Consider the following 88,378-nt stretch of genomic DNA (forward strand, 5'->3'; position numbering starts at 1 on the left):
CAGCTGGTCGGCGAGACCGATGGCGATTTCCCTGATTTCCCGGTGGCGGCGGAGCGCACGGCTTACCGGCTGGAGAAGTCGGCCACCCGTTCGGCCCCGTTCCGGCTGAGCACGTCGGTCAGCGGGGTGTGGACGTTCTCGTCGGCGTCGGGTGACACCGTGCTGCCGGTGTCGACGGTTCGGTTCAGCCCGAAGCACGCTTCGGCGGGCAGTTTCACCATCCCGGTGACGGTCGACCGCGCGCCCGGGTCGGCGGCGGGGTCGAACCGCACGTTGACCGCTGAGTTCTCCACCGATGACGGCCGCACCTGGCGTACGGCAACCGTCAGCAGTGACCGCCGGAGCATCCGGGTGACCAATCCGACGTCCGGCTTCGTGTCGCTGCGGGCCACCTCCACCGACACGGCGGGCAACACCGCCACCGTGACCGTGATCCGGGCGTACGTGATCAGTTGATCCTGCCCGCGGGGATGACGCCCGGTCCGAAACCGGGCCGTCATCCCCGCGGACCTTGACGGACCGGTGACCGTGCTCGTCGTCCACCCGGTTCAGGGGAGCCGCAGCTCCGCGAGCTGCCGGCGGGAGGTGATGCCGAGCTTGCGAAATATGCTGCGCAGGTGCGCTTCGACCGTGCGCGGGCTGAGGAACAGCTGCGAGGCGACCTCGCGGGATGTTGCCCCGGTAGCCACCAATCGCGCGATGTACGCCTCCTGGGCAGTGAGTGCGTCGGTCGGCTGGGCGCCTCGCCTGCGAGGGTGCTCACCGGTGGCGCGGAGCTCCCGTGCGGCACGTTCGGCGTACGCCTCCGCGCCCATGTCCGACAGCAGCCGGTGCGCCGTGCGGAGTTCTTCGCGCGCAGCTTGCCGACGGCCCTCGCGGCGCAGCCACTCGCCGTACACCAGGTGCGCACGGGCCAGGTGAGCGGCCATGCGGCAGCTGTCCAGCCGCTCGATCGCCTCACGGTAGTGAGCCTCGGCGGTCGGCCCCGTGCTGACCAGGGCGCGCGAGCGCGCCGCCATACCGAGCGCCCAGTGGGTGCCGCTGGCCCCGGCCCGCGACTCCAGTTTGTCGCAGGCGGCAGCAGCGCGCTCAGGCTGGTCGGCTCGGACGGCCGCCTCGACCAGCTCCGGAAGCGCGATGCTGCCGTGAGCCAGCTCGTCGAGCTCGGTCAGTCGATACGCCGCGTCGCATGATCTGTCGAAGTTGCCCAGCCCGTTGTGCAGATAGGCGAGGGCGAGGTCGGCGCTGCTGACGCCCAGACCCTCGCCGCGCGACGTCGCCCTCTCGACCGCGGCCGCGACGAGCTCGGGCGTACCCGGTTGCGTACCGCGCCAACCAGCCAGGGAGAGCCTTGAGTTGGGGAGCGGCGGGGCAGCGATCGCTCGCGTGATCTCATCTTCTTCCGCGAACAACTCGGCGGCCTGGCCGAGTTCGCCGGTGAGCACGAGCACAATGGCCAGGGCGTTCAGTGCGGAGGGAAGCCTCGCGAGCGCACCCGCCTCGCGGGCGAGCCGGACGGCGCGCGTGGCCAGTACGTACATCGCCTCGTCGTCCCACAGCATGGCCGCGACGTGGCAGGCCAGCCAGACCCAGCGGCCATCGACGTCGTCGTCGGATCGGGAGTCGTTGTTGACGAGCGACTCCAGGGCCTGCTGCAGGCTGGGAACGCTGGCCTCGTACCCGCGCGTGAACCTGATGGACAAACCGGCCAGAAGCAGATCGACCGGCCGCGACGACGTCGTCAGTGGCGCCGCCCGCTCAGCGGCCACGGCTACCTCGCGCAGGTAGTGGACGGGGGCGAAGCGGCCGGCGTGGAACGTCGCCTCGATCGCCTCGACGAAGGCCTCGCGGGCCAACTCCGCGTCAAGCGGAACGAGCGTACCCGCGGCCTGGAGCAGCATCCCCGGCACGTGGCTGCCGCGGGTCAGGCGGAACGCGATCCGGGCGCGTAGTAGCTCGCCGCGCGCCTCCTGCAGGGCGTCCAGCGGCCCGGCGGCCGCGACGGTCAGCAGGTCCAGGGCTGCTTCGGCCGCCCCGGCGTCATGCGTGGCGTAGGCGGCCTTCAAGGCCCGTGCTGCCCGGGCGGCCGGGTCCGGGGTGAGTTCGGCCGCGCGTTGCAGGAACGCGGCTGCGGCGGCCAGCCCGCCCCGGGCGCGAGCCCGGTCGGCCGAGCGCTCCAGTTCAGCGGCGGCGTCCTCGTCGGTGCCCGGCACAGCTTGTGCTCGGTGCCAGGCGCGGCGGTCCGGGTCGTGCGGGTCCGTGGCGGCGGCCAGCGCGCCGTGCGCGCGACGCTTGTCGGGCGATGTGGCCGCCTGGTAGACCGCCGAGCGCACCAGCGGGTGACGGAAGCGGACCCGCTTGTCGATGACAAACAACCCGGCTTGCTCGGCGGGTGCGGCCGCTTCGGGGGCTATACCCAGGTGGGTGGCAGCGCGCCACAGCAACGCCGTCTCGCCGGTCGGGTCGGCGGCGGCGACCAGGAGCAGGAGCTGAGTCTCGGCCGGCAACCCGGCCGAGCGGCGCCGGAAGCCGTCCTCGACCCGATGAGGGACCTTGGGCACCTCCGGTAGATCGAACCCGCCGGCCAGTACTGCCGACTGGGCGTTGTTCGGCAGCTCCAGCAGTGCCAGGGGGTTGCCACGGGCCTCGGCGATGATCTGGTCGCGGACCTCGTCATCGAGCGGTCCACGGACCGCGGCGGTCAGTAGCGTCAACGCATCGGCGTCGCCGAGGCCGCCCAGGCGCAGCTCGGGAAGCCCGGCGAACGGACCGGCCGCGCCCGCGCCCGGGTCGAGGTCACGCACGCCGAACAGCAGTGCCACCCGCTCGGCGGACACCCGCCGCGCCACGAACGCCAGGACCTGAGCAGAAGCCTCGTCCAACCATTGCGCGTCGTCGACCAGACACAGCAGCGGTTCCTCCTCGGCGACCTCGGCCACCAGGGTGAGCGTCGCCAACCCGACCAGGAAGCGGTCCGGGGCCGGCCCGGTTCGAAGCCCGAACGCCACGCCCAGCGCGGCCTGCTGGGGGTCGGGTAGCTCATGAAGACGGCCCAGCAGCGGGCTGCACAGCTGGTGCAGACCGGCGAACGCGAACTGCGCCTCGGCCCCTACCCCCGCACAGGACTCCACCCGGAAGCCCGCTGAGCCGGCGGCCTCGCGGGCATGCTCCAGCAGAGCCGTTTTCCCGATGCCCGCCTCCCCGTGCACCACCAGCGCCGCACTGCGCCCGGCCCGTGCCCGCACGAGCACCCGCTCGAGCGCCTCACGCTCCGCGCGCCGCCCCACGAGGGCGCTCATGGTCGCTCAACTCCCCGGTCACACGGCACCAGGTGATTCTCATCGACACGAACCACCAACTGCCATAGCTACGGGAGCGTGACAACGCTGTGACCGGCAGCGACACCGGACAAACCGGGACGCGACGACGCCCCGACCGGAGCGAACCTGATCACACGGCTTGATCAACTCAGTGTGCGCTGGTGGCGGTGGGACGCACCACGAAGATCACGCGTGCGGCGGCGTCGGGCGGCGGCGTGGCGCCGAACGGGGCGTCGTACCGCTTGGCCAACTCCACGAAGAAGACGCCCGCCGGATCAGCATCGATGCGCTCGACGACACCCCGCACCTCGAGGTATCGGTACGGATCGGCGGGGTCGACGATCGACAAGGACACCGCCGGATTGGTCGTGACGTTGCGGTACTTGCGACGGAAGTTTGTGTGAGTGAACCGGACGAATTCGCCGTCCCAGCTGAACCACATCGGATTGACCTGCGGGGCGCCGTCGTCGCGCACGGTCGCCAGATGTGCGATCAGCGGCCGTTCCAAAAGATCGATGAACTTGCCGGGAATGATCTCATGATCAGATGTCATAATTCAGACCTGCCAGCCCTGTAGGCGTGAAATAATTCAACGTAACCGGACCACCCGATCGGCACTGGCATCGATCCCCTCAGCGCGCCGCCTCGGGTGCTTCTCACGCTCCTGCGGTCCGTTTGCGCTTCGCTCGTTCCACGAACCAGACCATGGCGACCGCCGCGACATTCATCACCATCAGGATGATGAGATTGGCGCCGGGGCCCGCGCCGACGGACCGGTCGAGTGTCGTCGATTCGCCCCCGGTGAACAGGGCGTTCAGGATGCCCGCGATCACATTGTTCGAGACATGAAGGGCAATGGCGGCTTCCAGGCCACCGCTGATGAGACCCATGACGGTCGTGCATGCCGAGAGAACGATCAGATAGCTGACGAGCCACGGGTCCAGCGTCACGTGGACCACCGCGAAGAGCACGCCCGAGACGAGGATGGCGAAGGCGATGGCGAGGCGGGTGTTGCGGAACCAGGAGCCGGCGGCTGGGATGAGCGCTCCTCGGAACGCGATTTCTTCGCCCGCGGACTGCAGCGGGGTGGCGACGAGGGTGACGAGGATGATGGCGATGGTGGTCGCCCCGACGGCGAACGAGTCCCATCCCGTTGACTCCGGGGCGATCAGGAGAGTCACGAGGATGCTCAAGCCCACCAGAACGGCAGACCCCAACAGATAGACGCCGACACGGCGCCGATCGAAGGCTCGGGTGTGGCGGAACACCGCCCGCCACGACACCTTGGCCATGGACGCCACCAGCATCGTCATGAGCACGGCGGTGATGGCGGTACTGATGCCCGTCGCGGCGATCGAGAGCGGCGTGAGGGTGGGCCTGTTCGGGTCGGTCGGCCCCTCGATGGCCACGACCCCCTGGAACACGATGACCTGGACGAGCAGGAGCGTTACCGGGATCGCGATGAGAACGACGAGTGACTTCCATCGCGCCATGCGGAAGTGGACGCCGAAGGGACGATCGGGGTCGGTGCCCGGGAGCGCCGACACGGCGTCGCGGTCACCTTGACTGATGCTTGTGCGTTCGGTCATCGTTCAGCGCTCACAGGGATGGGTTCGAAACCGGCGGTCACGACGATCGACGGGGAGTACCGGCATTGCTGAGCCGGCCTGTAACGCCTACCTGCAGCGCAAAGCCAATGCTGAACGTCACTCGTCGTCATGTGACCACCCCACACCATGTGCTGGGAACACAGTCAAGGGCACGTCGAGATCCCGATGCTGGAGCCACCCCACGCCGGCTTGACGAAGGCGGGCAGGCAGGACCACCCCCAAGGGCGCGCCTTGACCTACACGCTGACCGCGGTGTCCCCGGACTCGGAGGGCAGCTGCGGCGTTCGGTCCACCGGGTCTCTCCAGATCAGGGCGACCACCACACCGGTGAGGATGACGGCGGTGACGGCGAACGGGATCGGGATGAGCGGGTCGACGAGGACGAGGACCGCTCCGACCGGCACGATGATGTTGATGTGGCGTCCGGCGTTGCGACGCATCACGAGCAGCCAGGTCCCGAGGATGAAGACGGCGATCGGAACGGTGTAGGCGAAGGAGGCGACCACCGGGTCGAGCTGACTGTGGCCGGTGATCACGTCGATTTCGGCTTCGATGCCGGCGGAGAGCGCGCCGGCCGCGGCGAAGACGAAGTAGTGACCGTAGCCGTAACCGAGCGAGAGGCCCAGACCGCCGATGGCGGTGTGGTGCGGCGCCCAGAAGTACACCCACCACAACGCGGCCGTGACGACCAGGGTGAGCACGGCCACCCCGATCAGCGGACCGAGGGCGTCTCCCTCGTGCAGCGCTTCGATGATCGCGTTGGCCGAGGCCAGCAGGCTCTCGCCCAGCAGGATGAGGGCGAACAGGCCGAACCGATCGGCGAGGTGGTGCGGATGCCGCGGGGTGCCGCCCCGTCGTTCCGCGACGATCGGCACCGAGAGCTCGGCCCCGAACAGGACGATCACGGCGACCCAGAACGCGCCGGTGGGCAGCAGCAGCGAGGCCAGCCAGAGGATCTGCAGGGCGGCGATGCCGATGGCGTAGGCGGTGGTGGACCGGCGGGCGTCTCCGGCCCGGCGTGACGCACGCATCCACTGCGCGACCAGCGCGATGCGCATCACGACATAGGCCAGCACCAGCACGACATAGTCCTGGTCCTCGAACGCCGCCTGGATGCCCGAGGCGAGCACGAGCACGCCGCCCATCTGCACGATGGTCAACAGGCGGTAGAGCCAGTCGTCGGTGTCGAACGAGGTGGCGAACCACGTGAAGTTCATCCACGCCCACCAGATCCCGAAGAACACGACGGCGTAGTTGACGACGCCTTCGACAAGATGCGCTTCGCTGAGCTGGTGGTGCAGCTGGACGGAAGCGATGCTGACCGCGACGACGAAGACCAGGTCGAAGAACAGCTCCAGCGACGACGCGGTCCGGCCGGTCTCGTGCGGGTCACGTGGCCCCATCGGCACGAGCCGGTAGCGAGGCGTGGGTGCATTCATAGGGGCTCACTTAGCTCGACGCGTCGGTATTCCAGTGGAGACCGTGTTCTCGGAACAGGGTCAAGCACAAGCACCGTCGCCGTTCTGACGGCTCGTGTTGACCGTGTTGCCGCGACATGGTTTCCACTGAGCTCGTCATGCATCCTCGAGTGAGGGAATCCCATGCGTAAAGCCTTGTCCGCGGCCCTGGCCGTGGCCGTCGCGGCAGTGACGATGGCTTCGGTCGGTGGAATGTCGGAGGCCACGACCTCCAGTGCGGTTCCGTTGAAGTGGGGACCGTGCCCGGCCGACGTCCTGTCGCCCGTCCTGCAGTGCACGACGATTCCGGTGCCGCTGGATTATCGCGAGCCGGAGGGCCGGAAGATCGATATCGCGGTCTCCCGGGTGATGAGTAAGAACCCGTCGGAACGCAGGGGTGTGCTGCTGACCAACCCGGGCGGTCCCGGCGGCAGTGGGCTGGGCTATCCGGGTCTGCTGGTCAACCCGGCGGTGCCGAAGCCACTGCCGCAGGTCGTGCAGGACCGGTACGACGTGATCGGATTCGACCCGCGCGGTGTCGGCCACAGCGCGCCCGTGACCTGCGACGTGACCCCGGAGCAGATCGCCCGGCGCAACCTCTGGTACCCCGAGACCGCGGCCGACGTGCGTAAGGACGCCCGGGTCGCCCAGGCGATGGCGCGGCAGTGCGCAACATCGGAGACGGCGGCGCTGCTGCCGCACATCACCACCGCGAACACGGCGCGGGACATGGACCGGATCCGCCAAGCGTTGGGGGAGCCGAAGATCTCCTACCTGGGTACGTCGTACGGCACCTATCTCGGCGCCGTGTACACGACGCTGTTCCTGCAGCGCAGTGACCGGTTCGTGCTTGACAGCAACCTCGGTCCGAAGGGGTTCGACCACACGGCCTTGCTGCGGACGGCGGTCGGCATGCAGGACCGTTTCCCGGATTTCGCGAAGTTCGCCGCGGCCAACCCGCAGTACGGACTGGGCCGCACACCGCAGCAGGTGCGCGCGAAGTACTTCGAGCTGGCGGGGCGGCTGGCCAACAAACCGGTCCAGGGAATCGACGGTTCGTTGTTCCGGGGAATCACCTACGACAGTCTCTACAGCGACGTGGGCCTGCCGACGCTGGCCGCGCTGTGGCAGGCGCTCGACAAGAATCAGCCGTTGCCTCCGGAGCCGCAGCCGGCGGACGTCGACAATCAGATTTCGAGCCGGCATCACGTGCTGTGTGGTGACTCGCGCTGGCCGAAGTCCGTGCGCAGGTATCAGCGTGACGTTGCCGCCTACCGGCTGGCGTATCCCTTGAACGGTGCGGGTGCGGCCAACATCACGCCGTGCGCCTACTGGTCCGCGCCGGTCGAACGGTCGGTGCGTATCGGTGATCGGGGACCGTCCAACATCCTCATGGTGCAGAACACGCGCGACCCCGGAACCCCGCTGGTCGGGGCCCGGGAACTGAGGAAGGCGTTCGGTCAGCGGGCACGCATGGTCACGGCCGATCAGGGCGGCCACGGCGCTTATGTGCTGCTTGCTCAGAACACGTGCGCGAATGACACGGTGACCACATTCCTGGCCACAGGACAACGCCCGCAGCACGACCGGGCCTGCCCCGCCGAGCCTCGCTGACCGTTGACTGCGGCGGGACCACTCCGGCTCGGGGCGGTCCCGCTGTCAGTTCATGATTCAGCTCCTGTGCTTCCTTGACACAGTGGTAAGGACACAGTTTCGACTGGCGGCCATGAACCAGCACAACGACTACACCACCCTGCGTCTGGCCCATGAGAACGGCGTCGCCCGCGTCACCATCGACAACGCTCCGGTCAACGTCCTCGACGTCGCTCTCATGACCGACCTGCTGCGGGTCCTCACCGCCTTGCGCGACGACCATTCGGTGCGGGTCATCGCCTTCGAGAGCGCCAACCCGGACTTCTTCATCGCGCACGTCGACATGTCGCTCGTGGATCAGCCGGACGCCTTCGACCTGCTCGCCGCCGACATCCCGGACGGCGTCAATGTCTTCCAGGGGCTGGGCGAGGTGTTGCGCCGCCAGCCCCAGGTGACGATCGTCAAGCTCGCGGGTCTGGCCCGGGGCGGGGGCGCCGAGTTCGTCACTGCGGCGGACATGGCTTTCGGCGCTGTCGGGCGGGCGGGGCTCGGTCAGGTCGAGGCGCTGATGGGCATCGTCCCCGGCGGCGGCGGCACGCAGTACCTGGCCGACCGGGTCGGCCGCAATCGTGCGCTGGAGGTGGTGCTGGGCGCCGGGCTTTTCGATGCGGCAACCGCCGAGCGGTACGGGTGGCTCAACCGGGCCCTGCCGGCCGAGCACCTCGACGCCTTCGTCGACGGGCTGGCCCGTGACATCGCCGCACTTCCCGACGGTGTCGTCGAGGCGGCAAAGCATGCCATCGCGCCGGCTGATCTGTCCGAGGGCTACCAGCGCGAGCACGATGCCTGGCGGGGACAGTTCGTGCGACCGGCGACCGGCGGCCGAGCGGCTGATCCGCGGCGGGCTGGCGCACGGTGCTCAGACCCGCGACGGCGAGCTCGACCTCGAGGCCCTGTTGCGCAATCTGCCCAGGTGACCGAAACCTCAGTGGGCTGGGCCTGGAGATCGTCCGCGCTGCTTGACTGTGTGGTCAGCACATGGTTTCTCATGGTCACCGACGTCGAGATCCCGTCGACGGAATCCGTTGACGAACCGGGAAAGCGGCGCCGTCGGCACCTCCCGGCCGCCTCCGCGCCGAGTTCCGCGCCGAGAGGAAACACCCCATGAGCAACGTCGAATACCACCGGGTCCTCGCGGGGGAGCGTCGCCGCGTCGGTCGCGGCATCCTCGCGATCGTGCTGCTGCTCGGCGGCCTGCTGGTTTTCAGCGTCGTGTTGTCGGTGGTCGCGGTTGTCCTGGACGATCGTGGCAGCGACGGCGACTACACACCGTTGACGCATGCGGCCGCGATGTTGTCGCTGGCGTTGCTTCTCCCGTGGAGCATGGTCATTCAGCGCTGGCTCTACGGCGTACCGGGCGCGTCGCTGCACTCGGTGTTCTCGCGTTTCCGGTTCGCTTTGTTCGGTCGTGCGCTGCTGTTCATCCTTCCGGTTTGTGTCGCGGCCCTGGTCGTGAGCGACCACCTGGCTCCTGAGCCGCGGAACGTGTGGTCGGAAACCGATGTGCTCTGGATGCTGGCCGCCACCCTCCTGCTCACTCCGTGGCAGGCCGCGGGCGAGGAGTACGGGTTCCGCGGGCTCTTGTTCCGAATTGTCGGAAGCTGGACCCGGGGCAGTCGAGCGGGTCTCGTTCTCGGCCTGATCGTCATGGCGGTGATCTTCGCGGCGAGCCACGCGGCGAGCGACGCCTGGCTGAATCTCTGGTACGTCGTACTGGCTGTCGGCACGGGCCTCATCACCTGGCGTACTGGCGGCCTCGAGGTCGCGATCGTCCTGCACGCGCTGTGGAACACGCTGGGCTTCGTCTTCTCCACCGCCATGCGGTCGGACTTGAACAGCGTCGTAACCGACCGCGATGCCGGAACCGCGACCGCCGCCACGCTCATCCCGAGCGCTCTGGTCCTCGCCACCGTGGTGGTCGTCTGGTTCACCACCCGGCGCACCGGACCGCTGACCGCTGAGACCGGCTCGAGGCCGGCGTGACGTTCGGAACCGTGTGCGTCATCGGTGCGAGCGTCGCCGGGCTGCTGGCGGCGCGAGCACTGGCCGATCACGCGCGGCGGGTGGTGCTCCTCGAGCGGGACGTGCTTGCCGCGGGACCGGTCGGGCACACCTCCGTTCCCCAGGGCCGGCACGGTCACTTCCTGCAGCCCAATGCGTTGGAGCAGTTGGAGGACTGGTTCCCCGGATTCACCGACGACGCTGTCGCGCGTGGCGCTGTGCCGGCTCCGCCCGGACACCACCGCCTGTACATGAACAGCGAGCCGATGGCGGACTGGGACGCTACCCTGCTCACGGCGAGCCGGCCCTTCCTCGAGCAACGGATTCGCAGCCGCGTCACCGGCATCGCCGGTGTCGAGGTCCGCCACGTCGTGGCGACGGGCCTTCGTTACCGCGACAAGGCGGTGGCCGGAGTGGCTCACCGGACACCCGGCGGGCCGGCCACGGAACGCGTGCTCGAGGCCGATCTGACGGTCGACGCGATGGGCCGGGGCACCAGCCTGGTGCGGTGGCTCGAGCAGGGCGGCTTTCCGGCTCTCCCCGTGCAGTGGGTTCCGGTCGGCATCGGCTACACGACCGCGCTGTTCAGGCGGTCCCCGGACGACCTCAGCCCGACGATCTCGTGCGCGCTCGACCAGTTCACGCCCGGCGTCGATGGCCGCGGACTCGCCGCGGTCGCCGTCTACGCGATCGAGGGAGACCTCTGGCAGGTCGTCGGGATGGCCTACGGCCGAGACCGCGAAGACGCGACGGTCAAGGATCTCCGGGGACTCTGCGCCGGGCTGCCGGACATCTTCCGGAAGGCCACCGCGGGCGAGCCGGTGGGCGGAGCCGAAACGTATTTCTACACCGACAACCGCCGTCGCCGGGTCGCGGACCTCGAACGGTTCCCGGCCGGCCTCGTCGACATCGGCGATGCCGTGGCCACCTCCAACCCGATTCACGGCATCGGCATGGCGTCAGCCGTGAAGCAGGCCTCGGTCCTGGCCGATTTCCTGGCCGGCAACAGTGATCCGGCCGGCCGGACCGCGGACTTCCTGCGCATGCGGGAAGCCGTCGTGGATGAGGCGTGGACCGACGGGTGAGCCGCCGAACGAGACTGGTGGAGACGACGGCTCAGCCGAACCGGCCCGTGACGTAGTCCTCGGTCCGTTTGTCGTCGGGGCGGCTGAAGATCTTCTTGGTCGTTCCGAACTCGACCAGCCGGCCGACGACGGGGCCGTTGTCGTCGTTGTCGTCGGAGTCGGAACTCAGGAAAGCGGTGTAGTCACCGACGCGGCCGGCTTGCTGGAGGTTGTGGGTGACGATCACGATCGTGACGGCCGGCGTGAGCTATTCGGCGTTGCACGCGTCCGAGAGCACATCGTCCCTCCGCGCGTTGTCGTCGTCTGGGTATGCGGGTTGGGTTTCGGTCATGCTCCGACCTTCGACGTTGCGACGCGCAGTCCACCGGGATGGGCCGGCTTTCGGGCTCTGCGCCTTGCGGTGTCGATGTGACACCGTGTGGCCGCAACACAGTCAAGGGTCGCCGGGCACGATCACGTCAAGGCGCTCGTGTTTGTTGCCGCGTTCGCGAGACTCGCGTCCTCTGGACGGGGGTCCAGGGGACGCGACGCACCCGTTCTTGCATGCGGTGCGGGGCTCTGATGTCCGCCTCGGGGGCGGACATCAGAGCGAGCACTCAGCTTTGTTTCGCTGTCCAGTACACGTAGACCGCGCCGTACTTCACAGCCTTGGTGGCGCCGTCCGTGCAGGCGCCGGCGGGCGCCAGGCCGCCGGAGGTCTGCAGGCGGCTGATGTGGGTGACGTTGGCCAGTACGCCCCGGCCCGAGTGACTGTCGACCGTGAGCAGCAGCTCAGGAATGCTGCCCGGCCGCGCACTCTCGGCCGTCTTCTTCGCGGTGATGAGGGAACCGTCACGGGTGGACTGCCAGCTCGGTCCCCTGAAGTGGTGGATCCGCCCGGTGGTTCCGACGAGTTGGGCCTCCGGCACCGAGGCGCCCGTGAAGACGCCGGCCGTACAGGTGTAGGTCTGCGTGCCCTTGACCACGACCGACGCGCCGACCAGCCGGGACCCGGCCGGCGGCTTGATCGCGGCCGGGATGCCGGGCACCCGGACCTGGCGGACATCCTTGGCCGAAGCCTCCGCCTCGACCGGCGCAGCGATCTCCGCGGGCGCGGCGACCTCGTCGGCGGATGCCTGATAGGTGACCGCCCCGAGCGTGCCGACCACCCCCGCCATGCCGACGGCGGCCAGCACTCGGGCCCGGGTACGCGAGATCTTTCGCATCAATTCCTCCACGCTCGTTGCGCGCGTCCGCGCGCACTCGCCCGGGACGACGGCGCCGCCCGGCTCCGTGTTCGCGATCGAGCGCGATTTAAGGGGGATTTCAACTGTCGTGATCGTCCGCCTTCGCGCAGATACTCATGGTGCCCGAGTCGGCGGCCCCATCCCGGTGATGCTGGGCGAGGTGCCCGGGCCCGCTGGTCGGTGCAAACGACAGCAGCGGCAGAGGCAACAACGGAACAGGAAGTGAGAAGAACGCGCCGCGTCACCGTTGAGGAACATGGCTTGAAGCGGCCCTCCCAGCGGAACCGGCGGCTCCGCCGTCCAGTCGGCGCGATACGGCGCTGGGCCCCCACATGGGCCCTTCTGGGTCCTTGGGCTCATTCGTCCCGGCCTTTCGGGACATTACCGTCCGCGGCAGCACCGGCCGGCACGCCGCCGGTGGTGTCGACAGCGGAGGGAAGACCGGCGATGAGCGTTGCCGTGTGCGGCAGGCCTGAGATCGACCCGGTGGCACGGGAACAGCGGATGCGCGGTCTGTTCGAGGCCACGGCGGTCCCCTTGCGGCGTTACCTCGTGCGGCTCACCCAGGGCCAGCCGGACGCGGCCGAGGACCTGCTCCAGGAAACCATGCTGCGGGCCTGGCGCAAGGTGGACGACCTGCCCGAGGACGCCGAGTCGCTACGCCGTTGGATCTTCACGGTCGCTCGCAACGTGGCGATCGACGCGGTCCGGACCCGGATGGCCCGGCCGACCGAGGTCTACAGCGACCGTGGGCCGTGGGCCGCGACGGCTGACGAGGACATCGATCGCTTGCTGGATCGGCAGATGCTGCGGGACGCCTTGTCCCGGCTGTCTGAGCGGCACCGCGGGGTGCTGCTGGCGCTGTACGGCCGGGACATCTCGGTCGCCGACGCCGCGGAGAGCCTGGGGATCCCGGAGGGCACGGTGCGCTCGCGTTCGTTCTATGCCCTGCGCAGCGTTCGCGACATTCTCGGCGGCTCCGATCCGCATCAGTTCCGGGCCGGCGACGGCGAACAGGCGGCCCGCGCGGCCGACTCGCGCAGCTCGGCCGCGACGGCGGAGGCCGCGATGGGGGACAGCCAGGCCAGACCGCGCTCCACCGCATCGACCGCCCGCAGCACATCGGCAGGCTCGAAATTGTTGTAGATCAAATAGCCGCGGGCGGGTACGTGCAGGAGGGTGGCCACGTCGTGCGACCCGGTCGATCCGGTCAGCAGGATGACCCGTGAGCGACGCGCGGGCGGCCGGCTCAGGGTGGGCGATCATCACGTCGATCGGGCTCGGATGGGCTGGGCCGGTGCGGTGAACGGGCACGAACACGCCTTCTCAGGTCGGACGGCTGCCGGCGACGGCAACGGCTATGGCGGGCAACCGCTCGCTGCTTCTACGACGGGCGCCGTGCCGGGCCAGTTCACCTTCATTCGGAAAGGTTTCTTCACCGGCTACCCATCCAGCGGATCGCCGCCTCGGTGCGGTTGGTGACACCGAGCTTGGTGAAGACGTGGTTGAGGTGGTTCTTCACAGTCTTCTCGGTGATGGTCAGGCGGCGGCCGATGGCGGCGTTGGAGTAGCCCTCGCCGATCAGCTCGAGCACCTCCACCTCCCGTGCGGTCAACCCGTAGGCCGCACGGTTGCGGCGCGTCTGGTCGGTACGGTCGGCGGCGGCGCGTTCCTCAACGGCGTGGTCGCGCAGCACTGAGATCGTGACGGATGCGACGGCGGGAGAGAGCCAGCCACTGCCGGCCGCTACGGACCGGACCGCGCGCAGCAGCTCCGGGGGATCGAACTCGCCGTGCACGAGATAGCCGCGGGCGCCGCCGCGGAGCATGCCGGCGATCACGTCGGCGCCGGAGTCGCTGGTGATGACGACGACGGCAGTCTGTTCGGCGAGCCGGCTGATGACACTGAGGCCGTCGGCGATCGGCATGCGGTGGTCCAGCAGCGTGACCGCCGGACGCAGGCGTTGTACCGCTGACAGCGCAGTGCGCCCGTCGGACGCCTCGCCGACCACCTGGATGTCGTCGTCGCCGTCCAGGTAGATGCGGATGGCCGCCCGGACGATCGGGTTGTCGTCGACGATCAGCACGTCGATCATGCAGCGAACGACCGCTCGACCGCGGCCGGCACGTCGACCATGATCAGGGTTCCGAACCCTGGCCGGGATCTCACGTGGAGGTTCCCGCCGGCGGTCTCGGCCCGCTCGGCCATGCCCACCACCCCGAACCGGTCCTGGGCCGACAGGTGGGACAGGTCGGCGGGCAGGGCGAAGCCGGCGCCGTCGTCGCGGACGGTCAGCCGGACCTGCCGGCCGGCTTGGTCGAGCGTGACCTCGACCGAGGTCGCCCCCGCGTGTCTCTCCACGTTGCGTAATGCCTCGTGCAGGATCTGGGTCAGCTCATAGCGGGCGGCCAGCGTCGGCTCCGCCGGAGCGGTTGTCAGCCGGACGGCGATGCCCGTCGAGTGGCTCCATCCGTTGCTGACAGCATGAACAGTCGTGCGGAACGGCTGGTCGGGTACATCACGGCGGAGTGCGGTGAGCAGTTCGCGAGCCTCGCGGACGGCGGCGTCGGCGCCCTGCGAGACGGTGGCGGCCAGCTGCTCGGCGAGTGCAGGTTGCCGGCGTAGTGAGGACGGCAGCGCCACGGCGGCGAAAGATACCCCGCGTAGCGTCTTGGCCACTGAATCGTGCAGCTCGCGGGCGAGACGGGCCCGCTCGGAGGCGGCCGCGGAGCGCTGCGCGTCGACCGCCATGGCGATGGAGGCCTGCATGTAGCGGTACAGCGCGGCCGTCAGCACCGCGGCGCCCGCCCCGCACACCAGCATGAGCATCGGCACGGCGACGAGAAACGGCGCGACCTGTTCGCGGGCCGCTGACGGAAGGCCTCGGAGCAGCTGAACCGCTACGGACAACCCCAGCACGGTGTGGGCGATCCACAGCATCGATCCGGCCGTGCCCAGCAACACGCCGGCCAGCGCGGCGGAGCCGGCGGCGAAGCAGAAGTATGCCACCCCGCCATGACCGATCACGAGGACGGCGACCGTGGCTGCGGCATCGGCGGTGACCACGGCGACGCGGTGGCGCAGCAGCGACGGATCGCGACTGATCCAGGCCAGCGTGACGATCGTAAGCACCGCGATCAGGGCCAACGTCAGAGCCGCGGCCGACACGTCCGCGCTCAACCGGATCGTCACCACCGTGGCGACGGTGGCGGCGACGAGTCGTCCGATCAGGACCGCGCGCAGGATGGCGGTCGCCGCGATGAACCGTTTCATCACCGAGGGCTGGCTCTCCTTGGGAGGGGCGGGCGAGTGCGCGAGCCACGGTACTCAGTCGATGTTTGCGCGAGCAAAACATCGGTTTCCGCGGGAGCGATATCGTTGAAGTGACTTGAGCCGGGCCGTCGCGGGGGTCACCGACGGCCCACGATCATCGGGTGCGGGCTGGCGGGCCGCGTTGCGGCTGCCGTTGAGGCGCCCGGCCGGGAGGCCGGCGCCGAAGAGGACCACGTCGATGAGTCCACCGGCGTCGGCGCCTCAGCCGGTCCGGTGATCAGCGGCGGCACAAGGACCGAGACGGCGCCGACGGTCAGCACCATGGAGACGATGCCGAACCAGTGCCGGAACCGCAGCCGGTGAACCGTGCTCGACGGCGGCTCGAGCAGTTGCCGGACCACGTCGTCGTCCGGCGTGGAAAGTGGTTTCGGCACCGCGCGTTTCTCCTCGCTGCGTTGTCGGACTGCTTCCCCGGCCGCTCCACGCGGCTCAGATCTTCGCCGTCCGCGTGGCGGAGCCCGTTCCACGGTCCAGCGGCCGCGGCGTCAACGCCACCGTCAGCCAGTCGCGGAAGCCGGTGAGGTCATACTCGACGCTGACCCGGTTGCCGGCCGGCGGTGCGCCCAGCAGGGAGATCAGCCGCCGGTAGGCGGCAACGTCGGATTCGGGACGCTCCGGTGGGACGTTCGTGTCCTCCTGGGCCAGACCGGCCGCCAGCCGGCGGGCGTGGGGTGAGTCGGCGGGCAGACCGCTGTGATGAGCGGCCAGCAGCTTCCCGATGACCTCGCGACGGGACTCGCGACCGGAGTTCGCCTCGACCGAGAGATTGCGTACGGCCGCTCGGAACTCTCGGCGCCGTGCCAACCGCGTCAGCTCGATCCATGCCTCCAACTGCGCGGCCGTCGGGTCGTCGGGCAGCCGCGGCCGCGGCACTCCGGTGTCGGCCGCTAGGTCGTCGGCGAGCCGCTCGCGCTCGGCGTCCGGCGTACCGACGAACCTGTGCATCAGATCGGCCGGGTCGTCCAGGCGGCTCAGCGCCCGCAGCGCAGCCCGCCGTCCGCGCAGCTCCAGCTCTCGGCGTTCCACCACCGTCAGATGCGCGATCAGCACGTCCCGCAGGTTCGTCACCCCGGCGATCAACCGGCGGATCTCCGTCATGGGCGTGCTGAGTTCGCGGAGGGTTCCGATGAACTCGAGCTGCGCTATTGCCAGCAGGTCATAGTTGCGTCGACGGCCCTGGCCCACGCTCGCGGTCTTGACGAGGCCCTCGTCGGAGTAGTAGCGGATGGCGCTGACCGCCAGACCGGTACGGCGCGCCACGTCTCCGATCGGATACGTTTCGATCTGCGGCATGCGGCTGATGTGCTTCCTCGAGGTGGGGCGGCCGGGTTGCTCACGCTCCGGCCGCATGGAGAAGGTGGACCACCCTTGTGTTCCGGCCCGCCCGACGGACGTCGCCCTCTCACGTGTGGCACACCACGGCTCCGCCCGTTGCCGCCCAGTCGACACCGTGTGCTCACGACAGAGTCAAGTCAGGCCGCATCACCGAGAACTTCCGGCTTTGAACGTCGCCGCGGTGCGCCGCATCGTTGCAGGAGGTCGGTCTGCTGGACGCCCGGCTGATCGGCAATCTGGTGTGGGCGGCCGGCGCCCGCAGCGTCGTGGACGTCCGGGTGGCGGGCGAGCTGGTCGTCGCCGGGGGCGAGGCCCTCCGGTCGGATCGTCACCGGGCCCGGGCCGAGGTCCGCGCAATCGCCGTCCGCCTGCGTCAGCCCGTGGACGCCTCCCGCGGCTGACGCGGTCCCGGCGGGCGTGCGGGGATGCACCCGGTCCTGCACGGCGGGGCAATTGTTCCCGGGCCGTCATCGGTGACCCTCGCACGCCTGGCTTGACCGTGTTCTATGAACGGGGTTTCCAATCGGGTATGGATCTCGACGGGTGTGGCCTGGTGGGACGGGCCGACGAAATCGCCGGCCTGGGTGACTTCCTGCAGGAGGCCGCCCGGACCGGTTCCGCGATGCTGCTCGCAGGCGAGCCGGGCATCGGCAAGACGGCGCTCCTGAACGCGGCCGCCGAGCGGGCCGCGGCGAGGGGGATGCGGGTGGTCCGTGGCAGCGGTGCCGAGCACGAGACGGCGCTCTGTTTCTCAGGCTTGCACCAGCTGGTCGGCCCGCTCTCGGCCGAGCTGGCACAGCTGCCCGGCCCCTCGCGGTGTGCGCTTGAGGTCGCGCTCGGGTTCGGCGCCGGGCCCACGCCGGCCGAGATAACCGTCCTGCACGGCGCTCTCTCGCTCTTCGCCGAAGCTGCCCGCAACCGGCCGTTGCTGCTCGTTGTCGATGACCTGCACGCGCTGGACCGGCCCAGCCGGTCGGTGATCAGCTTTGTCGCCCGGCGAGCGGTGGGACGGCGCCTCGGGGTGCTCGCGGCTGTCCGCAGCGAAACGATGGGCTCGCATGACCTGGGCCTGACCGAGGTGCGGGTGCCGCCGCTGCACGAGGACGACGCCCTCCATCTGCTGTCGAAGCGGTTCGCCGAGCTGCCTCGCCGCGCGGCCTCGGCTGTGGTGCGTCAGGCGCAGGGTAACCCGCTGGCTCTGCTGGAGTTCGGCGCGCTGGCTGGGGTGTCGGGCGCTCCGCGCGACGCCGTTCCCGGCGCCGGGCCGGCCAAGGAGGTACGTGCGCTCTACGCCGCCCGCGTCGCGCGGCTACCGGCAGGGACGCGTGAACTGCTCCTGCTGGCCGCCCTGGAAAGTTCCGGCGATCTCGGGGTGCTCCATGCCGCGGCCGGTGAGGGCGGGCTGGATGCGTTCGGCGCCGCGGAACGCGACCTACTGATCCAGGTGAGTGCGAACGGGCGCCACGTGGATTTCCGGCATCCCCTGGTCAGATCGGCTGTTGTCGAAGGAGCGACTCTGGCGCAGCGCAGATCAGCGCATCGGCGGCTGGCCGACGTGCTGATCGATTGGCCCGAGCGTCATGCTGATCACCTGTCGATGGCCGCCGCAGGCCCCGACGAGCCGGTCGCTCAGCTCGTCGAGCAGTGGGCTCGGCAAAGCCTGCGGCGCGGTGACGTGCTGGGGGCGATGGATCGGCTGCGTCGTGCGGCCGCGTTGAGCCCCGATCGAGCGGTCGGCGACCGTCGTCTCGCCCATGCCGCGTACATCGGGGTATCGGTCGCCGGTCACCTCGAGTTGTCCCATCGACTGATGCGAGAGCTGGACGGCGCCGCGGCCACGAGCCGATCTCTGCCCGTGGCCGCGGCCCGCGGCTATCTGCTCCTGATGACCGATGGGGACGCCGCGACCGCGCATCGCATGCTGGTCGAGGCGATCAGCCCCCTTGCGGTCACGGGCGCCACCGACCTGGACGAGCTGATGCCGGCTCTCTACACCTTGTTGCTCATCTGTCATTATTCGGGCCGGGCCGATCTCTGGGCGCCGCTGCGGGACCTGGTGGCTCCGTTCCCTCCCGTCTCGGCCAGCTCACCGGTTTCGATGGTGCGCATCCTGGAGGACGTGGGCGCGGTCCCGGACGAACTGCTGCGCGACCTCGACGGTCAGATCGCACGACTTCCAGAGGTCACGGACACCGACGTCATCATCCGGACGGCGCTGACCGCCTCGTACCTGGATCGCCTGTCCGGATGTCATCAGCCCCTGACCCAGGTGATCCGGGACGCGCGAGACGGCGGAACCGTCGCTGGAGCGCTTCCGTCGCTGGTCATGTGCGCGATGGACGACCTGTACTCCGGTCGGTGGGACGAGGCCCAGGACGTGGCGACCGAGATCCTCGCCCTGGGCCGCGAGACCGGATACGACTTGTTCAGCCAGTTCGGCCGCTATGTCATCGCGCTGCTCGCGGCCCACCGCGGAGACTTCGCCGCGTGCGCCGCCCACTCGCAGGAGCTGCACGAATGGGCGGCGAGCCGCCGGCTCGGCCGCTTCACCCGGTGGGCCGACATGGCTCAGACCCGGGCCGCGCTGGGCTCTTCGGACTTCGAGACTGCCTATCGTCACGCGACAGCCATCACCGCGCCGGGCCAGCTGCCGCCGTTCAACATCGAGGCGCTGTGGACCGCGCTCGATCTGGCCGAGGCGGCGCTCCGGTCCGGCCGGGCCGATGCGGCCCGCGAGCACGCGGCGGTGATGCGCACTTGCGGGGTCGCCCGCATCTCGCCGCGCTTCGCGCTGATGACCGCCACGATGACCGCCCTGACGGCGCCACCGGCGGAAATGGCGCGCCACTTCGACCGGGCCCTGGCGTTGCCCGGCATCGAGCAGTGGCCGTTCGAGCGGGCCCGGACGGAGCTGGCCTACGGCGAGCAGCTCCGGCGGCAGGCGCTCAAGGCGGAAGCCCGGGTGCAGCTCTCCGCGGCCCGCGACCGTTTCGAGCGGCTCGGAGCCACTCCGTGGGTGGCGCGGGCCGCCGCCGAGCTGCGAGCCACCGGGAAGGCGCGAGCGTCGGGGGCTCGCGTCGGAACCGCGCTGACCCCGCAGGAGTGGGAGGTCACCGAGTTGGCCGCGGCCGGCCTGGCCACCAAGGAGATCGCCGCGCGCCTGATGCTCTCGCCGCGCACCGTCTCGGCTCACCTGTACCGGGTTTTTCCGAAGCTCGGCATCAGCTCCCGGGCTGCTCTCCGTGACGCGCTCAACGGCCGCCGGAGCGGTTGTGAGCAATGAACTCCCGATCGGGGCGCAGCCGTCAGACAAGGACGGCGGCCGCAACGAACACGTTGCTGACGAGGGCCAGGGCGACCGATCGGCCGACCGCATCGGCGACGGCCCGGGCTTCCCAGGCGTCACGCTTGAGCTTCGCGGCGCGTGCCGCAACCGTAGGCGTCCAGGGGATCTGCGGGTCGAAGGTCCGCAGCAACCCTGTTCCGGACAACAACGCCGCCAGCCCGAGAGCCCGGTCCGGCGCCTCAGCGCCGTCGACAAGCGCCTTCCGTACGGTGGAAAGCACGCGATCCCTGCGGCCGGTTTCCCCCTCCTGGAGCTCATGGAGGCCGACCGAGCCGAACGTTTCGCGCGGCGGCCGGCGCAGGTCGCCGCGCCGGACGAGCCGATCGAGCAACGGCACGCGCAAGCTCGGCCCGACAGCGGCGAGCACCGCCTGCACCTCCCGGGGACGGCCGAGGAGGTCGTCCCAGGCGGACCGGAGAACGTCATCGGCCGGTGGGCGCCCGGCGATCGCGCCGACCCGGGTCGAGCCACCCCGGCCGGGGAGGGTCCGGACGTGACCGCCGAGGCTGAGATCGGTCAGCACGGCCCCGGCGAGGGCGGGAGGAAGCATGTGCTCGCCGCCGGCCGGTATCGCGGGATCAGGCCGGCACAGCAACAGAAAAAGGTCTTCCCCCAGGATCGGTGGCCCAGGCTGCGGTGTCATCGCACTGTCCTTTCGACGGGGATGCGTTCCGGTCCGCGGGGACGCAGTCGGCAGGTATGCGGATAAGTGAAGACCGTGTTGTCCTGACATTGTCAAGGGCCGAACTCCGGAAGGGGACGCCTGCGACCGCTTTCGCATCGGCGGGTGCGAGCTGACACAGCATTCTTGGCCATCTCAGTCCCTGTTCCCGGAACACGGTCAAGGACGAACGCTGGTGGATGTGATCACGCCGCCGGCGTGTTCACATCACCGTGACCGGCTCCGTCGAATCGGACGACGAGTTCTGGGGCGAGTTTCACTACCTGCGGCCGGGTGCTTCCGACATGCGCGGCGTGATCATCATCAAGGTCCGCGAGGACGAGATCGTCCAGTCGCGGTTCTACATGGAAGAGGTCGAGGCCGGGGCGGTCCCGCACCCCATGCCCGGCGTTTCCTCCGGACACAACTGAAGGTATTTTTTGGACAGGCGAACCTGCTGGCCGGAGCGGGAACGAGAGTCGTGTCCGCAGTGGGATCGGGCGCGACGGATCGCTTCCGGCCGGGCCGGGGCAAACGGGACCTGAGCCCCGGCCGCAGAAGTCGGCCCGCAGTCAAGCCGCGCTGGTCGCGTCGTCAATCTTGTGCGCGAGGCGCATCTGTTCCTGGGCCAGGATGCTGGCCCGGCCCAGCACGTCGATCTGGGCCGGGTTGTACAGGTCGACCACGGCGTCGACGAATGTCTGCCGCGTGACGTTCTCACTCTTCACCAGACGGGCCGCCGGGTCGCTCAGCCAGGGGTAGTCGAAGAGGTGCCGGACGAGGGTGGGCGTGAGGCTTTCGGCCAGGCGCTGGCGCGTGGCCTCGTCCGCTTCGGCCGGTAGGGCGTCGAACTCCGGGTCGACCGGGTCGGGGTCGCTCTCCAACATGCGCTTCAGGTCGGCCAGGGCGTCCTCGTCACACAGCTGGGCGATGACGTGGAGGAGCGAGCTGTCGGAAGACGACAGGCGGGGCGCGACTGCTCCGAAGGCCGACGGTGTGTCGGCGGGTCCGCCGTCGCGCAGGATGGCGGCGATGTCGGAGCGTACCTTTCGCAGGCGCTCGACCTCGGCCGCGAGGTAAGTGTCGACCTGTCGCAGCACTTGCGAACCGTTGTCGCCGTCGGACGAGATCGACTGGATCTGCGCGAGGGGCACTCCCAGGCCGACCAATCGCCGGATGCGCAGCAGGCGGACAAGATCTTCGATGCCGTACTGCTTGTAGCCGTTGTAGCGGCGCGTCGGCTCCTCGAGCAGACCGAGCCGGTGGTAGTGCCGGACGGTGTTCACCGTTGTCCCGGCCAGATCCGCGAGCTCACGGGTGCTCCAGGCCACGTCGGCCCCTTCCTGCGCCACGCCGGCCACCCGAGCATGGCGGCTGCGGTTGAAGGTCAGCTGTCCGCGAGAAGTTGACACCCCGTTCCTGCCACAGAGTCAAGAGACGGTGAAAGACCAGGCGAGCCCGGCGGTCGACCTGATGCCGATCTCATGACGGCGGTGAGAGCCCGGTACGTCGTTGCTCCAACTCAGCCGTGGTGATGAGCTGCACGGCCGCGCCCGGTCGAGGCGTGCGTGATTTCTACCGACGCGAAGAGGTCGCCTCAGGCACAAGACTGATCACACGGCGTTCGCCGACTCCGTTTCGACCGGACCGGCCGGGCTGCCGTCGGACCCTGAGCGAGCCACGTCAGAAAGGGAACTCACCGATGATCGAGCAGCCACCCGCGCCGCAGCCCAGCGCCCTCGACGGTGCGGCGACCCCGGAAGCGGCCCGGCGTACGTTGACCCCGGCCCGTACGACGGGCGGAGCGACCGAGAAGGGCATCTCGTTCGAGGGCCGGATCAGTCTGGCCGCGGCACTGGGCGCCACTCTGCTGAGCGTGGCCGAAAATGCCTCCGTTCGCTTCCCCGATTAGGAAACAGCGTCATGGGCACGACGGCGACGGATGCCGGCGGCGTTCATCGGGTCCCGGGAGATCTGCAACTTCTTGGAGCGGTGGCCTCGAGGCTGGACCACCCATCCCGGTCAAGCGGCAATCTTCCGACCCTTGCCGCCGATCGGTGGCGCGGGTGTCGAGTGTGAGGCTCCCGGACGAGGTGCTCGTCCGGGAGCTGCGGCGGGCTGACCGAGGTCAGGCGTGGCACGCGTTGTCGCAGAACGGACGCTTGGCCGACCGGGCGCAGGCGCACAGCGCCATCCGGTTCTCAAGGTGAGGTTGCCCGCCGGGTCCGGTCAGAGTGAGCCTGCCGTGCAGGAGGATCGGTCCGCCTTCCACCGTGGTGACGATGGTGGGATCGGGCGGCGTCTCCGCGACGTTGTCGTGGCGGGTGTACTGCAAGGCGCCGCTGGGACAGCGCTCCACGACGGCAGCCAGGGTGGCGGCGTCGGCGTTGTCCGGGGTGATCCAGGGCCGGGCCTCGACGTCGAACACCTCGGGAAGCCCGCGTACGCACTCGGCGAAGTGCAGGCAGCGACCGCCGTCGAACGTGACCGTGATGTCGGATCCCGGGTAGGCCTTCGCCTTCGGGCTACTCATCGTGCTCGCCCAGCACGGCGCGTCGGGCCTCGCGGGCACGGGTCAGATCCTGGTATTCCGGGTGGTTCCTGATGTACCTCGCGTAGAACGGGCACGCCGGCACCACTCGCAGACCCCGCTGGCGTACGTCGTCGAGGCTGTCGTGGGCGAGGCGGCTGCCGAGGCCTTGTCCTTCGTACGCGATCGCCACCTCGGTGTGAATGAAGACGATCCGTTCCTTCTCGAGGTAGTAGACGGCGAAGCCCGCGAGTTCGCCGTCCGCCGTGATCTCGTAGCGGTGCTGGGCGGGGTTGTCTTGCACGTTGACGTTGTCGCTCATCGCGGTGTCCCTTCGGTTCGTGCTGTGTGTCGGTCGTCGGCGCCCGTGCAGGATCACGGTGGGGCACGTCAATGGCCGCGGGGCCAGGTACGGATCGTTTCTCCTTCGAGCATGGTGTGCTGAGCCAGCACAAGCCCTGTTCTTGGCACCGGGTCAAGCTTTCAGTGATCAACGTGACGCCCGGCGACCTTGACTGTGTGGTGAGCACACGGTTTCTGATAGGGCCACCACCACCTCCGAGTGGCCCCCTCACGAGCCCAGAGGAATGTCATGTCCCGCACTCGCACCGGCATCGACGCGATTCTGCTGGCCGGAGTTGCTTTCACCACGTTCGCATGCGGCACTGATGAAACGCCGGACGCCTCGGGGGCAACGGCGGTGCCTTCGATCACCGCCCCGGCCGAGGCCGTGACGAGCTCCGCGACGAGTTCCACGCCGAAGCCCACCGGCGCCACCGGGTCGCCCGGCGCGCCCGACGGCGACCAGGGGAGCAGCGGCGGCTACGGTCCCATCCTCAGCGGTAAGCGACAGGTCGTCATCCGGCCGGCCCAGGAGGCCGAGGGCATTCTCGCCGTCGACGCTCAAGGCCGGCTCAACCTCACGGATGGGGAGGCCGAGCACACCCTGTTCGTCTTCGTGCCGGTCCGTGACGGTCTCCACCAGATCCGCACCGCCAAGGCCGGGGCCGGCGGTGAGCCGTCCTGCATGGGCATCCGCAGCAACGGCTCGAATCCGCTGACTGTCGTGGCCGCCGCCTGCGACACCCGGCGTGCGGGCCAGCTCTTCCGGGTCCGCAAGGCGCCCGAGGCCGAGGCGGACGGATACGGCATCAGCAACCAGGGCGCCTATCTGCAGATCTCCGCGGACCGGGGCCTGATCGCCGAAGAGCTGAGCGACGCGCCCTTGCGCACCGTTTACACGTTCGTCGACAACGGAGCCGCGCCGGCTCAGCCAGGGAGCTGACACATGGGCGCGACACCGAGTGGATCCATGAGGCGGTCCGGTTCCGAAGGAGACTCGTGATGCAGTTCGGCATCTTCACCGTGGGTGATGTCACCCCGGACCCCACTACGGGCCGGACACCGACCGAGCACGAGCGCATTCGGGCCATGGTGACCATCGCGTTGAAGGCGGAGGAGGTGGGCCTCGATGTGTTCGCCACCGGCGGGTGCTGCGCAGGGAGTTTGCTGCGCAAACCGGCCCACGTGCCGGACGCCCCGACGCACGAATCTCTGAAGAAGGCGGCGGCCACGGCGCCCGCCACCGCTGAGACATGAGGAGAAACACCGGTATGACTGATCAGATGAAGGCTGTCGTGCTCACCCGTTTCGGCGGGGCCGATGCTTTCGAGCTGCGCGACGTCGCCGTACCGCAAGTCGGACCGCGCCAGGTGCGGGTGCGCGTTCATGCGACCGCCGTCAACCCGCTCGACTATCAGATCCGTCGCGGGGACTACACCGATCATGTGCCGCTGCCGGCGATCACCGGGCACGACATCTCCGGCGTGGTCGAGGAGGTCGGATCCCACGTGACCGAGTTCCGCGCCGGCGATGCGGTGTACTACACGCCCCGGATTTTCGGCGGCCCCGGCTCCTACGCCGAGCAGCACGTCGCCGACGTCGAGCTCGTCGGCCGCAAACCGGAGAACCTCAGTCACCTGGAGGCGGCGAGCCTGACTCTCGTCGGCGGAACGGTCTGGGAGTGCTTGGTGACGCGAGCTCAGCTCATCGTGGGCGAGACGATCCTCGTCCAGGGGGCCACGGGCGGTGTCGGCACGATCGCGATCCAGGTCGCGAAGGCGATGGGCGCACGAGTGTTCGCCACCGCCAGAGCGGGCGACCATGAGTTCGTGCGCTCTCTCGGAGCGGACGCGGCGATTGACTACACGTCGACGGACTACGTCGATGCCGTAGCCGAGATGACGCGGGGCAAGGGAGTCGATGTCGTTCTCGACGCGATCGGTGGCGACACGCTCACGCGAAGCCCGCTGACGCTCGCCGACGGCGGGCGTGTCGTCAGCATCGTCGACATCGCGCAGCCGCAGAATCTCATCGAGGCGTGGGGCCGGAACGCCGCCTACCACTTCGTCTTCACCCGGCAGAACCGCGGGAAGCTCGACGCGCTCACCACGCTGGTCGAGCGCGGTCTCGTGAAGCCGGTCATCGGCGCGACTCTTCCGCTCGCTCGCATGGGGGAGGCTCATGAGATCTTGGAGAACCGGCGGTCGTACGGGCTCCGCGGCAAGGTCGCGATCGATGTGGCGGGCGAAACTGTTGCGGTTCCCCCTCGCCTCTCGTAGCGGAACGCCTCGCACTGCTGGTGGCCGAAATGGTCAAGCTTCGCGCCGCCGGGACCGCGGAGAACCTGCGCGTACGGACCGACGCCGCGCTCGGCGCCGAACGCACCCGGATGGCCCGGAACTGCATGATGTGGTCGCTCACCACCTGACAACCCTCATCATGGAGGCGACCGTCGTGGAACGGGCGCTCGACCGGGATCCGGGGGCGGCTCGCCGGAGCGCGGCCATCATCCGTACGGAAGGGAAAGCGCTTTGCAAAATCTGCTGTTGGCAGTCGGCGCCCTGCGCGGCCGCTGGTCGGTCGAGCTGACCATTCCCCGTACGGCCGGCCGGCCCTCATGATCACGGTGCTCCTGGTCGACGACCAGCCGCTGCTGCGCGCGGGGTTCCGTTCGCTGATCGAGCTGGCCGAGGACATCCAGATCGTCGGCGAGGCCGCCAACGGCCCGGACGCGGTGACGCTCGCGCGCCGGCTGCGCCCCGACGTCGTCTGCATGGACGTCCGCATGCCCGGCGGCAACGGCCTCGACGCGACCCGGGTCATCGTCAACGAGATCGACCCGCCGCCCGCCGTCCTGGTGCTGACCACCTTCGAGCTCGACGAGTACGTGTTCGGGGCGCTCGAAGCCGGCGCCAGCGGCTTCCTGCTCAAGGACGCCGACATGGACGACCTCATCGAAGCGATCCGCCGCCTGGCCGCCGGTGAGGGAATGGTCGACCAGACGGTCACCCGGCGGGTGATCGCCGAGTTCGCGCGCCGACGCCCGGCCCCGCCCGCCCCGGCGCCCGGTGGGGGCGCCGACCAGCTGACCTCCCGCGAGGCCGAGATCGTCCGGCTGCTCGCCGAGGGCCTGTCCAACGCCGAGATCGCGGCCGAGCTTGTCGTCGAGGTCAGCACGGTCAAGAGCCACCTCGGCCGGGCCATGGCCAAGATCGGGGCCCGCGACCGCGTCCAGACCGTCATCTGGGCCTATCGTCATGGTGTCGCGTCGCTCGGCTGAAGGACGGACGCCGCGACGACGGGGTTGCTGACGATGGCCGCTACGCCGGATCCCGGTCGCATCGTCCGGGCTCCGGCGCGGCACGGGATCGGCCACCCGCTGCCACAGCTGTGCCCGCACGAACCGCGACCCGGAACCGGATGACCTGGTCCGGGGTCAGCGGCGGCGCAGCGTCGCGTCGAGCAGAGCCGGCGGGGTGTCGTTCTTTTCGTGGGCGGCGAGGTCGACGCCGGGAGCGACGATGGTGTCAATGGCGTCGAGCACGTCGGCCGGCAGCACCGTATCCGCCGCGGCGAGCTGCGAATGCAGGTGGTCCATGGTGCGCGGGCCGATGAGCGCGGTCGTCACGGCGGGGTGGGCGGTGACGAAGCCCAGGGCGAGCTGGATCATCGTCAGGCCGGCCTGATCCGCCACCTTCGCCAGCTGTTCGACGGCGTCGAGCTTGGCCCGGTTGGCGGGGATGTTGGTGTCGAAGCGTTGCTTCATGAACCCCGAACGGTTCGTGGCGACCTCCTGGCCCGCGCGGATCGCGCCGGAGAGCCAGCCCGAAGCCAGGGGGCTCCAGACGAGCACCCCCATGCCGTACTCCTCGGTCACGGGCAGCACGTGTCCTTCGACACCGCGCTGCAGGATCGAGTAGCTGGGCTGCTCGGTGACGTAGCGGCCCAGGCCACGCTCGCGGGCGGCCCACTGGGCCTGGACGACCCGGTAGGCCGGGAAGGTCGAGGAGCCGAAGTAGCGGATCTTGCCGGCCCGTTGCAGGTCGGTAAGAGCCGACAGGGTCTCGTCGTCGCTGGTGGCCGGATCCCACCGGTGGATCTGGTAAAGATCTACATGGTCGACGCCCAGCCGGCGCAGACTGTCGTCCAGCGCGGTGAAGAGCCAGCGCCGGGATCCACCGCGGCGGTTGCGGTCCTCACCCATCGGCAGGCTCGCTTTGGTGGCGAGCACGATGTCGTCACGGCGTCCGGCGATGGCCTTGCCGACCATTTCCTCGGACTGGCCACCGCTGTAGACGTCGGCCGTGTCGATGAGGTTGACCCCGGCGTCAAGAGCGGCCTCGACGATGGCGGTCGCCTCGTCCTGCGTGGTGTTGCCGATCTTGCCGAAGTTCATGGCGCCCAGCGCGAGTGTGCTGACCTGCACGCCGGTACGACCCAAGCTGCGGTACTGCATTTTCGTCTCCCGTGACGATCGGTGCCGGTAAGCGGAACATTGTTCCCGTAGAGCATACGGAGCAACGTTCCGCTTGCCCACTATAGTGACCGAGCCGACACCCGCGCACGGCCTGCCTGGGCTCTGAATGGAGCTGTCGGGTGGGGTGCTGTCCCGGAGGGGTCCGCCGGGGACGCCAACTTTCCGGGTCTGCCGTGCCTTACTGGAACATGCGTTGCGGCAGGAGACAGGTGGGCTGTCCAACGTCGAATGTTGCGCTGTGGGCCTCGCCCGAACGGCAACTGCTCTTCGACGCCCGCGGTTTCAACGGAGGAACGGTTCGGCCGGTCATGAGCTGACGGTAGCGTCGGCGAAGCCGAGGCAGTCAGTGCCACGGAAGATCGCCAACTCGTAGGACAAGGTGTCCGCACCGTCGTCCCGGACCCGCGAGCCGACTTCGTAGTCACCGGGATAAGTCACCTCGCCGAGGTAATGAACGGCGTACGCATCCGGCGCGAGGTCGAGGATCGTCCGGTGCCCGGCCGGATCGACGGTGTCGAGAGCTGACGCCGCGATTGCCTCGTCGTACCACGTGAGCTGAGCGAGATAGTTCACGTGGTGATTGCCGTCGACGTCGCTTATCCGGGCGCGCAAGGGTGCGAAGCGTTCGTAGTGTTCCCGCCGTCGCCGTTCGGGCCCGGCCCGATCGGTCGCGGGACTTCGCGGGGTGTCGCTCGACTGCAGTTCGCTCAGATCGGCGATCAGCTCCTCGGGAAGCTCCAGTGGTCCGCGGGCTCCGCGCAGCACCACGGTTGCCTCGCCGGCTGTCACCGAGGCGCCGTCGATGGCCGCCGACTGCTCGTAGGTGAACGAGGAGCGACCGATCCGGTGAATTCCGGTCCGCACCCTGACCACGTCCCCGGTGCGCCCGGCGTGAGCGAGGCGTTCGACTCGCTGGCCGACGAACAGGATCTGGAAGCGGGAGAACCCGCCCCGGCCTACGAGCCGCTCGAAACGACGCAGTGACAGCCGCAGACGTGCGTCTTCGAGCCAGCGAGCCATGCCGACGACACTCGCCGATCCACTGCGGTCGAGATCGGCTTGCCGCACTCGGACATCATTCTCGATCAGTTCCATGAAATCAGTAGAATCTGTGTTCTTAGGACACCCGCAACCGGGCGACCGGCGCTGGCCCATCCGATGCCAGCTCTGCTCAAAGTCCCACCAGGCCGTGATGAACGGCTTGTTGGCGGCTGCGCCTGCACTCCAGCGGATCAGTGTGGAAGACGTTGCTGCGACACGTGTTGGCCGGGGGTCATGCCGTAGCGGCGCCTGAACTCCCGGCTGAAGTGGCTGGCGTCGGCGAACTGCCATCGCGCGGCAACCTCCGAGATGCCGGGCCGGTAACCGGACAGCGTTGGCACCGTCAGTGCTTTGCGGGCTTCGGCCAGCCGCCGCGCGCGGAGGTAAGCCGAAACCGAATCGCCTTCCGCGGCGAACGCGCGCTGCAGCGTACGCAGGGAGACGTTCAGCTCTCGCGCCAGCACGTCCGGTGAGAGACCGGGATGGGTGAGCCACTGATCCGCAAGGTCGCGCGCGGCCTTCGCGAGTGCCGGGCCGAACCGCGGCTCCTTGTCATCCCACCGGCCCGACGTCACCGAACGCACCAACTCGACCAACGTGTTCCGGACGGCACGTCGGCCGGGCAGCCCCAGATCGCTTGCCCACGTACGAATCGTGGCGGCGTGTGCGAGCAGCACCCGCACCTCGGGAAGAGTTGCCGAACCGACCTTGAAGAGGCGCCCGGTTCCGACGGCCGCAGCCGGCAAGATCAGCAACTGGGTGCTGGTGCCGGGAGCGGCCGTGAAGTGGGTCATCGGCCCGCGGCACACCATCATCCGGCCGGCGGCGACCCTGTGCTCGGTACCCCGCTCATCTCCCAGACGCCAAGAACCTCGGCGCACTATCCAGACGCGCACCAGGTCCTTGCGCGTGGCGAAGCCTGTCGTCCGGACCGCGGTCACCGTGTCGATGCTGTTGTAAACGACGTCATGGAGACGAACCGCTTCCGCCCTCGCCCGGAAGTCTTCCGTCGTCGCCGGGTGGAAAGACGGCATGGCGAAACGTTCGCCCATGTGCCCACGCCACGCTGCCCCAAAGTCGTGGAAACCGCCTGTCGTCCGGGTGTCCAGGGAGAGAACCCCGATGTTCGTGCCGGTCATAGAGCGTGCCCATTCGTGGTTGTCGTCGATCTTCCATTCAAGGTGGCGCGGTGGGCCAAGACCATGCAGTGGCACCCTCCCTACAGTCCCCGATCATGAATACTTCGGCAGTGACACCTACCTGGGCTCTGGTCACCGGCTCGTCCAGCGGGATCGGCCGAGCGACCGCCTTGAAGCTCGCTGAGGACGGCTACGCGATCGTGGTCTGCGGCCGCGACCCGGCCCGTACCGCCGAGACCCGTGAGCTGATCGAGTCGGCCGGCGGCCGAGCCACGGATCTGACCGCGGACCTCAGTTCGCCGGCGGCAGTAAGGGCTCTGATAGGGAAGGTTCGCCATGTCGTCGGCGACGCACCCTTGGACGTGCTGGTCAACAATGCGGGCGGCGGCGGTTTTGCCGCGACCGAGGACACCACCGTAGAGATGTTCGATGCGGCGTTCAATCTCAACGTCAAGGCACCCTACATCCTGACGGGCGCCTTCGCCCCGGCCATGGCCGGCCGTGGCCGGGGGGCGATCGTCAACGTCGGCAGCCTCAGTAGCACCATGGCGGCCCCCGGGACCAGCGCCTTCCAGGCGGCCAAGGCCGCGCTGATGATGCTGACCAAGTCCTGGACCGCCGAGTACGGGCCGCGCGGCGTGCGGGTCAACTCCGTCGAACCCGGGTTCATCTTGACCCGCGTGAACGAACACTTCAGGGATATGTTCACCGGCTACCTCGGCAGCGTCCCGGCAGGACGTGGAGGTGACGCCGAAGAGGTGGCCGAGGCGATCCGCTTTCTGGTGTCACCTCAAGCCTCCTATATCCAAGGCGCTGTCCTGACCGTCGACGGAGGTAAGACCTCAGTTGTCGCGATGTGACCGGAGCTTCTGATCGGCCGTTTCGTCTACCGCGGATTCGTCGGCCCGTTCCCCTTGACTGTGTTCCGGGGACACGGTTTTGAATGACCGGGTGTTCGACGAATGGCGGCGGCGCCGGGCCATCCAGCGCATCAAGCTCGGGGACGGGCGCCCGCTGAAGCGATTCCGTTGGTGGCAGCCTCTGTCCCGGTCCCTGTTCTATCTTCCCGCGGACGCCGGCGCGGGCCGGCCGGTCGAATACGCGGTCGACGTGAACCACATGAAGAGCAACGAGAACCTCGACACCGAAGCCCATCTGTACCGCGACGGCCGGCGCTTCGAACGAGCCAGGCTCCCTGCCGTCTTCCCGATCGAAGGCGGCGCGATCGAGGTGGAGACGTCGGCCTTCGGCCTCCGGCGCTGCCACTTCGTCGCCGACGACGGGACCGAGCAGCAGCTCGTTCCGGATCCACGCTCGGCCGAGGGGCGCCGGGCCCGGCTCGACCGCGAGCATCCGTTGCTCAGCCGCTGGATCGGCGTTATTTCCCTCGTCCTGATCGTCGTGCCGCTGATCCTCGGCCTCCCGCAGACCGTCGAGTCGCTCTCTCGGTTCCCGCCGCTGGCCGAGCGGTTCGGTGTCTTCGAGTCGCCGATCGACGCGTCGGCCTGGTTCAACATCGCGCTCGCGGTCAGCGCGACGGTGGGCAGCACCGAGCGTGCCCTGCGCCTGCGGTACAACCGATGGCTGGACACGCTGGCGGACTGACGGCCCGCAACTGCTGGCGGGCCAGCTCTTTGGCGCGGTGAATGACGTCGAGCTGGGCGTCGTTGTGGAGTCCCCGTCACGCGTCGACGAAGGTCTGCCGTGTGACTGACTTCCCGGCGCGGTCCTCCGGCAGCGCCGGGACGACGGCGGTCGATCCGCTGCGGCGAAAGGCCAGGAAGGTAAATTACCCGGGTGCAACTGGATCTGAATCTGCTGGTCGTGCTCAACGCTCTCCTCGAAGAGGGAAGCGTGATGGGCGCGGCCGAGCGGCTGCACCTGTCGTCGCCCGCGATCAGCCGCAGCCTCGCGCGGCTGCGGAAGCTGACCGGTGACGACATTCTGGTCCGCGCGGGAAACACGATGGTTCCGACTCCGTACGCACGGGCCGTCCGGGACGACGTCGGCCTGCTGCTTCGCCAGGCCCAAGCCGTGCTGGTGCCGAGCCGCACGCTCGATCTCGACCGGCTCGAGCGCACCTTCACGCTGCAATGCCACGACGGGCTCGCGACGGCGTTGGCGCCGGCGCTGCTGCGCCAGGTGCAGAGCGAGGCTCCCGGCGTACGGCTCCGGATCCTGTCCGAGAACTCCTTCGACACCGATGAACTCCGGCGCGGCGGCGTCGACCTCGAACTCCGTCAGGACCGGCCGGAGTTGTCGGAGTTCCGGTCCGAGACGCTCGGCACTGATCCCCTGGTGGTGGCGATGCGGTCCGGTCATCCCGGCGCCGAGAGCCTCGATCTGCGCTCGTACGCCTCGTATCCGCATGTGGTCGTGTCGAGGCGCGGCCGCCTCACCGGGCCGATCGACGAAGTGCTCGCCGCGGAAGGCCTGCGCCGTCAGGTGGCCGCCGCGGTGACCACCGGCGCCATGGCCCTGCACGTTGCGAGCCGGAGCGACATGCTGGTCACCACGACGGCACTGGTCAGCCGACCTCTGGTCGAGGCGTTCGACATGGTCAGCCGGCCGTTGCCGGCCCCGTTCCCGCCGGCTTCGATCAACTGCGTCTGGCATCAGCTGCACGACTCCGACCCGGCCCACGCCTGGCTGCGGGGCCGGGTACGGGCTGCGGTGACAGAGGTCGCCGGTCAGGCCGAGAGCGGCACGGCGACGGCGCCGTAGAAGCGGGACGTGTCGGCCTCGTCGAGCATCGCCGCGGCGACCGTCGCGCGAGAGATCTTCTCGGAGAAGTCGAGCGGGGGTGCGTCCGCCAGCCCGACCGTACGCCGGTTCTGACTTTCCGGCCCTTCGCCGAGCAGGCAAGCGTGAAAAACCGTGCCGCGAGCGGCCAGCACGGATTCGTCGGCCTGCACCTTGTCGGCCAGGCGGTCACCGAGCATCGCGCCGAGGCTCTTGGCCGCTTCGCCTGCCGCCTCAGCGGACCTGCCCGTGCCGTACGCGCCGAGCCAGATGATGTGCCGGGGCCGGGCGGCGATCACCGCCTTGGCGCCCGCGGTGAGAACGCCGGCTCGATCTGTGCCGAGCGCGGACAGGACGACTGAGTCGGGGTCGACGACGGCGGCGATGCTCCCGGCATCGTTGACATCGGCAGCAGCCTTGCGCAGGGCGGGCGAGTCGGCGACGGCGATGCGGGCCGCATCGCGGGCGATGGCGGTGACGGTGTGGCCGCGTCGCAAGGCCTGCCGGACGAGCTCCGCACCGGTACGCCCGGACGCGGCGAGAACAGTGAGATTCATGCTGGACACGTTAAGCAGCCACCGTCGGTATTTCCAATGCGTATTGGTTAAGCGGCCGTTCACTGCCGTGCATTGACTGTTCGACACGCGATTGCGTGGCGGTTAACGGCCGCTTCACCAGAGCGCACTGGCTTTCCCGCGATGCGCGTCCTAACGTTTTCGGCGAGGCGGTCGCCAATTCCTTCATGTATGCGGCCGGACCGTCACTCTTTCCAGGAATCGCGGCAACTATGGAACTCGGACACATACTTCTACTGGTTGTCGCCGGCGTGATTGCCGGCGGAGTCAACGCCCTGGCCGGTGGTGGCGCGCTGATCACCTTTCCGGCCCTGATGGCGACCGGCCTGCCGTCGGTTCAGGCCAATGTCACCAACTCGGTCTCGGTGTTCCCCGGCGTCGTCTCCAGTGTGCTGGGCAGCCGCGCCGAGCTGGCCGGGCAGTGGCGCCGCATCCCGGCGACGATGCCCGCCTGTGTCGCCGGCTCAGCGGCCGGCTGCGTCCTGCTGCTCCGTACCCCCGCTCGCACCTTCGAGCTGCTGGCGCCGTTCCTGGTGCTGGGCGCGGCCGCGACGTTGTTCTTCCAGGAGCGCCTGCGCGGCTTGGTCGGACAGCCGCGCACGCAGAGCCCTCGCCGCCGGGCGATCGCCTTGCAGGTGGTCGTCTTCGCCGGCGCCGTCTACGGCGGCTACTTCGGTGCCGCACTGGGCGTGATGTACGTCGCCGCGCTGGCCCTGGTGCTCGACGAGACGCTGATTCACATCAATGCCCTCAAGAACGTTCTCACCGTCACCGTGGGCGCTGTCACCGTGCTGGTCTTCGCGGCCTTCGGACCGGTCAACTGGCCGGCCGTCCTGATCCTGGCCCCCGCGGCGGTCGTCGGCGGCTACGCGGGAGCGGTCCTGGCCAGACGCCTGCCCAGCCGCCTTTTGAAGGTCCTCATCGTCACCTTCGGCACCACGATCGGCCTGGTCTTTTTGGTTCGTGCGCTCACCTGACGCCACGGGGCGGGGGAGGCAATCGATCTTCACCAACGAGAAGGGATCTCCATGAGAAACAGGGACAGAACACATCCGGCCGCACGGCTCGAACCGCGAGCCTCATGATCGACTGGATCGAGCTGGCGGAGTCGTTGGCGACGTCGCCCTGGCTGTACCTGGTCCTCATGTCGGTGTCGCTGCTGGACTCGTTCCTGCCGCTGATCCCGAGTGAGCCCGTCGTCATCATCGCCGGCGTCCTCGCCGCCACGGGCACCACCAACATCCTGTTGGTCATCGGCGCTACCGCCGTCGGCGCATTCCTCGGCGATCAGGTTCCCTACGCGCTCGGCCGGTGGCTGAGCACTCCCATCAAGAGGCGGCTTCCGCCCGGTTCCAAACGGCGGGCGACGCATGACTGGATCTCCCGGCACCTCGCCGCGCGGGGCGGATTCGTTCTCGTGAGCACCAGGTTCATTCCGGTCGGCCGCTATATCGTCACCGTCACCAGCGGAATGGTGCGGTACGACTATCGGTATTTCCTCCTGTACACCGTTCTCGGCGGGACCGCCTGGAGCACCTATACCGTCCTGACGGGTTATCTCGGCGGCACCCTCTTCCAGGACAACGCATTGCTGGCTTTCGCCGTCGGTATGGGGCTCGCTCTGGTGCTCACCGGCGTGGTGGAGGTGATCCGGCGGATTCGCGTCCGCGGCACGCAGGCGTGAACCGCAACCGCATCATGCAAAGGAGCTCAGGATGTTCTACGAAATTCGCCGCGAGACGGCTCGGCCCGGACGCGGCGAAGAGCTGGCCCGGTGGATGGACGAGCAGGCGATTCCGTTCCACGAGGCGCACGGGATGACCGTCGTGGGGGCGTTCATCGAACCCGGCGAGGACGACGTCTTCGTCTGGATCCGCCGATTCCACAGTGATGGAGAACGACAGGAAGTCGTGGAGCGGGTGCACCGGGATCCGCTCTTCGAGTCCGAGATCAGGCCTCGGCTGGGGGAGCTTCTGGCCGCGGGTGCGGACACCGTGCGACTGGTGCCGACCGCGCACTCCCGGCTCCGCTGACAACCGACCGATGATTTGCCGTCGACTCAGGAGGTACGACACATGCGTGCAGTAGTAGCGGGAGCCGGGATCGTCGGGCTCACCAGTGCCATCGCGTTGCGGAAGCTCGGCATCGAGACGGTGGTTCACGAACAGGCATCCGAGATCCGGGCGGCCGGTGCGGGGCTCGGGCTGTGGGCCAACGCCCTGGCGGTCTTCGACGAGCTGGGACTGGGTGACCAGCTACGGGCCATCGGCAAGCCGGCGGAGATGTACTTCCGCGACCACACGGGCGAGCTGATCCGTCCGCCGGAGTACTCGGCGGAGGACCACCAGTATCTGCTCGTGCACCGCGCCCGGCTGAGTGACCTGCTCGCCGACGCGGTGGGCCGGGACAACATTCGCCTGGACTCCCGACTGATCGGCTACGAGGAGACCGATGCCGCCGTGGAGATCCGTCTTGAGGGCGGGGCGACCGTCGCCGCCGACGTGCTGATCGGGGCGGACGGCGCCTACTCGGTCGTTCGTTCCCTGCTGCTGCCGGGCAGCGACGCCGTGAAGCACAAGGGGCATCACGCCTGGCGCGCGGTGGTCCGGCCCCCGGAGGGCGCCGCCATCGAGCGGGGCGTCATCGTGCTCGGTGAGAAACGGACCCGCGGCGGGTACGTGCCCACCGTCGACGGCACGGTGTACTGGCTGGTCAACCAGTTCGACGCGGACCCCCTGGACGGTACGCCGAAGAAGCAGGCCGCGGAACGCGCCGCATTCCTCGACACGACGGGCTGGAATCCGGCTCTGCCCGCCCTGATCGAGGCGACGCCGGACGACCAGGTGCTGCACAACCAGATCATGCTGGTTCCGCCGTTGCCGCGGTGGGTGTCTCATCGGGTGGCTCTGGCGGGGGACTCCGCTCATGCGCTTTCCCCGCACATCACCGCCGGTGCGTCGCTGGGCGTCGAGGACGGGCTCTTGCTCGCCCGCCTGCTCGCCTCGTCCGACGGGGTGGCCGACGCGCTGGCCGCCTACGAGCGGGACCGGATTCCGCACTACCGCGAGGTCAACGAGTTGTCCCAGCGGGTGGAGGACTCGGCTACGCCGGAGGAGTTCGCGACCAACTACGTGGCTTTCAGCCACTGGATGATCAATCGGTAATGGCCCGTGGACATGAATGAACCGAGGGGATTGCGCATAGACACCGCCGTCGCCGTGCCGATGCGCGACGGTGTCACGCTGGCAACCGACCTGTGGCGGCCGGCCGGAACCGGTCCGTGGCCGGTCCTGCTCGCCCGCACCCCGTACGGCCGGACCTCCACCGCCCACCTGGGCAACCCGAAGCTGCCTGACATCCGCGCCCTCGTCGACAGCGGTTACCTCGTGGTCGTTCAGGACGTACGCGGCACCGGGGCCTCTCCCGGGTTGATGGAGCCGCACCGCTTCGACCAGTGCGACACCGTCGACACGATCGCCTGGATCGACCGCCAGGCGTGGTGCGACGGCAGCGTGGGGATGTGGGGCGCGTCGTACATGGGTTTCGCGCAATGGCGGGTGGCCGCCGAGGCCCCGCCGGCGCTGCGCGCGATCGCTCCGACGATGACCTCGGCGGACGTGTACCGGGCCTGGTACTCGGCCCAGGGTGCGGTATCGCAGGGCACGCTGTTCAACTGGTCGGCCCGCATGGCTGTGGCCAACCTGTCGCGTCCGCAGAGCAACGGCCCGTCGGATCAGCGGGACGCGGCCGAGATCCGGGCCGCGCTCGACGACGCCGAAACCCTGTACTCGCTGCCGATCGGTGGCCGGGGCGCGCTCCTGCGGGGCCTCCCCTGGCTGGGGGAGATGCTCACCCACCCGGGCTACGACGACTACTGGGCGGCCCAGTCGGCGTTGGAACACAGTGCGGCGATCACCGTCCCGGCGCTGAATGTGACCGGCTGGTACGACGTGTTCGCCGGTGAGGTCGTACGCTCGTACACCACCATGCGCCGCACCGGCGGCAGCGCGGCGGCCCGCGAGGGTCAGCAGCTCATCATCGGCCCGTGGGGCCACGGCGACGGCGCCGACCAGGGGATCTTCCCCGATCGCTCGTTCGGGCCGGCCGGATCCGTCAAGGCCGCGGCGCTGACGCAAGCCCATCTGCGGTTCTTCGACCGGTGGGTGAGGGGCCGCACCGGGGTGGATCCGGGTGCGCGGGTACGCATCTTCGTCATGGGGCTGGACCGGTGGCGCGAGGAGGACGACTGGCCCCTGCCCGGCACCCGGTACGAGGACTACTTCCTGCACGGTTCGGGACCGGCCAACACTTCGGAAGGGGACGGCCGGCTGCACCGCAGTCCAGCCATCGACGACGTCGCCGACTCGTTCTCCTACGATCCCCTCGACCCCGTCCCGACCGTGGGCGGAGCGACGCTCGGGGCCGACGGACTCGCCGGCCCCGCCGATCAGGCGGCCGTGGAACGTCGCGGCGACGTGCTCTGCTACACCAGCGACCGCCTGGAGGAGCCGCTCGAGGTCACCGGTCATGTGGCCCTCACCGTGCACATGTCCTCGACGGCCGTCGACACCGACGTCACGGGAAAACTGGTCGACGTCTTCCCGGACGGCCGTGCCCTCATCCTCTGTGAAGGCCTGTGCCGTATGCGGTATCGAGCCGGCGTCGGTCGACCACAGCCGCTGGAACCCGGGTCGATCGTCGAGGCCACGGTCGACATGGGCATCACCTCGAACGTCTTCGTTCCCGGCCACCGCATCCGGCTCGAGGTGTCCAGCAGCAACTTCCCGCGGTACGACCGTAACCCCAACAACGGCGGCACCATCGCCACCACGACGGAGACCCAGGTCGCCCTGAATCGGATCTTCCACGGCCCGACCCATCCCAGCCGACTGACGCTGCCGGTGATCGCGCGGCACCGATGAGCGTGGGCAAGGGAGACGATGTGCCACCGGTGAGTCAGTTCTACGGCTGTGAGTGGGAGGGGCGCGCGGGCCGGGACCCAGCCCGGCCGGCGGCGCGATCTCCGACCGCGGTCGGATGGCAAGCCACGCCGGGCTGGATAGCGTGGTGGGGTCATGAGTGCACGCGACCGATCCAGGCTGCCGCGCGACGCCCCGCTGGCGCTGGGCGTCGCGCTGGTGAGCCTCGTGTTCGCCTACCGGGAGCCGTGGGCCGTGGCTGTCGTGGTGGGCATGTGCGCGCCGCTGGTGATCCGCCGGGCGTACCCCCGGGCCGCGCTGGCCGCCCTGACGGTCGCGGCGGTGGTCCAGGTCGGCACGCTGGAGAGTCCGAGTGTCTCCGCGGTGGCCGTGCCGATCCTGGTGCACAGCCTCGCGCCGGCTGGAGCGGGCCGAGCACGATCGCGCCGTCCAGGCGGCGGCCGAGGAGCGCACCGCGCTGGCCCGGGAGGTCCACGACATCGTCGCCCATTCGCTGTCGGTCATCGCCGTCCAGGCCGAGGGCGGCCGGGCGCTCACGGCGCGGCACCCGCAGCGCGCTCCGGAGATCCTGGAGACCATCGCCGGGACGGCCCGGGAGTCCCTCGGCGACCTGCGGGAGGTTGTCGCGATGCTGCGGGGCGACGGATCAGCGGTGGACGGCTCGCCGGAGGCCGCCTACCGGCCGTCGCCCGGGATCGGTGACCTCGACGAGCTGGTGTCCCGGCTCGACGGCCGGGCCCGGCTGCGCGTCGACGGCGACCGGCGGCAGGTCGGCCCGATGGCCGGGGTGACGGTGTACCGCCTGGTCCAGGAGAGCCTGACCAACGTGCTGCGGCACGCCGGACCCGGCGCCGCGGTGGACGTCCGGCTCGACATCGGAGAGCGGGCGATCGATCTGGTCGTCCGCGACGACGGGTCCGGGACGTCGCCGGCCGCCGACGGCCGGGGCACCGGTCTCGCGGCGATGCGGGAGCGGGTCCGGATGCACGACGGCACCCTGACCGCCGGCCCTCACGCCGGCCGCGGCTTCGAGGTGCACGCGGTCCTGCCCGCGCACCGGGCGCCAGGATCGGCGCGCCGATGACGCTCGGCATGTTCCTCGTCGACGACCAGCGGCTGGTCCGCGACGGACTGCGGATGATGATCGAGGCAGAGGACGACCTGACCGTGGTGGGGGAGGCCGGTGACGGCCGGGACGCCGTGGCGAGGCTGCGCGGCGTCGACGCCGACGTGGTGCTGATGGACGTCCGGATGCCGGTCATGGACGGCGTCGAGGCGACCCGGCAGCTGACCCGGCTCGGACACCCGGCCCGAGTGCTCATCCTGACCACGTTCGATCTGGACGAGTACGTCTTCGCGGCCCTGCGCGCCGGCGCGGCCGGATTCCTGCTCAAGGACGCCCGCCAGGAGGAACTGCTGGCGGCGGTCCGTGGTGTCGCCGCCGGCGGCTCGGTCGTCGCGCCGGCCGCGACCCGGCGGCTCATCGCGCACTTCGTCGACCGGATGCCGGGTGGCCCGGCGGCGCCCGACGACCGTCTCGGGCTGCTCACCCCGCGGGAGATCGAGGTGCTCGGCGCGATCGCGGCCGGCGACACCAACGCGGAGGTCGCGACGCGGCTGCACATGGCCGAGAGCACGGTGAAGACCCACATCGGCAACCTCCTGGCGAAACTGCGGTGCCGCGACCGGGTCGCCCTGGTGCTCTTCGCGTTCGAGGCCGGAGTGTCCGCACCGGACTGACGGCCGGCCGGCTCCGACCACGGTCGGAGATGGCGTGGTGAGGGGCGATACTGCGGGCCGATCTGTTCCGGCCGACGGCTGCCTAGGTTCAGGATCATGACCGAAATCAGTCCGGCCGCGGCGCGGGACCTCACCAAGACCTACGGCACCGGCGACACGGCCGTGCCCGCCCTGCGGGGCGTCACCGCCGACTTCGGGCGCGGCACGTTCACCGCGGTGATGGGCCCGTCCGGCTCCGGCAAGTCCACCTTCATGCACTGCCTGGCCGGGCTGGACCGGGCCACCGGCGGCCACGCGTACATCGGCGGCCAGGACCTGTCCGTGCTCGACGACCGGGAGCTGACCCGGGTCCGGCGGGACCGGATCGGCTTCGTGTTCCAGTCGTTCAACCTGCTCCCGACGCTGACGGCGGTGCAGAACATCCTGCTGCCGCTGGACCTCGCGGGCCGTACGGCTGATCCGGCCAAGCTCGCCGCCGTCGTGGGCTCGCTCCGTCTCGGCGACCGCCTGGACCACCGTCCGGCCGAGCTGTCCGGCGGGCAGCAGCAACGGGTCGCGATCGCGCGGGCCCTGGTGACCGGACCGGACGTGGTCTTCGCCGACGAGCCGACCGGCGCCCTCGACTCGCAGAGCGCGGCGACCCTGCTGGACTTCCTGCGCCGCTCCTGCCGTGAGCTGGGCCAGACGATCGTGATGGTGACCCACGACCCGATCGCCGCGTCGTACGCCGACCGGGCGCTGCTGCTCAGCGACGGCCGGATCGTGGACGAGCTGAGCGATCCCACCCCGGACGCGGTGCTGGGCGTCATGCGGAGCCTCGCCGCATGACCGCCGTCCCCCGGACCCGCTTCCCGATGGCCCGCAACGCGCTCGCCGAACTGCGCCTCAACCCGCACCGCGTGATCGCTGTCGTCGTCGCGATCATGATCAGTGTCGGCTACCTCACCGCCTCGGTGACCGTCCTCGCCGGCGAATCGGCGACCTTCGAGCAGAGCGTCATCGCCCGGACCGCCGCGACCGACGTGGTGGTCACCGTCGGCGCCGGTGATCCGGCCGAGCACGCCGCCCTGGCCACCCGGATCAGCACGGTGGCCGGGGTCGCCTCGGCCGACCTCAGCTTCCTGTCCCAGGGGCGGGTGACCGGCTCCTCCGACTGGGTGCAGCAGCAGTCGGTCCCCGCCAACCCGAAGCTCCGCTGGGCCGACCTGACCGAGGGCCGCTGGCCCGCGACACCCGGCGAGATCGTGCTCGGCAGCGTCACCGCCCGGCAGCTCAACCTGGACATCGGCGACCGGATCACGATCAACGACCGCAACTCGTCCGCGACCCTGACCGTCACCGGCCTCGCTCACGAGGGCAACTCGTTGCTGTCCGGGCTGGCGCCGCGCTCCTTCGTCGCACCGTCGTTCTACAGCGTCGCCGGCTCCATCCACACGTCGCTGCAGACGGAGATCCTCGTCATCGGCGACGGCACGGTCACGCAGGACCAACTCGCCGCACGCGTCACCGCGGTGGCCGGTGGCGACCGGGTCGAGACGTCCGCGGGATTCACCCAGCGCAAGTTGGCCGAGAAGACCCAGGGCGTGTTCATCTTCCAGCTCCTGCTGCTGGTCTTCGGCGCGGTCGCGCTGCTGGTCGGGAGCATCATGATCGTGAACACTTTCCTGATCCTGGTCGCCCAGCGGCGCCGGCAGATCGGGTTGCTGCGGGCGGTCGGCGCCGGGCGGGACCAGATCCGGCGGGGACTGCTCGTCGAGGCGACAGCGATCGGCGCCACCGGGTCCCTGCTCGGCGTCGGGCTCGGTGTGGCGCTCGCGGCCTGCGTCGCGGCCGTGCTGGACGGCGAGTTCGCCCTACCGGCCGGGCAGGTGGCTGCCGTCGCCGCCGTCGGAGTCATGATCGCGGTGCTGTCGGTGCTGGTGCCGGCGCGGCGGGCGGTCCGGATCGCCCCGCTGGACGCGCTGCGTGCCGTCGCCGACCCGGCGACCGAGCGCCGCACCTCACTCGCCCGCCGGGCTGGGTCTCTGGGCCTGATCGCCCTCGGGCTGGCTGCGATCGGCCTCGGCTTCACCGACACCACGGTCGCACTGCTCTACTCGGTGGGCGGGTCGTTCGTGTGCGCCGCCGGGCTGCTCTCGGCCACCGGGCTGTTCCTGCCCCCGCTGCTGCGCGGCCTGGGCTCGGCCCTGCGGCGTACCGGCCCGGCCGCGCGGCTGGCCACCGACAACGCGGTGCGCAATCCCGGCCGGGCGGCCGCGACCGGCGCCGCGCTGATGCTGGCCGTCGGACTGGTCGTCGCGCTCCAGGTCGGCGCGGCCGGCATGAAGGCGACGGCCGACGGCAATCTCGACGTGCGCTATCCGGTCGACGTCACCGTGTCGATGTTCGACGGGGCGCTGCCGGCCCGCGCGACCGGTGACATCGCCGCGGTCTCGGGGATCGCCGGCGCCGCCGGGGTGCGGTCGTCGCGGGTCACCGTCCGGGGCGGCGGCAAACCACGGCCGGTCCGGGTGCTGGGGCCCGGCGCCGACGCGATGGCTGTGGTGTCGGGTCTGCACCCGCCGGTCAGCGCCGGGGTCGTCCTCGCCGACCCGTACCTGCTGGACGAGATCGGGTTGCGGGACGGCGGCCCGGTCACCGTCACCGGCCGGTCGGGCTCGGTGACCCTGCCGGTCCGGGCCGACCATCTGGCACCCGACGAGGGGCTGGTCGTCGCGCCTCAGGTGCTCGCCACGCTCGACGACGGCGCCCCGGTCGGCACCGTGTGGGCCAAGGCGCGGCCGGGGGCCGACGTCACCGCGTTGCGGTCGCAGCTGCGGTCCGCCGTCGAACCGCTCACCGGCGCCGAGGTCGGCGGCGGGCTGTCGGCGAAGCTCATGTACCACGCGGCTCTCGACAGGCTGCTGGCGCTGACCACCATGCTGCTCGCGGTGGCGGTCCTGATCGCGCTCGTCGGCGTCGGCAACACCCTCGGCCTGTCGGTGCTCGAACGCACCCGCGAGTCCGCACTGCTGCGGGCCCTCGGGCTGCAACGGCGGCAGCTGCGCGGGATGCTCGCCGTCGAGGCGGCCCTGCTCAGCCTCTCCGGCGCCGTCGCGGGCATCGCCGCCGGGACGTTCTTCGGCTGGATCGGCACCCACGCGGTCAGCGGCCAGCTGAACCTCGAGAACGTCCGGTTCTCGATGTCGGTGCCGCAAACCCTGACGGTCGCCGCCGTGGCCGTCGGCGCCGGCATCCTCGCCTCGGTCCTTCCCGGCCGGCGAGCGGCTCGCGCGACACCGGTGGAGGCTCTCGCCGAGAGATGACCGGCGTGGCTTTGTTCGAGTAGGTGCCGTGCATGCGCTGGGATGCGGGCGATACCGCGGCCATCACGACTGGCACGTAGTCGCGGAACGATGGCATACCCGACGCTGTGTTGGCGGGTGCGGTGAGCAGATCGGTGCCGGAGACGCCCATCTGCTGCCGCAGTAACCGCGCGGCTTGCAGGATCTCTGGTCCGGAGTTGGTGGCGGTCACTGGTCACCGCCGAGCGAGCAGGGCGGCGGTGACACGCGTTCGCGGCCGTGGAGCCGGCACGCGCGGCGGATGTTGACCGGACTGCAGAGCTCCGCCCGGTCCCGTGGATCAGCGTCGCGGAGCAGCCGAAACAGGTCGTCAAAGGCGTCCGTGACGGGTCTGAGCGGCTTTCTTGATCGCGGTGGCCTCGCTGATTCAGGTGGCGGTGAGCGCTGGGTCGCCGCCGGCGTCGAGGGTCGCTGGGTAGCGGCTCGTTTGCTCCCGTCGACTAGAACGATGATGTCGATCGATGGGGAGGCGCTGATGCGCAGGGTGATCGCAGCCGCGGTGATGACCGCGGCGATGGTGTTGGGAACAGCCGTCCAGGCGTCGGCGGAACCGTCCGACCCGTTACCCGGCTCCGGCTGGCGGGTGAGCGACGGACACACACTGACCTGGACCGCGCCGCGGCTGATGGCCGGCGACGCGGTCGTCGAGTTCTACGCCGGGGACCGGGTGCTGGGCCGGCCCAGCACGACCGACCACCGTACGTTCCGGCTCGAGGTGGACCGACTGCCGAAGCCGACTGAGCTGCAGGTCCGCGCGGGTGGCCGGCGTATCGACGGGCCGCTGCCGCAGGCGCAGCGCCGGTCTGTGGGCGACATGGAGCCGCCGGCGCTCGGCCGGGCCGGCGCGGTCGATCCCGGGCGGCCGGGGCCGTACGCAACAGTGACCGGGGAGTACACGTTGCCCCGCGTCACGCTGCCGGACTATCCGGAGGCGATCGAGATGGAGGGCGTGGTCGTCGCGCCGCAGGGCGCTGAAGGCCCGCGGCCGCTGGCCCTCTTCCTGCACGGGCGGCATTTCACCTGCTTCGCCGGTGACGATCTGGAACAGATCAGCCTGGAGTGGCCCTGCCCGGAGGGCAAGACGGCGGTCCCGAGTCACCGTGGCTACCTCGAGGCGCAGCGGCTGCTCGCATCGCAGGGCTACGTCACGGTGTCGATCTCGGCGAACGGCGTCAACGCGCAGGACAACGACGTCGAGGATCTCGGCGCCCAGGCGCGATCGTCGCTGGTCCGGCTGCACCTGGCCCGCTGGGCGGACTGGTCCGGCAGTGGCCGAGCGTCGGCACCGGCCGCGGTCCGGGCGGCGCCGCGAGCTGATCTGGCCCGCGTGTTCCTGATCGGACACTCGCGGGGCGGCGAGGGCGTGAGCAGGGCTGCGATGGACAGCCTGACCCCGCCGCCGGCGGACCAGGACGGGTACCACGGTCAGGTCCGCTGGACCATCCGCGGCCTGCTGCTGATCGGTCCGACGATCTTCGGACAGAACATCGTTCCGGACGTCCCGTCGGCCACCATCCTGCCCAGCTGCGACGGCGACGTCGCCGACCTGCAGGGCCAGGTGTTCGTGGACGGCACGATCGGCGTCAGCCGCGGGCGCGCGCTGCACAGCGCGCTGTTCATGGTCGGCGCGAACCACAACTACTTCAACACCGAGTGGACGCCCGGGCAGGCGGTGGCGCCGGCGTTCGACGACTTCCCGGACGACATCGAGGACGCGGTGTGCTCACCCGGCACGCCGACCCGGATCACCGCGACCCAGCAACAACGGGCCGGGGCGACGTACATCGCGGCGGCCGCGCGGCTGTTCGTCGGTGGCGACGACCGGGTGCGCCCGCTGCTCGACGGCACCGGCGTGCGGGCACCGTCCGCCGATCCGGTCCGGGTGCTGAGCCACGCGGTCGGCGGCGCGCGGACACCGCTGATCGTTCCCGACCGGAAGGTACGGGTGACCGGCGCCGGCGAGCTGTGCGCCGAGGTCACCCTCGACGACGACCGGATGTGCCTGTCACTTTCGGAACTCGGGCTGGCCCAGTCGCCGCACTTCGCCGACATGCGGAGAGTGCCGGAGGAGGCGGGCCGATACTCGGTGAAGATGAACTGGTCGCATGCGGGCCAGGGGGTGTCGTTCGACCCGCCGCGCGCGGTGCCGGTGGCGGACGCCCTGGCGCTGCGGATCGCCGTGCCGCCGAACACGTCGGACAACCGGTTCGGCGTCGTGGTGACCGACGACGGAGGGCGGCGTACCGAGCTGGGCGAGGTGCGGCTGGACGGGTTGCCGAGCACCGAGCTCTTGCCACGCTACTGGGCGCAGGAGGTCCGCGTACCGGTGAAGCGGCCGCAGCGGGTCACCCGGCTGGACCTCGTCCCGCGCAGTGCCGCCGGGCAGGCCTGGCTGGTCGACGCGTGGGGCTGGCGGCCAGGAACCCCGGCGCCCCGTCCGGTCGAGCTCCCGCGCGTCGACGTGGGCACACTCGCGGCCCAACCGGCGACGGAGGGCGACACAGGCGTACAGACCTTCCGGATGCCGGTCCGAGTCAGTGGCCGCGGGGGCGGACAGGTTCGCGTGTTCGTGACGGAACGCGACACCGGCGACACCCGTTCCTGGGTGGCGTCGGTGCGGCCGGGTGACCGTTCGGTCCTGGTGCCGGTCCGGGTGCCGGGCGACACCGTCTACACCGGCGACCGAATGTACGACGTCGGTGTGAAGGCGGTGCGTGGCATGGTGGTGGGTGACTATCTGGGCGAGCTGCTGGTGGCCGAGGACGATCCGGCGCCGGCCGTGACCATCACCCCGGTCGCCGACCGGGTGACCGAAGGGGGCACGCTGACTTGGCGGGCCACGATCGACCAGCCCGCCGGTGTGGAGCTTGTCGTGTACGGCCAGCCGACGCCGCCCGGCGGCCCGGAGCTGTCCAGCACGGACGTCGATCCGCAGTGGTTCACCGACTTGACCGGGGAGGACCCGGAACCGTCCCGGCCGCTGTCCGAAACGTTCGCGGGTCCGTTCGGCGTCATCCCTGCCGGTGAGTCGAGCACCGAGCTGACCATTCCCACCGTCACCGACTCGCTGGACGAGCCAGACGAGCAGGTGCGGCTCGAGATGTACGGATCCACCGACGAGACACCCTTCACGACGGTGACCGGCACGGTCACCGACTGATCAGAGAATCCTGGACAGCCTCCGCAGAGTTGGTGCCGGCACGCAGCCACATCGACTCTGCGGAGCAAGGAATGAATTTTTCACCAGCCGGCATCGGCAACAACGCGTGCTGTCACTGCGGGCAAGAGTTCAAGGGGATGGGCGCCACACCACGCTGACGTAGAAGAGCCGGGGGTCGTTGCCTGCGCCGTATTCGTGGTGGGAGACGCTGCCGGAGCCGGTGGGGTGGCGGATCAGGTCTCGGGTCATGCCTGTGGCCTTCATGAGGGCGTCTCGGGCTGTCACCGGTTCCAAGTCGCAACCGAAAGCTCGCAGCGCTTCGGGATATTCGGTGAAAGGGTGTGAGCGGCGCCAGGCCGCGTGCTGCCACGTGTCTGACTTGGACTGCTGGGCCAGCACCAGAGTCGCTTCGGCGGGAATGGGGAAACCGTCGGGGAAAGCGGGTGGAAGTCCGCGTTCGTCGAGCGATTCCAGGAATGTCACGTCGGTCAGGATGTGGGCATTCGCGTCGTATTCGTAAGGCGGCGCAGGTGGGCGGAGCGGCTCCAGGCGGCCGGACACCCCGCTGGCGTCGAGGGCGGCCAAGGCCGCCGCGACCACCCGGGGGGCCTGGGCGCCGTGGTCCTGCAGATCCAGGTGGAGGGTCGGGCCGTCGTCGCTCAGAAGGGCGTTTACCCAGTTGGGTAAGGGTTCGGTGGGCTCGTCCGGGTGGGGGATGGCTCGGACGGTGTCGGCTGCGGCTCGTAGGGCGGCCATGGCCGTCTCATCGTCGGGAGTATCCCGAATCACCAGCACGGCCTGGCTGGGGCGTTCGGCCACGTAGGCGGCCAGGGCGGCCTCGTCTCGTCGCAGCATGGCCGGAATTCTCGCACACAGGCATTGACGTCGGTGGAGGAGGAATAGCTTCGATACGCTTCACGGGAGCGCTTCCGCAGTAGAGCGTGGGGTGCACTGAAGGCACGGGAAAGTACAAGTAAAGAAGATTACGAGATTGCTGGCGCTTGCGTCGCGGCGGTGCTTGTGGCTCCGCTCCGCGGTCGTTGAGTTGTCCGCCGGTCCGGCGGTCAACACGTTGATGGCGGCGTTGACGTCCAGTCCCGCCGGGTGTCGGCCACCTGGGCGTGCGCCCGGGCGACCTTCACGACGACCTTCTTGCGGTCGGCCGAGCCCTTCTGCTTGCGCGAGAGCGCCTGCTGCAACCGCTTGAGCTTGATCGCCGACCGGGAAAGCGAGCGCCCGCATGCCGGCGGCCGCGCACATCCTCGGCGTCGAGGGGGCGGTCCGCGCCATGACCACACCCAGCGCCACCCCCTTAGTCGCCGCCGCACCGATCCCCGGTTCGCGGCCAGGCTCGTACGATGCCTGTGTTCCTGGCGGTCGATCTTGGCGCCGAGACCGGCCGGGTGCAGCGCCGGAAACGCGAGCGTGATCGTGCAGACACGGCCTCGATACGGTCGGCCCCAAGAGTGGCGATCATGGCTGCGACACCCCCTACAGACGCCGAGCTCAACACCATGATCCGTGCTCGTCTCGCGTCCCTCGGCATTGATCTCGACCAGTTGCCGGCCGGCACCACGGCCGACCCGGCGACCGGGTCGCCCGGACGGGACTCGGTCCTCGCGTCGCTGCGCTCGTTCGTGCGCGGCAGCGTCGCCACCCTCGCCTCCTTCCAGATGCCCGCCCCCGCCGGTAGCGACCCGGCGCACGCCGCCGCTCTTTCCCAGCAGCCGGCGCCGATGCTCTACCCCTCGATCGGTACCGCGTGGCGCCGATGAACCGGCCCACCGAGGTCCCGGCCGCCGAGCCGGACCGCGCCACGTCCGCGTTCAACCGGCGGCTCTTCCTGGCCCGGACCGCGGCGATCACCGCGGCCGCAGCGGTCGGGGCGGCCGCCGCGCCCGCCGCCGCGTCCGCCTGGTCCGGCAGGACGCCGAAGTTCAGCGACGCCGCCTACGCCAGGCCGCGCCCCGAGGCGCTGGCCGACCCGACCGAGCTGACCGTCGCCGAGGCCGCCTGGATGATCCGGTACGGCAAGCTCAAGCCGGCTGCTCTGGTCGAGGCCTACGTGTCCCGGATCGGCGCCTACGACGCGGTCTACCAGGCGTTCAACACCGTGCTGGCGGACCAGGCCCGGGCCGCCGCGACAGCCGCCGGCAGGCGGACGCCGAGCACCCCGCTGCACGGCATCCCGCTCGCCATCAAGGACAACTACTGGACGCAGGGGGTGCGGACGACCGCCAACTCGTACCTGTTCCAGGACTTCGTCCCGCCCTACGACGCCACCGCGGTCGCCCGTCTCAAGAAAGCCGGCGCGATCGTGCTCGGCAAGACACAGATGGGCCCGCTCGCCACCACCCGAGCGACCACCCCGGACGGCCGGATCACGACGGTCAACGCTTGGACGCCCGGCAACCCGGCCACCGACCCGGGTGGATCGTCCACCGGCACGGCCACCTCGGTCGCCGGCCGGATGGCGACCTCCGGAACCGGCACCCAGACCGGCGGCTCGATCACGGCGCCGTCGAACGCCCAGAACCTGACCGGGCTGAAGCCGACGATGGGCCGGGTGTCGCTCGCCGGGATCATCCCGCTCAGCTACACCCGCGACCATCCCGGCCCGCTGGCCCGCGACGCCCGGGACGCGGCGATCATGGTGACCGCGATGGCCGGTGAGGACCCGGCGGACCCGCGGACGCAAGGACTGCCCGAGATACCAGACCTGATCGGCGCGGCCACGCCGATCGTGTCCCGGGGCCGGTACCGGGTCCGCACCAAGGTCCGGGTCGGGGTCCTGCCGGGCTACGCCGCCGACCCGGCACGCCAGGCGTTCCTCGCCGCCCTGGACAAGATCGACGGCATCTCGCTCGCCGACGTGCCGTTCCCGGACCAGTGGGACCTGCTGACCGGGACCGAGTTCAACAACGTGCGGCTGCCGGAGCGCAGCGAGCCGTTCATGCCGTATCTGCGGTCGGACCTGCGTGGCTTCGGCGTGTCGGTGACCGGGTGGCTGCAGGGCGCGCTGCTCGGCGCCGGCGAGTTCATCACCGGGCAGCGGGCCAAGCTTCTGCTGCTGGAACGGGTGCTCGAGCAAATCTTCGCCAAGTGCGACGTGGTGGTGCAGACCAGCCCGGTGCCGTTCGACATCCTCGGGCTGCCGGAGATCGGCTTTCCGATCGGCTTCACGGCAGCGGGGGTGCCGATCGGGACGATCCTCGGCGGCGCACCGTACGAGGAGGACCGGCTGCTGTCCGTGGTCGGCGCCTACCAGGCGGTCACCGACTGGCATCACCGGCGGCCGGCCGATCCGGTCGCGCCGACAGCGTCGGCCCGGTCGCTCATGGCGGCCGGCGACCGTGGCCGGTTGACCGCCGAGGACGTGGCCGAGCAGATGCAGTAACCCCGCGCCCGACGGCGGCGCTTCGACGTCGTCGTGGACCCGCACCGCCGCCAGCCGGTCGGCCTCGTCACGTTCGTGGACGACGAGACCGGCCTGCTGGCATTTCCGGCGCCGCAGCGGAACTGGGTGTACTCGACCGTCGCTGTCTCCGAACGATGCGAGAGGACAGGCATGACGCTGCACGAGAATCAGCCAGGTCCCGTCACAGCGGCGGGCGCTGCACTGCTGCCCTTTCTCGGCTCCGACACGGTGGTGAACGCCGGTGCACCTGCGCTACGACGCGACGGCGACCGTCTCGAAGGCGGACCAGCCGCCTTCGGTGAGCAGCGGGCCATCCTCGCTGCGGACGGCGGTGTGGGCGCCCGAGATCTCGAACAGGCCCGAATCCCCGGCCGGGGTCAGCTTCCAGGACTGTTCGGCGTCACCGGGGCGGCAGGCCTCCATGCGCAGGATGGCCTTCCGGACGTCGGTGAGGCAGGACGGAGCCCCGGCCGCGGGCACCTTGGGTGTGGCGACGATCTGGACGGTGTTCTGGTTCGACTCCTGGCGCTTGCGGACCTTGGCCGGCTTGATCGTCATCCGGGTGGACTCGGTGACGGCGGTCCCGGTGAAGTCCACCGATCCGTCCGGGTGTGAACGCAGGTGGTGCCGGCCGCCCGCGTCGCCGGTCAGGGTGATGACGACCGGGACGCCCAGGTCGATCGCGTAGTTCTTCAACTCGGCGACGTTGGCGTCGACGAGCTTGGGGCCGGTGGGCGGGGCCGTCGATGGTTTCGTCGACGTCGACGTCGACGTCGACGTCGACGTCGATGGCTTAGCCGACGTCGGCGGTGCGGCGGCCGCCGGCGGCTCCCCGCGGTCGACGAAGGTGTACTTGTCGGCGAACTGGGGCTCGCCGACCTCGGTGACGTCTGAGCGCTTCTTGTCGGCGTCCCACAGCAGGAATCCGTAGTCGTTGCCGATGCTGTAGGCGGGCCGGCCGCCGGCGTCCTTACCGGTGTCGACGAGGGAGAACAGCGTTGCTTTGGTCGGCGTGCAGGCGGTGCCGACCACCGGCGCGATCGGCTCGTCCGGATCGATCTTGACGCCCAGGCAGATCTCCGGGCCGGCGTACCCCTCGTTGGTCAGCGACTGGATCATGTAGTCGACGCCCACCGGCTTCAGCACGAACTGCGACCGCGAGCCGGTCCCGTCCGAGACGTCGAGCTCGGCGCTGCCGTCGTCCAGCATGAAGAACCGGCTCGTCGTACCCAGCCGCAGCGAGAAGCGGCGGTCGCCGGCCAGGATCGCCGTGAGAGGATCGACGGGGGCGCTGCTCGCAGGCGCCACCGCGTCGGTCGACGAGGCACTGCTGAGCATGTGCGTACCGACCAGGCCGGCCGACAGCAGGGTGACCACCGCCGCGGCGGCCACCGCCACGCGGCGCAGCCGGTTACCGCGCTGAGGATGCCGCGCCGGTGGTTCGACGACGTCGTCCGGGGGTGGCGGCGGGGGTGAGGGCGGAGGCCCCGGCCGTACGGTCCGGGTCTGGCCCGCCAGGAGCAGATCGAGCAGCTCGCGGGCGCTCGGACGCTGCTCCGGGTATTTGGCGAGCGCACTCTCCACCACACTTCGCAGCGGCTCCGGCACACCCGAGGTGTCCGGCGGCTGGGTGAGGATACGCATCGCCGTGACGGTCGGGGACTCGCCTGCGAACGGGGTGCGGTTGGTGGCCGCGTACGTGACCACGGCGCCCCACGCGAAGACATCAGCCGCCGGGGTCACCTCGGCGCCGAACGACGGGTCGAGCCGCTCCGGCGCCATGTACGCCACCGTGCCGATCATCTGATCGGTGCTGGTGTGCCGGCTCGTCGCCTCGAAGGCCCGGGCGATGCCGAAGTCGATCACCTTGATGCCGCCCAGGGCGAACAGCACGTTGCCGGGTTTGAGATCGCGGTGGATCACGCCGGCGCCGTGGATGGCGGTCAGCGCCGTGGCGACGCCGACGGCCACGCCCTGCAGGGCGGCCCCGGTGAGCGGTCCCTGCCGGTCGACCAGCGCCGTGAGGGACGGGCCGTCGACGAATTCGACCACCAGGTAGGGCGGATTGTGCTCCGGATCGGCGTCGAGCACCGCGGCGGTCGAGAACGGCGGCACCTGGCCGGCCCGGCTGACCTCACTGCGAAACCGGCCCCGGAACTCGGGGTCGTCGGCGTACTCGGGCCGGACGACCTTGATCGCGACCAGGGTCTGATCGGGGGCCCGGGCCAGGAAGACGCTACCCATACCACCCTGGCCCAACCGGGCCACCAGGTCGTAGACCCCGAGACTTCTCGGGTCGCCGGGACGTAGCGGCATGCTCATGATGTGGTCAGAGCCCGTTCTGTCAGCGGTCGCGGGGAAGGTTACCGATGCCCGCCCGCGGTGGTCAAACCCAGGTCAATGCTCGTCCTGGCCACCGGCACGCAGGATCGGCTCGTGGAGGACAAAGATCGACTCTCGCCTACGCGACGCGCTGCCGTGGTCTCCGATCGTCTGATGTCTGCGGTTGGCTCGGGCGGATGGAACCGGTGGCGATCCAGCGGCGCAGGGCGGGGGCGGCCGGCCGCTCGATCAGGCGGTGGACCAGCCAGGCGGCCACGATCAGGATCGCTACCGCGGCGATGATGAGCGCGGGCACCGGCACGCCGGTGCGGTCGTAGGCGTACCGGATCATGGTGTAACCGATGCGGGGATGCAGCAGATAGAGGGGGTAGGAGATCGCGCCGGCCACGGCCAGCCAGCGCCGGCGCCAGCGGTCGGTGACGCCCAGGGCGATGGCCAGCAGCACGATGTACGCGAGGGTGATGATCAGCCACGCGGGCCAGACCGGTACCGGGAAGCCGGGGTTCGCGAAGAGCACGCGCTCGCGTACGCGGAAAAGGCTGAGCGTCCAGGCCGCGGCCAGCAGGGCCCACAACGGAAGGGTGGGGCCGTGGCGGCGGACGAGGTAGATCGTGATGCCCGCGACGAAGTAGGGGGCGAACTGGGGCATGACCAGCTCGGCGAGCGGCGCCCGAGCCGGGACGAGGACGGAGAGGACCAGCCAGCCGGCGCCGATGGCGATGACCCGGCGGCGGGTGGGGCCGATCAGGACCAGGATGGCGAACAGGGCGTAGAACCGCAGCTCGTACCAGAGGGTCCAGTAGACGGTGTCGACGTATGGCACGTTCAGCGGTTCGGCGAGCATGGTGAGGTTGACGGCGATGTCGCCGGCGGTCAGGCCGTGCGGCAGGGGGATGCCGTCGGTGAGCGGCAGGACGGTCATGACCGCCGTGGTGATCAGGACGCAGGCCCAGAAGGCGGGGTAGAGCCGGGCGGCGCGGGAGGCGAGGAAGTCGCGCGGGGTCCGGTCCCAGCCGCTCATGCAGATGACGAAGCCGCTGATCATGAAGAACGTCTCGACGCCGAGGAAGCCGTAGATCAGCGTCGAGTTCACTTCTTGCGGCAGGTACGCGGTGGTCGGCCGGACGCCGTCGACCGACCACGCCATACCGAGGTGGTGGAAGGCCACCGCCAGAGCGCACAGCAGTCGCAGGCCGTCCAGGGCCAGCAGGCGGTTCGTCTTCGCAGCCACGATCGGCCGCCTCCAATGCAGGGGTCATCGCCGCGAGTGGCCGGGCCGCTCACGGTGGGGGATGAAGGGATGTCAGGTAGGCAGGCGCAGGGTGAAGGTGCTGCCGTGACCGAGCCGGCTGGTCGCGGTGACGGTGCCGCCGTGGGCCTCGGCGAGTTTGCGGACGATGGCCAGGCCCAGGCCGCTGCCGCCGGTGCTCCGGTTGCGCGACTTATCGGCGCGCCAGAAGCGGTCGAAGACGTGCGGCAGGTCGTGCTCGGCGATGCCGTCGCCGGTGTCGGCGACCTCGATCACCAGGTAGCCGCCGTCGAGCCGGGAGCGGACGGTCACGGTGGCGCCGGGCGGTGAGTGCCGGACAGCGTTGGAGAGCAGGTTGCCGACTGCCTGCCGGATCCGGTTCGGGTCGAGCATGACCTCCGGGTCGTCCGCCGCCTCCACCTCGATCGTGACGCCGTCGGCGCGGCCGGCGTGCGCCGCGGCGACCTGACCGAGCAGTTCGTTGACGTAGACCAGCTCGGGGTGCAGGCGGAGGCGGCCGGCGTCGGCGGCGGCCAGGTCGCTGAGGTCGTCGATGACGTGCTGCAGCAGCTCGGCCTCGTCGGCGAGCAGGTCCAGCAGCTCCGGGTCGGGTTCGGCCACGCCGTCCCGGGCGGCCTGGAGCCAGGCGCGGATGTTGGTCAGCGGGGAGCCGAGCTCGTGGGCGATGTCGCTGATCATCGCGCGTCGTTGCCGTTCGACGGTCTCCCGGCGCTCGGAGAGATCGTTGAACGCGGCGGTGAGCCGGCCGATCTCGTCGCGGCCCCGGACCGGGAGGTCGCTCGCACCGCTCTCGACGGCGTGGGTGAGCGCGCGCAGCGGCCGGGAGATCCGCCGGCCGACCAGCAGAGTGACCGCGAAGGCGACGGCCAGGACCAGCACGGCCACGGTCGTGACCCGCGAGGTGCCGGCCCGGGAGAGGTCGAGCACCGTGCCGGCCTGCCGGGCCGGGCCGGCGACATAGAGGTAGGCGCGCGGGGCCACGTACGGCGCAAGCTGTTCCCGGCGGGACTGAATGATGCACTCCTGCGGCTGGCCGGGGTCCAGGCGGGCCTCGCGGGTCGGCTTCCAGGCGAAGCCGAGCAGCACGGTCACCACGGGCTCGGCCGCGGATCCCACCAGGCACGCGTTGGTGAGCGCGGTCAGCTGGGCCAGAGCCGCACGTTCGGTGTCGGTGACCACGTCGGCGCCGGACTTCCGATAGCAGTCGGCCAGTTGCGCGGAGACCAGGTCGGCACTGGTGAACAGTGGCGCCAACGCCGGCCGGCCCGCGGTGGAGGTGTCGGCCCCGGTGGCTATGCCCAGCTCGGTCATGCACTCCTCAGCGCGGACAAGCCGGCCGGACAGCATGCGGTGCTCGGCGGCGGTCAAGCGGTACGGACCGAACGCCCGCTTGTAGATGCCATTCGCGTCCGACTCTTTGGAGGCAAGAAATCCCTCGACCTGGAGGGGGTCGACCAGCGCCGACCGCCGGGCCGGAAGGTCTGGCCGCTTCCCCTCGGAACTGGCCAGGAAGGCGCCGTCCTCACCGGTGAGCGTGATCTCCCGGCCGGTCAGCACGCTCAGCTCGGCCAGCATCGGCTGCACACCGGACCACGTATCGTGCTCGGCGGCGTACTCGAGCACTGCCTCATAGATCCGGGCGTCGAACGCGATGCCCTGGCCCAGCTCCTGCCGCAGCTGCGACGTGGTGCTGTTCACCACCAGCCACGTGGTGGCCAGCACGGCACAGAGCACCACCAGCAGCGACATGGCCAGCAGGCGTCCCACCAGGCTCGGGAACCTCACAGCGACCCGTCGGTGAGCTTGTAGCCGATGCCGTACACGGTGAGCAGGTACGAAGGCCGCCGCGGATCCGGCTCGATCTTGCGGCGCAGCTTCACGACGTGCATGTCGACGGTCCGGTCGGTCGCCGAGACCTCGAACCCCCGGGTCTTCTCCAGCAGCTGCGCCCGGGTGAACACCCGGTCCGGGGCGGCGGCCATCGCGGCCAGGATCTCGAACTCGCTGGGCGTGCAGTCGACCCGGCGCCCACTGACGGTCACGTGATGGCCGGGTACGTCGACCGCGACCACCCCCACCCGCAACGGGGCGTCTGGCGTCCATTCGTTGCGGCGCAGCATCGTCCGGATCCGCGCCATCAGCTCACGCGGGTTGTACGGCTTCATCAGGTAGTCGTCCGCGCCGGCCTCGAGCCCGAGGATCAGGTCGTCCTCGTCGCGCCGGGCGGTCAGAATCAGAACCGGTACGTTGCTCTCCCGGCGCAGCGCGCGGCAGACCTCGATCCCGTCCGGCCCCGGCATCATCACATCGAGCACCAGCAGCTCCGGCCGGGACCGGAGAACCAGCTCGATCGCGCTCCGGCCGTCGTGCACGACCGACGCCCGGTAGCCGGCCGCCCGGAGGTAACGCCGGACCACCTCGGCCTGCCGGACGTCGTCCTCGGCGACCACCACGTGCGCGCTCATGGCATGGACTATAGGAACGCCCGGCGGCCTGACTCCCGAACACTGACATTGCCGAGACAATTGAGCGTTGCGATCGTGGGGACACAGCCGTTGCCGGCTGTGTCCCCACATCACATCAGGCGGTGACTTGCAGGACTGTCTGGCCGATGCGGGCGGTGCCGTCGCCGTACGCGATCAGGCCCAGATAGCGGGCGCCGGCGGTGAGCCCGGTCCACGCCGCTGTCACCGTGGTCGCCTGGCCCCGCGTCACCGACTGGGTGGCCGGGGACGCCGTCAGGTTGCCGGCCGCGGTGTCGCCGACGACCCACGAGTGGTGCACGACGTCGAGCTCCCCGAGGCCGGCCGGGAGCGCGAACTGGACGATGTAGATGTCGTACGAGCCGGGCGGCAGGTTGATCTCCTCCTCCGCGGTCCCGCCGCCGCTGGAGGCCACCAACGTGTTCGTGCCGGTGCGGTAGGCGAACAGGTCGAGGTCGGTGCCGGCCGGGTGGTCGGCGTCGAAGGTCGCCGCCCGGGCCAGACGGGTGCCGGCCGGCACGGTCAAGGTCACCTTGCCTACGGCCGGTCCCTCGGCCGGGGCGCTGGTGTCGAAGTCGCTCTCCGTGCCGACCAGGTGCAGGCGATCGACCGCGGAGGGCACCAGGCCGGCGGGGGAAGCGGTCAGCGTGCCGGTGTAGCCGGGAGTGACACGCAGCGCCGTCGACCCGTTGGCGCCGGTCGCGTCGACCTCAGCCGGGGCCGCGAGTGCCACCGGACGGATCGCGATCGGGCTGCGGACGTCGGACGAGATGAGCCCGCCCGCTCCCGCCTTGTTGACCCACGTGAGGGAGCCGAACGTCCACTGGCCGATCGCGGCCTCGGTCCGGGTCACAGTGACCTTGAACGACACCGACTTGCCGGGCAGCACAGCGAACCGCTTCGGCGAGACGGTCACGGTCGTGCCGGCCGGGGCCTGGATCTTCGCCTCGTAGAGACCGGGCAGTTTGCTGACGTTCTTCACCGTACGGGTGATGACCTGCTGTCCGGCCAGGTCGCCGACGGCGATCGACGGATAGTTGAGGTCGCTCGGGTCTTTCGAGCCGTACTGGTCACAGGCCGATCCCACGGCCCCGCTGCCGCAGACGAAGCGGATCCAGTCGGGGTAGGCCGAGTCGTAGACCAGGCCCGGCCGGTAGGCGCGTCCCGGACGGACGTGCCCGGCGCCGAAATCGAGCGGTGTCGCGGGCGCGCCGGCCCGTTGGATCGGCTGGCCGGTGTTGTCGGTCTGCCCGGCCGTGGTCATCAGCGCAGACTTGACCCACATCGGCGCCCAGCCGGGGTTCTCGCTGACCATCAGGGCGGCCAGGCCGGCGATGTGCGGGCTCGACATCGACGTGCCGGAGTACGCGTCCCAGGTGCGGCCGTTGTTGCCCGGCGGGGCGACCGGCGCCACCACGTCGACGCCGGGCGCGGTGATGTCGGGCTTGAGCAGGTCACCGTTGCCCGCCAGAGCCGGTCCGCGGGACGAGAACGCGGCCATCTCGGGTGCACGGACTTTGATCTGGGTGCTGGCCGAGAGCGAAGCGGTGGCCCCCGGGGTGGCCGCGTACGCCTTGATCGCCAGACCGGCCGCGCTGTTGACGTGAACGGTCGGAACGAAGTGGTAGTCGGCGTTCACCGAGTTGTCGGGACTGTTGTAGAGGATCATTCCGACGCCGCCGGCCTGCCGTACGGCGAGGCTCTTGTCCGTGCGGCTGTTGCCGCCGCGCAGGCACAGGACGATCTTGCCGGTGACCTTGGCCGGGTCGAGCCGGCCGGAGTAGCACAGCTGCACCTCGGTGGCCGGGGCGCCGGCCAGACCGGCCTGCACCGAGTCGATCAGCGGCGACGACGGGACGGCCGGCCCCTGCCCCATGCCCTCGTAGGTGGCGCCGTTGCCGAGCGTCACCGACTTCTCGTATCCGCGGTCGTGAGTGCCGGCCGCGACGGTGGTGATCCACGGCGAGTTGTGCGCGACCGTGCTGACGCCCGGTCCGCTGTTGCCGGCGGACGCGGCGACGAACACGCCGGCGTTGGCGGCGTTCAGGAACGCGAGCTCGACCGGGTCGACGAACGACGAGGTGGAGCCGGAGACGGAGTAGTTGATGACGTCGACGCCGTCGGCCACCGCGTTGTTGATCGCCGCGACCAGGTCGGCCGTGGCTCCGCTGGAGCCACCGCCTTGGTCCCACAGGGCCTTGTAGACGGCCAGGCGGGCCGCCGGGGCCATGCCGGAGGCGTCGCCGACCTTGCGGCCTTCCATCGTGGCGTCGACGTCGTGGTTGCCGACCGCGGTGCCGGCCGTGTGCGAGCCGTGACCGTTGAAGTCGCGCGGCGACCGGAACTCGCCCGGGTTCGTCTCGTCGAGCGAGCCGGAGGTGTAGTACCGCGCCCCGATCAGCTTGTTGTTGCAGGTCACCCTGCGCGCCGGGTCGGACTCCTCGCCGCTCTGGCAGGTGCCGCGCCACTTGGCGTCGATGACCCGCTGATCCGGACGCGGGCTCGGCAACGCGGCGAACGCGGGGTTCTCCGGCCAGATGCCGGAGTCGATCACGCCGACGATGACGCCCAGGCCGGCCCGGGCGGGGCCACCGAACTCACGCTGCCACACGCCGCCCCGGCCGGTCAGCCCCAGCATCTCCGGCGTGGAGATCGTGTCGGCCTTGTGCACGGTGTTCTTCGAAACCGCGAGCACGTCCGGGCTGCGCCGGAGCACATCCGCCTCGGTGGTGGACAACCGGGCCGCGTAACCGCTGAACGCGACGTCGTACTCGTAGACGGCGTCCCCGGCCGTCAGGCCCGCCCGCTTCTGGGTCCGCTGCCGCTCGGACTTCAAATGCGCCCGGTACGCTTTGGCTGCGCTGCTGCCCAGGTCGACCTTCTCGCCGATGGCCGGCCGGGTAGCGGGGATGCCCGAGACGCCGCCGGCGTATGCGGCGACCGGCGGCGCCGCCAACTGCACGATATATACGCTGGTTGATGCGGTCGGCGCGCTCCGGGCCACGTCGGAGCCGGTGGCCACCAGGGCTGCCGACGCGGCGACGGCTATGGCGATCTGAACGGATCTTCTTGCTGACACGGGCTTCCTCCGGTGTGCGAACAATCGTTCACATTGGCCGGAGCCTATGCATGGTCTTCGATGAACTGGAAGATGTCTCGGAGATTCCCGTACGGACGGAGGATGAGCACATGGCCACGAACCTGAGCACTGTGACCGGGACCGTCACGGCCGGGGTGGAACATCAATGCCTCTTGCTCGACGGATACCTGCTGGTGGGCGGCGATCGCACGGTGATCAAGGCCGGTGTCCGTGTCGTCGTGACCGGCCGGGTCGTTCCGGACATGGTCACGTCGTGCCAGCAGGGAATTCCGTTCGTGGTGACATCGGTTCGTCCGGATGCCGAGCCTTAGCATGCTCGACGAGCTCGCCGCCTACCGCGACGTCTGCCGGACCGGGAAGCCCGTGCCCCTTCCGACCAGGTGGTACAGCTCGTTTCGGAACCGGGTCATCCACTGATCGATCTCGGCTCCGGTCCACCACAGCCGCCGGGGCGAGTATTCCCAGACGATGCGGGTCGTGCCGCCGACGACCGCGCATTCGACGTAGAGCGGCGGCTGCCGCACGCCGGCCCCGGGATCCGGCACGTCGCCGATGGCGGCCGCGCTCAGCGAGAAGAGGCCGCTGCGGCTCCGCGTCGGCATTTCACCCTGGAAGTTGAACGAGAGCGTCGGAGCCGGGGCCTGGCGGATGCTCTGTCGCAGGTCCGGATCGTCGTTCAGATACTTGAGACCTTCGAACGACAGCCCCGCGGACGGGACAACGGCAAGCCGTTCGCCCACCGCCGTCAGCGTTTCGGCTGGGCTCTGGGACCGGCTGTCCTCGAAAGCGAGCGGGAAGGTGCAGTGCAGATCGCCGACCGTCCGCGAGAGATCGAGGCCGTGCACCGCTGTCTGTCTGCCCGATCCGGAGAGCTCGACTACGAGACGCCCGCAGCTCCACTGGCGCTGAGCGGTCCGCACCAGCGCCGTGAGCAGGGTGGTGGCCAGCGGTGCGCGGCGTGCGTCCGGCCCGGTCATCCGTACGTCGCGGAGCGCGCGTGTCTCCTCGGGCGGCAGGCTGTGGCGTGCGGTGGCCAGGTCCCCCGTCTGCACGGCGGGATGCGCCAGCGGGTCGTATGTGGCCGGCGCCGGCGCTGCCAGCTGAGTCCGCCAGAACTCCAGATCCGCCTTCGCGTCCCGGCGGGCGAAGTCGTTCATCCAGCCGGAGAACACCTCGAAGCGCGCCGGTGTCCGGGCCAGCCGCAGGGCCTCGCCCTGTTCGTCCAACCGGCAGAGCTGATCGAGGTCATCGAGCAGGATGCGCAGCGTGACCCGGTCCATGACGAGGTGGTTGACCGCGATGAACAGGCGTTGCCTGGAGCCGGTCTCGATCAGGAGCAGACGCATCAGCGGGCCGTGCTCGACGCTGACACGGCGTAGTTGCTCGCTGAGCAGCGGCGGGAGCGCGTCGGGCCGGTCCAGCGCGACCGACTCGACGGCGAAACTGCCCTCGATGTCACCGTAGCGCTGCGCGAATCGGCCGTCGTCCCGACGGAACCGCAGGCGCAGCGCCTCGTGCCGGGCGACCAGCGCGGACGCGGCTCGATGGAGACGGTCCGGGGTGAGCCGCCGATGGACGCCGAGCATGACCGTACGGGTCGAACCGTCCCATTGCCCCAGCTCCAGGGCGTGCCGCTGCGCGGCGCTGAACGGGACGTCACCGGTGTCCGGAGCCTCGCCCGGCTCGGCGGGCGCCGACTCGAAGTGCCGTACCAGCGAGATCGCTATCGCCCGCAAGGTCGAGTCGTTGCCGAAGTTCGCCGGTGGGATGCGCGCTCCGGTCCGGTCCTCGACGCGCTGGGCCAGATCGATCAGCCCGAGCGAGTCGAGGCCGACGTCGCGGAGTGGCCGATCCACCGATACGTCGTTCGGGTCGGTCAGGTGCAGCACCTCCGCGACTTCGGTCTGCAGCAGCCGGAGCACGTACTCCGGCTCGCCGCCCGGGCCCGCCCGGGGCAACGTCTTCCACCTCGGCCTGCGTCGTCCCGAGATCGCCGACGAACGCAGCGAGCCGACCGTCCACTGGTGCTTGGACTGTGTGCGCCGCAGCTTTCCGCTGGTCGTCTTCGGAAGGCTGTCCGGCCTCAACAGCAGGACCTCATGACACTGCACCCCGCAGTGCGAGGTCACCGCGGCCCGGATCGCCGAGGCCGCGCGGTCCAGCGGGATCGGCAACCCGTTCCGCAGGACCTTCTTGCGCAGCTCGGCCGCCACCACGACCCGCTCGACGCCGTCGACCCGCACTCCGAAGGCGACCGCGTTGCCCGGCCGCAGAATCGGATCGGACGCCACTACCGCCGCTTCCAGATCCTGCGGATGAATGTTGCGGCCCCCGACGATGATGAGGTCCTTGAGGCGGCCGCAGAGGAACACCTCGCCGTCGTCGCCGATCACCCCGAGATCACCGGTTCGCAGGAAACGCCGCCCGTCGTCGGGGTCGTTGCCGGTCGCCAGGCGCGCGGCGAAGATGGCGTTCTCCTCCTCGGTCCATCCCCAGTAGCCGCTCGACACGCTGGGACTGGAGATCCACAGCTCACCGACGGCGTAGGGTGGCCGCGGCCGCCGGGTCACGGGGTCGACGGCGATCACCGAAACACCCCACTCCGCGTCAGGCACGCCGCTGCCCACGAGCGTCACCGCGGGTGCGCCCGGGGCCGGCGCGACGATCACGCCGTCGCGATCCAGCAGGGCCCGATCCCCGCGGAGCAGCGTCGGCTTCCGGCCGACCCGTCCGCAGACGAACAGCACGGCCTCGGCCATGCCGTAGACGTTGCCGAACGACGCCGGATCGAAGCCCATCGGGCTGAGCGCGGCTTCGAAGCGGTCCATCGTGGCGACGAGCATCGGCTCACCGCCCTGCAGAGTGGAGCGGACCGACGAGAGGTCGAACGAGTCGCCGTCGCGCAGACCGCGCAAGACGTAGTCGTAGCCGAAGTTCGGCCCGGCGATGTGCGTGCCGCGGTAGCGATCGATCGCCTGGAGCCAGAGACGCGGGGTGGCCAGGAAGGTCGTCGAGGAGAAGGCGATGCAGCGCGCCCCGGTGTACATGGCGTTGAGGATCCCGCCGGCCAGGCCCATGTCGTGGAACAACGGCACCCAGCCGACCAGCACCGACTCGCTGCCGACCCGGGTGTTGCGCGCGATCAGCTGGAGATTGTGCATCAGATTCCGGTGCCGCACGACGACGCCCCTGGGCGCCGACGTCGAGCCGGAGGTGTACTGCAGGTAGACGACGTCGTCCGGGCCGAACTCGGCGGCCGCTCGGGCCAGCCGGGCCGCGGCCGCCTCCGGATCGGCGCGTTTGACGCGATTGGCCACCAACCAGGCGAGTTCGGGCCAGCTCGACGTCTCGCGGCCGCGCCAGCGGCCGGCCACGCCGTCGCGTACCGACGCCAGCGTGGTGAGCGCGCGGTACCTCGCATGGGTGAGGGCGACGCGTGCGCCGCTGTCCTCGGCGATGTGCCGCAGCTTGGGCAGCTCCCGATCGAGATGCCGCGGGTCGGGGCTGGCCACCGGGACCGCGACCGCGCCGAGGAGCATGCACCCGAAGAAGCTCGCGACGAACTCCAGACCGTCAGGCGGGAAGATGAGCAGCACGCGGTCGCCCGGCACGACCCCGGCCTCCTGCAGTAAGTCGGCGATGCCGGCCGCCCGCCGCACGATCTCCTGGCGGTCAGCCGCGTCGATCTCCTTCCCGTGGCGATCGAGAAACGTGTACAGGGGCGCCCCGGGAGTGGCGTCGAGGCGGTCGGCCATCGTGGTCAGCAGGCTCGCGGACATCCGGGACTCCGATGGATGGGGGAGTGACTCGTTCGGACGTTACACCCGTCACCATGAAAGGAGCCGGTCCCGCTGTGGACCGCTCGACAAGCCTCCGTCAGGGTTGAAGCGGTTGACCGCCGTCGTGACCGGCCAGGACGAAGTTGACGTCTTTGTCGCCGCGTCCCGACAAGTTGACCAGAATGCTCTCGTTCGGAGGTCTGTTCGCGGCCAGGCGGGTAGCGAATGCCAAAGCGTGTGCGCTCTCGAGCGCCGGAATGATTCCTTCGTGCCGAGCGATGCGGAGAAACGTGGCTGTTGCTTCGTCGTCGGAAACGGTGCCGACGGACAACCGGCCGGACTTGCAGAGCATGGCAATCTCGGGTCCGACGCCGGGGTAGGCCAATCCCGAGGCGATCGATCTCACTGGGGCGGGACTACCGCCGTCCTCCTGCAGGACGACAGATGAGGTTCCGTGCAAGGTCCCTGGGCGCCCGAACGTCAGTGTGGCTGCGTGCTGACCGAGCTCGGCACCCTTGCCGAGGGGCTCGACCGCGTGCAGGGCGACCTCGGCATCGTCCAGAAAACCCGAGTACATCCCGAGCGCGTTCGACCCACCGGCCACGCAGGCCACGACGTGGTCGGGCAACGTCCCCCCGGTGATCGACAGGAACTGCGCGCGCGCCTCCTGCCCGATCACTGACTGGAAGTCCCGGACGATCATCGGGAACGGATGCGGCCCGATAGCCGAACCTATCGCGTAGAGGGCATGGGCGTGCTGCTCGGTGTAGGCGCCCAACGCTGAGTCGCTGGCCTCCTTCAACGTCGACTGGCCGGAGGTCGCCGGGACGACCTGCGCACCGAGGAGGCGCATCAGGCTGACGTTCGTACTCACCTTGTCGACGTCGATCGCCCCCATGTGCACTTCGCAGGCGAGCCCGAAACGAGCGGCCGCGCTGGCGAGTGCAACGCCGTGCTGGCCGGCCCCTGTCTCGGCGATCAGCTTCCGCTTTCCCATCCTCCTCGCGAGGAGTGCGAACCCCACACAATGGTTGATCTTGTGTGCACCGGTGTGGTTGAGGTCCTCACGCTTGACGTAGATCCGGGCCCCGCCAAGCTGCTTGGAGATGTTCTCCAGGTAGTGCACCGGCGTGGGCCGGCCCTGCAGACCAGTGCGGACGCTGTCGAGCTCGGCCCAGAAAGCCGGCGATGACCTCAGTTCCCCGTACGCGCCGGCAAGCTCCTCAAGAGCCGGTCGCAGATGCTCTGGCCAGTGGGCGCCGCCGAAGTCTCCGTAGTAACCGTCCGCGTCGGGGAAGCGGCTGACGTGATTTCTTGTACTGCCGGGCATCGTGACCACCTTTCGATACGTCGACGGTAGGCCGAACGGGAGCCCCGATCTTGAACAGGATGTGCGCCCCGCGGCTCGAGCCGATGCGCCGCGTTTCAACGACGCAACGGCGCTGCCGGGGGTGCTGGCCGGCGCGGCTCAGGCGCGGCACACAACACGGGACAGCGTTCCGGGCGGAACACCGAAGACCTTCTTGAACTCGCGGGTGAGGTGGGGCTGATCGGAGAACCTCGCCATCTGCGCGACATCACTCAACCCGAATCCGGCGCAGATCAGTTCCTGAGCCCGGGAAACGCGGACCTGGCGAAGGTAGGTCTGCGGGGGAATCCCGATCGTCTGACGGAAGGACCGGACGAGGTGGCTGGGATTGACGCCGATCGTGCGTGCGAGGTCGTCAGTACGTGTCGAGCTCAAGCAGTCCTGCTTGATGAGCTCGCACACCGTTCGCGTGATCGACCGCGAGGTCGCTGTGGGGGACTCGACCACAAAACGACACTCCCGCAACACCCGCCGGAGGGCTCCCTCAATTGCCGTGTCGTCGATGACCGGTGCTGCCAGCGCGTCGGTCAACTCCTGGGTCGCCCGGTTTCGTGCCAGCACGTCTGTCTGCAGGGTCCGTACCTCGTCCGGCCCCACTGCGCCGGTACAACCATCGAGAAACGCCTCGGACGGGTAGAGGACGTGGTACTCAGCGGAACCGGCTGCGCTCCGGCCCGCATGCACCTCGAACGGGTTGAAGAAGAACACATCGCCGGCACGGACGGTCCCGGTCCAGCGGCTGGACCTGATGTGCGCGCTCCCGCTCATGACGACCACAACCGAGTACGTCCCATGCATATGTGGGTCGAAATCCAGCGCTGCCCCGCGCGCACGAAGAAGATCCGCGTCCTGGAGCGCGAACGCCATCGAGTCGACTCGCGTCACGACGAGAAGTCTTCCGCGCGACCACCTCGGGCCGCGCCCGCCGCACACCTCATACGCCGACGGCCTCCGCTCCTGCAGCGTGGATCCGATACCGAGCACACATGGTGCTGACGGCTTCATTCACAGCTCGCTCGACCGCGACCCATGCCGGCGGCCGGCGTCACGGGCGAGGAAATTCTCCGCGGATCGGACGAACTCTGCGACGAGGAGGTTGGTGTCCGCGGCGCGGGTGACGACGACGACCCGGCACGGCTCGGCCTCGTCGATGGGCACGGCGACCAGATCGGAGCGCAGGGTGAAGCGCCGGTCGCCGGTCGGGACGACCGCCACGGCGGTGCCCTCGGCGATGGCCTCGAGTTTGTCGTCGTACGTGTCGGCGATGGCCGTGCCCACCGGGGCGGGTTTGCTGTCGGGGCGGGGCTCGAGCCGCCAGAAGCCGGTCCACGTCGCGCCCATGCCGGTGCAGCCGACCAGCGGTTCCGCCCAGACGTCGGCCATGGTGACGAACTCCTTACCGGCGAAGCGGTGGGCCGCGTTCACCAGCAGGGCCCGCGACTCGGCGTACAGGGTCGTCAACTCCAGCTCATCGGCCGGGATCGGCAGCGGTGTGCGGGTGACCAAGGCGTCGACCTGCCGGTCGAGCAGGGCGTCGGCGTCCTGAATGTCGAGATGACGGGCGCGGATGTGGGCGCCGGGATGGCGGCGGCGCAGATCGCGGACGGCGGGGGTGATGACCAGATCCTCGGCGTAGCCGATCGTGATCGTGCGGGCCGGCGCCGCAGACCGGGCGGTGAGGATGGCCTGTCGGGCGCCGTGCAGCAGTTGCTGCGCCTGAGGGAGGAACGCGGCGCCGGCGGCGGTGAGCCGGCTGCCCTGGGTGGTGCGCTCCAGCAGCCGTACCCCGAGGATGTTCTCCAGCCGTTGGATCTGGCGGCTCAACGAGGGCTGAGCCACCCGCAGCTCCTCGGCGACCCGGGCGAAGTTCAGGCGTTCGGCGACCACCGTGAAGTACCGGACCAGCCGCAGGTCGAGATCGGGAAGCACGTTCGAAGCCTACGCGTCATGCACCCACGGCATAACGAGCGACGGCTGCGCCCGAATCCGCCGGACGCGATATCGGCAGGGCGCCCACCATGCAGAGTTACCTGACCGACGTCCTTGCCCACAAGCCCGACGAGCAAGCCGTCCCGAACGTCGAGGTGCGCCCCGGAGACGGAAAGCCGCTGCTCCGTCGCGAGCGCCCGCGTTATGCCGGTAATGCATGACGGGTTTCCCAAGAGGTCTTGGACGCCCTCCTTGCCCTGATTGTTGACTCATCGTGTCCGGCTGCGATGAGCCGGCGCCGGCTCAAAAACGGGAGCGTCTGAATGGGAAAGTATTCCGGCAAGAAGGTCGTCATAACCGGCGGCAGCAGCGGATCTGGCCTGGCCGCGGCGGAGTTGCTCGTGGGGCAGGGCGCACGAGTTCTGATCACCGGACGGGACGAGAGCCGGCTGAATGCTGCGTTCGCGCAGCTCGGCGACAGCGCTATCGCGGTGCGCAGTGACACGTCGTCACTGCCGGAGATCGACGCGCTCGCCGGCAGGGTGAAGCACGAGTTCGGCACGATTGACGCTTTGCTGGTCAGCTCCGGCATCAACGGCTTCGCGCCGTTCGAGGCGACCGGCGAAGAGCTGTTCGACCAGCTCTTGGCGATCAACGCCAAGGGGCCGTACTTCACCGTGCAGCGCCTCGCCCCGCTCCTGAATGAGGGAAGTGGTGTCGTGCTCACGACCTCGGTGGCGAACGTGATGGCGCTGCCGATGCTCAGCGCGTACGCGGCGAGCAAGGCAGCGCTGCGCTCGATGACCCGCAGCCTCGCACGGGAGCTGCTTGCCCACCGGATCCGCGTCAATGCGGTGAGTCCCGGCGGAATCGACTCGGGGCTTCTCGAGAAGTCCATGCCCCCGGAGGCGGCCGAGCCCGTCAAGGCCCAGATGGCCTCGGATGCGCCGATGCAGCGGATGGGCACCCCGATCGAGGTAGCGCGCGCCTTGCTGTTCCTCGCGTTCGAGGCCACCTACACCACCGGTGCCGAGCTCGCCGTCGACGGTGGCGGCTCGCAGCTCTGACCGGCGCCACCTGTCACGAGGAAAAGGCCGGCCGTCAGCGGGCACGCGTGCCCGCTGACGGTTGTCCCGCTGAGCAGGCCCCGACGGGCCGCGCGTCCAGGTCACTTCGCCGGCGCGACCTACAGGAATTCACTGCGGTACGTGGAGGCCAGTTCGGCGGCGCGGCGGCGGCGCTCGGCGAGCTCGTCGGGCGACAGCTGTGGCGGCGGCGCGTCCTTGCCGGCGATCACGTCGCCGATGCGCAGGAAGTACTCGTCCTGCCCGGCCGGGGTACACATGCAGAGCATCCGGGCCGGGGCGCCGGAGACGTTGCGGAAGTTGTGCGGCGCGTTGGCCGGGATGTTGATCGTCGACCCGGCCCGTACGGTGTAGGTCTCGCCCCGGAACATGAATTCGATCTCGCCCTCGAGGATGGTGAACATCTCCTCGAAGTCGTGCCGGTGCGGGGGCGGGCCGCCACCGTCGGGGACGCGCATGTCGATCAGGCAGTACTGGCCGTTGGTCTGCTCGCCGGTGATGAGCATGGCGTAGGTGTTGCCGACCAGCGAGACGTACGTCGTGCTCGGGTCGTCCGGATCGGCCACGCTCAGCGAGCGGGACGGGTCGTCATCGGGAATCATTGCTGGGCTCCTTCGAATTGGCGGGTCAGGGCGTGACAACAGTCTTGCCCGGCAGCTCGCCCGCGCCGGCCTGGGCGTGGAGTGCGGGCAGGCCGGCCAGCGTGACCCGCTGGGCGACCTCGACGTGCAGCTCCCCGGTGCTGACACGGGCGGCCAGGTCGGCGAGCTGGTCGGCGTCGCTGCGGACGAACAGGTCGATGCCGCGCACGCCGCGCTCCTCGTCGGAAGGGGCGGGCATCCAGACGGTGGTGTTGACCAGGGTGCCACTGTCCCGGATCAGCGAGACCAGCGCGGCCAGCTGTTCCGGGGCGACCGGCGCGAGGTTCAGCACGAGGTCGACCGGCTCGGTCACCGCCGCGGTCACGTCGGTGGTGGTGTGGTCGACAACCTCGTCGGCGCCTGCGGCTTCGACCCGCCCGGCGCTGCGCGGGCTGACCGTGGCGATCACGTGGGCCCGGGCCTCCTTGGCCAGCTGCACGGCGTATCCGCCGACCGCTCCGCCGGCACCGTTGATCAGCACTCGCTGACCGGCGGTCAGGTTGCCGTGGTCGAACAGCGCCTGCCACGCCGTCAGGCCCACCAGCGGCAACGCCGCCGAGTCGGCCAGCGCGATGTTCTTGGGCGCACCGGTCAAGAGCTCTGCGGGCGCGATCACGTATTCCGCGGCCGCCCCGGCTCCCGTCATCGGCAGGAAGCCGATGACCTGGTCGCCGATCGCGACGTCGTGCACGTCGTCGCCGAGCGCGTCGACCGTGCCGGCGACGTCGATGCCGGGGGTGTGGGGCAGCTCGACCGGGATCGGACCCTGCATGTAGCCCGCGCGGATGTTGCCGTCGACGCCGTTGAACGACGTCGCGGCGACCCTGATCCGGACCTGGCCGCTGCCGGGGGAGGGCTGCTCGACGTCCTCGTAGCGAAGGACCTCGGGACCGCCGAATTCGTGAAAACGTACTGCTTTCATCGCTGAACCTGCTTCCGTGGACGCCGTCGAAGTGTTTCTGGGGACGTCACTCAACCTCGCAGGATCCGACGTGATCAGCCTGGGCCGGGCTGGCCCACCTTGACGATGGCCGGATGCCCGGCGCCGCTGACGATCTCGGCCAGACGCGCCGCATCGGCCGAGCCGGGCGCCGCTGTGAGCATCAGAGCCGCCAGGTCGTCACCCGGGATGGCGAGCAGGTTGCCGACGAGCGTGACGGCGGTTCCGTCCGGATGAACGAACTCAGCACTGCTCTCGTACGCCGTCACCGGTCGTGGCGTACGCCACAAGGTGTCGAACCGGCGGCTTCGGCTTCGCAGCTCGTCCACCAGCGCGGCCAGCGACGCGTCGGCGGGGTAGCGCAACAGCGTGCTCCTCAGCTGGGCGACGAGCACCGCCTCATGATCGGACGCGTCGGCCGCGGACTGCTGGAAACCACCGAACGGATCACAGAACGTACGCCAGGCGACATTCCACTCCCAGGGATGCCCCGTGAGGGTCCAGTGCCCCAATGCCAGGAACGCGCTGTTCACGGCGACCAGATTCATCGCGCCGTCGGAGACGAACATCGGAGTGTCGGTGAACCGCTCCAGCAGCCGCATCGCACCCGGACCGATCTCGTTGGGCACCTGCCCGTCCGCGGCGGCGTACCCGGACAGCGCGCAGAGCCGCTCGTACTCCGCCCGCCCGATCCGTAGCGCGCGGGCGATGGCGTTCACCACCCCGGCCGACGGATGGCTGCGCCCCTGCTCCAACCGGCGCACGTAGTCCGCGGACATTCCCGCGAGCTCGCCGAGCTCCTCCCGCCGCAACCCTTGCACCCGGCGCCGGCCGACCGGCAGCCCGACCGTGGCGGGATTCGTGCTCTCTCGCAGGTGCCGCACCGCGGTGCCGAACTCGTGATGATCCACAGCTCAAGTGTGCCCGCACAGTGGGGTAGTGGGCGACCTTGGGTATGTTCAGTGCCGCCCATGGCGGACCCGCTGCCGACGACGGCTACTGACATTGGTGCAAACGACCAGCCTGGGCGACGCCAGTGACGATCGCGATCGAGGCCAGGGCCGGCGAGCCCTGCCCGCAGTTCCTCGATCACCAGCGAATCGGTCGTGCGCTGACATCGCGGGTGGACCACAGGTGATCAAGCTGTGTGCAAGGACTCCAGCGCCGCCATCGTATCCATCGACAGCATGCGCGCATTCTCCAGAGCCACCACCACCCAAGAGTCGTCACGCCACACCGTGACGAACAACTGCATCGAATAGCGCGTCGACGGTGGCTCGGACTCCCCAGGCATGAGGATGCCGACGCGGCTGTGGACCACGCCCACGCCCGGACTCACGATCAGCGCGAAGTGCACTTCGCCGCCAACCAACTGCGAGCCTGTCAACAGCGTGCCGAGGAGAACCTCGTGGCTGGTGATCATTTCGGCTCGGCTGCGGTAGATGGTCCCCTCGAGTTCGGCGAACACGGCATCCTCGGCGAAATCGGCGAAGAAGCCGGCAACGTCGCCGCGGTTCCATGCTTCGTACATCCGGAGGGGAATGGCACTCAAGGCTTCGATGGACTGTTCCACGCGTTCACCCTTCCTTCGGTGCGTGCCGGCATCGGCAAGTGGTGATGTCGTCGCTCAGGCATTTCTGTCCGGGTCCGGTCTGGTAGGAGAGAGGCGGCGTTTCCAGGCGTACCAGCCGCGGCAGAGCACGTATGCGGTCAGAGTCGCGACAACCACGGCGCCGTCGATGACGGCGGTTTGCGCGCGCCGGCGACCCGGCCGATCCCGTCGACGAAGGCGCCGATCGTGGCGATGGAGCACAACGCCAGAAGTGACCTGCCGATCCGGTCCGCGCCGGGACTTCGACGGCCGGTGTCCGGCACGTCGGTTTGAGGAGTCGAGGTTTGCACCCCAACACCGTGCCGTCGGCGCATCCGTGTTCGCGTCGGCGAAAACTACGTATGCCCGGGGTTCTCATCGTGGGCCTGGACGACGGGCAAGTCACGAAGCTGGCGGCGCGAAGAGATACCCAGCTTGCGATAAATGTTGCGGAGATGGGCATCGACGGTACGACGGCTGAGGAACAGCCGGGTAGCGACTTCCTGGGACGTCGCGCCGGTGGCGACATGCCGCGCGATGTAGAGCTCTTGCATGGTGAGGTGGTCAAAGTTGTGCTCGGTCCGCGGGCGGGCGTTCTCGCCGGTCGCCCCTAGCTCGTTGGACGCTCGCCGAGCGAAACCTTCGATGCCACGTTCGGAGAACAGGCTGTGAGCCGTACGCAGCTCGCGGCGGGCGTCACGGCGCCGGCCTTCCCGGCGGAGCCACTCTCCGTACAGCAGGTGAGCGCGGGCTCTGTAGGTCAACAGAATGCTGTGCCGGAGCTGCTGCACTGCTTCGGCGAAGTCGGCTTCCTGCCCGGTGACGAGCCCTCGGGCGTACGCGTGGACGCCCAGGCCGGTTGGTGTTCGGCTTCCTTCGGCCCGCTCGGCCAGCCGTTGCAGAGCGTCGGACGCTTCGTCGGCCTCGCCGCAACGTACGGCCGCCTCGATCAGCTCGGGCAGTGCCATACCGGTCAGGAAGAGGTCGTCCGACGAGGTTGCGCAGCGGGCTGCCAGCAGCGCGGCGGGGTAGTCGGCCAAGCCGTTGTACAGTACCGCCGCCGCCCACGAAACGTTGGCTCTGAGTTGCCCGGCGACCGGAGCGGCGGCGCTTGCCCGACGAACCTCATCTGCGTCGGCCTGGCGGCCGCGTATCGCGGCCAGCTGGAGCCGGTGATATGCCAACGGCGGCTGGCTGGTCGCGTCGGCTACCGCTTCCTCCTCGGCGGTCGCAGTGATCGCGGCGTCGATATCACCGGTCAGAATCGCGTGCTGCGCGGCCTGAGCGAGACCCACCCGCAGCCGCAGCGGAGCACCGGACCTGCGGCCCGCCGCCAGCAGCGACGTGGCGATCAGAGCATAGGCGTCCGCGTCCCACAGCTCAGAGGAGATCATGATCGCCAGCGACGGTCGGCGGACCCACAAAGGTTCGCCGGCGCCTTCAAGAACACGCCGCATCAGCGGGGCAGCGTCTCGGTGTCCACGCTCCGCCAGGGCGGAGAGCGCGTCCAGCACATCCGGATCCCTCCCGGCCGGCGCGATATGGTCCGCCTCGGCGAGGACTGCCGGCAGGACGCTACTGGCGCAGCCGACCGTGAGACTCACCTCCGCCGTATCGATAAGGCAATCGCGAGCCTGAGTGGAATCGACGGCCGCGAGGCTCCGCGCCGCGCGCAGCATGAACGTGGACGCGAGTCGGGCGTCGTGCCGGACGAAGGCGAGCCCGCCGGAAATGCGGTCGGCGCGGGCTTGCCGGCTGACGTCGAGCGCGAGGCCGTTGACGACGGCAAGGAGGTCCGCGGCGACATCGAGGTGGCCGGCATCGAGGTTGGCCTGAGCCGCATTCAGGGTGCGTTCGATTCTCGTGCCACGATCGAGAGTCAATGCTGCAGCCTGCTCGAGGAACGCGGCGACGGCTTGAACGCCGCCGCGCGAGGTGGCGGTTGCGGCGCACCGCTCCAGCTCTGCGGCGACGTCATCATCCGGGCCGACGCAGCTTTGCGCCCGGTGCCAGGCACGCCGGTCCGGATCATTCGCCGGATCGGTCACGTCCGCCAACGCCCGGTGCGCGGCACGAAGCCGGTCCGCGGGAGCGGCGCGATAGACGGCCGAGCGGGCCAGCGGATGGCAGAACCGGATACGGGTGGCGAAGTCGACCAAACCAGTTGCGCTGACCGCTCCGGCCGCGGCAGTGACGTCGAGGCCCAATCGTTGTGCAGCGGACCACAGAAGGGTCGCATTGCCGGTGGGGTCGGCGCTGGCAATGGTCAGCAGCATCAGTGGCTCGTCAGCCAGGCCGGTCAGCCGATTCTGGTAGCCACGTTCGATCCGCGACGGCACCGGCAGTGTGGCTGTGGCGATGAATCCGCCCGCCTTCGGCAACTCGAGCAGTGCCAGCGGGTTTCCGCGTGCCTCGGCCACGATCCGGTCGCGTACCTGTGGATCGAGTGCCACGTGACTGCTTGCGGACAGCAACGAACGCGCATCCGCATCGGTCAGCCCGAGCACCGTCAATGAGGGCAGTTCGTCCAGTCCGTCCCCGGGCGCTGGTGAGCGAACTGCGAACACGACGGCGACCTGCTCCACGCCGATGCGTCGGGCGACGAAGGCCAGCGCCCTGGTCGAGGCGTTGTCCAGCCATTGCGCGTCATCGATCAGGCAGACCAGGGGCTGGTCACGCGCTCCGATGACGAGCAGGTTCAGGGTGGCCAGCCCGATCCGAAGTGGATCGGGCCTGCCGTCCGTCAGGCCCAGGGCGACCTCCATCGCCTCGCGCTGAGGCTCGGGAAGTTTGTGCAGCCCATCCAGCAGCGGCAGGCAGAGCTGGTGCAATGCCGCGTACGGCAGCTCGGTTTCGAATTCGGAACCGGTTGCCGCAATGAGCCGACCGTCGGCTGCGGCGCGGCCGGCGTGGGCCAGCAGTGCGCTCTTGCCGATCCCGGCCTCGCCGCGAATCACCAACGCGCCGCCGTGACCGCTGCGGGTGGCGGCAACCAGATCGTCGATCCGCTGCCTCTCCGCACGCCTGCCGATGAGTTCGGCGCTCTGGCTCAGCTTTCGCACTCACGTAACCTAGCCAGCCCTGCCAAGCGCCGTGGCCATGCGGGTCGCGCAGGCATTGCTGATCAGGTTGAGGCGGGTCATGCTGGTCCGTGATCGTCTGCTCGGCGGTCAGTGGTGAGGTCGTGGTATGCCTCGAGGACCGCCGCTATCCGTCCGGTCAAATCTGCTGCCGCGGATTGCGCGACGACCGGCCCCGAATTCTGATCGATCAGGAAATCGGAGTTCCTGAGGGCGGTGTGGTAGCGGTCGGCCGCTGCTTGCTGCTGAACGAAGTCGTGCACCCGCGAAGCCAGCACACCGACCTGATCGTCGTAGAAATCGATGGCTCCGGTCAGCTGCTCCAACCTGGCCTGACCGAAGGCGATGCGATCGGTGGCATCAGGAAGCGAATCAGCGTCGGGCGGCAGCGCGTCCCGGACCGCCACGAGCTCGTCGAGAACACGCTGCACATGACCTCGTTCCGCGAGCATGGCGGACAATTCCCACACCATGCCTGTCAGCGCCGGGTCGGGATCGTCCAACCCGACATGCTGGTACAGCATCGGCCGGTTACTCAGAATCATCACTGTCGCGCCCATGACGCGATGCAGGATCGCACAACCGTCCACGTCATTCACCAGATGGAACAGAGCGTCCCGGTCCCGGGCATTCCGCCGCTCCCAGAACCGGGGTGTGGGCGGGGCGACAGGGTTCGGCAGCTGAGCATGTGATTCATCGCGAATGCGCAGCGTCACGAGCGAGCCGAACCGAGTCAGATCACACGGCACATGCACGGAAGGCATACGCCGACTGATCAGCGAGTAGTGCGCGGTCTCCGCAACATAAAGTGTCATCCTCCTCGAGAGTACCCACCGCCTACTCATTGCAGCGGCGGGCGGCCGCCGGAGGACGTCGACGTCTTGATGCGGGCCACCTCAGATTCACGCCATCAGGGCAAGCCGCCAACACTTTCCGGATCGGAGCCGCTCGGCAACTGGAACAGTTCGAGCTGGATGCCGTCGGGGTCACGCAGGTAGAGGATCTTCGTTCCCGCCAGCGGTCCCGCGTCGACGCCGTCGCCGTCCTGGAGTTCCACGGGATCGGCGTTGACATGCACACCCCGCTCCACGAGGTCGCGGTGCGCCGCGTCGAGGTCGTCGACCTCGAAACACAGGTGCATGACTCCGACGTCGCAGTTGCGACCGGTGAAGGGCTTCGGCTGCGGGTTGTCGTACTGGATGAGTTCCAGTAAGACGTTGTCACCGGCAAGCACGAACGACGCTCGAAGCGACGGATTCTCGACCTCGACGACCGCACCGATCGCCAGGTTGGTTGCCGAGATCGTCGTGCCGTTCGGTTTCATACCGAGGACGTCCTCGTACCATCTCACCGAACGGGCGAGATCGCTGACCGGCACCCCTATGTGGTGCATCCGGCTTACTTTTCTCACGGTCCACATCCTTTCGCGACCCTTCGGGTTGGGATTCACCTCGGCTCAGCCGAACCACGGTTCGGCCGGAACACGGGAGGTGACCGATTACCGCGCCCGGTGTCCGGGCCGGCATTTCGCGGCGGTCGCTTCGGCGGTGGTCTTGAGGTCGCTCAGCCACTGGTCCAGCCCGGCGCTGAGGGCTTCGGTGGCGAACTCCACATCGGCCTCCACCTGATCGCCGGTCCAGGTCTCCTCGGTCTGTACGCGAACTCCGTCCTTGGTCCTGGTGAAGCTCCAGACGTGGATTCCCTGTTCGATGCCGAGACCCTCGCCGACCGCCGGGCCGCTCCAGCGGATGCAGCTTCGGTTGCGCAGTTGCGCGACCGTTGAGGTGATGGTGAACGTGGTGCCGGGCGCCGGAGTCGTCCACCGGAACTGGGAACCGCTGCGCAGCGGACCGCGGTCGAGACGCTCGTTGGTGATCACCGGTGCGTGCCAGGTCGGCCAACGCTCGACATCGGTCTGCAGCCCCCAGACAGTGCTCAACGGGGCGTCGATGGTGATCTCGGAGCGGTAGCGGATCAGGGCGTCGGGGTCTACGCCGTGGCCGCCGCAAGTGACCCCACGAGGGACGGAGGCTTCGGCCTGGGTACCGATCGAGACGGCACCCGCGAGACCGATTACGAGCGTGGCGGCCAGGGTCAGCGGCCGGTATGAGCGCGCAGCTGTGCGCATGAGGATCCTCCTCGGTTGGGAAGCCCATCGTCACGCCGTTGTGCTGCGGTTCGCCTCGGCGAAAGATACGTATCCGGCGAGGCCGGGTGATGGGGCTCGCCCGATTGGAACAACGGGCGTGGGCGAGCCGACCGCTCAGGTCGAGCCGCGGAGGATCAGCGTGGTGGGCAGCGTCGTCGGTTCCGGTGGGGTCGCCGTGCCGGCGAGCATGGCCGTGAGGGACTCCGCGGCCGCTGTGCCGAAGCCGGTCTTGTCCTGCGTGACGGTGGTCAGGCCGGGTGGAATCAGCGCTGCCACCTCGATGTCGTCGAAGCCGATGACGGCGACGTCGTCGGGGACGCGCAGGCCGGCCTCACGGATCGCCTTGATCGCGCCGACCGCCATCTCGTCGCCGGCGGCGAATACGGCGGTCGGGCGGGGGTCGCGGGCGAGCAGCTTTGTCATGGCGGCGTGTCCGCTGTCCAGATAGAAGTCGCCGGCCACGACGTCGTCATCGGCCAGGGGGATCCCTGCCTCGGTGAGCGCCTCCCGGAAGCCGGCCAGGCGTTGCGCGGCCGGCCAGTTACGGGCCGGGCCGGTGATGGTGGCGATGTGCCGGTGACCGCGTTCGATCAGGTGTGCCCCGGCCAGCCGGCCGCCCCCGGCGTTGTCGGAGGTGATGTAGGTGCAGGTCGGCCCGGTGAAACGCAGGTCGAGGGCGACACAGGGCACCTCAGAGTCGACCAGGGCGAGCACCGCGGGGTCCCGGCTGCCGTTGTCGATGATGACCACGCCGTCGACGTTGTGGCGCTGGACGGCGCGCAGGAAACGCCGCGGGTCGCCTGGGCCTGCGCCCGGGTCGGGAGCGAGCATGAGCAGGTGCAGGCCGTGCGCGCTGAGCGCGCTCTTCAATGCGACGAGAATGTCCTGCAGGAACGGATGCCGCCAGCCGGGACGGCGGTGGTCGGTGTCCCACACGAGGCCGACCATGTTGGACTTCTTGGTCGCCAGGGTGCGGGCCGACTCGTTCGGCAGGTACCCGATCTCGGCGGCCATGCCGAGAACGAGCTGGCGCGTCTGTTGGCTGACCACCTCCGGAGTGTTGAAGACGCGGGACACGGTGGCGACGGAGACGCCGCACCGACGTGCCAATTCTCGGATGCTGGACACGGCGATCACCCTAATGTAACCGGTTTCAAAAACGTAACAGCCCAGTGTCGCACGGGTCAACACAGTGGATCGCGTTACCTTTTCGTGACTTGACGAAAGCGGCACCGGTCGATGCAGACTCTTGGCTCAAGGGGCTACACCGACCCCGTCGAAGCGACTTTCTGGCCGCATCCATGCCGGCCTCTCTCGCGACTCAGCTCGTTCGAAACGCCAGCTCTGCGAAATGTAACCGGTTTCATGTAACCGATTACATCAGATGAAAAGGGGAGAACTGCCATGCTCTTGTCTCGATCCGTGCGAGCTCTCACCGCGGCGGCGGCCGCCGCGGTGATGCTGACCGCCTGCGGCTCCGGCGGCGACGAAGGCGGCGCCGGCGACGGTGGCAACGTCACGCTCAACGTCAACCTGTTCGGCAACTTCGGCTACGAGGAGCTGTACAAGGAGTACGAGAAGGCGAACCCCAACGTCAAGATCAAGCAGAGCACGGCCGCCTACAACGATCACCACCGCAACCTCGCCACGCACCTCGCCACCAATTCGGGCGCCGGCGACATCGAGGCTGTCGACACCGGCTTCATCGCGCAGATGCGCGACGTCGGCAAGCAGTTCACCGACCTCGGCACCGAGCGCCAGTCGGAGTACCTGCCCTGGAAGTGGCAGGCGTCGCTCACCAAGGACGGCCAGCAGATCGGGTACGGCACCGACGTCGGCGGTCTGGCCATCTGTTACCGGCGCGACCTGTTCCAGAAGGCCGGCCTGCCCACCGAACGCGACAAGGTCTCCGCTTCGTGGGCCGGCGGCTGGGACAAGTACATCGAGCAGGGGCAGAAGTACACCGCGAAGGCGCCGGCCGGCACCGCGTTCTTCGACGGCGCGGGCGCGCTGTACAACGCCGTCATCGGGCAGGCGCCGGTGGGCTTCTACAGCGAGGACAACACCGTCGTCGTCGGCAGCAACCCCGAGGTGCGCAAGGCCTGGGACCTGGTCGTCCGGGCGGTGCAGAGCGACCTGTCGGCCAAGCTGCTCGAGAGCAGCCCGGAGTGGAACAACGGCTTCGCCAAGGGCCAGTTCGCGACCATCGCCTGCCCCGCCTGGATGATGGCCAAGATCAAGGACCAGTCCAAGAACGCAGCCGGCAAATGGGACGTGGCGGCCGTGCCCGGCGGCGGCGGCAACTGGGGCGGCTCGTACCTGACCGTGCCCAAGCAGGGCAAGCACGTCCAGGAGGCGAAGAAGCTCGCCGCATGGCTCACCGCACCCGAGCAGCAGGCCAAGGTCTTCACCTCGAAGGGGCTGCTGCCCTCCATCCCGGCGCTGTACGAGAAGCCGGAGATCGCGGAGTACAAGGACCCGTTCTTCAACGACGCGCCGGTCGGCAAGATTTTCACGACGGCCGCGAAGGAGCTGAAGCCGCAGTACCAGGGCCCGCGCACCGGTGACATCCAGACCACCATCCGCGACGGCCTGGTGCGCATCGAGCAGGGCAAGCAGAGCTCCGACGAGTCCTGGCAGCAGACGGTCAGCGACGTCGAGCGTCTCGCCAAGTAGCCCACCCGTACGGCCGGCGATCCCCGGATCGCCGGCCGCCCCGGCGACGAAGGATCGACCATGGCCATCCCCGCGCTGACCGCCCGCCGGGCGAGACTGAACCGGCTCGACACCAAGGGCTCGCCCTATCTGTACGTACTCCCGTTCTTCCTGCTCTTCGGCGCGTTCGGGCTCTTCCCGCTGATCTACACCGGGTACGTCTCGTTCAACGACTGGGACCTGCTCGACGCCGGCGCGCACGAATGGGTGGGCCTGGCCAACTACCGCGAACTGGTGCAGGATCCGTACTTCTGGAACGCGCTCGGCAACACCCTGAGTATCTGGGTGCTGTCCACGGTGCCGCAGCTGCTCGTCGCGCTCTGGATCGCGCACCTGCTCAACCACAAGCTGCGGGCCCGCACCAGTCTGCGCATGGGTGTGCTGCTGCCGAACATCACGTCCATCGTCGCGGTGACGATCGTCTTCACCCAGCTGTTCGGCCGCGACTTCGGCATGGTCAACTGGCTGCTCGGGGTCGTCGGCCTCGGCCCGATCGACTGGCAGGCCGACACCTGGAGCTCCCACCTGGCCATCTCGATCATCGTGGCCTGGCGCTGGACCGGCTACAACGCGCTCATCTACCTCGCCTCCATGCAGGCCGTTCCCCATGACCTGTACGAGGCCGCGGAGCTCGACGGCGCGTCGTCGGCGCAGCAGTTCTGGAAGATCACGGTGCCCATGCTGCGTCCGACGATCATCTTTACCGCGGTGATCTCGACGATCGGCGGCCTGCAGATCATCGCCGAGCCGCTGCTGTTCGCCGGCAGCTCGACACCCACGGGCGGCTCCGACCGGCAGTTCCAGACCGCCGCGCTGTTCATGTACGAGCAGGGGTTCCGCGAGTTCCGGTTCGGCTACGCCTCCGCGGTCGCCTGGACGCTCTGCCTCGTCATCGCCCTCTTCGCGATCGTCAATTACCTGATCACCCGGCGCATCGCCAACGACGAGGAGTAGTCGTGACCGTTCTCGCCGACCCACCGTCCACCCGCGCCGAGACGCCGGCCGAGCCACGCCGGGCCCGCCGCCGAAGTTTCGGCTATCCGCGCAAGGCCTCGGTCTGGACCTACGCCGCCCTGCTCGCGGTCGTGGCCGGATCGGTCTTCCCGCTCTACTGGTCGCTGGTCGTGTCGTCGCAGACCAGCGACGCCGTCGCCAAGGTGCCGCCGGTCCTGATCCCGGGCGGGCACCTGTTCGACAACATCGCGCGGGTCTTCGACTCCACCGACTTCGCCCAGGCGCTGCTCAACTCGTTCATCGTCAGCGGCTCGGTGACGATCTCCGTGGTCTTCTTCTCGACGCTGGCCGGTTTCGCTTTCGCCAAGCTGCGCTTCCGCGGCCGCAAGGTGCTGCTCGTCGTCGCCATCGGCACGTCGGTGGTGCCGCAGCAGCTCGGCATCATCCCGCTCTACCTGCTGATGGCCGATCTCGGCTGGACCGACCGGCTCGCCGCCGTGATCGTCCCCGGCCTGGTCACCGCGTTCGGCGTCTTCTTCATGACGCAGTATCTGGGGCGGGCGGTGCCCGACGAGCTGCTGGAGGCCGGGCGGATCGACGGCTGCGGCACGTTCGGCCTCTTCTGGCACGTCGTGCTGCCGGCCGCGCGCCCCGCCGCGGCGGTGCTCGGCCTGTTCACCTTCATGCAGGCGTGGAACGACTTCTTCTGGCCGCTGGTCGTGCTGCAGGACAACGCCACGGTCCAGGTCGCGCTCTCCTCGCTGGCCAGCGGCTACACCACCGACTACACCCTCACCCTGACCGGCACGCTGCTGGCCACCCTGCCGATCCTGGTGATCTTCATGGTGCTCGGCCGGCAGATCGTCGGCGGCATCATGCAAGGAGCGATCAAAGGATGACGGACTCGGAACTGCCGCGGATGCCGGCCGGGTTTCTCTGGGGCGCCGCCACGGCGGCGTACCAGATCGAGGGGGCGGTGGCCGAGGACGGCCGCGCCGACTCGATCTGGGACACGTTCAGCCGGCGCCCGGGCGCCGTCGCCGACGGGAGCTCCGGGGCGGTGGCCTGCGACAGCTACCACCGCTGGCGCGACGACGTGGACCTGCTCGACGGCCTGGGCGCGGGCGCCTACCGGTTCTCGGTCGCCTGGCCGCGGATCGTGCCGTCAGGCGACGCCGAGGTGAACAAGCCGGGGGTGGACTACTACGACCGGCTCGTCGACGCTCTGTGCGAGCGCGGCATCCGGCCGTTCGTCACGCTCTACCACTGGGATCTGCCGCAAGCGCTCGAGGAACGGGGCGGCTGGCGTGTGCGGGACACGGCGGAGCGCTTCGCCGAGTACGCCTCGGTGGTCGCCGGGCGGCTCGGCGACCGGGTGGGCGACTGGATCACGTTGAACGAGCCGTACTGCTCGTCGATCGTCGGCTATGCCGAGGGCCGGCACGCCCCGGGCGCCACCGAGGGCCACGGCGCGCTCGCGGCCGCCCACCACCTGCTGGTCGGGCACGGGTTGGCGGTCGCGGCGGTCCGAGCCGCCTGCCCGGGTGCCCGGGTGGGCATCACGCTCAACCTGTCCCCGGCCGTGCCGGCGACGAACACCGAGGCGGACTCCGAAGCCGCGCGACGGATGGACCTGCTGGTCAACCGGCAGTTCACCGATCCGGTGCTGGGCGGCGCCTACCCGGACGGGTTCGACCGGCTGTTCGCCGGGGTGAGCGACCTGTCGTTCCGGCGCGCCGGCGATCTCGAGCTCATCGGCGCCCCGCTGGACTTCCTCGGCGTGAACTACTACTACCGGATCCACGCCGCCGCCGCGCCGTACGAGCAGGCCGATCCGGCGCTGCGCACCGCCTGCGACATCGGCGTACGTTCCGTGCCGCGTGAGGGGGTGCCGGTCACGAACCTGGGCTGGCCGATTGAGCCGCGGGGCCTGACTGACACGCTGACCGGTCTCGCCGGCCGCTTCCCGGGCCTGCCCCCGATCTACGTCACCGAGAACGGTGTCGCCGAGGTGCGCGAAGATCCCGGCGCGGACCCGGACAGGATTCGATTCATCGCCACGCACGTCGCCGCCGCCGCCGAGGCCGGCGTGGACCTGCGCGGCTACTTCTACTGGTCGCTCATCGACAACTTCGAATGGGCCAGGGGGTACGGTCCACGCTTCGGCCTGGCACACGTGGACTACCCGACCGGGAACCGCACGCCGCGGGCCAGCTACCACTGGCTGCGGGACCAGCTGGCCCGGCAGCAGGCCACCACCGTGTGACGGCGCGGCCGGCGGGCGCCGCGCACTCAGTTGCCCGCCGGCCCGTGCTCAGCGCCGTCCCGGGACGGCGCCGGCGGGGCCACAGGTACTTGGTGACCCTGAGGGCCACCCCGCCGACACCGAAGCGGTCTCGGCGATCCCGTAGACCTCATGCAGCGACCAGGAACCAATGACAACGTCGTCGGCGTGCTCACTACGGCGGCCGTGGCCGGCGTCGTCGTACGTCGGGGGCTCGCACACACATCAGGTGGCCATCGGGCCGAGTCCCGTAGGGGGTGAGGGAGCGCTCAAGTATTGGCCGCGCCTGCCGAGAAAGATGGTGTGTCCCACCGCGCACGAGTCTTTGGCCGCCGGTTCTCGGCGGCCTGCGTCGTCGTTTTGGCCATCGCTATGGTCGGTGGCGCCGGCTTGTACCTCTCCGCCTCCCAGAAGGACGCGCGAGCCCGAATTCTCGACGACTTTGTTGCTCGAGCGCAGCTGGCCGTCGGGGTTGTGGGGAACACCGTTACGGCAAGCGACGCCAAGACCCGGGCGTGGGCGATGGACAGCTTCACCGGCTCAGGCCGTGAGCTGACGCGCGCGCTTGATGCTCACCGTGCCGGCGTGACGTGGCTGGCGGTGCTTCGCTCGGACGGCACGGTGCTCGGCGCTTCGCCGGTCTCCATACGGACACGAGCGGCGCACCTGTCAACCAGTCCGGGATTCAAGCTCGCGGTCGCGACCGGTCAGATGGCGTACGGCGATATCGTTGTCGAGAACACCGTCCCAGTCGTCTACGCATTCCAGCCCTTCGTGGTTGCCGGTGGTACCCGCGTCCTGGCCGTGCCGTTCAACGTGGGTGACGTCGAGTCCGTCCTGCAAAGCGGGCTGGGTACGACCTCAGGCCGCAGCTACGTGATCGACAGTGCCGGAGCAGTCCTGGCTGCCACAGACAACACCCCTGTCGGCCAGCCGCTTCCTGATGCTCGGCTGGCCACCACGACGAGGGGGGCAGGACAGGGCGTAGTCGGCGACAACTATTACGTGAGGCAGCCGGTCAGTGGCTCACCTTGGTGGGTGGTCGTCACGACCTCGCGGTCGTCGCTGCTCGCACCGGTGCAGGAAGCCAACCAGGTGGCGTGGTTGATCTTCGCAGGATTCGCTTCGGCGGTCGCCCTTATGTTGCTCATCGGTGCGAGAATGCTGAGCAGTTTGACCCGTCTCGCGCACGCCCGGCTGCACGACGCTTTGACCGGCCTACCCACCCGAGCCTTGTTCATCGAACATGCTGAGCGGGCTATGGCGCAGCGCCGGCCGGTGGCGGCACTGTTTCTCGACCTGGATGGCTTCAAGCCGGTCAACGACACCTACGGCCACTCGGCCGGTGACCAACTGCTCATCAAGGTAGCGGAGCGACTGCGGGCGACGAGTCGGCCGGAGGACCTGGTGAGCCGGTTCGGCGGCGATGAGTTCCTGGTGCTTTGCTGCGGCATGGCTGACGAGCAGACTATTCATGCGGTGGCCGACCGAATTCGTCAGGAACTCTCCGAGCCGTACGAGATCGGCGGCCACACCGTGCGAATCGGCGCCTCGATCGGCACCGCGGTCAGCAACCTTCACTCAGACAGCGCCGAAAAGCTCATCAGCAACGCTGACCTGGCGCTGTACCACGCCAAACGCAGCGGTAAGGGCAGGATCGCGAACTTCACCATGGACCTGGTGCCAAGTTAGTTCGTCGGGGTGGAGGTTCCTGCCGGCGTATCTTCCCCGTCCCGGCACAGCGACGGCGGACGCGCTGCAAATGCTCCTCAGCTGGGTCGCGCAGGCGCAGCAGGGTCCGACCGCAGTCACGCTGTCCACCCCGATCGCTGAACCACCTGGCCGACCTGATCCGCACGCGGCGGCGGAGCGGGGACCGGCCCCCGCGGGTGGTCAGGAGCGGTAGCCGCCAATCGGCTACCGCCGCGCCGGGACCGTTGAGTTCTACTGGTGACTTCGACGCGAAGGATGCGGTCGTCTCCCGGTTTCGGGTCGACGCCGCCCCACGTGGAGCCGTCGGTGTTGGAGGTCATCAGCCAGAGCGCGCCATCAGGGGCGACCTCGACGGTACGGATGCGGCCGTACTCGCCGCGGTAGTGCTCGACCGCCTCACCGGTCGCACGGCCGTTGTCGACAGGTAGTTGCCACAGGCGTTGTCCGCCGAGGGCGCCGATCCAGAGCGAGCCGGCGGCGTGGGCCATGCCCGAGGGTGAGGCGTCGTCCGGGTGTACGGTCCAGATCGGCGCCGTTCCGGTGCTGCCCGCGATGCCTTCGGTCTCGGGCCAGCCGTAGTCCGCTCCGGGCCGCAGCACGTTGACCTCGTCCCAGGTGCGGTGGCCCAGTTCCGAGGCGTACGCGGTGCCGTCCGGGCCGAACGCGATGCCCTGCACGTTGCGGTGCCCGGACGAGTAGATCGGGCTGTCGTCGGCGTTGCCGTCGGGGACGGTGCCGTCCGTACGGATACGCAGGATCTTGCCGTTGAGGGAGGTGTCGTCGGCGGCGTCGGCCGGTTCGAAGGCGTCTCCGGTGCCGATCCACAGGTTGCCGTCCGGGCCGATCACGAGGCGGCCGCCGTGGTGGCGTTCGGCGGTCCGGATGCCGTCGAGCAGCACTCGCTCCTGGCGCAGCGACCGGTAGTCCTGGGCGATGGTCAGCGCGACGATGGAGTTCTCGTCGGCGCCGGTGATCGAGGCGTAGACGGTGCGGTCGGTGACGAAGCCGGGTGAGGCGGCGATGCCCATCAGACCGCCCTCGGCCTTCGGGACGACGCCGGGAACCTTGCCGACGGTCTGTGCGGGGCCGCCGCCGGCGGGTACTCGTTTGATCAGGGCCGAGTCGCGTTCGGAAACCAGCGCGGAACCGTCGGGCAGGAAGAGGCGATCCGGGTGCGGACCGGTGCGGCCCGCCTGGCCTCGGTCCAGCTGGTCGATCCGCGCCATCTGGTCAGGAGCGGTAGCGGCCGCTGAGCACGCCCAGGACGTCGGCGTAGCGGCCCTCGGCTACGGCGTTGCGCTGCCACTTGACGCGCTCGACCAGGATCTGCTCCGCCTTCGGGTCGGTCTCGAGCAGGCTCATCACCTCGTCGAGGAAATCCTCCAGAGGCATCGCCACCTCGGAGTTCTGCTGGTTCATCAGAGTGGTCCGGGTGGCCGGCGGGACCAGCTCGATCACCTGCACGTCGCTCTTGTGCAACTGGACCCGCAGGCTTTCGGTGAACGAGTGGATCGCGGCTTTCGTGGCGTTGTAGGTCGGCGTGGCCGGCAGCGGCACGTAGGCCAGACCCGAGCTGACGGTCACGACGGTCGCCGTTGGCTGGGCGAGCAGGCCGGGCAGGAACGCGTGGATCAGCCGGACCGGACCGAGCAGGTTGACCTCGATCGTGCGCTCGGCGACATCCAGCGACGCCGGGTCGCGCAGGTCCTCGGGCTCCATGATGCCGGCCATGGTGATCAGGGTGTCCAGCGCCGGGTAGCGGGTGGCGAGTTCGTCGCGGGCGGTGGTGATCGACGCCGGGTCGGTGGTGTCGATGGTGATAGTGCCGAGGCCGGGGTGTTCCGCGGCGATCTGCCGCAGTAGTTCGGTGCGCCGGCCGCCGACGATGACGGTGTTTCCCTTGGCCTGCAGACGCAGGGCGAGGCCGAGGCCGATGCCGGACGTCGCGCCGGGAATGAAGATGGTGTTTCCGGTGATGTTCACGGGGTTCCTTCGATCGGCGATTCGGGCACGCGGAGGCGCCCGCATTTCTGCAGTGATGAATGAAGCGGCGGGCTTCAGGCGAACTTCTGATTCCCCAGGAGGTCCAGGAAGGCAATCTGCGCGTGAGCCTGGCCGATGCGCTCGTGCTCGGCCGGATCGTTGCTGTCGCGGGCGGACGGGTCGGCGGACCAGCGCCACGTGACGTTGGAATCGTTACCGGGCAACCCGGTCCGGACGCCCACCAGGTTCTGGGCGACGACGAAGGAACTCACCGGGCGCTTTGCCGTCCATGTCGACCTCCCCTCTTGCCGGTGTGAATCCAGCATCGCCGGAAGGAACCGGGATATGAAGGCCACGTTTAGCCTAGGTCTCCCATTCCGTGGCTACCGCCTGATCCCTGTCATCGGCAACACGCACGGGCCTTCGACTGGCACTGACAGAACCAGGTACGTCCGTGCCTATCTCGCCGGCCTGTGATCAAAGACTGTCGACCACACGACTCGACGGCGGGCGCGAAACCGCCCGTCCGTGCGGATCAGCGAGTCTTGGTCAGGAAGATACAAAAATGCGTGCAGCAGCGGGAGTCCGGCGAACAGGGAGTAGGCGACCGGGTTCGCGTATTCGTCGATGTGGACGATGTGCCCGTCGCGGAACTCGAATTTGAAGACATAGACGTTCTGATACCTGGTGTCGGTGCCGGCCGGCACGAGGTCTCCCTCGGCCTGGACGAACACTGTGCCACCCTCGGCGTCGACCGACTCCCTTCGCCGGTCGGTGAGAACCGAGTCCGGTCCGGGCTCGTCGATGTGATCCAGGCATAAGTGATCCCCGGATGGACAGGCCGGCGAACCGCGCCTCGGTATCCGGGGATCTTTTGTGCCTGCCACAGTCTCTGGTTCTGTCGCAGGGTATTGGCCATGACGATCAAGCTTCTGATCAGCGCAGCCGACAACACAGTCCCGATCACGATCCAGCAGCGGAGCTCCCTGGCGCCCGCCGACGCGTTCCGGCTCATCATGCCCATCGATCTGCCGACAGTGTTCGACACGGTCTGGCCGTTCCCCGGTGTCCGGTCGGTCGCGAATCAGACCGAGTCCTGGGACCACACCGGCCCTACCCGGAACCCGCAGTTCGAGGACGGATCGCAGGCCGACGAACAGCTCACCGAGTGCGTCGACGGCGTGAGTTTCGCGTATCAGCTGACCGGGTTCACCAACGTCCTCTCCCGGCTGGCCGTCGGCGTACGAGGGGAATGGAATTTCAATCCGGACGGCGACGGCACGCTGATCCGGTGGACCTACGAGTTCAAGCCGTTGCCGGGGCGACGGTGGATCATCGCCGGCCCGTTCGCCCCGCTCTGGCGCCGGTACATGGTGGTCGCGCTCGATCGGATGGTTCAGTGGAGCGAGGCGGCCGTAAGAGGGCCGGTTGCCTGAGGGGCTCACGACGCTCGGGTGCCACCGATGTAACGCAGCACCGCGATGACCCGGCGGGACAAATACACCTCTACCGCGTTGATCGATCGTGAACAGGTTCAGGAGCTGTTGGTCTTCACGGCCACGCCGGGGTCGCCGAGCTCCCAGAAGCTGCAGTTGCTGGCCGCTGTCGGCGCCTGGTCCGCCAGCGGCCCCGGGTGAGCCCGGAGTTCGCCGAGGTCTGGAAGCGGCATGAGGTCGGGGTCGCGCACCACCTGGACCTCAAGCGCTGCCGCCATGCCCAGTGGGCGAACTCGAACTGTACTCACAGCTCGTGATTGATCCGGACCAGGCTCAATGTCTCCTGCTGCTCACCGCGGTGCCCGGCACACCGAGCCACGAGAAACTCCAGCTCCTGTCGGCCGTACGGAACTGACCAGCCGAATGCAGCGTCGGCGTTGCTATTTGGAGCGTGGCGACGAAGCCGTAAGCGCCGAGGGCGGCGATGCCGGCGCCGATCCAGAGCAGGCCTTTGTGTTCGCGGATGCCTTGCCAGATGAGCCAGGCGCCGCCGATCTCGGCGATGGCGGCGACGACGAACAGCAGGATGGATCGGATGACCGTCATGGGCGTATCGCAGCACATCGGCGGAATGCGGCCCTGGTAGGGGCAGCGCCGCCTCTGCCTCGCACCGCCGCACCCGGTGCCCGCCGCGGAGCGGCAGGGCGCAGCAGCCGGCACAGGCCAGCGCGGCAAGCCCGCCGGTGACCCTGCTGCGCCGCGGTGGCGGGTTGTCGATCCCCGGCTCGGGGTGGCCGGTGGAGGTGGGGTGACGGCAAGGGCTACTGGCACTCAACGCGTTCCGAATGAATCTGCCACTGACCATCCCGGGGGCCGGCTGCTGCTCATCGCTGGGCTCCTCACCCTCACCACGGTGGCCGCGGGCCTGGGGCCGGCAAGAAAGGCAGCTCGAACCAACCCGATCGCCGCTCTCGAAAGGAATTGAGTTGCCCCCGCTTTGATGGAGCGGTGGTTACCTGCCGCCGGTCGGGGCAGGGGTGAGGTTATCTGGCTCGCTCT

Annotated in this window: 80 protein-coding genes and 4 pseudogenes (1 of these 84 running past the window's edge); 40 read left to right on the forward strand and 44 right to left on the reverse strand. The window is 69.4% G+C overall.

Annotated elements, in window-relative coordinates:
• Window positions 1-456 carry the final stretch of a S8 family serine peptidase gene (locus KXC43_RS40405; RefSeq protein ID WP_221381541.1) on the forward strand. Its footprint begins 2,772 nt before the window's first position, so the window shows 456 of its 3,228 coding nt (coding positions 2,773-3,228); its start codon lies off the left edge, out of view; its stop codon occupies window positions 454-456.
• Window positions 457-548: 92 nt separating this feature from the next.
• Here KXC43_RS40405 and KXC43_RS40410 read toward each other — a convergent pair whose 3' ends face one another.
• The 4 genes from KXC43_RS40410 to KXC43_RS40430 form a co-directional block, all read right to left on the reverse strand.
• On the reverse strand, window positions 549-3,299 hold the full coding sequence (locus KXC43_RS40410; protein ID WP_221381542.1) for an ATP-binding protein: 2,751 nt from the start codon (window positions 3,297-3,299) through the stop codon (window positions 549-551).
• 169 nt (window positions 3,300-3,468) lie between these two features.
• The gene (locus tag KXC43_RS40415; RefSeq protein ID WP_221381543.1) at window positions 3,469-3,873 is read right to left on the reverse strand and encodes a PPOX class F420-dependent oxidoreductase; all 405 of its coding nucleotides are present in this window, start codon (window positions 3,871-3,873) and stop codon (window positions 3,469-3,471) included.
• A 103-nt stretch (window positions 3,874-3,976) separates the two neighbouring features.
• The gene (locus KXC43_RS40420; protein WP_221381544.1) at window positions 3,977-4,729 is read right to left on the reverse strand and encodes a CPBP family intramembrane glutamic endopeptidase; all 753 of its coding nucleotides are present in this window, start codon (window positions 4,727-4,729) and stop codon (window positions 3,977-3,979) included.
• 437 nt (window positions 4,730-5,166) lie between these two features.
• Window positions 5,167-6,369, reverse strand: a complete 1,203-nt coding sequence (locus KXC43_RS40430; protein WP_221381545.1) for a low temperature requirement protein A — start codon at window positions 6,367-6,369, stop codon at window positions 5,167-5,169.
• Between the two features lie 162 nt (window positions 6,370-6,531).
• On the opposite strand from KXC43_RS40430, the gene KXC43_RS40435 reads away from it, so the two are divergent.
• From KXC43_RS40435 to KXC43_RS40450, 4 genes are all read left to right on the forward strand, one after another.
• The gene (locus KXC43_RS40435) at window positions 6,532-8,001 is read left to right on the forward strand and encodes an alpha/beta hydrolase (protein ID WP_221381546.1); all 1,470 of its coding nucleotides are present in this window, start codon (window positions 6,532-6,534) and stop codon (window positions 7,999-8,001) included.
• 112 nt (window positions 8,002-8,113) lie between these two features.
• The gene (locus KXC43_RS40440) at window positions 8,114-9,148 is read left to right on the forward strand and encodes an enoyl-CoA hydratase/isomerase family protein (protein ID WP_221381547.1); all 1,035 of its coding nucleotides are present in this window, start codon (window positions 8,114-8,116) and stop codon (window positions 9,146-9,148) included.
• Window positions 9,145-10,023, forward strand: coding sequence for a CPBP family intramembrane glutamic endopeptidase (locus KXC43_RS40445; RefSeq protein ID WP_221381548.1), 879 nt, complete (start codon window positions 9,145-9,147; stop codon window positions 10,021-10,023). Before KXC43_RS40440 ends, KXC43_RS40445 begins: the two co-directional genes overlap by 4 nt.
• The gene (locus KXC43_RS40450) at window positions 10,020-11,126 is read left to right on the forward strand and encodes an FAD-dependent oxidoreductase (RefSeq protein ID WP_221381549.1); all 1,107 of its coding nucleotides are present in this window, start codon (window positions 10,020-10,022) and stop codon (window positions 11,124-11,126) included. The genes KXC43_RS40445 and KXC43_RS40450 overlap by 4 nt, the downstream gene beginning before the upstream one ends.
• 31 nt (window positions 11,127-11,157) lie before the next feature.
• Here the strand turns inward: KXC43_RS40450 and KXC43_RS40455 are convergent.
• Both KXC43_RS40455 and KXC43_RS40460 read right to left on the reverse strand, forming a co-directional pair.
• Window positions 11,158-11,358: pseudogene (locus KXC43_RS40455) on the reverse strand (phosphate ABC transporter ATP-binding protein); the annotation flags it as partial.
• 364 nt (window positions 11,359-11,722) lie between these two features.
• Window positions 11,723-12,331 carry a DUF3455 domain-containing protein gene (locus KXC43_RS40460; protein WP_221381551.1) on the reverse strand — a complete coding sequence of 203 codons (609 nt, stop codon included), beginning with the start codon at window positions 12,329-12,331 and terminating at the stop codon, window positions 11,723-11,725.
• A gap of 468 nt (window positions 12,332-12,799) precedes the next feature.
• On the opposite strand from KXC43_RS40460, the gene KXC43_RS40465 reads away from it, so the two are divergent.
• Window positions 12,800-13,498, forward strand: a complete 699-nt coding sequence (locus KXC43_RS40465; protein WP_221381552.1) for a sigma-70 family RNA polymerase sigma factor — start codon at window positions 12,800-12,802, stop codon at window positions 13,496-13,498.
• A gap of 289 nt (window positions 13,499-13,787) precedes the next feature.
• On the opposite strand, the gene KXC43_RS40470 is transcribed toward KXC43_RS40465, so the two are convergent.
• The 4 genes from KXC43_RS40470 to KXC43_RS40485 form a co-directional block, all read right to left on the reverse strand.
• Window positions 13,788-14,447, reverse strand: a complete 660-nt coding sequence (locus tag KXC43_RS40470) for a response regulator (protein ID WP_221381553.1) — start codon at window positions 14,445-14,447, stop codon at window positions 13,788-13,790.
• Window positions 14,444-15,625 carry a sensor histidine kinase gene (locus KXC43_RS40475; protein ID WP_255645681.1) on the reverse strand — a complete coding sequence of 394 codons (1,182 nt, stop codon included), beginning with the start codon at window positions 15,623-15,625 and terminating at the stop codon, window positions 14,444-14,446. The genes KXC43_RS40470 and KXC43_RS40475 overlap by 4 nt, the downstream gene beginning before the upstream one ends.
• Before the next feature lie 137 nt (window positions 15,626-15,762).
• Window positions 15,763-16,059: a hypothetical protein gene (locus KXC43_RS40480; protein WP_221381555.1), complete on the reverse strand. Its 297-nt coding sequence runs from the start codon at window positions 16,057-16,059 to the stop codon at window positions 15,763-15,765.
• Window positions 16,060-16,114: 55 nt separating this feature from the next.
• Window positions 16,115-16,978, reverse strand: coding sequence for a helix-turn-helix domain-containing protein (locus tag KXC43_RS40485; RefSeq protein WP_221381556.1), 864 nt, complete (start codon window positions 16,976-16,978; stop codon window positions 16,115-16,117).
• Window positions 16,979-17,214: 236 nt separating this feature from the next.
• Here KXC43_RS40485 and KXC43_RS40490 point away from each other — a divergent pair, with 236 nt between their 5' ends.
• Entirely contained in the window at window positions 17,215-17,421 is a 207-nt protein-coding gene (locus KXC43_RS40490) for a hypothetical protein (protein ID WP_221381557.1), read from the forward strand.
• Window positions 17,422-17,549: 128 nt separating this feature from the next.
• Entirely contained in the window at window positions 17,550-20,303 is a 2,754-nt protein-coding gene (locus KXC43_RS40495) for an AAA family ATPase (protein ID WP_221381558.1), read from the forward strand.
• A gap of 22 nt (window positions 20,304-20,325) precedes the next feature.
• Here the strand turns inward: KXC43_RS40495 and KXC43_RS40500 are convergent, their stop codons facing one another.
• Window positions 20,326-21,009 carry a GOLPH3/VPS74 family protein gene (locus tag KXC43_RS40500; RefSeq protein WP_221381559.1) on the reverse strand — a complete coding sequence of 228 codons (684 nt, stop codon included), beginning with the start codon at window positions 21,007-21,009 and terminating at the stop codon, window positions 20,326-20,328.
• 251 nt (window positions 21,010-21,260) lie between these two features.
• Here KXC43_RS40500 and KXC43_RS40505 point away from each other — a divergent pair, with 251 nt between their 5' ends.
• The gene (locus KXC43_RS40505) at window positions 21,261-21,458 is read left to right on the forward strand and encodes a hypothetical protein (RefSeq protein WP_221381560.1); all 198 of its coding nucleotides are present in this window, start codon (window positions 21,261-21,263) and stop codon (window positions 21,456-21,458) included.
• A gap of 141 nt (window positions 21,459-21,599) precedes the next feature.
• Here the strand turns inward: KXC43_RS40505 and KXC43_RS40510 are convergent, their stop codons facing one another.
• Complete coding sequence (locus tag KXC43_RS40510; protein WP_221381561.1) at window positions 21,600-22,379, reverse strand: MerR family transcriptional regulator; 780 nt, start codon at window positions 22,377-22,379, stop codon at window positions 21,600-21,602.
• A 350-nt stretch (window positions 22,380-22,729) separates the two neighbouring features.
• Between KXC43_RS40510 and KXC43_RS40515 the strand changes: the two genes are divergently transcribed.
• Window positions 22,730-22,939 carry a hypothetical protein gene (locus tag KXC43_RS40515; protein WP_221381562.1) on the forward strand — a complete coding sequence of 70 codons (210 nt, stop codon included), beginning with the start codon at window positions 22,730-22,732 and terminating at the stop codon, window positions 22,937-22,939.
• A gap of 216 nt (window positions 22,940-23,155) precedes the next feature.
• Here KXC43_RS40515 and KXC43_RS51785 read toward each other — a convergent pair whose 3' ends face one another.
• Both KXC43_RS51785 and KXC43_RS40530 read right to left on the reverse strand, forming a co-directional pair.
• Complete coding sequence (locus tag KXC43_RS51785; protein WP_255645666.1) at window positions 23,156-23,560, reverse strand: (4Fe-4S)-binding protein; 405 nt, start codon at window positions 23,558-23,560, stop codon at window positions 23,156-23,158.
• Window positions 23,553-23,879: a GNAT family N-acetyltransferase gene (locus KXC43_RS40530; RefSeq protein ID WP_221381563.1), complete on the reverse strand. Its 327-nt coding sequence runs from the start codon at window positions 23,877-23,879 to the stop codon at window positions 23,553-23,555. The genes KXC43_RS51785 and KXC43_RS40530 overlap by 8 nt, the downstream gene beginning before the upstream one ends.
• A gap of 270 nt (window positions 23,880-24,149) precedes the next feature.
• Here KXC43_RS40530 and KXC43_RS40535 point away from each other — a divergent pair, with 270 nt between their 5' ends.
• The 5 genes and pseudogenes from KXC43_RS40535 (at window position 24,150) to KXC43_RS40555 (ending at window position 27,179) form a co-directional block, all read left to right on the forward strand.
• Window positions 24,150-24,842, forward strand: a complete 693-nt coding sequence (locus tag KXC43_RS40535; RefSeq protein ID WP_221381564.1) for a hypothetical protein — start codon at window positions 24,150-24,152, stop codon at window positions 24,840-24,842.
• 59 nt (window positions 24,843-24,901) lie between these two features.
• Window positions 24,902-25,102, forward strand: a pseudogene (locus KXC43_RS40540) (5,10-methylene tetrahydromethanopterin reductase); the annotation flags it as partial.
• A 68-nt stretch (window positions 25,103-25,170) separates the two neighbouring features.
• Complete coding sequence (locus KXC43_RS40545; RefSeq protein WP_221381565.1) at window positions 25,171-26,178, forward strand: zinc-dependent alcohol dehydrogenase family protein; 1,008 nt, start codon at window positions 25,171-25,173, stop codon at window positions 26,176-26,178.
• 160 nt (window positions 26,179-26,338) lie between these two features.
• A complete protein-coding gene (locus tag KXC43_RS51790; protein WP_255645667.1) occupies window positions 26,339-26,488 on the forward strand; it encodes a hypothetical protein in 150 nt (49 codons plus the stop codon).
• 28 nt (window positions 26,489-26,516) lie between these two features.
• Complete coding sequence (locus KXC43_RS40555) at window positions 26,517-27,179, forward strand: response regulator (protein ID WP_221381567.1); 663 nt, start codon at window positions 26,517-26,519, stop codon at window positions 27,177-27,179.
• Window positions 27,180-27,335: 156 nt separating this feature from the next.
• On the opposite strand, the gene KXC43_RS40560 is transcribed toward KXC43_RS40555, so the two are convergent.
• From KXC43_RS40560 to KXC43_RS40570, 3 genes are all read right to left on the reverse strand, one after another.
• Window positions 27,336-28,355, reverse strand: coding sequence for an aldo/keto reductase (locus KXC43_RS40560; RefSeq protein WP_221381568.1), 1,020 nt, complete (start codon window positions 28,353-28,355; stop codon window positions 27,336-27,338).
• Window positions 28,356-28,682: 327 nt separating this feature from the next.
• Window positions 28,683-29,531: an acyl-CoA thioesterase family protein gene (locus KXC43_RS40565; RefSeq protein ID WP_221381569.1), complete on the reverse strand. Its 849-nt coding sequence runs from the start codon at window positions 29,529-29,531 to the stop codon at window positions 28,683-28,685.
• Window positions 29,532-29,608: 77 nt separating this feature from the next.
• Window positions 29,609-30,469, reverse strand: a complete 861-nt coding sequence (locus KXC43_RS40570; protein WP_221381570.1) for a helix-turn-helix domain-containing protein — start codon at window positions 30,467-30,469, stop codon at window positions 29,609-29,611.
• 182 nt (window positions 30,470-30,651) lie between these two features.
• On the opposite strand from KXC43_RS40570, the gene KXC43_RS40575 reads away from it, so the two are divergent.
• The 3 genes from KXC43_RS40575 (at window position 30,652) to KXC43_RS40585 (ending at window position 33,280) form a co-directional block, all read left to right on the forward strand.
• Entirely contained in the window at window positions 30,652-31,416 is a 765-nt protein-coding gene (locus KXC43_RS40575) for an SDR family NAD(P)-dependent oxidoreductase (RefSeq protein WP_255645683.1), read from the forward strand.
• A 91-nt stretch (window positions 31,417-31,507) separates the two neighbouring features.
• Window positions 31,508-32,161: a hypothetical protein gene (locus KXC43_RS40580; protein WP_221381572.1), complete on the forward strand. Its 654-nt coding sequence runs from the start codon at window positions 31,508-31,510 to the stop codon at window positions 32,159-32,161.
• A 192-nt stretch (window positions 32,162-32,353) separates the two neighbouring features.
• On the forward strand, window positions 32,354-33,280 hold the full coding sequence (locus KXC43_RS40585; protein WP_221381573.1) for a LysR family transcriptional regulator: 927 nt from the start codon (window positions 32,354-32,356) through the stop codon (window positions 33,278-33,280).
• Here KXC43_RS40585 and KXC43_RS40590 read toward each other — a convergent pair.
• Window positions 33,247-33,855 carry an NAD(P)-dependent oxidoreductase gene (locus KXC43_RS40590; protein ID WP_221381574.1) on the reverse strand — a complete coding sequence of 203 codons (609 nt, stop codon included), beginning with the start codon at window positions 33,853-33,855 and terminating at the stop codon, window positions 33,247-33,249. The two genes, KXC43_RS40585 and KXC43_RS40590, sit on opposite strands and share 34 nt — an antisense overlap.
• 230 nt (window positions 33,856-34,085) lie before the next feature.
• Here KXC43_RS40590 and KXC43_RS40595 point away from each other — a divergent pair, with 230 nt between their 5' ends.
• The 11 genes and pseudogenes from KXC43_RS40595 to KXC43_RS40640 all read left to right on the forward strand — a co-directional run bounded on the left by KXC43_RS40595 (window position 34,086) and on the right by KXC43_RS40640 (window position 47,057).
• The gene (locus tag KXC43_RS40595; protein WP_221381575.1) at window positions 34,086-34,850 is read left to right on the forward strand and encodes a sulfite exporter TauE/SafE family protein; all 765 of its coding nucleotides are present in this window, start codon (window positions 34,086-34,088) and stop codon (window positions 34,848-34,850) included.
• Window positions 34,851-34,954: 104 nt separating this feature from the next.
• Complete coding sequence (locus tag KXC43_RS40600; protein WP_221381576.1) at window positions 34,955-35,557, forward strand: DedA family protein; 603 nt, start codon at window positions 34,955-34,957, stop codon at window positions 35,555-35,557.
• 31 nt (window positions 35,558-35,588) lie between these two features.
• The gene (locus tag KXC43_RS40605; RefSeq protein WP_221381577.1) at window positions 35,589-35,906 is read left to right on the forward strand and encodes an NIPSNAP family protein; all 318 of its coding nucleotides are present in this window, start codon (window positions 35,589-35,591) and stop codon (window positions 35,904-35,906) included.
• Between the two features lie 42 nt (window positions 35,907-35,948).
• On the forward strand, window positions 35,949-37,037 hold the full coding sequence (locus KXC43_RS40610; protein WP_221381578.1) for an FAD-dependent oxidoreductase: 1,089 nt from the start codon (window positions 35,949-35,951) through the stop codon (window positions 37,035-37,037).
• A 12-nt stretch (window positions 37,038-37,049) separates the two neighbouring features.
• Window positions 37,050-38,795 carry a CocE/NonD family hydrolase gene (locus KXC43_RS40615; protein ID WP_221381579.1) on the forward strand — a complete coding sequence of 582 codons (1,746 nt, stop codon included), beginning with the start codon at window positions 37,050-37,052 and terminating at the stop codon, window positions 38,793-38,795.
• 153 nt (window positions 38,796-38,948) lie between these two features.
• A pseudogene (locus tag KXC43_RS53640) lies at window positions 38,949-39,170 on the forward strand (DUF7134 domain-containing protein); the annotation flags it as partial.
• A complete protein-coding gene (locus tag KXC43_RS40620) occupies window positions 39,166-39,897 on the forward strand; it encodes a sensor histidine kinase (protein ID WP_221381580.1) in 732 nt (243 codons plus the stop codon). The pseudogene KXC43_RS53640 and the gene KXC43_RS40620, both read left to right, overlap by 5 nt.
• Window positions 39,894-40,553: a response regulator gene (locus KXC43_RS40625; RefSeq protein ID WP_221381581.1), complete on the forward strand. Its 660-nt coding sequence runs from the start codon at window positions 39,894-39,896 to the stop codon at window positions 40,551-40,553. The genes KXC43_RS40620 and KXC43_RS40625 overlap by 4 nt, the downstream gene beginning before the upstream one ends.
• A gap of 96 nt (window positions 40,554-40,649) precedes the next feature.
• A complete protein-coding gene (locus KXC43_RS40630) occupies window positions 40,650-41,381 on the forward strand; it encodes an ABC transporter ATP-binding protein (RefSeq protein ID WP_221381582.1) in 732 nt (243 codons plus the stop codon).
• Window positions 41,378-43,858 carry an ABC transporter permease gene (locus KXC43_RS40635; RefSeq protein WP_221381583.1) on the forward strand — a complete coding sequence of 827 codons (2,481 nt, stop codon included), beginning with the start codon at window positions 41,378-41,380 and terminating at the stop codon, window positions 43,856-43,858. The genes KXC43_RS40630 and KXC43_RS40635 overlap by 4 nt, the downstream gene beginning before the upstream one ends.
• Before the next feature lie 514 nt (window positions 43,859-44,372).
• Window positions 44,373-47,057, forward strand: coding sequence for a hypothetical protein (locus KXC43_RS40640; RefSeq protein WP_221381584.1), 2,685 nt, complete (start codon window positions 44,373-44,375; stop codon window positions 47,055-47,057).
• Between the two features lie 129 nt (window positions 47,058-47,186).
• Here the strand turns inward: KXC43_RS40640 and KXC43_RS40645 are convergent, their stop codons facing one another.
• Both KXC43_RS40645 and KXC43_RS40650 read right to left on the reverse strand, forming a co-directional pair.
• Window positions 47,187-47,912, reverse strand: coding sequence for a hypothetical protein (locus KXC43_RS40645; protein WP_221381585.1), 726 nt, complete (start codon window positions 47,910-47,912; stop codon window positions 47,187-47,189).
• A 209-nt stretch (window positions 47,913-48,121) separates the two neighbouring features.
• Window positions 48,122-48,256 (reverse strand): transposase, encoded by a 135-nt coding sequence (locus KXC43_RS40650; protein ID WP_221381586.1) that lies wholly within the window; start codon window positions 48,254-48,256, stop codon window positions 48,122-48,124.
• Window positions 48,257-48,532: 276 nt separating this feature from the next.
• Here KXC43_RS40650 and KXC43_RS40655 point away from each other — a divergent pair, with 276 nt between their 5' ends.
• Window positions 48,533-48,832 (forward strand): hypothetical protein, encoded by a 300-nt coding sequence (locus KXC43_RS40655; RefSeq protein ID WP_221381587.1) that lies wholly within the window; start codon window positions 48,533-48,535, stop codon window positions 48,830-48,832.
• Window positions 48,829-50,454, forward strand: coding sequence for an amidase (locus KXC43_RS40660; protein ID WP_255645669.1), 1,626 nt, complete (start codon window positions 48,829-48,831; stop codon window positions 50,452-50,454). The genes KXC43_RS40655 and KXC43_RS40660 overlap by 4 nt, the downstream gene beginning before the upstream one ends.
• A gap of 273 nt (window positions 50,455-50,727) precedes the next feature.
• Here the strand turns inward: KXC43_RS40660 and KXC43_RS40665 are convergent, their stop codons facing one another.
• The 5 genes from KXC43_RS40665 to KXC43_RS40685 all read right to left on the reverse strand — a co-directional run bounded on the left by KXC43_RS40665 (window position 50,728) and on the right by KXC43_RS40685 (window position 59,650).
• Window positions 50,728-52,791 carry a serine/threonine-protein kinase gene (locus tag KXC43_RS40665; RefSeq protein ID WP_255645670.1) on the reverse strand — a complete coding sequence of 688 codons (2,064 nt, stop codon included), beginning with the start codon at window positions 52,789-52,791 and terminating at the stop codon, window positions 50,728-50,730.
• 145 nt (window positions 52,792-52,936) lie between these two features.
• Window positions 52,937-54,049 carry an acyltransferase family protein gene (locus KXC43_RS40670; RefSeq protein WP_221381590.1) on the reverse strand — a complete coding sequence of 371 codons (1,113 nt, stop codon included), beginning with the start codon at window positions 54,047-54,049 and terminating at the stop codon, window positions 52,937-52,939.
• A 72-nt stretch (window positions 54,050-54,121) separates the two neighbouring features.
• Window positions 54,122-55,855 carry a sensor histidine kinase gene (locus KXC43_RS40675; RefSeq protein ID WP_308129483.1) on the reverse strand — a complete coding sequence of 578 codons (1,734 nt, stop codon included), beginning with the start codon at window positions 55,853-55,855 and terminating at the stop codon, window positions 54,122-54,124.
• 14 nt (window positions 55,856-55,869) lie between these two features.
• Window positions 55,870-56,553 (reverse strand): response regulator, encoded by a 684-nt coding sequence (locus KXC43_RS40680; RefSeq protein ID WP_221381592.1) that lies wholly within the window; start codon window positions 56,551-56,553, stop codon window positions 55,870-55,872.
• A 115-nt stretch (window positions 56,554-56,668) separates the two neighbouring features.
• Entirely contained in the window at window positions 56,669-59,650 is a 2,982-nt protein-coding gene (locus tag KXC43_RS40685; RefSeq protein WP_308129484.1) for a S8 family peptidase, read from the reverse strand.
• A 125-nt stretch (window positions 59,651-59,775) separates the two neighbouring features.
• Between KXC43_RS40685 and KXC43_RS40690 the strand changes: the two are divergent.
• A pseudogene (locus KXC43_RS40690) lies at window positions 59,776-59,982 on the forward strand (hypothetical protein); the annotation flags it as partial.
• A gap of 21 nt (window positions 59,983-60,003) precedes the next feature.
• Here KXC43_RS40690 and KXC43_RS40695 read toward each other — a convergent pair.
• The 4 genes from KXC43_RS40695 to KXC43_RS40710 form a co-directional block, all read right to left on the reverse strand.
• On the reverse strand, window positions 60,004-63,450 hold the full coding sequence (locus KXC43_RS40695) for an AMP-binding protein (RefSeq protein ID WP_221381594.1): 3,447 nt from the start codon (window positions 63,448-63,450) through the stop codon (window positions 60,004-60,006).
• A 97-nt stretch (window positions 63,451-63,547) separates the two neighbouring features.
• Window positions 63,548-64,780, reverse strand: coding sequence for a tryptophan synthase subunit beta (gene trpB / locus KXC43_RS40700; RefSeq protein WP_221381595.1), 1,233 nt, complete (start codon window positions 64,778-64,780; stop codon window positions 63,548-63,550).
• Between the two features lie 138 nt (window positions 64,781-64,918).
• A complete protein-coding gene (locus KXC43_RS40705) occupies window positions 64,919-65,704 on the reverse strand; it encodes a helix-turn-helix transcriptional regulator (RefSeq protein WP_221381596.1) in 786 nt (261 codons plus the stop codon).
• Window positions 65,705-65,824: 120 nt separating this feature from the next.
• Window positions 65,825-66,748 carry a LysR family transcriptional regulator gene (locus KXC43_RS40710; RefSeq protein ID WP_221381597.1) on the reverse strand — a complete coding sequence of 308 codons (924 nt, stop codon included), beginning with the start codon at window positions 66,746-66,748 and terminating at the stop codon, window positions 65,825-65,827.
• Between the two features lie 89 nt (window positions 66,749-66,837).
• Between KXC43_RS40710 and KXC43_RS51800 the strand changes: the two genes are divergently transcribed.
• Window positions 66,838-66,969: a hypothetical protein gene (locus tag KXC43_RS51800; protein ID WP_255645671.1), complete on the forward strand. Its 132-nt coding sequence runs from the start codon at window positions 66,838-66,840 to the stop codon at window positions 66,967-66,969.
• A gap of 102 nt (window positions 66,970-67,071) precedes the next feature.
• The gene (locus KXC43_RS40715; protein WP_221381598.1) at window positions 67,072-67,815 is read left to right on the forward strand and encodes an SDR family oxidoreductase; all 744 of its coding nucleotides are present in this window, start codon (window positions 67,072-67,074) and stop codon (window positions 67,813-67,815) included.
• A 119-nt stretch (window positions 67,816-67,934) separates the two neighbouring features.
• On the opposite strand, the gene KXC43_RS40720 is transcribed toward KXC43_RS40715, so the two are convergent.
• From KXC43_RS40720 to KXC43_RS40760, 9 genes are all read right to left on the reverse strand, one after another.
• A complete protein-coding gene (locus tag KXC43_RS40720) occupies window positions 67,935-68,435 on the reverse strand; it encodes a cupin domain-containing protein (RefSeq protein ID WP_221381599.1) in 501 nt (166 codons plus the stop codon).
• Window positions 68,436-68,460: 25 nt separating this feature from the next.
• The gene (locus tag KXC43_RS40725) at window positions 68,461-69,396 is read right to left on the reverse strand and encodes an NADP-dependent oxidoreductase (RefSeq protein WP_221381600.1); all 936 of its coding nucleotides are present in this window, start codon (window positions 69,394-69,396) and stop codon (window positions 68,461-68,463) included.
• Window positions 69,397-69,470: 74 nt separating this feature from the next.
• Window positions 69,471-70,325: a helix-turn-helix domain-containing protein gene (locus KXC43_RS52970; RefSeq protein ID WP_221381601.1), complete on the reverse strand. Its 855-nt coding sequence runs from the start codon at window positions 70,323-70,325 to the stop codon at window positions 69,471-69,473.
• A gap of 227 nt (window positions 70,326-70,552) precedes the next feature.
• Window positions 70,553-70,987, reverse strand: a complete 435-nt coding sequence (locus tag KXC43_RS40735; protein WP_221381602.1) for an SgcJ/EcaC family oxidoreductase — start codon at window positions 70,985-70,987, stop codon at window positions 70,553-70,555.
• Between the two features lie 374 nt (window positions 70,988-71,361).
• Entirely contained in the window at window positions 71,362-74,067 is a 2,706-nt protein-coding gene (locus KXC43_RS40740; protein ID WP_221381603.1) for an ATP-binding protein, read from the reverse strand.
• Between the two features lie 77 nt (window positions 74,068-74,144).
• Entirely contained in the window at window positions 74,145-74,900 is a 756-nt protein-coding gene (locus KXC43_RS40745) for a hypothetical protein (RefSeq protein ID WP_221381604.1), read from the reverse strand.
• Window positions 74,901-74,995: 95 nt separating this feature from the next.
• Window positions 74,996-75,505 (reverse strand): VOC family protein, encoded by a 510-nt coding sequence (locus KXC43_RS40750; RefSeq protein ID WP_308129486.1) that lies wholly within the window; start codon window positions 75,503-75,505, stop codon window positions 74,996-74,998.
• A 78-nt stretch (window positions 75,506-75,583) separates the two neighbouring features.
• Entirely contained in the window at window positions 75,584-76,213 is a 630-nt protein-coding gene (locus KXC43_RS40755) for an SRPBCC family protein (protein WP_221381606.1), read from the reverse strand.
• 135 nt (window positions 76,214-76,348) lie between these two features.
• On the reverse strand, window positions 76,349-77,362 hold the full coding sequence (locus tag KXC43_RS40760; RefSeq protein WP_221381607.1) for a LacI family DNA-binding transcriptional regulator: 1,014 nt from the start codon (window positions 77,360-77,362) through the stop codon (window positions 76,349-76,351).
• A 294-nt stretch (window positions 77,363-77,656) separates the two neighbouring features.
• Between KXC43_RS40760 and KXC43_RS40765 the strand changes: the two genes are divergently transcribed.
• From KXC43_RS40765 to KXC43_RS40785, 5 genes are all read left to right on the forward strand, one after another.
• Entirely contained in the window at window positions 77,657-78,910 is a 1,254-nt protein-coding gene (locus tag KXC43_RS40765) for an ABC transporter substrate-binding protein (RefSeq protein WP_308129485.1), read from the forward strand.
• 60 nt (window positions 78,911-78,970) lie between these two features.
• Window positions 78,971-79,903: a carbohydrate ABC transporter permease gene (locus KXC43_RS40770; protein WP_221381609.1), complete on the forward strand. Its 933-nt coding sequence runs from the start codon at window positions 78,971-78,973 to the stop codon at window positions 79,901-79,903.
• 2 nt (window positions 79,904-79,905) lie between these two features.
• Window positions 79,906-80,802 carry a carbohydrate ABC transporter permease gene (locus KXC43_RS40775; protein ID WP_438870944.1) on the forward strand — a complete coding sequence of 299 codons (897 nt, stop codon included), beginning with the start codon at window positions 79,906-79,908 and terminating at the stop codon, window positions 80,800-80,802.
• Complete coding sequence (locus KXC43_RS40780) at window positions 80,799-82,169, forward strand: GH1 family beta-glucosidase (RefSeq protein WP_221381610.1); 1,371 nt, start codon at window positions 80,799-80,801, stop codon at window positions 82,167-82,169. Before KXC43_RS40775 ends, KXC43_RS40780 begins: the two co-directional genes overlap by 4 nt.
• Window positions 82,170-82,463: 294 nt before the next feature.
• Window positions 82,464-83,879 carry a sensor domain-containing diguanylate cyclase gene (locus tag KXC43_RS40785; protein ID WP_221381611.1) on the forward strand — a complete coding sequence of 472 codons (1,416 nt, stop codon included), beginning with the start codon at window positions 82,464-82,466 and terminating at the stop codon, window positions 83,877-83,879.
• Between the two features lie 116 nt (window positions 83,880-83,995).
• On the opposite strand, the gene KXC43_RS40790 is transcribed toward KXC43_RS40785, so the two are convergent.
• The 4 genes from KXC43_RS40790 to KXC43_RS40805 form a co-directional block, all read right to left on the reverse strand.
• The gene (locus tag KXC43_RS40790; protein WP_221381612.1) at window positions 83,996-85,126 is read right to left on the reverse strand and encodes a PQQ-dependent sugar dehydrogenase; all 1,131 of its coding nucleotides are present in this window, start codon (window positions 85,124-85,126) and stop codon (window positions 83,996-83,998) included.
• 4 nt (window positions 85,127-85,130) lie between these two features.
• The gene (locus tag KXC43_RS40795) at window positions 85,131-85,883 is read right to left on the reverse strand and encodes an SDR family oxidoreductase (protein WP_221381613.1); all 753 of its coding nucleotides are present in this window, start codon (window positions 85,881-85,883) and stop codon (window positions 85,131-85,133) included.
• A gap of 74 nt (window positions 85,884-85,957) precedes the next feature.
• The gene (locus KXC43_RS40800; RefSeq protein ID WP_221381614.1) at window positions 85,958-86,155 is read right to left on the reverse strand and encodes a hypothetical protein; all 198 of its coding nucleotides are present in this window, start codon (window positions 86,153-86,155) and stop codon (window positions 85,958-85,960) included.
• A 186-nt stretch (window positions 86,156-86,341) separates the two neighbouring features.
• A complete protein-coding gene (locus KXC43_RS40805; protein WP_221381615.1) occupies window positions 86,342-86,617 on the reverse strand; it encodes a nuclear transport factor 2-like protein in 276 nt (91 codons plus the stop codon).
• 183 nt (window positions 86,618-86,800) lie between these two features.
• On the opposite strand from KXC43_RS40805, the gene KXC43_RS40810 reads away from it, so the two are divergent.
• Entirely contained in the window at window positions 86,801-87,319 is a 519-nt protein-coding gene (locus tag KXC43_RS40810; protein ID WP_221381616.1) for an SRPBCC family protein, read from the forward strand.
• A gap of 98 nt (window positions 87,320-87,417) precedes the next feature.
• Here KXC43_RS40810 and KXC43_RS40815 read toward each other — a convergent pair whose 3' ends face one another.
• Entirely contained in the window at window positions 87,418-87,597 is a 180-nt protein-coding gene (locus KXC43_RS40815) for a hypothetical protein (RefSeq protein ID WP_221381617.1), read from the reverse strand.
• A 55-nt stretch (window positions 87,598-87,652) separates the two neighbouring features.
• Window positions 87,653-87,925: a YnfA family protein gene (locus KXC43_RS40820; protein ID WP_221381618.1), complete on the reverse strand. Its 273-nt coding sequence runs from the start codon at window positions 87,923-87,925 to the stop codon at window positions 87,653-87,655.
• Window positions 87,926-88,378: the final 453 nt, after the last annotated feature.

It is taken from the genome of Paractinoplanes polyasparticus, assembly GCF_019710575.1.
In the GTDB taxonomy this organism is placed as follows: domain Bacteria; phylum Actinomycetota; class Actinomycetes; order Mycobacteriales; family Micromonosporaceae; genus Actinoplanes; species Actinoplanes polyasparticus.

Bases quoted from the DNA above. Each gene is read 5' to 3' on its own strand.
- KXC43_RS40410 (WP_221381542.1), bottom strand. From the start codon at position 3,299: ATGAGCGCCCTCGTGGGGCGGCGCGCGGAGCGTGAGGCGCTCGAGCGG.
- KXC43_RS40415 (WP_221381543.1), bottom strand. From the start codon at position 3,873: ATGACATCTGATCATGAGATCATTCCCGGCAAGTTCATCGATCTTTTG.
- KXC43_RS40430 (WP_221381545.1), bottom strand. From the start codon at position 6,369: ATGAATGCACCCACGCCTCGCTACCGGCTCGTGCCGATGGGGCCACGT.
- KXC43_RS40435 (WP_221381546.1), top strand. From the start codon at position 6,532: ATGCGTAAAGCCTTGTCCGCGGCCCTGGCCGTGGCCGTCGCGGCAGTG.
- KXC43_RS40440 (WP_221381547.1), top strand. From the start codon at position 8,114: ATGAACCAGCACAACGACTACACCACCCTGCGTCTGGCCCATGAGAAC.
- KXC43_RS40445 (WP_221381548.1), top strand. From the start codon at position 9,145: ATGAGCAACGTCGAATACCACCGGGTCCTCGCGGGGGAGCGTCGCCGC.
- KXC43_RS40460 (WP_221381551.1), bottom strand. From the start codon at position 12,331: ATGCGAAAGATCTCGCGTACCCGGGCCCGAGTGCTGGCCGCCGTCGGC.
- KXC43_RS40465 (WP_221381552.1), top strand. From the start codon at position 12,800: ATGAGCGTTGCCGTGTGCGGCAGGCCTGAGATCGACCCGGTGGCACGG.
- KXC43_RS40470 (WP_221381553.1), bottom strand. From the start codon at position 14,447: ATGATCGACGTGCTGATCGTCGACGACAACCCGATCGTCCGGGCGGCC.
- KXC43_RS40475 (WP_255645681.1), bottom strand. From the start codon at position 15,625: ATGAAACGGTTCATCGCGGCGACCGCCATCCTGCGCGCGGTCCTGATC.
- KXC43_RS40485 (WP_221381556.1), bottom strand. From the start codon at position 16,978: ATGCCGCAGATCGAAACGTATCCGATCGGAGACGTGGCGCGCCGTACC.
- KXC43_RS40495 (WP_221381558.1), top strand. From the start codon at position 17,550: ATGGATCTCGACGGGTGTGGCCTGGTGGGACGGGCCGACGAAATCGCC.
- KXC43_RS40500 (WP_221381559.1), bottom strand. From the start codon at position 21,009: ATGACACCGCAGCCTGGGCCACCGATCCTGGGGGAAGACCTTTTTCTG.
- KXC43_RS40515 (WP_221381562.1), top strand. From the start codon at position 22,730: ATGATCGAGCAGCCACCCGCGCCGCAGCCCAGCGCCCTCGACGGTGCG.
- KXC43_RS51785 (WP_255645666.1), bottom strand. From the start codon at position 23,560: ATGAGTAGCCCGAAGGCGAAGGCCTACCCGGGATCCGACATCACGGTC.
- KXC43_RS40530 (WP_221381563.1), bottom strand. From the start codon at position 23,879: ATGAGCGACAACGTCAACGTGCAAGACAACCCCGCCCAGCACCGCTAC.
- KXC43_RS40535 (WP_221381564.1), top strand. From the start codon at position 24,150: ATGTCCCGCACTCGCACCGGCATCGACGCGATTCTGCTGGCCGGAGTT.
- KXC43_RS40545 (WP_221381565.1), top strand. From the start codon at position 25,171: ATGACTGATCAGATGAAGGCTGTCGTGCTCACCCGTTTCGGCGGGGCC.
- KXC43_RS51790 (WP_255645667.1), top strand. From the start codon at position 26,339: ATGGAGGCGACCGTCGTGGAACGGGCGCTCGACCGGGATCCGGGGGCG.
- KXC43_RS40555 (WP_221381567.1), top strand. From the start codon at position 26,517: ATGATCACGGTGCTCCTGGTCGACGACCAGCCGCTGCTGCGCGCGGGG.
- KXC43_RS40560 (WP_221381568.1), bottom strand. From the start codon at position 28,355: ATGCAGTACCGCAGCTTGGGTCGTACCGGCGTGCAGGTCAGCACACTC.
- KXC43_RS40565 (WP_221381569.1), bottom strand. From the start codon at position 29,531: ATGGGCCAGCGCCGGTCGCCCGGTTGCGGGTGTCCTAAGAACACAGAT.
- KXC43_RS40570 (WP_221381570.1), bottom strand. From the start codon at position 30,469: ATGGGCGAACGTTTCGCCATGCCGTCTTTCCACCCGGCGACGACGGAA.
- KXC43_RS40575 (WP_255645683.1), top strand. From the start codon at position 30,652: ATGAATACTTCGGCAGTGACACCTACCTGGGCTCTGGTCACCGGCTCG.
- KXC43_RS40590 (WP_221381574.1), bottom strand. From the start codon at position 33,855: ATGAATCTCACTGTTCTCGCCGCGTCCGGGCGTACCGGTGCGGAGCTC.
- KXC43_RS40595 (WP_221381575.1), top strand. From the start codon at position 34,086: ATGGAACTCGGACACATACTTCTACTGGTTGTCGCCGGCGTGATTGCC.
- KXC43_RS40600 (WP_221381576.1), top strand. From the start codon at position 34,955: ATGATCGACTGGATCGAGCTGGCGGAGTCGTTGGCGACGTCGCCCTGG.
- KXC43_RS40605 (WP_221381577.1), top strand. From the start codon at position 35,589: ATGTTCTACGAAATTCGCCGCGAGACGGCTCGGCCCGGACGCGGCGAA.
- KXC43_RS40610 (WP_221381578.1), top strand. From the start codon at position 35,949: ATGCGTGCAGTAGTAGCGGGAGCCGGGATCGTCGGGCTCACCAGTGCC.
- KXC43_RS40615 (WP_221381579.1), top strand. From the start codon at position 37,050: ATGAATGAACCGAGGGGATTGCGCATAGACACCGCCGTCGCCGTGCCG.
- KXC43_RS40625 (WP_221381581.1), top strand. From the start codon at position 39,894: ATGACGCTCGGCATGTTCCTCGTCGACGACCAGCGGCTGGTCCGCGAC.
- KXC43_RS40630 (WP_221381582.1), top strand. From the start codon at position 40,650: ATGACCGAAATCAGTCCGGCCGCGGCGCGGGACCTCACCAAGACCTAC.
- KXC43_RS40635 (WP_221381583.1), top strand. From the start codon at position 41,378: ATGACCGCCGTCCCCCGGACCCGCTTCCCGATGGCCCGCAACGCGCTC.
- KXC43_RS40640 (WP_221381584.1), top strand. From the start codon at position 44,373: ATGCGCAGGGTGATCGCAGCCGCGGTGATGACCGCGGCGATGGTGTTG.
- KXC43_RS40645 (WP_221381585.1), bottom strand. From the start codon at position 47,912: ATGCTGCGACGAGACGAGGCCGCCCTGGCCGCCTACGTGGCCGAACGC.
- KXC43_RS40655 (WP_221381587.1), top strand. From the start codon at position 48,533: ATGGCTGCGACACCCCCTACAGACGCCGAGCTCAACACCATGATCCGT.
- KXC43_RS40660 (WP_255645669.1), top strand. From the start codon at position 48,829: ATGAACCGGCCCACCGAGGTCCCGGCCGCCGAGCCGGACCGCGCCACG.
- KXC43_RS40665 (WP_255645670.1), bottom strand. From the start codon at position 52,791: ATGCCGCTACGTCCCGGCGACCCGAGAAGTCTCGGGGTCTACGACCTG.
- KXC43_RS40680 (WP_221381592.1), bottom strand. From the start codon at position 56,553: ATGAGCGCGCACGTGGTGGTCGCCGAGGACGACGTCCGGCAGGCCGAG.
- KXC43_RS40695 (WP_221381594.1), bottom strand. From the start codon at position 63,450: ATGTCCGCGAGCCTGCTGACCACGATGGCCGACCGCCTCGACGCCACT.
- trpB (WP_221381595.1), bottom strand. From the start codon at position 64,780: ATGCCCGGCAGTACAAGAAATCACGTCAGCCGCTTCCCCGACGCGGAC.
- KXC43_RS51800 (WP_255645671.1), top strand. From the start codon at position 66,838: ATGCAGAGTTACCTGACCGACGTCCTTGCCCACAAGCCCGACGAGCAA.
- KXC43_RS40715 (WP_221381598.1), top strand. From the start codon at position 67,072: ATGGGAAAGTATTCCGGCAAGAAGGTCGTCATAACCGGCGGCAGCAGC.
- KXC43_RS40720 (WP_221381599.1), bottom strand. From the start codon at position 68,435: ATGATTCCCGATGACGACCCGTCCCGCTCGCTGAGCGTGGCCGATCCG.
- KXC43_RS40725 (WP_221381600.1), bottom strand. From the start codon at position 69,396: ATGAAAGCAGTACGTTTTCACGAATTCGGCGGTCCCGAGGTCCTTCGC.
- KXC43_RS40745 (WP_221381604.1), bottom strand. From the start codon at position 74,900: ATGACACTTTATGTTGCGGAGACCGCGCACTACTCGCTGATCAGTCGG.
- KXC43_RS40750 (WP_308129486.1), bottom strand. From the start codon at position 75,505: ATGTGGACCGTGAGAAAAGTAAGCCGGATGCACCACATAGGGGTGCCG.
- KXC43_RS40755 (WP_221381606.1), bottom strand. From the start codon at position 76,213: ATGCGCACAGCTGCGCGCTCATACCGGCCGCTGACCCTGGCCGCCACG.
- KXC43_RS40770 (WP_221381609.1), top strand. From the start codon at position 78,971: ATGGCCATCCCCGCGCTGACCGCCCGCCGGGCGAGACTGAACCGGCTC.
- KXC43_RS40780 (WP_221381610.1), top strand. From the start codon at position 80,799: ATGACGGACTCGGAACTGCCGCGGATGCCGGCCGGGTTTCTCTGGGGC.
- KXC43_RS40790 (WP_221381612.1), bottom strand. From the start codon at position 85,126: ATGGCGCGGATCGACCAGCTGGACCGAGGCCAGGCGGGCCGCACCGGT.
- KXC43_RS40810 (WP_221381616.1), top strand. From the start codon at position 86,801: ATGACGATCAAGCTTCTGATCAGCGCAGCCGACAACACAGTCCCGATC.
- KXC43_RS40815 (WP_221381617.1), bottom strand. From the start codon at position 87,597: ATGGCGGCAGCGCTTGAGGTCCAGGTGGTGCGCGACCCCGACCTCATG.
- KXC43_RS40820 (WP_221381618.1), bottom strand. From the start codon at position 87,925: ATGACGGTCATCCGATCCATCCTGCTGTTCGTCGTCGCCGCCATCGCC.